The sequence below is a fragment of the Enterococcus sp. DIV1767 genome, assembly GCF_050542585.1.
In the GTDB taxonomy this organism is placed as follows: Bacteria; Bacillota; Bacilli; order Lactobacillales; family Enterococcaceae; genus Enterococcus_D; species Enterococcus_D innesii.
The window spans coordinates 2,245,252-2,360,594 of sequence record NZ_CP172936.1; the positions used below are offsets into that span (position 1 = coordinate 2,245,252).

Annotated in this window: 102 protein-coding genes, 2 pseudogenes, 1 riboswitch and 1 other annotated feature (2 of these 106 only partly in view); of the genes and pseudogenes, 32 read left to right on the forward strand and 72 right to left on the reverse strand. The window is 44.5% G+C overall.

Features of this window, described 5'->3' with window-relative positions; all coding sequences use genetic code 11:
• The 5 genes and pseudogenes from IGI78_RS10680 to IGI78_RS10700 form a co-directional block, all read left to right on the forward strand.
• Positions 1–487, forward strand: the 3' portion of a protein-coding gene (locus IGI78_RS10680; protein ID WP_195264860.1) for a helix-turn-helix transcriptional regulator. The gene continues 446 nt to the left of window position 1, outside the view; 487 of the gene's 933 nt are visible here — the last part of the coding sequence; the start codon falls outside the window, past its left edge; it ends in the stop codon at positions 485–487.
• Positions 488–561: 74 nt separating this feature from the next.
• Positions 562–921: a hypothetical protein gene (locus IGI78_RS10685; RefSeq protein WP_195264858.1), complete on the forward strand. Its 360-nt coding sequence runs from the start codon at positions 562–564 to the stop codon at positions 919–921.
• Between the two features lie 150 nt (positions 922–1,071).
• Positions 1,072–1,611 (forward strand): annotated as a pseudogene (locus tag IGI78_RS10690) (GNAT family N-acetyltransferase).
• Between the two features lie 15 nt (positions 1,612–1,626).
• Positions 1,627–3,357, forward strand: a complete 1,731-nt coding sequence (locus tag IGI78_RS10695) for an ABC transporter ATP-binding protein (RefSeq protein ID WP_077452695.1) — start codon at positions 1,627–1,629, stop codon at positions 3,355–3,357.
• Entirely contained in the window at positions 3,354–5,108 is a 1,755-nt protein-coding gene (locus IGI78_RS10700) for an ABC transporter ATP-binding protein (protein WP_430618001.1), read from the forward strand. The genes IGI78_RS10695 and IGI78_RS10700 overlap by 4 nt, the downstream gene beginning before the upstream one ends.
• Before the next feature lie 69 nt (positions 5,109–5,177).
• Here the strand turns inward: IGI78_RS10700 and IGI78_RS10705 are convergent, their stop codons facing one another.
• From IGI78_RS10705 to IGI78_RS10730, 6 genes and pseudogenes are all read right to left on the reverse strand, one after another.
• Positions 5,178–5,450 (reverse strand): GNAT family N-acetyltransferase, encoded by a 273-nt coding sequence (locus IGI78_RS10705; protein WP_140965038.1) that lies wholly within the window; start codon positions 5,448–5,450, stop codon positions 5,178–5,180.
• Positions 5,438–5,716 (reverse strand): (4Fe-4S)-binding protein, encoded by a 279-nt coding sequence (locus IGI78_RS10710; protein WP_008378829.1) that lies wholly within the window; start codon positions 5,714–5,716, stop codon positions 5,438–5,440. Before IGI78_RS10710 ends, IGI78_RS10705 begins: the two co-directional genes overlap by 13 nt.
• A 190-nt stretch (positions 5,717–5,906) precedes the next feature.
• Entirely contained in the window at positions 5,907–8,099 is a 2,193-nt protein-coding gene (locus tag IGI78_RS10715) for an alpha-galactosidase (RefSeq protein WP_195264854.1), read from the reverse strand.
• A 40-nt stretch (positions 8,100–8,139) separates the two neighbouring features.
• Positions 8,140–8,955: pseudogene (locus IGI78_RS10720) on the reverse strand (carbohydrate ABC transporter permease); the annotation flags it as partial.
• Positions 8,956–8,957: 2 nt separating this feature from the next.
• Complete coding sequence (locus tag IGI78_RS10725; protein ID WP_005225588.1) at positions 8,958–9,833, reverse strand: carbohydrate ABC transporter permease; 876 nt, start codon at positions 9,831–9,833, stop codon at positions 8,958–8,960.
• A gap of 61 nt (positions 9,834–9,894) precedes the next feature.
• Entirely contained in the window at positions 9,895–11,184 is a 1,290-nt protein-coding gene (locus IGI78_RS10730) for an ABC transporter substrate-binding protein (RefSeq protein ID WP_195264852.1), read from the reverse strand.
• A gap of 168 nt (positions 11,185–11,352) precedes the next feature.
• On the opposite strand from IGI78_RS10730, the gene IGI78_RS10735 reads away from it, so the two are divergent.
• Positions 11,353–12,876 (forward strand): response regulator transcription factor, encoded by a 1,524-nt coding sequence (locus IGI78_RS10735; RefSeq protein WP_195264849.1) that lies wholly within the window; start codon positions 11,353–11,355, stop codon positions 12,874–12,876.
• On the forward strand, positions 12,873–14,576 hold the full coding sequence (locus tag IGI78_RS10740; RefSeq protein ID WP_430618581.1) for a sensor histidine kinase: 1,704 nt from the start codon (positions 12,873–12,875) through the stop codon (positions 14,574–14,576). The genes IGI78_RS10735 and IGI78_RS10740 overlap by 4 nt, the downstream gene beginning before the upstream one ends.
• A gap of 106 nt (positions 14,577–14,682) precedes the next feature.
• Here the strand turns inward: IGI78_RS10740 and IGI78_RS10745 are convergent, their stop codons facing one another.
• The 9 genes from IGI78_RS10745 to IGI78_RS10785 form a co-directional block, all read right to left on the reverse strand.
• Positions 14,683–16,110 (reverse strand): 6-phospho-beta-glucosidase, encoded by a 1,428-nt coding sequence (locus IGI78_RS10745; protein ID WP_430618002.1) that lies wholly within the window; start codon positions 16,108–16,110, stop codon positions 14,683–14,685.
• Positions 16,111–16,126: 16 nt separating this feature from the next.
• Positions 16,127–17,998: a beta-glucoside-specific PTS transporter subunit IIABC gene (locus IGI78_RS10750; protein ID WP_325810954.1), complete on the reverse strand. Its 1,872-nt coding sequence runs from the start codon at positions 17,996–17,998 to the stop codon at positions 16,127–16,129.
• A 116-nt stretch (positions 17,999–18,114) separates the two neighbouring features.
• Complete coding sequence (gene licT / locus IGI78_RS10755; protein ID WP_430618003.1) at positions 18,115–18,951, reverse strand: BglG family transcription antiterminator LicT; 837 nt, start codon at positions 18,949–18,951, stop codon at positions 18,115–18,117.
• Positions 18,952–19,179: 228 nt separating this feature from the next.
• The gene (locus IGI78_RS10760) at positions 19,180–20,226 is read right to left on the reverse strand and encodes a hypothetical protein (RefSeq protein ID WP_179190655.1); all 1,047 of its coding nucleotides are present in this window, start codon (positions 20,224–20,226) and stop codon (positions 19,180–19,182) included.
• 241 nt (positions 20,227–20,467) lie between these two features.
• Positions 20,468–21,283: a carbohydrate ABC transporter permease gene (locus IGI78_RS10765; RefSeq protein WP_430618004.1), complete on the reverse strand. Its 816-nt coding sequence runs from the start codon at positions 21,281–21,283 to the stop codon at positions 20,468–20,470.
• A gap of 21 nt (positions 21,284–21,304) precedes the next feature.
• Complete coding sequence (locus IGI78_RS10770) at positions 21,305–22,189, reverse strand: carbohydrate ABC transporter permease (protein WP_156235441.1); 885 nt, start codon at positions 22,187–22,189, stop codon at positions 21,305–21,307.
• Between the two features lie 30 nt (positions 22,190–22,219).
• A complete protein-coding gene (locus tag IGI78_RS10775) occupies positions 22,220–23,530 on the reverse strand; it encodes an ABC transporter substrate-binding protein (RefSeq protein ID WP_430618005.1) in 1,311 nt (436 codons plus the stop codon).
• Between the two features lie 170 nt (positions 23,531–23,700).
• Complete coding sequence (locus IGI78_RS10780; protein WP_086373150.1) at positions 23,701–24,813, reverse strand: NADH-dependent flavin oxidoreductase; 1,113 nt, start codon at positions 24,811–24,813, stop codon at positions 23,701–23,703.
• A gap of 171 nt (positions 24,814–24,984) precedes the next feature.
• On the reverse strand, positions 24,985–25,356 hold the full coding sequence (locus IGI78_RS10785) for a MarR family winged helix-turn-helix transcriptional regulator (protein ID WP_421758418.1): 372 nt from the start codon (positions 25,354–25,356) through the stop codon (positions 24,985–24,987).
• Between the two features lie 308 nt (positions 25,357–25,664).
• On the opposite strand from IGI78_RS10785, the gene IGI78_RS10790 reads away from it, so the two are divergent.
• Positions 25,665–26,324, forward strand: a complete 660-nt coding sequence (locus IGI78_RS10790; protein WP_430618006.1) for a hypothetical protein — start codon at positions 25,665–25,667, stop codon at positions 26,322–26,324.
• A gap of 43 nt (positions 26,325–26,367) precedes the next feature.
• Here the strand turns inward: IGI78_RS10790 and IGI78_RS10795 are convergent, their stop codons facing one another.
• The 10 genes from IGI78_RS10795 to IGI78_RS10840 all read right to left on the reverse strand — a co-directional run bounded on the left by IGI78_RS10795 (position 26,368) and on the right by IGI78_RS10840 (position 36,240).
• On the reverse strand, positions 26,368–27,744 hold the full coding sequence (locus IGI78_RS10795) for a TrkH family potassium uptake protein (protein WP_430618007.1): 1,377 nt from the start codon (positions 27,742–27,744) through the stop codon (positions 26,368–26,370).
• 77 nt (positions 27,745–27,821) lie between these two features.
• Positions 27,822–28,451 carry a V-type ATP synthase subunit D gene (locus IGI78_RS10800; protein ID WP_195264823.1) on the reverse strand — a complete coding sequence of 210 codons (630 nt, stop codon included), beginning with the start codon at positions 28,449–28,451 and terminating at the stop codon, positions 27,822–27,824.
• Positions 28,432–29,829: a V-type ATP synthase subunit B gene (locus IGI78_RS10805; protein WP_010747828.1), complete on the reverse strand. Its 1,398-nt coding sequence runs from the start codon at positions 29,827–29,829 to the stop codon at positions 28,432–28,434. The genes IGI78_RS10800 and IGI78_RS10805 overlap by 20 nt, the downstream gene beginning before the upstream one ends.
• Positions 29,813–31,600 (reverse strand): V-type ATP synthase subunit A, encoded by a 1,788-nt coding sequence (locus IGI78_RS10810; RefSeq protein ID WP_195264822.1) that lies wholly within the window; start codon positions 31,598–31,600, stop codon positions 29,813–29,815. The genes IGI78_RS10805 and IGI78_RS10810 overlap by 17 nt, the downstream gene beginning before the upstream one ends.
• A 15-nt stretch (positions 31,601–31,615) precedes the next feature.
• On the reverse strand, positions 31,616–31,924 hold the full coding sequence (locus IGI78_RS10815) for a V-type ATP synthase subunit F (protein WP_005225570.1): 309 nt from the start codon (positions 31,922–31,924) through the stop codon (positions 31,616–31,618).
• Positions 31,914–32,900, reverse strand: coding sequence for a V-type ATPase subunit (locus IGI78_RS10820; protein ID WP_430618008.1), 987 nt, complete (start codon positions 32,898–32,900; stop codon positions 31,914–31,916). The genes IGI78_RS10815 and IGI78_RS10820 overlap by 11 nt, the downstream gene beginning before the upstream one ends.
• A gap of 3 nt (positions 32,901–32,903) precedes the next feature.
• Positions 32,904–33,488 (reverse strand): hypothetical protein, encoded by a 585-nt coding sequence (locus tag IGI78_RS10825; RefSeq protein ID WP_430618009.1) that lies wholly within the window; start codon positions 33,486–33,488, stop codon positions 32,904–32,906.
• 13 nt (positions 33,489–33,501) lie between these two features.
• Positions 33,502–33,972: a V-type ATP synthase subunit K gene (locus IGI78_RS10830; RefSeq protein ID WP_005225567.1), complete on the reverse strand. Its 471-nt coding sequence runs from the start codon at positions 33,970–33,972 to the stop codon at positions 33,502–33,504.
• Entirely contained in the window at positions 33,969–35,930 is a 1,962-nt protein-coding gene (locus tag IGI78_RS10835; RefSeq protein ID WP_430618010.1) for a V-type ATP synthase subunit I, read from the reverse strand. Before IGI78_RS10835 ends, IGI78_RS10830 begins: the two co-directional genes overlap by 4 nt.
• Complete coding sequence (locus IGI78_RS10840) at positions 35,908–36,240, reverse strand: V-type ATPase, subunit F family protein (RefSeq protein WP_368256790.1); 333 nt, start codon at positions 36,238–36,240, stop codon at positions 35,908–35,910. Before IGI78_RS10840 ends, IGI78_RS10835 begins: the two co-directional genes overlap by 23 nt.
• Positions 36,241–36,349: 109 nt before the next feature.
• Positions 36,350–36,402: a sequence feature (sodium ion sensor (DUF1646 type); this cis-regulatory element may regulate processes involved in with the transportation of sodium ions), on the reverse strand.
• 709 nt (positions 36,403–37,111) lie between these two features.
• Here IGI78_RS10840 and IGI78_RS10845 point away from each other — a divergent pair.
• From IGI78_RS10845 to IGI78_RS10880, 8 genes are all read left to right on the forward strand, one after another.
• A complete protein-coding gene (locus tag IGI78_RS10845) occupies positions 37,112–37,324 on the forward strand; it encodes a hypothetical protein (protein ID WP_195264808.1) in 213 nt (70 codons plus the stop codon).
• 52 nt (positions 37,325–37,376) lie between these two features.
• Positions 37,377–37,877: an N-acetyltransferase family protein gene (locus tag IGI78_RS10850; RefSeq protein ID WP_430618011.1), complete on the forward strand. Its 501-nt coding sequence runs from the start codon at positions 37,377–37,379 to the stop codon at positions 37,875–37,877.
• A 55-nt stretch (positions 37,878–37,932) separates the two neighbouring features.
• Positions 37,933–38,418 (forward strand): tetratricopeptide repeat protein, encoded by a 486-nt coding sequence (locus tag IGI78_RS10855; protein WP_430618582.1) that lies wholly within the window; start codon positions 37,933–37,935, stop codon positions 38,416–38,418.
• A 256-nt stretch (positions 38,419–38,674) separates the two neighbouring features.
• On the forward strand, positions 38,675–39,046 hold the full coding sequence (locus IGI78_RS10860) for a hypothetical protein (RefSeq protein WP_140965058.1): 372 nt from the start codon (positions 38,675–38,677) through the stop codon (positions 39,044–39,046).
• Between the two features lie 114 nt (positions 39,047–39,160).
• Positions 39,161–39,745, forward strand: a complete 585-nt coding sequence (locus tag IGI78_RS10865; RefSeq protein WP_430618012.1) for a hypothetical protein — start codon at positions 39,161–39,163, stop codon at positions 39,743–39,745.
• A gap of 103 nt (positions 39,746–39,848) precedes the next feature.
• Positions 39,849–40,271: a VOC family protein gene (locus IGI78_RS10870; protein ID WP_430618013.1), complete on the forward strand. Its 423-nt coding sequence runs from the start codon at positions 39,849–39,851 to the stop codon at positions 40,269–40,271.
• 222 nt (positions 40,272–40,493) lie between these two features.
• Positions 40,494–40,682: a hypothetical protein gene (locus IGI78_RS10875; protein ID WP_005234854.1), complete on the forward strand. Its 189-nt coding sequence runs from the start codon at positions 40,494–40,496 to the stop codon at positions 40,680–40,682.
• Between the two features lie 405 nt (positions 40,683–41,087).
• The gene (locus IGI78_RS10880) at positions 41,088–41,939 is read left to right on the forward strand and encodes an Rgg/GadR/MutR family transcriptional regulator (protein WP_081118171.1); all 852 of its coding nucleotides are present in this window, start codon (positions 41,088–41,090) and stop codon (positions 41,937–41,939) included.
• 74 nt (positions 41,940–42,013) lie between these two features.
• Here the strand turns inward: IGI78_RS10880 and IGI78_RS10885 are convergent, their stop codons facing one another.
• From IGI78_RS10885 to IGI78_RS10900, 4 genes are all read right to left on the reverse strand, one after another.
• Positions 42,014–43,216: a glycoside hydrolase family 3 protein gene (locus tag IGI78_RS10885; protein ID WP_430618014.1), complete on the reverse strand. Its 1,203-nt coding sequence runs from the start codon at positions 43,214–43,216 to the stop codon at positions 42,014–42,016.
• 130 nt (positions 43,217–43,346) lie between these two features.
• Positions 43,347–43,877: a folate family ECF transporter S component gene (locus IGI78_RS10890; RefSeq protein ID WP_005234846.1), complete on the reverse strand. Its 531-nt coding sequence runs from the start codon at positions 43,875–43,877 to the stop codon at positions 43,347–43,349.
• 26 nt (positions 43,878–43,903) lie between these two features.
• Positions 43,904–44,005, reverse strand: a riboswitch (THF riboswitch).
• Positions 44,006–44,228: 223 nt separating this feature from the next.
• Entirely contained in the window at positions 44,229–44,411 is a 183-nt protein-coding gene (locus IGI78_RS10895; protein WP_077452720.1) for a hypothetical protein, read from the reverse strand.
• Positions 44,412–44,441: 30 nt separating this feature from the next.
• Positions 44,442–45,707, reverse strand: coding sequence for an MFS transporter (locus tag IGI78_RS10900; RefSeq protein ID WP_081118173.1), 1,266 nt, complete (start codon positions 45,705–45,707; stop codon positions 44,442–44,444).
• A 222-nt stretch (positions 45,708–45,929) separates the two neighbouring features.
• Between IGI78_RS10900 and IGI78_RS10905 the strand changes: the two genes are divergently transcribed.
• Complete coding sequence (locus IGI78_RS10905; RefSeq protein WP_077452722.1) at positions 45,930–46,586, forward strand: Crp/Fnr family transcriptional regulator; 657 nt, start codon at positions 45,930–45,932, stop codon at positions 46,584–46,586.
• A 56-nt stretch (positions 46,587–46,642) separates the two neighbouring features.
• Here IGI78_RS10905 and IGI78_RS10910 read toward each other — a convergent pair whose 3' ends face one another.
• The 15 genes from IGI78_RS10910 to IGI78_RS10980 form a co-directional block, all read right to left on the reverse strand.
• Entirely contained in the window at positions 46,643–47,035 is a 393-nt protein-coding gene (locus IGI78_RS10910; protein WP_430618015.1) for an OsmC family protein, read from the reverse strand.
• Positions 47,032–47,922, reverse strand: a complete 891-nt coding sequence (locus IGI78_RS10915) for an ATP-binding cassette domain-containing protein (protein WP_016608213.1) — start codon at positions 47,920–47,922, stop codon at positions 47,032–47,034. The genes IGI78_RS10910 and IGI78_RS10915 overlap by 4 nt, the downstream gene beginning before the upstream one ends.
• Entirely contained in the window at positions 47,922–48,800 is an 879-nt protein-coding gene (locus tag IGI78_RS10920) for an ABC transporter ATP-binding protein (protein WP_430618016.1), read from the reverse strand. The genes IGI78_RS10915 and IGI78_RS10920 overlap by 1 nt, the downstream gene beginning before the upstream one ends.
• A 3-nt stretch (positions 48,801–48,803) precedes the next feature.
• Complete coding sequence (locus IGI78_RS10925; RefSeq protein ID WP_430618017.1) at positions 48,804–49,634, reverse strand: ABC transporter permease; 831 nt, start codon at positions 49,632–49,634, stop codon at positions 48,804–48,806.
• Positions 49,634–50,593: an ABC transporter permease gene (locus tag IGI78_RS10930; protein WP_005234830.1), complete on the reverse strand. Its 960-nt coding sequence runs from the start codon at positions 50,591–50,593 to the stop codon at positions 49,634–49,636. The genes IGI78_RS10925 and IGI78_RS10930 overlap by 1 nt, the downstream gene beginning before the upstream one ends.
• Before the next feature lie 72 nt (positions 50,594–50,665).
• Positions 50,666–52,246 (reverse strand): ABC transporter substrate-binding protein, encoded by a 1,581-nt coding sequence (locus IGI78_RS10935; protein ID WP_077452726.1) that lies wholly within the window; start codon positions 52,244–52,246, stop codon positions 50,666–50,668.
• 50 nt (positions 52,247–52,296) lie between these two features.
• A complete protein-coding gene (locus IGI78_RS10940; RefSeq protein ID WP_430618018.1) occupies positions 52,297–53,127 on the reverse strand; it encodes a MetQ/NlpA family ABC transporter substrate-binding protein in 831 nt (276 codons plus the stop codon).
• Positions 53,128–53,382: 255 nt separating this feature from the next.
• A complete protein-coding gene (locus IGI78_RS10945) occupies positions 53,383–54,477 on the reverse strand; it encodes an aminotransferase class I/II-fold pyridoxal phosphate-dependent enzyme (RefSeq protein WP_086292049.1) in 1,095 nt (364 codons plus the stop codon).
• Positions 54,467–55,666, reverse strand: coding sequence for a MalY/PatB family protein (locus IGI78_RS10950; protein WP_430618019.1), 1,200 nt, complete (start codon positions 55,664–55,666; stop codon positions 54,467–54,469). The genes IGI78_RS10945 and IGI78_RS10950 overlap by 11 nt, the downstream gene beginning before the upstream one ends.
• Positions 55,656–56,624 carry a homoserine O-succinyltransferase gene (locus IGI78_RS10955; protein WP_430618020.1) on the reverse strand — a complete coding sequence of 323 codons (969 nt, stop codon included), beginning with the start codon at positions 56,622–56,624 and terminating at the stop codon, positions 55,656–55,658. The genes IGI78_RS10950 and IGI78_RS10955 overlap by 11 nt, the downstream gene beginning before the upstream one ends.
• A 398-nt stretch (positions 56,625–57,022) precedes the next feature.
• Positions 57,023–57,793, reverse strand: a complete 771-nt coding sequence (locus IGI78_RS10960; RefSeq protein ID WP_140965071.1) for a C39 family peptidase — start codon at positions 57,791–57,793, stop codon at positions 57,023–57,025.
• A gap of 138 nt (positions 57,794–57,931) precedes the next feature.
• Positions 57,932–58,543 carry a hypothetical protein gene (locus tag IGI78_RS10965; RefSeq protein WP_005225537.1) on the reverse strand — a complete coding sequence of 204 codons (612 nt, stop codon included), beginning with the start codon at positions 58,541–58,543 and terminating at the stop codon, positions 57,932–57,934.
• A gap of 118 nt (positions 58,544–58,661) precedes the next feature.
• Positions 58,662–59,549 (reverse strand): 16S rRNA (adenine(1518)-N(6)/adenine(1519)-N(6))-dimethyltransferase RsmA, encoded by an 888-nt coding sequence (gene rsmA / locus IGI78_RS10970; RefSeq protein WP_077452732.1) that lies wholly within the window; start codon positions 59,547–59,549, stop codon positions 58,662–58,664.
• The gene (gene rnmV, locus IGI78_RS10975; RefSeq protein WP_077452733.1) at positions 59,546–60,118 is read right to left on the reverse strand and encodes a ribonuclease M5; all 573 of its coding nucleotides are present in this window, start codon (positions 60,116–60,118) and stop codon (positions 59,546–59,548) included. The genes rsmA and rnmV overlap by 4 nt, the downstream gene beginning before the upstream one ends.
• Entirely contained in the window at positions 60,111–60,881 is a 771-nt protein-coding gene (locus tag IGI78_RS10980) for a TatD family hydrolase (protein ID WP_430618021.1), read from the reverse strand. The genes rnmV and IGI78_RS10980 overlap by 8 nt, the downstream gene beginning before the upstream one ends.
• 184 nt (positions 60,882–61,065) lie before the next feature.
• On the opposite strand from IGI78_RS10980, the gene IGI78_RS10985 reads away from it, so the two are divergent.
• The 3 genes from IGI78_RS10985 to IGI78_RS10995 all read left to right on the forward strand — a co-directional run bounded on the left by IGI78_RS10985 (position 61,066) and on the right by IGI78_RS10995 (position 63,124).
• Positions 61,066–61,782, forward strand: coding sequence for a hypothetical protein (locus IGI78_RS10985; protein ID WP_077452735.1), 717 nt, complete (start codon positions 61,066–61,068; stop codon positions 61,780–61,782).
• 173 nt (positions 61,783–61,955) lie between these two features.
• On the forward strand, positions 61,956–62,816 hold the full coding sequence (locus tag IGI78_RS10990; protein ID WP_195264781.1) for a metallophosphoesterase: 861 nt from the start codon (positions 61,956–61,958) through the stop codon (positions 62,814–62,816).
• A 134-nt stretch (positions 62,817–62,950) separates the two neighbouring features.
• Positions 62,951–63,124 carry a hypothetical protein gene (locus IGI78_RS10995; RefSeq protein ID WP_170924028.1) on the forward strand — a complete coding sequence of 58 codons (174 nt, stop codon included), beginning with the start codon at positions 62,951–62,953 and terminating at the stop codon, positions 63,122–63,124.
• Between the two features lie 28 nt (positions 63,125–63,152).
• Here the strand turns inward: IGI78_RS10995 and IGI78_RS11000 are convergent, their stop codons facing one another.
• Together IGI78_RS11000 and IGI78_RS11005 are read right to left on the reverse strand one after the other, a co-directional pair.
• Positions 63,153–64,910 carry a metal ABC transporter permease subunit gene (locus IGI78_RS11000; protein ID WP_081118193.1) on the reverse strand — a complete coding sequence of 586 codons (1,758 nt, stop codon included), beginning with the start codon at positions 64,908–64,910 and terminating at the stop codon, positions 63,153–63,155.
• A 1-nt stretch (position 64,911) separates the two neighbouring features.
• Positions 64,912–65,634, reverse strand: a complete 723-nt coding sequence (locus IGI78_RS11005; protein ID WP_430618022.1) for a metal ABC transporter ATP-binding protein — start codon at positions 65,632–65,634, stop codon at positions 64,912–64,914.
• 572 nt (positions 65,635–66,206) lie between these two features.
• Between IGI78_RS11005 and IGI78_RS11010 the strand changes: the two genes are divergently transcribed.
• Positions 66,207–67,721: a flavocytochrome c gene (locus IGI78_RS11010; protein WP_061054396.1), complete on the forward strand. Its 1,515-nt coding sequence runs from the start codon at positions 66,207–66,209 to the stop codon at positions 67,719–67,721.
• An 83-nt stretch (positions 67,722–67,804) separates the two neighbouring features.
• On the opposite strand, the gene IGI78_RS11015 is transcribed toward IGI78_RS11010, so the two are convergent.
• The 4 genes from IGI78_RS11015 to IGI78_RS11030 all read right to left on the reverse strand — a co-directional run bounded on the left by IGI78_RS11015 (position 67,805) and on the right by IGI78_RS11030 (position 73,383).
• Positions 67,805–69,871, reverse strand: coding sequence for a beta-galactosidase (locus IGI78_RS11015; protein ID WP_430618023.1), 2,067 nt, complete (start codon positions 69,869–69,871; stop codon positions 67,805–67,807).
• 9 nt (positions 69,872–69,880) lie between these two features.
• Entirely contained in the window at positions 69,881–70,735 is an 855-nt protein-coding gene (locus tag IGI78_RS11020; protein ID WP_081118196.1) for a sugar ABC transporter permease, read from the reverse strand.
• Between the two features lies 1 nt (position 70,736).
• Positions 70,737–71,972, reverse strand: coding sequence for a carbohydrate ABC transporter permease (locus IGI78_RS11025; protein WP_140965089.1), 1,236 nt, complete (start codon positions 71,970–71,972; stop codon positions 70,737–70,739).
• Positions 71,973–72,111: 139 nt separating this feature from the next.
• On the reverse strand, positions 72,112–73,383 hold the full coding sequence (locus IGI78_RS11030; protein ID WP_140965081.1) for an extracellular solute-binding protein: 1,272 nt from the start codon (positions 73,381–73,383) through the stop codon (positions 72,112–72,114).
• 255 nt (positions 73,384–73,638) lie between these two features.
• Between IGI78_RS11030 and IGI78_RS11035 the strand changes: the two genes are divergently transcribed.
• Positions 73,639–74,637, forward strand: coding sequence for a LacI family DNA-binding transcriptional regulator (locus IGI78_RS11035; protein ID WP_140965082.1), 999 nt, complete (start codon positions 73,639–73,641; stop codon positions 74,635–74,637).
• A gap of 82 nt (positions 74,638–74,719) precedes the next feature.
• Here IGI78_RS11035 and IGI78_RS11040 read toward each other — a convergent pair whose 3' ends face one another.
• The 17 genes from IGI78_RS11040 to IGI78_RS11120 form a co-directional block, all read right to left on the reverse strand.
• Entirely contained in the window at positions 74,720–75,241 is a 522-nt protein-coding gene (locus IGI78_RS11040) for a GNAT family N-acetyltransferase (RefSeq protein WP_430618024.1), read from the reverse strand.
• A 17-nt stretch (positions 75,242–75,258) separates the two neighbouring features.
• A complete protein-coding gene (locus tag IGI78_RS11045; RefSeq protein ID WP_430618025.1) occupies positions 75,259–76,020 on the reverse strand; it encodes a YibE/F family protein in 762 nt (253 codons plus the stop codon).
• Positions 76,017–77,048 carry a YibE/F family protein gene (locus IGI78_RS11050; protein ID WP_430618026.1) on the reverse strand — a complete coding sequence of 344 codons (1,032 nt, stop codon included), beginning with the start codon at positions 77,046–77,048 and terminating at the stop codon, positions 76,017–76,019. The genes IGI78_RS11045 and IGI78_RS11050 overlap by 4 nt, the downstream gene beginning before the upstream one ends.
• A gap of 164 nt (positions 77,049–77,212) precedes the next feature.
• Positions 77,213–78,172, reverse strand: coding sequence for a D-2-hydroxyacid dehydrogenase (locus IGI78_RS11055; protein ID WP_430618027.1), 960 nt, complete (start codon positions 78,170–78,172; stop codon positions 77,213–77,215).
• Positions 78,169–79,500 carry an APC family permease gene (locus IGI78_RS11060; protein WP_077452749.1) on the reverse strand — a complete coding sequence of 444 codons (1,332 nt, stop codon included), beginning with the start codon at positions 79,498–79,500 and terminating at the stop codon, positions 78,169–78,171. The genes IGI78_RS11055 and IGI78_RS11060 overlap by 4 nt, the downstream gene beginning before the upstream one ends.
• 122 nt (positions 79,501–79,622) lie before the next feature.
• Complete coding sequence (locus tag IGI78_RS11065) at positions 79,623–80,843, reverse strand: MFS transporter (RefSeq protein ID WP_430618028.1); 1,221 nt, start codon at positions 80,841–80,843, stop codon at positions 79,623–79,625.
• Between the two features lie 188 nt (positions 80,844–81,031).
• Entirely contained in the window at positions 81,032–81,631 is a 600-nt protein-coding gene (locus tag IGI78_RS11070) for a YczE/YyaS/YitT family protein (protein ID WP_430618029.1), read from the reverse strand.
• A gap of 107 nt (positions 81,632–81,738) precedes the next feature.
• Positions 81,739–83,223 (reverse strand): response regulator transcription factor, encoded by a 1,485-nt coding sequence (locus IGI78_RS11075; RefSeq protein WP_430618030.1) that lies wholly within the window; start codon positions 83,221–83,223, stop codon positions 81,739–81,741.
• Positions 83,216–84,964, reverse strand: a complete 1,749-nt coding sequence (locus tag IGI78_RS11080; protein ID WP_430618031.1) for a sensor histidine kinase — start codon at positions 84,962–84,964, stop codon at positions 83,216–83,218. The genes IGI78_RS11075 and IGI78_RS11080 overlap by 8 nt, the downstream gene beginning before the upstream one ends.
• Positions 84,957–85,577, reverse strand: a complete 621-nt coding sequence (locus IGI78_RS11085) for a DUF624 domain-containing protein (protein ID WP_008378954.1) — start codon at positions 85,575–85,577, stop codon at positions 84,957–84,959. Before IGI78_RS11085 ends, IGI78_RS11080 begins: the two co-directional genes overlap by 8 nt.
• A 274-nt stretch (positions 85,578–85,851) precedes the next feature.
• Complete coding sequence (locus IGI78_RS11090; protein ID WP_016613578.1) at positions 85,852–87,321, reverse strand: ABC transporter substrate-binding protein; 1,470 nt, start codon at positions 87,319–87,321, stop codon at positions 85,852–85,854.
• A 27-nt stretch (positions 87,322–87,348) separates the two neighbouring features.
• On the reverse strand, positions 87,349–88,269 hold the full coding sequence (locus tag IGI78_RS11095) for a carbohydrate ABC transporter permease (protein WP_005225516.1): 921 nt from the start codon (positions 88,267–88,269) through the stop codon (positions 87,349–87,351).
• 13 nt (positions 88,270–88,282) lie between these two features.
• Positions 88,283–89,164, reverse strand: coding sequence for an ABC transporter permease (locus IGI78_RS11100; RefSeq protein WP_086294872.1), 882 nt, complete (start codon positions 89,162–89,164; stop codon positions 88,283–88,285).
• Between the two features lie 240 nt (positions 89,165–89,404).
• Positions 89,405–90,796 carry a glycoside hydrolase family 1 protein gene (locus IGI78_RS11105; RefSeq protein ID WP_195264757.1) on the reverse strand — a complete coding sequence of 464 codons (1,392 nt, stop codon included), beginning with the start codon at positions 90,794–90,796 and terminating at the stop codon, positions 89,405–89,407.
• Entirely contained in the window at positions 90,789–91,664 is an 876-nt protein-coding gene (locus tag IGI78_RS11110) for an ROK family protein (protein WP_195264755.1), read from the reverse strand. Before IGI78_RS11110 ends, IGI78_RS11105 begins: the two co-directional genes overlap by 8 nt.
• 3 nt (positions 91,665–91,667) lie before the next feature.
• A complete protein-coding gene (locus IGI78_RS11115; RefSeq protein ID WP_288362925.1) occupies positions 91,668–94,346 on the reverse strand; it encodes an alpha-mannosidase in 2,679 nt (892 codons plus the stop codon).
• Positions 94,347–94,418: 72 nt separating this feature from the next.
• On the reverse strand, positions 94,419–95,708 hold the full coding sequence (locus IGI78_RS11120) for a glycoside hydrolase family 125 protein (RefSeq protein WP_195264751.1): 1,290 nt from the start codon (positions 95,706–95,708) through the stop codon (positions 94,419–94,421).
• Positions 95,709–95,863: 155 nt separating this feature from the next.
• On the opposite strand from IGI78_RS11120, the gene IGI78_RS11125 reads away from it, so the two are divergent.
• Positions 95,864–96,916 carry a GntR family transcriptional regulator gene (locus IGI78_RS11125; protein WP_430618032.1) on the forward strand — a complete coding sequence of 351 codons (1,053 nt, stop codon included), beginning with the start codon at positions 95,864–95,866 and terminating at the stop codon, positions 96,914–96,916.
• A gap of 5 nt (positions 96,917–96,921) precedes the next feature.
• Positions 96,922–99,072: a GH92 family glycosyl hydrolase gene (locus IGI78_RS11130; RefSeq protein ID WP_430618033.1), complete on the forward strand. Its 2,151-nt coding sequence runs from the start codon at positions 96,922–96,924 to the stop codon at positions 99,070–99,072.
• An 85-nt stretch (positions 99,073–99,157) separates the two neighbouring features.
• Here the strand turns inward: IGI78_RS11130 and IGI78_RS11135 are convergent, their stop codons facing one another.
• The gene (locus IGI78_RS11135; protein ID WP_081118209.1) at positions 99,158–99,964 is read right to left on the reverse strand and encodes a Cof-type HAD-IIB family hydrolase; all 807 of its coding nucleotides are present in this window, start codon (positions 99,962–99,964) and stop codon (positions 99,158–99,160) included.
• Positions 99,965–100,136: 172 nt separating this feature from the next.
• On the opposite strand from IGI78_RS11135, the gene IGI78_RS11140 reads away from it, so the two are divergent.
• From IGI78_RS11140 to IGI78_RS11160, 5 genes are all read left to right on the forward strand, one after another.
• A complete protein-coding gene (locus IGI78_RS11140) occupies positions 100,137–101,132 on the forward strand; it encodes an ROK family protein (protein ID WP_081118210.1) in 996 nt (331 codons plus the stop codon).
• A gap of 37 nt (positions 101,133–101,169) precedes the next feature.
• Entirely contained in the window at positions 101,170–103,011 is a 1,842-nt protein-coding gene (locus IGI78_RS11145) for an FAD/NAD(P)-binding protein (RefSeq protein ID WP_081118211.1), read from the forward strand.
• Positions 103,012–103,209: 198 nt separating this feature from the next.
• Positions 103,210–104,148, forward strand: coding sequence for an AAA family ATPase (locus tag IGI78_RS11150; RefSeq protein ID WP_077452765.1), 939 nt, complete (start codon positions 103,210–103,212; stop codon positions 104,146–104,148).
• Between the two features lie 2 nt (positions 104,149–104,150).
• Positions 104,151–105,194: a DUF58 domain-containing protein gene (locus IGI78_RS11155; RefSeq protein WP_081118212.1), complete on the forward strand. Its 1,044-nt coding sequence runs from the start codon at positions 104,151–104,153 to the stop codon at positions 105,192–105,194.
• Entirely contained in the window at positions 105,191–107,329 is a 2,139-nt protein-coding gene (locus IGI78_RS11160; protein WP_430618034.1) for a transglutaminase-like domain-containing protein, read from the forward strand. Before IGI78_RS11155 ends, IGI78_RS11160 begins: the two co-directional genes overlap by 4 nt.
• Positions 107,330–107,387: 58 nt before the next feature.
• On the opposite strand, the gene IGI78_RS11165 is transcribed toward IGI78_RS11160, so the two are convergent.
• On the reverse strand, positions 107,388–110,039 hold the full coding sequence (locus tag IGI78_RS11165) for a cation-translocating P-type ATPase (protein ID WP_081118256.1): 2,652 nt from the start codon (positions 110,037–110,039) through the stop codon (positions 107,388–107,390).
• 350 nt (positions 110,040–110,389) lie between these two features.
• Between IGI78_RS11165 and IGI78_RS11170 the strand changes: the two genes are divergently transcribed.
• Positions 110,390–111,133, forward strand: a complete 744-nt coding sequence (locus IGI78_RS11170; RefSeq protein WP_081118214.1) for an NADPH-dependent oxidoreductase — start codon at positions 110,390–110,392, stop codon at positions 111,131–111,133.
• Positions 111,134–111,252: 119 nt separating this feature from the next.
• On the opposite strand, the gene IGI78_RS11175 is transcribed toward IGI78_RS11170, so the two are convergent.
• Positions 111,253–111,603 carry a hypothetical protein gene (locus IGI78_RS11175; RefSeq protein WP_195264747.1) on the reverse strand — a complete coding sequence of 117 codons (351 nt, stop codon included), beginning with the start codon at positions 111,601–111,603 and terminating at the stop codon, positions 111,253–111,255.
• Between the two features lie 160 nt (positions 111,604–111,763).
• Here IGI78_RS11175 and IGI78_RS11180 point away from each other — a divergent pair, with 160 nt between their 5' ends.
• Positions 111,764–112,072, forward strand: coding sequence for a DUF5960 family protein (locus IGI78_RS11180; RefSeq protein ID WP_008378984.1), 309 nt, complete (start codon positions 111,764–111,766; stop codon positions 112,070–112,072).
• 382 nt (positions 112,073–112,454) lie between these two features.
• Here IGI78_RS11180 and IGI78_RS11185 read toward each other — a convergent pair whose 3' ends face one another.
• Positions 112,455–112,748, reverse strand: coding sequence for a hypothetical protein (locus tag IGI78_RS11185; RefSeq protein ID WP_195264745.1), 294 nt, complete (start codon positions 112,746–112,748; stop codon positions 112,455–112,457).
• A 221-nt stretch (positions 112,749–112,969) separates the two neighbouring features.
• A complete protein-coding gene (gene pepV, locus IGI78_RS11190; RefSeq protein ID WP_195264742.1) occupies positions 112,970–114,394 on the reverse strand; it encodes a dipeptidase PepV in 1,425 nt (474 codons plus the stop codon).
• Positions 114,395–114,553: 159 nt separating this feature from the next.
• Here pepV and IGI78_RS11195 point away from each other — a divergent pair, with 159 nt between their 5' ends.
• Positions 114,554–115,343, forward strand: the 5' portion of a protein-coding gene (locus IGI78_RS11195; RefSeq protein WP_081116578.1) for an NAD(P)H-hydrate dehydratase. The gene runs 47 nt beyond the window's last position; the window shows 790 of its 837 coding nt (coding positions 1–790); the start codon lies at positions 114,554–114,556; its stop codon lies off the right edge, out of view.

The following is a 115,343-nucleotide window of genomic DNA, read 5'->3' on the forward strand; positions in this document are numbered from 1 at the left end:
ACAAGTCATCCACTTTAGCTATCAGCGGTATCAAAAAACGAGCAAGACTGTTCAGCCTTATCAGCTAGATTTTCGTGCTGGTTACTGGTACTGTTTGGCCTACGACTATCAAAAACAGGCCTTTCGTCGCTATCGCTGCGATGCAATGCAAGGACTTGCTCCGGCTGAAAAAACAGGCTATACCTTGCAACAGTTAGCTGAAAAACAGCTGCAGCAACAAGTGTTGACACAAACACTGGGCTATCACATCCGCTTTGATCTATCGGCAAAGGAACGCTTGTGGCAAGAAAAATATCCTGATATGGCAGTGGTGGAACGTCCTAGTGAGCTTTGCTTAGAAGGACACATTGCCGGAAATGAGCTTAGTTTTCTGGCTGATTTTCTCTTGCAATTTGGGCCAACCATCAAAGAAATCGAACCATTAGCCCTCAAACAGGCGTATACTGAAAAAGTTCGGCAGATGCTGCAGCCATTTGCAACTGACTGACCTCTTTCCTAGATTGGTTGCTGAGTGCTTGCCTACACCGAAACTGATTCTAACTAATAAGGAGTTTTCTACCCATGTTTCTTTTAAATAAAAAAACCTTCCAAGCGTTAGCAGCCCCCTATATGACAGAAGGAGCTGTAATCGGCTATGCAAAATGGCAGTCCTTCAATGCCATCACCAGCCGTAGCCTGCTCGTCTTAGATGATCAGCAATTGACGATTTTGGCATTGAATCTTTTCTCGACAAAAGTCCTGCAGCACAAAATCGTGCCGCTTGCTGAGCTAAAAAAACAGCACAAAGATCCTGTTGTAGGGATGCTCGTCCCGATTCGCTTTACTTATAGAGGGGAAACCTACCGTTTTCAAATGCAGCGAGTGATTTTGCCCTTGGGCGATTGGCAAAAAACCTTTCTTGCCCGCTGGCAGGCGTGGTAAATAGGCAGCAACTGGCAAGGTTCGTTTTCCTAGAAAAAGACTTTTCAAGTGATTTACATTTTTTTTGCAAGAAAATGAATAGATTTTTCAGGGGATGTTTTCGGCTATTTCGTTCTATGGTAAGATGTCCCTAAAGAATTGGAGGCTGTTATGGGTTTTATTGCAAGTGAACGTTTACTGCTCCGTCCGTTTCAAGAAAGTGATTTTGCCGATACCTTTGCTATTTATCAGCAAGCGGAAGTCTGCCGTTTCTTACTCCATGAGCCTTGGCAGACAGAAACAGCAGCTGCGGCTTTTGCCAAAAAATGCCAACAGCACGCCTTGACGGACCAAGCAGGTCTTTCTTTGGCAGTACTACACGACCAAACGGTCATCGGCGATTTGTCGGTGTGGTCTACTGGTCAGCCGTCTTCCGTTGAAATTGGCTATGCCTTCCATCCGTCATTTGGCGGACAAGGGTTTGCTCAAGAAGCCTTGAAAAAATTGTTGGACTGGTTGTTCGCCAGTCAGAAGATCCATCGGGTCCAAGCGACGCTAGACGCCCGCAATCAGTCCTCAGCTAAGCTTTGCTAACGCATTGGATTGCGCCAAGAAGCACATTTTATCCAAGACTGGTGGAACAAGGGGGAATGGACCGATAGTTTGGTTTTTGCCTGTTTAGCCAGTGAATATCCTGCTCATCCGAAATAATTTAGGAGGTTTTTTATGATAAGCTTGTTACGCTATGCCAAGGATTATCGCAAACAGATTATTCTTGGTCCGTTTTTCAAATTTTTAGAAGCGGTGTTTGAATTGGTCCTGCCTTTGCAGATGGCCGCTTTAGTCGATGAGGGGCTACGGCAAAACAATTGGTCGAAGGTCGTTGAAATGACGATCTGGATGATCGTGATGTCCGTGGTAGGCATGATCTGTGCCGTCATCTGTCAGTATTATGCTTCCGTCGCTTCTCAAGGATTCGGGACAGAATTACGCAATCGCTTGATGAAAAAAATCAACACCCTTTCCCATAGCGAACTGAACTTATTCGGTACTGATACGTTGATTACTCGAATGACCAACGACATCAATCAGATGCAGATTGCTTTGGCGATGCTGATTCGGCTGGTGGTCCGGGCGCCCTTCTTAAGTATCGGTTCCGTGATTATGGCCTTTGTCATTGATTGGCAAGCTGGCTTGATTTTCCTACTCGTCTTACCGCTCTTTTGTATCGTCTTATTCTGGATCATCGCCAAAACCGTGCCATTATATAAGAAAGTTCAAGTCCATTTAGATGAGTTGAATGAGTTAGTGAGTCAAAATTTAAGCGGGATTCGGGTGATTCGAGCCTTTGCCCGCACAAAAACGGAAACAAAACGCTTTGATAAAGCAACTGATGATTTAAGTGATGTCTATTTACGGGTCACAAATCTGTCCGCTTTATTGACGCCTGCCACCACCTTGATCATGAATGTCGGCATTATCGCGTTGTTTTATATCGGTGGATTCAAAGTCAATATTGGCAATTTGCAGCAAGGACAAGTGCTGGCACTGGTCAATTACATGAATCAAATGCTCTTAGCGTTGATCGTAGTTTCCAACTTAGTGATCATCTTTACCCGTGCAGCAGCATCAGGTTCACGGATCAACGAAGTGTTAGCCACTGAGCCGTCGATCGGCGATGAACTTTCAGAAGTCTTTATGGATCAGCCAAAAAACAACGTCGGAGCGATTCGCTTTGAACATGTGGATTTCCGCTTTTCAAAAGAATACGGGTTAGCTTTGAAAAACATTGATTTCCAAGTCGCACCGGGGTCTATTTTAGGTATCACTGGACCAACCGGTAGTGGGAAATCTGCCTTGACCCAATTGATTCCCCGCTTCTATGATGTAGCAGATGGCAAAGTGATCGTTGACGGGCACGATGTGCGGAAATGGCCTTTACAGCAATTACGCCAAAAAATCGCCATGGTGCCTCAAACCGCCGTGCTGTTTACGGGAACGATTCGAGAAAACTTGCAATGGGGCAAAAAAGATGCCACCGATGAAGAGTGCTGGCGCGCTTTAGAGATCGCTCAAAGCCGTGACTTCGTTGAAGCCTTGCCGCAGCAACTGGATACCCCGATTTTTGAAGGTGGCAAGAACTTTTCTGGGGGACAAAAACAACGGTTAACAATTGCCCGAGCATTGATCGCTAAACCAGATATCTTGATTTTGGATGATTCTCTAAGCGCCCTTGACTATCAAACCGATCTTGATTTGCGGATGGCTTTAAAAGAAAGCATTCGTGGTACGGTCATCATTATCTCTCAACGGGTTCGCTCCATTCAAGATGCGCAGCAGATCTTAGTCTTAGACCAAGGGAATTTGGTAGGCAAAGGTACCCATGAAGAGCTGTTGGCATCTTCAAAAGAATACCAAGAAATCGTGGCATCACAGGCAGAGGAGGAAGAAGCATGAAAAAGAAATCATTCGATTGGTCGGCCTTTCGTCGCTACCTCCCTTATTTGACTGCCTACGCGAAGGAAACTTGGGCAGCAGTTGTCCTCGGGATCGCTGCTGGTGTCTCCTCGGTTTATATGACGTATCAGATCGGTCAAGCCGTCGATCAGCTGATAGGCGCCGATCAAGTGCAATTCAGCTCCCTCTATCGTATTTTGCTTTTGTTTGCCGGAGTGGTTTTAGTGACTGTGGTCAGTCAATGGTTGATCCAGCGACTAGGCAACCGCGTGGCGTATTTATCCGTCGCCGACTTACGAAAGAAAGGTTTTGCCCATCTCAATACATTGCCGTTGCGCTATTATGACCAAAACTCCCACGGCAACATCGTCAGTCGTTTTACCAACGACATGGATAATATTTCCATTGCCGTCGCTGCAGTCTTTAACCAGTTGTTCTCTGGTATTTCGGTCGTCTTGATCGCCTTAGTTGTCATGTTGCAAATGAGTGTGCCCTTAACGTTGGTCGTATTGGTTTCGACCCCGATCATCTTTTTGGTCAACTGGATCGTGGCACGAACGTCTCAATCGCATTTTGCTCGCCAACAAGAAATCGTCGGCGAAATTTCTGGCTTTGTTACGGAAATGATCGGCAATCAAAAAATCGTCAAAGCCTTTGATCGAGAAACCATCAACCAAAATCGCTTTGAAACGATCAACCAAGAATTGAATGTCCGGGGGCAAAAGGCACAGTTTTCTTCTTCTTTGACCAATCCCCTTTCACGATTCGTCGATCACTTGGCGTATCTGTCAGTCGGCTTTGTCGGCGGTCTGCTTTACTTTTCTGGTTCGGGTGCCGTCACGGTTGGGGTGATCTCCAGCTTTACGATCTACTCCAGTCAGTTTTCGAAACCATTCATTGAATTGTCGGGAATTACCACCCAGATCCAAACGGCGTTGGCTGGACTTTCAAGAACCTTTGAGCTGTTGGATCAAGAGCCAGAAACAGCCGATGACCAAGAATCTCAATCACTGGGTGAGATCAAAGGTGAGATTGCCTTTGAGGAGGTGTCTTTTGCTTATGATCCTGGTCAAAAATTGATTGAAGATTTCACTTTTACCGCAAAACCTGGAGAAACCGCCGCAATCGTCGGAAAAACCGGTGCCGGTAAATCGACGTTGGTCAATTTATTGATGCGTTTCTATGATGTCGATAAAGGGGCAATCAAGATCGATGGCACTGATATTCGTCAGTTGAAACGAGAAGAATTACGGCAAAGCTTCGGAATGGTCTTGCAGGATACGTGGCTCTTTGATGCCTCTTTACGAGAAAACCTGCAATACGGCAATGACACTGCCACAGATGAAGAAATCTACGATGCCTTAAAGCATGCCTATATGTATGAGTATGTGATGCGCTTACCAGAAACACTAGATACACCGATCGGTCATCAAGGGATCAAGATCTCTGACGGGCAACGGCAGCTCTTGACGATCGCCCGCACGATGATCAGCAACCCACCCATGCTGATTTTGGATGAAGCAACCAGTTCGGTTGATACTCTGACTGAGAAAAAAATTCAAGATGCTTTCTTGAAAATGATGGAAGGCAAAACCAGCTTTGTGATCGCCCATCGGTTATCAACGATTCGAGCAGCAGACAAGATCCTTGTAATGGATGCCGGTCAAATCGTGGAGCAAGGAACCCATGAAGAATTACTGGCAGAACAAGGCTATTACTATCGCCTGTACCATGCTCAATTCCAACATTGATCATCCATACAACAACCCCCACCAGCTCAAAGAAAGACTCTTGAGTTGGCGGGGGTTGTTTTGGTTGATTTATTGGTTCCAAACATCGGCATATTCTGGTTTGCGTTCAAATTCTTTTTTGGCAAAGGGACACAAAGGAATGATTTTCTTTTGTTCTTTGCGGGCTTTTTCCACCCCTTTTGCCACTAATTTTTCTGCCAATCCTTGCCCCCGATAGGCAGGATCGACAAAGGTATGATCAATGATCATACGCGTTTCGCCCGCTTCCGACCAGGTCATTTCACCGATTTCTTTGTCACCGTCTTTTAACACAAATCGAGCATTTTCTTCTAAGATTTCCATGATTGTTCCTCCTTTAACACATACTTTAATGCACCGCTGGGGCAAGTGTGGATCACTTGTGCCGCTTGGGCTGCTTCCCCATTATCAGGAATCACCCAGGGACGTCGTCCAACTTCAAAAATGGCGGGATTGCCCCGCACACAATTACCGCTGTGGGTGCAGATCTCTTTGTTGTAATAAATATCGATCGCTTCGCCACGATACTTCCGATATCCTGCAGCGATCAACCCTTCTTCTGTTTCATTTGCTAGTGGCTGTTCGTCCATGTTGAACACCCTCCTCTTACTGATTGTCAGAAGCAAACTGCCTGCCTCCTCCTTCATCATACGACTTCTCGAGAAAAAAATAAATCATTTGTTCTAAAATAACCTCTCAGTTGCCGATCATTAATTAAAAGCTTGCGTTAACACAATAAAGCGCCCCGTCAAAACTTGCTACTTTGACAGGACGCTTTTTTTATTCGTGAGGCGCTTTTGCAACAAAATGAAACCGCTGCGTGGCATAATCCCCGGCTAAATGAGGATCGATATACAACCCGAGCTGCATCAATTCATCGCCACCGAAGCTCTCTCCCCCACTTTGATAGATGAGGTCAGGATCAAGACCAGTCAGCTTTAAAGTAACCAGTGGTGCAGAGGCTTCAGCTAAGACTCGGAAGTAAAAGACGATCGCCTCTTTTTTATCTGGAGAAACATACAGCCAGGCGGCGTCATTGCCTTCATAAGGGCTGAGTAGACGAACAAAGCGGCCCAACTGCAGCAGGCGCCGATGTTTTTTATAAAAAGTGATTTGTTCTTTGATCTGCGCTTTTTCTTCTGCTGTCAGCTGTGTCAAATCAAGCTCATAGCCAAGCAAGCCGGACATCGCAGAATTGCCGCGAATCGCTAGATCCGTTGCCCGTTGGGTCTGATGGTTCGGGATCGCCGAGACATGCGCCCCCATGGTGGATGGCGGATAGACCAGACTGGTTCCGTATTGGATCTTCAGGCGGGCGATGGCGTCGGTGTTGTCGCTGGTCCAAATCTGCGGCATATAATACAAAAAGCCAGCATCAAAGCGCCCACCGCCACCAGAACAGCCTTCAAACAGGATCGTTGGATAGGCAGTGGTCAGTTTCTCGAGGAACTCATACAAGCCCAGCAGATAGCGATGCGCGACCTCCCCTTGCTGGGCAGGATCGAGGAGCAAGGAATAGACATCCGACAGACTGCGGTTCATGTCCCATTTGATATAGTCGATGGCGACCGTATCAAACAGTTGGGTTAACTGCTGATAGAGATGGTCTCTGACATCTTGTCGAGAAAAGTCCAACACATACTGACTGCGGCTTAGCGCCGGCTTGCGATTTGGTACTTGTAACAGCCAATCAGGGTGTTGTCGGTTTAGCTCACTGTCACCCGAAACCATTTCTGGTTCCAGCCAAAGCCCGAATTGCAGCCCTTTGTCATGGACTTTTTGGGCAAATCCTGCCAAGCCAGAAGCTAGCTTGCCTTCGTTTTCAAACCAATCGCCTAATGAGGTTTGGTCATCTTCTCGCTGACCAAACCAGCCGTCATCCAAAACAAACAATTCGATTCCCAGCTCCTTGGCTTCATCAACGAGGGCATCTAGCTTTTCTTCATTGAAATCAAAGTACGTTGCTTCCCAGTTATTGATTAGGATCGGCCGTTCTTGCTTTTTGTATTTGCCCCGAATCAAATGCTCGTCATAAAAATCATGATAGGTGGCTGACAGCTGATTCAAGCCAGCCTCACTATAAGCGATCACGGCTTCTGGGGCTTGAAAGCTTTCAGTTGGCGGCAATTGCCAGGCAAATTGATGGCTGTTGATCCCCAGGATTACACGAGTCTGGTGGTAAGGATCTTTTTCGATGATGGTTTCATGGTTGCCACTATACAGCAAGCTAAAACCAAAACACTCCCCAGCAAACTCCGTAGCATTAGGTTCCAGCAAGACGGCAAAAGGATTTTGCTGATGGCTGCTGGACCCCCGCTTGCTGTCCAAACGCTTGATGCCGCGATTGATTGGTTCTCGGGTGACTTGGCGTTCCTTCGCCCACGCCCCCGGCAAGTGGATCAAATCAAAGGGCCGGTTAGGAAAATCCAGCGCTTGACTCGCTAGCTGTTCGATGGTAACAGGCTGGTTTCCGTGGTTGATCACTTTACTAGAGCGGACGATCACTGCCGCATCCTCAAAAATCGTGTAAAACAGCTGCAGTTCGAGTCCCGCCACATCATCTTTTAAGGACAGAATCAGTGTTTCGATCCCGTCGTCGGCACCATGTGTCTGAGGCAATCCTGCTAGGGCGGGTTTGCCTTGTTGAATCTGGTAATCACTAAAGACAAAATGGCTGACTCGGCTACCGTTAGACTGGCGAATCCTATAAGCTGCTTCTCGAAAATCTCCGAAGCCGTTGCCAGGAAATTCCATCATCAAGGTGTCTAATGAGAAAAGCCGGTCGCTGCTGTCTGGGGGATTGGGCGAAAAGGACCGATCAAGACGTGGATAACGATAGCCGCCAGAATAATGAGCGATTTTTTTTCCAAAATAAAGGTGTGCCACATTGCCCCCTTCTTCTATTTGTATGAGATAGCTGATTTGATCGTTGCTTAAATGAAAGACGTTTAATTGTTTGTCAAAAAGAATCATATCGTACCCTCTACTTTATAATTGTTCGCTGATACTCCGTTTATTTCACGGATCCCAGCATACCTTGGACAAATTGTTTTTGTAAAACGAAGAAAATGATGGCCGTTGGCAGTGTGGCGATCACAATGCCGCACATCATCATGCCATAATCAGGTGTATAAGAAGCACCCATAGCCGAAAGAACCAGTGGAACGGTCCGTTTGTCTGGTGATTGCAAGGCAACTAATGGCCACAAATAATTGTTCCAGCTGCCCATAAACGTAATGATCGCGGCAGCTGCATAAGTATTTTTAGCCGTCGGCATGTAGACTCTAAAGAAAATACTCAGTTCATTCAAGCCATCGATCCGAGCAGCTTCGACTAATTCTCTAGGGAATGCCTTGATGTTTTGGCGGAAAAAGAAAATCAAAAAGGCGGTACAGACCGAGGGCAAAATCACGACAGCGAAGGTATTGATCCCGATTGGTGTGCCGCTAAGCTTGCTGAACATCCGATATAACGGGATCATTAGAGCGGCAAAAGGTACCATCATCGACAGCAATAGAATATTAAAGATACGGTCTTTGGTTTTCGTCCGATAGATCTCAAAGCCATACCCTGCCATGGAGGAGAACAACAGTGCAAAGAAGGTCGTAATCACGGCAATCACCGCTGAGTTTCCTAATGCCCGAGTAAAATTCAAATCGGAAGAAAAAAGATTTTGGAAGTTGATGACCAACTGATCCCCAATCATGATTTTCCCGGCAACGATATCAAAGGTTTGATTGGTCATCCCTAGGATCATCCAAACAAATGGAAAAATGGAGATGAAAGCCAAAATCGCAAGAAAGACGTATTTTAAAGTGAGTGAGATTGTTTTCAATTTTCTTTTCCTCCTATTTTCGTTTGGATGATCGATAGGATCACGATCGCGATCACAATGACAAAGGAAACCGCGGCAGCATACCCAAAGTTTGGCGTGAATTTGTAACTTAAATTGTAGATGTATTGTGACAAGGTCGTCGTAGCATTGGCTGGTCCACCGCCAGTGATATTTTGAACTTCATCGAATAATTGCAGCGTACCGATCGTTGAAGTGATCGTGGTAAATAGGATGATTGGACGCAAGTTGGGAATCGTGATTTTGAAGAATTGATCCCATTTTGAAGCGCCATCGATCTCTGCCGCTTCATAAATACTTGGATCGATATTTTGCATGCCTGAGATGAAAAAGATCATATTGTAGCCGGTCCAACGCCAGGTGATGGCAAAAATAATCAGTACTTTTGCCCAAAAAGGATCCGTCAACCACTGGATCGGTGCATCGATCAGGTGTAGCTGCGTCAAAAAGTTATTGACTAACCCGTTTGCCGAAAAGAGACTTTTCATGATCAAGGAATAAGAAACCAAGGATGTGATACATGGTAAGAACAAGGCGGTGCGGAACAGCCCTTTAAACTTCAATTTTTTGTCATTCAATATGTTCGATACGATCAGCGCCAAAAAGAGCATGATCGGAACTTGGACTAATAAGTATAAAAACGTATTGCCAAAGGCTTTTTTAAAGGTTGAGTCGCTCAACATCCGCTGATAGTTGCCAAGACCGTTAAAGGTCATCGCTGTTGGTGGTCCTGATTGGAATGACGTGAACAATGCCGAGACCATCGGGATAAAGACCAGCATCGTGATCAAAATGACGGGTAAGGTAATAAAGGCATTGCCGTTTGCAAACCAATTTTTTGTTTTGTTTTTCATTGTAATTCCCCCTTAACACAGAAACTCGCGATCGCTCACGAGTTTCTGCAAAGTTGTTCGATTAGTTTGCAATTTGTGCTTCCACTTGTGATTGTGCTTCTTCTAATACTTTATCGATGTCTTCGCCGTTGATTACACGTTGCAAGCTTTCAGTCAAGACAGATTCAATGGCATAGGTGTGATTGCCGTAGTTCACGGCTGGAATTTCTTGTGACCATTGAGAGAAATCTTGGAAGACTTTTTGACCGCCATAGAAATCAAGACCCGACGTATATTCTTCCGTTTCTTCTGCAGCATTCATGGTTGAAACCAAACCGATCTCGGTAGCTAATGTACCCATCAATTCTTTGTTCGAAGCAAAGGTATTGGCTAAAAAGTCTTTGGCATTTTCTTCACCGTCAACCCCTTTGATCACGTACCAGCCTGCTCCACCGATGCTGGAGGCATTGACTGAATTGCTGTTGCCAGCGATAGACGGGATTGGAGCGATCGCCCATTTGCCACTTTGATCTTCAGCGCCTTGAATCGTGCTGGAATACCACGCACCGGTTGGGGCAGAGGCGACATTGCCTGATTGAACGGCATTGACCCCGCCATCCCAATCAGAAACTTGTTCAACTAAGCCTTCATTCAACAATGTTGCCAAGACAGTTAGACCGGCTTTGAAGGATTCATTGTCTTTGATGGTCACAGTGGAGCCATCTTCACCGGTATACCATTCGCCTGCCGATTGCATAATGATTCGTGCCAAGCCAAGATCGCTTGGGTCTAACGACATCATAGCGTGACCCGTTTTTTCTTTGACATCTTTGGCAATGCTGATAAAATCATCCCAGGTAATATCTTTGAGATCCGCTTGCTCATAGCCTGCATCGGTCAAATAATCTGTGCGGTAAAATAGTCCTGCGACGCCACTGTCAAATGGCACCCCATAAATGACATCGTCGACTTTATTGACCGCAAATTTATAGCTGGAGAAATCCTCCTCATTCACGATATCCGTTAGATCACTAAACGCATCTGGATAAGAAGAAAGGTATCCTTGAATGCGGTAGTCTTCGATCAAAACGATATTTGGTAGTCCGTCCGTATTTCCAGATGCCAGACTCGTATTTAATTTTTGGACGATATCATCTTGCGACATCGTCACGACTTCCACATCGACATCTTGATTTTCATACACTTTTTTGGCTTCATTGACTGCCTTGATGTTGAAGGTCTCATCCCATGCCCAGACCGTGACTTTGTTTGAGGACTCGCCGGAATCACCAGAGCTTGTGTTGCTGTTTCCGCAAGCCGCCAAAGTCAGCACTGCAGCCGCCGTTACCATCGATGCAAGTAGTTTTTTCATTTTTATCCCTCTTTCCTTTTATTTACATGGCTAACTATACACTGATTTTGTAACCGTATTCAATGAATATGAAAGAGCTTACTAAATTTGTCCAAAAATAGAAAAAAGTTACAATACCTTTCTTTTTTGAAAGCGTTTATAATAAAGAAGAGATATAGGGGGGATACCATGACGATTTTACGCACGGTCTTAGTCGTTGATGATGAGGCAACGATCCGAGATGGATTAAAACATATGATACGTTGGGAGCAAGAAGGGTTCCGTCTCTTAGGCGATGCAGCGAACGGGCAAGAAGCATTGGCGCTGATCCATGAGCTGAATCCCGACATCGTGATCACGGATTTGAAAATGCCACAAATGGACGGCCTTCAACTCACAACGATCATTCAACAACAATATCCAGAAGTCCATTTTTTGGTCTTGAGCAGCTACGATGATTTCCAATACGTCAGTCAGTCTTTTAGAAATGGTGCCGTAGATTATCTTTTAAAACCGACACTGACACCGACACTCTTGTTGAAAACGCTACACAACATCTCACAAAAGCTGTCACATACAAAAGGCTCCGTGACTGAGGAGACGCAACTGCAAGAATCGTTGAATCGCTATTTAGCAGGGTATGAAGAACCGTTGGCTCCTTTGGCGGACTACCTTGCATTGGATCAGCCGCAACAGCAAGCCCAAATTTTGACCACCAATTTTAGCGGCTTTCGTGCCAATGATCAGCTGCTGCATGCGTTGACAGAATTTACTCAATCACAACCGCAGGTAAAGACGCTCTTTTTTCAAACCAGTAACAAAGATGCCGGCTTAGTGATCAGTTATCCAGAAGGAACGGATGTTTATTCCTCCTTGAAAGAAACATTGGAGCAATTGCGTTTTACCGAGCCAGATGCCTTCTTTACTCTCAGTGTGCCCTTTCGAAAGATTGAACAGTTACGGGATCATTTTGTGACCCTTAAAGCCAAAAGCCAAGGCCAATCGTTTTTTTATAAACGACAACGGCTGGTGCTAGAACAAGAACTCTTTTTGTACATTGAAAGTGATCGTTTTGATACCAAGAAGTTCTTACGGGCTTTGTTAGACAACAACTTTTTGCTAGGAATCACCAGAATCGAGGAATATTTCAATGACATGATCTTATCCAATGTCGATCCGACATTCTTAAAACAGCAGGCCAGCAGTATTTTTTACACGTTACTTTCCCGCTTGGAAGAAGAATTCCCCACTGCTCCACGCTTTAGCCGCTTAAAAGCTGAATTTTTGCATGCCATCGGTCACGTGCAGTATTTGGAAGATTTTTCTGATTTGTTGTTGGCGACCATTGATGATATTCGTCAACAGCTGACGACCTTATCACCATTGGATGAAGATGATCTACTCGTTGCGATCCAGCGCTTTATTCAAGACAACTACACCAAAAGCCTGTCTTTGTCTGAACTAGCTGAAACCTTTCACTTTAGTTACACCTATCTTTCGGCTTTTCTTTCTGCGAAACTGAAAATGAGCTTTTCTGAGTACGTAAAGAAAACCCGCTTGGATAAAGCCAAAGAACTACTGACACAATCTGATCTGAACCTATCTGAAATCAGTGAAGCGGTCGGGTATTCAGATATCAGCTATTTTTCTCGCATCTTTAAGAAAGAATGTCAGGTCACCCCATCGAAGTATCGGCGGTTGAATCAATTATGAAAATCAACCAATGGATTCAGAAAAATGAATTATTCAGTCGGATCTTCCTCTTTGTTGTCGTCGGGGTCATCAGTGTTTGTCTGCTAACCGTCATCGTGATCTATGGTCGTTCGAAAGATGCCTATGTTGCCTCGTACCAAAGCTCCAATCAGCTACTGCTGGAAAAAATCCAAGAAGATTATGAGCGTCTGAACGAGAATATCCATCGGATTTTTGATATCGTCGATGAAAGCAAAGCCGTTGAAACTTACTTAGAAGGCGACATGAATCAAGGCCGTACGATTTTAGAATTAAACGAGCAATTAAAAGACACTCGCTCTTTGTTTCAAGACATCCCCTCGAATTTAGTGTTGATTGGGGTCAACGGGGGCACTTTCTTTCAAAACGATGCGGTTCGCAATCAATCGGTGGATGAGTTTCTCGCCAGCGCCTTTGTTCAGCAGATCAATGACAATGACGCCATCAGTCAGTATTATTTCTTGGACCAAGGCTTAAGTACCTCCACCAGCGACTCCCCGGGCTTGATGTACGTGCGCAAATTAATGAAAGAAGAAACGATTTTCGGCTATGCCCTGATTTTCTTAAAGGAATCTGATTTTTCTTCGATCTATCGTCAACTCTTAGATACCAGTCTTCACTCGATCTATATCGTCAATGAGCAAAATCAAATTCTCTCCACTTCTGATCCGAGCCTTTTAGGCAAGCCGTTTGAGGATCGTCTCGTCACGGTCAAAAGAGATACTAGCATCAATCAGCTGCCCCTTTATTCGTATCACTTTACTTTTTATGATGTTTTGGATGAATCGCATCTGGTACGCAATATGAATCTGATCAAGCCAGCTCTGTTGATTTCTGTCGTCAGTATTTTACTCTTTAGTCTGCTGGCATTTTGGATCATCCGCAACATCACCCAACCGATTTACCAGCTGATCGCCAAACTGCCGGCGGTCACTCAAGGCGATTTCAGCGATAAAGTCACCATCAACGGGACGTATGAAACTCGAGAATTGGGGCGTGCCTATAACTTGATGCTGGAGGACTTGGAATCTTATGTCGATCATTTAATGGTCACAGAAGCTGAAAAACGCAAGTTCGAGATTCGTTCACTGCAAATGCAGATCCAACCGCATTTTGTCTATAACACATTGACCGCTATCAAGTTTTTGATCTGGCAAAACGAACAAGAAGCCGCCACCCAAGCGATTGAAAGCTTTGTGCAATTGTTACGGCACACCTTTAACCGCAAAGAGATCGTCCCTTTAAAGGATGAGCTAGCGATCGTGGAAGAATACCTCGTTTTAATGAACGTACGTTATGGCAATCGCATCCAATCGACGATTTTTTCAGAAGATGGCTGTGAAGATGTTTTCGTACCGAAGATGATATTACAACCGATTATCGAAAATGCCTACTTGCATGCCTTTCCCGAAGAGGATTCAGGATTGATCCAGATTTTTTCTCGCGTCAGTAAGGAAGGCCTGAAAATTGAGATCATCGATACGGGCATTGGGTTCAATGAAGAGCACCCAACCAGCACCGCCAACCACTTTGAACACTATTCGGGTATTGGCTTGGACAATATTGATCAGCGTATTAAGCTACTCTATGGGGAAAAATATGGATTGTCTGTAGAATCACGCATCAACGAAGGAACCACCGTTCGCTTGCTGTTGCCGATCCAGCGGGAGGAAGCAGAATAATTTCTTTCGTTAAATAAGAAAAACGCCAACAGAACCAGGCTGCTTCCATGAGCAGTTCTGTTCCGCTGGCGTTTCTTTCCTTAATGATAATCGTTAGTTAACTGGCTTAAGCCAAATCTTCTCCATTTGAGGCAATCACTTTTTTGTACCAATAAAAGGATTGCTTCTTGCTGCGGGCTAATGTGCCATTGCCTTCATTGTCGCGATCGACATAGATATAGCCATAGCGTTTCTTCATTTCTCCGGTTCCTGCTGAAACCAAATCGATACAGCCCCATGAAGTATAGCCCAGCAGTTCCACACCGTCTTGGTCAATCGCTTCTTTCATCGCTGCAATATGCGCACGTAGATAGTCGATGCGATACACATCATTGATTTTTCCATCTTCGTTTGGTGTATCCACCGCTCCTAGACCGTTTTCGACGATGAAAAGTGGTTTTTGGTAACGATCATAAAGATCATTCATCGTGATCCGCAAGCCAAGCGGATCAATCTGCCAGCCCCATTCCGACGCTTCTAAATACGGATTTTTAATGGTCGGGAACAAGTTGCCTTCCGTTTTCTCAACACCGGAATCTTCTGAAGCAGCGACCCGAGAGGCATAGTAAGAAAAGGAGATAAAATCGACGGTATGGGCTTTTAATAAAGCCGTATCTTCGGCGGTTCGTTCCAAAGTGATTCCTTTTTCCGCTAGCATCTTCAAACCATAATTTGGATATTCTCCTCGCGATTGCACATCGATAAAGAAATAGTTGCCGCGATCGCTTTTTTTGCTTTCCCAGACATCTTTCGGATTGCAGCTGTAAGGATAATAACTAGCCGCTGCCAGCATACAGCCTACTTTGTTTTCTGGATCGATCTCGTGGGCGATTTTTGTTGCCAACGCACTAGCGACTAACTCATGATGAGCAGCTTGATATTTGATTTGTTCTTCATTTTCGCCCTCAGCAAAGGTCAGCCCTGCACCGAGAAACGGGGCATGCAAGATCATATTGATTTCGTTAAAGGTCAGCCAGTACTTCACCAATCCTTTGTATCGAGTGAAGATCGCTCGACAAAGGTTTTCATAAAAGCTGATCATCTTACGGTTGCGCCAACCGCCATATTCTTTGATCAAATGGATCGGACAGTCAAAATGCGTGATCGTCACCAAGGGTTCGATTTGGTATTTGCGGCACTCTAAAAATAGTTCTTCATAAAAGCGCAAGCCTTCTTCATTAGGGGTTTCTTCGTCCCCCTTCGGAAAAATTCTTGACCAAGCAATCGATAAACGATAGGTTTTAAAGCCCATCTCCGCAAACAAGGCGATATCTTCTTTGAAATGATGGTACATATCGATCGCTTCTTTTGCCGGATAGAAATACCCTTCTTCAAAGGCAAGCATCTCACGCTTGCCGGTAATGACTGCTCGGCGGTCCTTGCCAGTCGGAATTACATCGACATTGGCAAGCCCACGCCCGTCTTGATCAAACCCGCCTTCACATTGATTAGCGGCTGTTGCGCCGCCCCATAAAAAGTTTTCTGGAAATCCCATGTCATATTCTCCTTTTTTAGCCGATCACTTTGATGATTTGATCGCCAAACGTGATCGGACCACTGTTTGCCGTCAAAATGTCCCCCACTTCTGCACTATTGGTGATAACGATCGGCGTGATCACTGGATAGCCTTTTTCTTTGATAAATTCAATATCAAACGTAATCAATGGATCCCCGACTGTCACTTTTTGCCCTTTTTCTACTTGATAGGCATAGCCTTCACCATTTAATTGCACTGTATCGATCCCCACGTGGATCAATAGTTCAATGCCTTCCTCACTAGTCAAGCCAATGGCATGTTTGGAATCAAAGACTGCAGTGACAGTCCCGTTGACTGGTGCTAGCACTTCCCCGTCGGTTGGCTCGATTGCCACCCCTTGTCCAAGAATTTCTTCTGAAAACATGCCGTCATTGACTGCTTGCAAGCTTTTTAGTTCCCCTTTTAAGGGTGCTTTGATCTCTGCGCCGCTGATTTGATGGGTTGGTTCTTGTTCTTTGTCTGCTGGTGTTGCTTCAGGTGCTTCTTCTGTGACAGGGTCTTTGTATAAGAATAATGTCGCAATAAATGTGACCACGATACTGATTGCGGCACCGATACAAGCATTGGTCAAATGACGTAAGGTGTCATCGCCGATATAGCTTGGCAAAGTCAACAGGCCTGGTGAACCGCCTGAGAAATTGCGGACACGCATGATCCCCATAAATAGACCACCAAATCCGCCACCGATCATTGCTGCATACAAGGGTGTTTTAAACCGCAAATTGACCCCATACAACGCCGGTTCAGTAATACCGAATAGCCCTGTCAGACCAGCAGAAAATGCCAATTGTTTGATCGTAGAATCTTTTGATTTGAAACCAACGCCGATAGCTGCAGCTCCCTGACTGACGTTTGAAGCCAGCATGCCAGGATAGATCACTGTGTCGTAGCCGGCAGTCATTCGATTATTGATTCCGATAGGCACTAACCCATAATGGGTACCAGTTGCCACGAACAATGGCGTGAAGGCACCAATCAGTAATGGAACGATCCATGGGCTGACCGTTTCTAAGGCTTGGATCCCTGCAGAGATCGCTTCACTGATCATGTAGCCTAGAGGGCCTAAAGCAACTAATGCGACTGTTCCTACGACGAAGATCGTTAGCAACGGTTTGCTAAAGAATTTGATTGCCTTTGGTGAGACTTTATCGGCAATCGGTTCAACGTAAGACATAAACCAAACACTCAAGATGATTGGGATAACCGATGATGAATAACTCACTGGTGAAATCGGTAAGCCGAACAAATGGATGCCGCCGCCTGACTCATTGACTGCTGTCACCATTGCGATAAAGTTCGGATGGAGTAAAATCCCCCCCACCATCATAGCTAAATACATATTGGCTTTGAATTTTTGTGCAGAAGAAGCAGCCAGCAAAATAGGCAAGAAGTAGAACGCCGCATCCGCCATAAAGTTTAGGATTTGGTAGCTTTGACTTTCTGCCGTCAAAACATTAAAGACCACCAGCAATGAAAGAACTGCTTTTAGCATCCCAGCTGCTGTGATAGCTGGCAAGATTGGGGTGAAGATCCCGGTGATCGTATCGATGACTTTTGCCACACGTCCGCGATCGTCTTCTGCTGTTTCTTGGTCACTGTTTAAATTGGTTTGGGCAGTGATTTCGTTGTAGACATTGCCAACATCACTGCCGATGATTACTTGGTATTGCCCACCTTTATTGACCACACCCATGATCCCTGGTGTATGTTTTAAAGTACTTTCTTGGGGTTTGCTGTCATCTTTCAAGTTGAAGCGCAAGCGTGTCGCACAATGGGTCAAGCTTTGGATATTTTCTTCCCCACCAACATTGGTGATGATCGTTTTTGCTAACTCTTTGTAATTCATGTCGTTCCTCCTATTTTTGTTTTTCGTCTGCTTTTTGTGTGTCAAACCATAAAAAAATACCTAAACAAACCCCTTGGGAGTTCATTTAGGTATAGCCTGCCAATCCAGTAACAATCCTAAGCACTTGTTATTCGTTTGATGTGTATAGTTAAATAGATCAATTCGTCTTCTTCTAACGGTCTACCGAATTCTTTGTTGATGTAGTCGCTGATTTTCAGTGCACACGCATATTCCTTCATGTAGCGGTCTTTCAACATAAAAATAAAACTGCTGGTTCCTGCATCATCGAGCTTTGTACCACTGAATAAGCGCTGGACAAAAAATTTCAAATGGGTCACAAAGCGTTCGTAGTTCAATGAATACTCATCAAGCTCCATTGAAAAATGATATTTGACGATGTTCAGGATATGCTGAATGATCTTCGCCATTTCCGATACTTGACTGACCTGCGCCATATCCAACTCCGCATTGACGATGTGTAGCGCAATGAAGCCGGCTTCATCTTCCGGCAGCTCGATTGCCAAGCGATTTTTGATGATCGATAACGCTTCTTTGCCAATGAGGTATTCATGGTTATAAAACCGCTTAATTTCCCATAGCAAGGCATTTTTGATTTCCATGCCGTTTTGATAGCGCTCGATAGCATAATTGATATGATCGGTCAGCGTCAGAAACAATTTTTCGCTCAACTTTTTCCCGAGGGAAACTTTTGCAAAACTGATGATCTCATTCGCTGCTTGAATATGTTCGATAGGGATAGAAGAAAGTAATTGGGTTAGTTTTGTGACATTCCACTCTTGCGTACTGAGATAGACTTTTTCAATCTTGGTATCGTCGATCGCATCGCCCGGCTTTTTCTTAAAGCCTAAGCCTTTGCCCATGACGACCAATTCTTGTTTTTCCTCATTCTCAGAAATCACAATGTTGTTATTGATCACTTTTGTTACGTTCATTTTAACGACCCTATTCTTCTTTAGATTTCTTCACACAAAAAAATAGGTATAGCCCGCCTAAAGCGGTAACAATCCTCAGAGCCAGTGTAGCATGAGAAAAATCACTCGTCAATGGGGATTTTTAACCGCTTGTTTTAAAAGCAGAAAACAGCGCTGCTGCCATTTGAGTCTTTGGCAGAACGCTGTTCACTGGTTTATGGATCACTAACTCTCTTTGTGAGAGATGAATTAGATACGATTTTCGTGGTCAGCAGTTTTGACTAAGTTTGCTCCCACCATACCACCGATTGACGTAAGAACGAGTCCTAAGACCATTGCCACAAAGCCCCAAATGGATGCTTTAGCTGTTGCATCACTTGCTTCTTCCGCTTTTTGACGAGCGTCTTCCACTGCTTGGTCAATGTCTTGTTTGGCTTGTTCAAGATTTTGTTGTGCGTTTTCGATTTGTTTTTGTGCTTCATCAGAAGCATCTTGTAAGCCGTTCACGATATTGTTCGTTGCTTCTTCCGCTTCTTGTTGGCTTAGATCTGTGTTTTGAGCCACTGCATTTGAGATTGCTTCTTTATCGACTGAATCACCGATCGTTGTAGCACGATCTTGCAATTTACTTGCTAAATCATCAATGATTTTATCAGCATCATTTGGATTCGTTGCAATGTCTTTGCCGGCATCTTTGATGTCGTTCGTCGCATCAGACAATTGATTTTGCAAGTAGTCAGGTTGCAATTCCGGAACATCGGTATCTTGTAAAACATCATTGACATTCGCTTGTAATTCATCTGTGTTGACGTCTTCCATGTTTCCTGTTATTTCATCGAAGGCTTTTGAAGCGACATCGCCAGCACCTGAGGCAACTGTTTCAACGCCACTGCCAACAGCAGAAGCAACGTTTCCTAAAAGTGAACCGACTACAGAAAATGCACCGATCGTTAAGTAAGAGAGCATAACCATCATCACGATCATACTGGTTGCCCATGTTAAGAAACCATGAACCAATCCAACACGTCGAGCCGCCACACCTGAAACAAAACCTGCACCGAATAATGCCAAGACAAAGGTAATGACTGTCCAAATCAATAATCCTGTACCCACACCATCTAATGGATTATTTGATGTTGGTTCCACCAAACCAAAACCGATTGCTGAGCCAATCATTGACAGTGTCATGAACAATGCGATAAATGTTACAACTCCTGCAAAGATAGACCCCCAAGACAAATTATAGCCTGCCTCCCGCTCATCTGAACCTAAATAATTTCTAAATCCTCTTTTCATCATTACATCCCCTTTTTGTTTTTTTAACCTGAATTAAGTCTAACAACTGATTGTTTTTTTATCAATCAACTCGACTTGCGCTATCTTTTTGTAAGAAAAATGAATGATTCTGAATTGTTTGACTATTTATTAAAATAATGCCTCTCAAGGCAATTGTTTTTTATCTGGGGAAAGCTATTTCATCCCCTACGTCAAGCCTTACCCAACCTTATGGAAAAGTAGCAAAGCTGGTTATTGATACTTATAGTTTCAAAGAACCGGTCATGCCTTTCACAAAACCTTTTTGCATAAACAAAAACAATACCAACGTTGGGATCGTTGCAATCACGATCGCCAGCATTTGAACGCCATAATTTGGTACGTAACTGGCTGACGATAAATTGGAAATCAGCAATGTCATGGTTTGACGACTTTCCGTTTGCAAAAAGACCAAGGGTAGTAAATAACTGTTCCATGCGTTCATAAAGGCGTAGATGGCAGCGGCAGCATAGGTCGAGCGCATCATAGGAAAAACGATCCGGAAAAATATCGTGTACTCTGTTGCCCCCTCGATGCGACTCGCATCTAAAATACCGTCAGGAAAAGACTTGAAGTTCTGGCGAAAAAAGAAAATCAGAAACAGGTTATTGACCAATGGCAAAATGACTGCCACGTGCTGATTGACTAGCTGCATTCCTGCCATCATTTTAAACAACGGGATCACCAAAGTTGCCAGTGGCACCATCATACATAACAGAAAAACCGCATAGATGCCTTCACTCGCCCGCGTTCGAAACTTCTCAAATCCAAAGGCAGCCAAAGAAGTGACCAGTAGACTGACGAGGACGGTGATCAATGAAATCTTGAGGGAATTCCACATGATCAATGGGATGTCGTAATTGCTGAACAGCACCTGAAAATTGCTTGCTAACTGATTCCCAAAAGTCAGCTTCCCTTCGGCAACTTGATTGGCGGTATTGGTAGAGCCCACCATCATCCAGTAAAACGGAAAAATCGAAAAAAATGAGACGATCAGTAAAAATCCATATTTTATGCATCCACCTAAAGTAACTTTCATAGCTGCTCCTTTCTATCGCTTTTATTGATTCGTTTTCGAGAGTTTCAACTGGATCACAGATAAAAGAGCGATGATGATCACTAAGACCCAAGAAAGCGTAGCCGAGTACCCAAAATTTGACGTATAGACAAAGGAGTGATTATAGATCAGTTGGGCGACAGTCAACGTCTCATTGGATGGGCCACCACCTGTTAGATTCACCACTTCATCAAAGAGCTGGATCGTCCCAATGGTGGAGGTGATGGTTGTGAAAACGATCACCGGCTTCAGTTGCGGGATCACTACGAAAAAGAACTTTTGAAACCCATTCGCTCCATCGATCGCAGCAGCTTCTAAGGTGTCATCCGAGATATTTTGCAATCCTGCCAAATAAAAAATCATGTTATAGCCTGTCCAACGCCAGCACAGGGCTATAATAACGGTCAGTTTTGCTAGAAGCGGATTATTTAGCCAATCTAGCGGTTGCGTGATCAAGCCAATGTTCAGCAGCCCTTGATTAACGATCCCGCCAATTTGAAACATCATTTTAAATAAAACTGCATAGGAAACCAGCGAGGTGACACAGGGTAGAAACAACGCTAATTTAAAGAAGGAGCGTCCTACAAGCTTCGGCGTGTTCAAAACAAACGCTAGCAGAAGACCCAACAACACCATGATCGGTACTTGAAAGATCAGAAAGATAAAATTATTGAGTAAAGCTTTTTGAAAAATCGTATCCTGCAGCATGCGTAGGTAATTGCCGAAGCCGACAAAAACCGATTGCAGTCCCTGCATCCGATGCAGGGAAAGGTATAAGGAATAGACGATGGGATACAGCAAAAAGACACTACTGAATACTAAAGAAAGGCCAATAAATCCCCAGACTTGTTGGTTTTTGGGGCGCTTTTTTCTGATCGTATTTTGCATATTCATCACTCCTTAAGTAACACAAGTCGGCTATTCGCCGACTTGCATCTTGTAGGTGTTTTCTGCTTCCGTCAACATGTCATCTAAGGACATGGCACCATCAAAATAGCTTTGCATTCCCCCACGCAAGGCATCCACTGCCGCTTGGGTATTTACCCCGTAATCAACGGCGGGGATGTCCGCCATCCAACTGGAGAAATCTTTATAGATTGGGGCGTCATTAAAGAAAGGATCTTCATATTGATAAGCTTCTCCTTCTTGTGAGGGTAGGTAAGTCCCCACTGCCCCATTTTCTACTAAAATCTCTTGATAGAATTCATCATTTCCAGCAAATTCTTGTTTGAGAAAATCAATGGCCAACGCTTTATTTGGTGAGTCATTGAGCACCAACCAGCTAGAACCACCCAAGTTCGAGTAAGGTGTCGCTCCAGACACTGTCTCTAATTGAGGAAGATTCGTATAGCCCCATTTTCCTTTTTGAACTTCTGCGGAGCGGATCGTCGCTGAAAACCAGATGGCTGAATTGACTGCTGCCACTTCTCCACTCGTCACTGCACCGATCCCTTCTGGCGCAAAATAATCTACTGGTTTTGCCAACTCTTTTTCTTCGATCGTCTTCAGGATCGGCAGCATTTCACGAATAGCAGGATTGTCTTTCAAAAATATGTTTCCGTCTTCATCAAAATACCATAATCCGGCTGACTGCATCGCCATCTGGATATAATGAGTGCCGCGATTTGGAATAAACGCAACGAACCATTTCCCCGTTTTTTCTTTGACTGTCTCACCAATCTCCACAAATTTGGACCAGGTTAGATTGGTGAGTTCACTTTCATCGATCCCCGCTTCACTTAAATAATCTTTGCGGTAGTAGAGTCCAGCAGAACCTGAATCAAAGGGAACCGCATAAATGCCTTCTTGATAGGTCGCATTCGTTACTTTGTAAGGAGCAAATTGGTCAAAGTCGATGTCTTCCGATAATTCTGCAAATTTTCCTTCGTAGTTCAGCAAATAGTTCTGCACATCATAGTCATCCATCAAAACGATGTCTGGCAAACCTTCGGAGACCCCTGAAGTAAAGGATGAAACCATTTTTTGCTTGGTATCCTCGTTGGACATCTCGACGACATTAAGGTCGATTGCATCATTGTCCGCATTGTAATATTCCCCCGCTTTTTCCATAATTGGAATATTAAAATTTGTGTCCCAAGCCCAAACAGTCAGCGTATTCTCATCTGTACTGGCAAAATCTTGTGAATCTGCTGTTTCTTGATTTCCTCCACAACCAGCGAACAACACCCCTGTGACAATTACTAGCAAAAACAAGCCACTTTTTTTCATTTTTCTCCCTCCAATATGATTCTCTCCTCATCCCCATCAGCATAAAAATAAAGCAAACGCTTACCATTACATCAATTATAAAGAATGATGTTCATAATTGAAAATAATCGGATCGTTCCTCTCCTTCTATCACAAAACCACCTTCGCCCAAGGCAAAGGTGGTTGTCTGCTTATTTTTCTTCATTTAGGCGATCTGGCATCATGTTTTCCATAAAACCCCAAACGCCGTTTTGTAATACGAGTTCCTCACGTTCGTATGTAGAAACCGTGGTGCGGATCAACTCATCTTGACCGTCTAAGACTTTTTGTCCCCAATGAGGATCGATCAACAATGCCCGGCCCACTGCAACAAAGTCTGCATGTTCTAGCAAGCCCGCGGCATCTTTCGATGTTCGGACATCCCCTACACCAATCAAAGGAACCCGCTGAGCGATTTTTTCATAGACATACGCCAACATCGATTTTTCTTGGTACGCTTTTGAAATCGATTTGCGGGTATAATCCGCAAGAGAGATGTGCAGATAGTCTAATCCTTTTTCTGCCAGTTGGTCCACTAAGAACAACGTATCTTCAAAGCGAATCCCTGGTTCTTCAAATTCTTCAGGTGAAAACCGATAACCGACGATAAACTCCTTCACACCTGATTGGTCCACTGTTTCCAGTACTTCATCGACGAGCTTCTCAATAAAACGATAACGGTTCTCTAGTGAGCCACCCCACTCATCGGACCGACGATTTGAGTGCGGAGAAAAGAATTGTTGGATCAAATACGTATTGGCTCCGTGGAGTTCAACGCCATCAAACCCCGCCTTGATCGCCCGTTCGGTAGCTTTTTTAAAGTTTTCAATAATCGTTAAAATCTCATCTACTGTGACTTCTCGGGGAACCTGGGCATTTGGTCGTTCGGCAGCAACTGCGCTAGCAGAAATCGGTTGTGTCCCTCGTAGGACCGAGTCATCCGTCATCCGACCGGCATGAAAAATCTGTAAAATGGCTTTGGTCCCATTGGTTTTGATGGTGCTGGCTAATTTACTTAATCCAGGTAAAAAGGCATCGTCGTAAGCGCCTAATTCCCCTTCCCAGCCCTTGCCATCTTCTTGGACATTGGCTGCCGCTGTGATGACTGCTCCGACTTCCCCAGAGCGTAAGCCATAGTAAGCCAACTCATCTTTCGTAATCACCCCATCAAAGAAGGACATCTTGGTCGTCATTGGTGCCATAATGATTCGATTTTTCAACTGCAATCCGCGCTTAAATGTTGCTTTGTCTGTTACATTTCGCATGGGTTTCCCACCTTTTCCATTGGATTCATTTCGCTTTGTAGATCTGACTGGCTTAGTTACCCAAGGAGATCCTTAAAGCAAATCGGTGCATCTTTTTTCCCTTTTTCAAAATATACATGCACATGCATCTATATTACAAAAGAATCAAGGAGAAAACAAGTGAAACCTTCGTTAGTCTAGCATTTCCTCCAAGACTTTTTCAAAAACGACTTTTGAATGCTGCAGTTTCTTTTCCCCTGATTGGGTCAAATCAATATAGATCCCCCGCTTGTCATCTTGACAAGAATGCCGTTCGATCACACCGCACAGCTTGTCTTCCATGCGCATGATCATACGTGACATCGCACTTTGACTCAGATCAAAATGGGCGATCAAATCATTGAGGCGCATGCTATGATTGGGGGTCTTTTCTAAGTAATAAAGCACGTAATACTCATTCAAAGACAGATTGCTTTCTGCTTTGAGGGCTTGCTCCAAACGAGCTTCGATCGCTTGATGCTGATTCGTAAAGGCTAACCATTGCCCCATCCGTTCTTTTTCCATCCTCTTCACCACCCATTCTTCTATACCAAGGTATTTTAATCTAGATCCCTGCGTTACGCAAGCCGCCAGAAATGGCTAACACTTTATTATACAAAACTAGCCAGCTGCTGCGGGCGTTCATGAATGTTTTATGATAGAATTGACGAAAAATTCAGCAAAATCTTCCTATTCTTTTTCAGTGTTCTGGACTACAATATCTTTAACACCAAAGAATATTTAAACACTATATCAACATAATTGTGCATTTTCACACAATAATTTGTTTTTTTTAGATGTTTTAGTATTCGTAGGAAAGGATGAAACAAACGATGAAAAAAACAATTTCTTTGATTGGGACACTGACGCTGGTCAGTTTGGGGCTTTTGACAGGCTGTAACAACGAAAAAGATACCGCGCAATCAACCAGCGAGCTAAGCCAAAGTCATGTGTCTACTGTAAGCAAACAAAGTACGACGATGCAAACGACTGAAAGCAGCTCCTTAGCGTCAACCTCTACTTCAGAAACTTCAACCTCAAGCCAGCAATCGACGGATCACTCTGACGCAACGCAAACAACAGCAAGCTCACCATCCATCAACGAGTTTCCATATGCCGTTGATCTTTCCCAATATGGCCCTTCACTGACTTTTTATTTCCATGGCGTCAATGTACCAGATGCTGTCACGATTCAAAACACGAGTCCTTTGATCATTTCGATCGGCGACAGCACAAGCTATGAAGCACAAGTTGATACGATCGCAACAAAAGAGATTCGCGTATTTTCTGCGAAAAACAATGAGATTCGCACCGTAAAAGTGAACACTCAGTTGACCTTTTCGAAAGGGATCACTTCCAATGGAAATCCTGATTTTAGCCACAACTTGTACCTATTTACAAATAAGGAGGGTGGTCTGTCTTTGATCACGCCGAATTACGCGGGGAATGTCAGCGATGACCAACGCGATGTGATGTTAGAAGTACTTCAATAAACGAAAAACAGGGAAACGAAGCGTGCTTCGTTTCCCTGTTTCGTTACCCAATCATTACAGTTTCATCAGGATATTTGTAGCCAGCTTCTTGTTTGTTGGCTTTTTTCATCAATGAAAAAGCAACGGTCATGATGCCGACTCGACCAATGAACATCAAAAAAATAATCAGTAGTTTGCCAAAAACCGACAAGTAAGGCGTCAACCCCATGGTCAACCCCACGGTTCCAAAAGCGGAAAAAACTTCAAAGGCAATGGTTGGTAATCCAAAGTTTGGGGTTTGCGGCATGCGTTCAGTAATCGACAATAAGAAAATCGCTAAGAAGCATAACGTCAAAGTAAGGAAGAACAACGTAAAGGCACGCGATACGGCAGATTCTTTGATCGTGCGACCGAACACCTCCGCTCGACTGCGTCCTTTCAATAAGCTGCGGATCTTGATGATCAAGACCGCAAACGTCGTTGTCTTCAATCCCCCAGCAGTTGATCCAGAGGTCCCACCGATATACATGAAAATCATCGTCAACATCAAGCCGGCTTGACTCATTTGTCCGTAATCAATACTGAAAAATCCAGCAGTCCTTGGAGTGACCGCTAAGAAGAGGTATTGGAAAAAACGTTCGATGACCGAATCACCCGTGATCAACTGTGAATTGGCTTCGGTCAAAAAGAACCCTGCCGTTCCAAAAACTACCAAAACGATCATAGCGATCCATGCCAAGCGGCTATGCAGGGACCGTTTTTTGGACGCCGTATGCAGGAGATCGAACCAAACGAGAAACCCAAGACCACCGGCAATGATCAAGAAACTGATGACCCCCAATACAAACGGGTCGTTTTGAAACCCTACCATGCTGTTGCCGAACAAATCAAACCCAGCATTACAAAAGGCCGAGATCGCATGAAAAACACTGTACCAAAGGCCTTGCCCCCAACCAAAACGGGGCACGAATGCAAAAGCCAGCAAAATGATCCCGCTGACTTGGATCAAAAAGGCGATCCGAATCAGGTACCATGCTAAATGGATCTCTCCAGACATCCGATCCAGATTCAATGATTCCCGCAAAATCATCCGGGTACTAAGATGGACTCTTTTTCTCGCCAAGATGTAAAAGAAGACGGGAATCGACATGAAGCCGATCCCACCGATCTCAATCAGCATCAGCAAGATCCCTTGGCCCCAGAGGTTGTAATGGTCGGCTACTGTCAAGGTCGAAAGACCCGTCACGCAAACAGCCGATGTGGCAGTAAACAGCGCATCTAAAAAGTTGGTACCTTCACCACTTTGGGTGACAGCCGGCAGCATCAGCAAGCCGGTTCCTGCCAATATCAGCAAAACGAAGACCAGTGTGACGATCTGCGGAATCAAAAAGCGTTGCGATGCCAGCTTTTTTTTCAAACGATTTCTTTTTTTCATTTTCATTTCCTCTGACCTTTTGCAAAAACGAATGGCTTGATAATCCTAGTTTATTGCAGTTGGTTTTCATTTATCATACCATTTTATTTTGATTTATTCTTCACTTTGATCATTCTTGTTACGTTTGCTCGTTCGTTTTCTTCCAGCCGCATTTTGATTCCATAAATGGCTTCTTCCAGCTCGGGAATCGTCAAATATTCTAGGGCATTGACGCGTCGGCGCGTACGTTCGATTTCCCCTGCCATCAGTTGACAGGTCTTTTCGATTTCCGTTAGCTCCAACAGCTTCGGCATGACGTCGGTAAAACGGGCGACCGCATGATCTAACGGAACATTCGAATTCAAAAAGCCATACTCGATCGGCGCTTGCATCACCGTATCGTCATAATCAAAATGCATCACTGGCACTTCCACACTCATGATATTTTTCGTGGATAACTCAAGGGAGACCTCAGTTGCTGGTAAAATAAACATTTCTTCAATGTATTTTTCATTGATCGTGGCATTGGCTAAGCGAAATGCCTTCATGGCACGCTGCAATTGTTCTTCCACTTCTTTACGCAAGTGGTCATTCTTTTTGATCAATTCAATAAATTGACGCATGAGTTCGTCTTGTTTGTCTTTTAATAATTTGTGTCCGCGTTTGGCTGTCGCCAATTGTTTGCTGAGGCGCGACAGCTCCATGCGGGTTGGATTAACGGTTTTTTGCGCCATTGTTCTCCTCTCCCGGTAAGTATTCCGCCAGTAAAGCATCGCTGATCCGCTTCAGCTCGACTTTTGGCAGCATCGCCAACAATTCCCACCCTAATTCCAAGGTTTCGATAATCGAGCGGTTGGTGCGATACCCTTGGTTCAAGTATTCATTTTCGAAGCGTTCCGCAAATTTGGCATAGGTTTTATCTACTTCCGACAATGCCGATTCTCCTAAAACGACTGCCAATTCCTTGGCTTGCTTTCCTTGAGCATAGGCAGAAAACAACTGGTTCATCGTTGCGGCATGGTCTTTACGTGTTTTGCCTTCGCCGGTCCCTTTATCTTTTAACCGTGACAATGACGGCAAGACATCGATGGGCGGCTGAATGCCGTTTTTATACAAATCACGAGACAAGATGATTTGTCCTTCGGTGATATAGCCGGTCAAATCGGGAATCGGATGGGTTTTGTCATCTTCTGGCATGGTCAAAATCGGCAGCTGGGTCACTGATCCTTTCAAGCCGCGAATCCGTCCCGCACGTTCATATAACGTTGATAGATTGGTATAAAGATATCCTGGATAGCCGCGACGTCCTGGCACTTCACGACGAGCAGAGGAGATCTCCCGCAAAGCTTCACAGTAGTTGGTCATATCCGTCATGATCACCAAGACATGCATGCCCTTTTCATAAGCCAAGTATTCGGCTGCCGTCAGGGCCATTCGGGGAGTAGCGATCCGCTCGATCGCTGGGTCATTGGCTAGATTCATAAAGACGACAGAATGGTCGATGGCACCCGTTTGACGAAAATCTTCCATGAAATATTCAGCTTCTTCAAAGGTGATCCCGATGCCAGCAAACACAACAGCGAAATCATCTTCTGAATTCAACACTTGTGCTTGACGCGCAATTTGCGAAGCCAATTCTTTATGAGGCAGACCAGATCCAGAAAAAATCGGTAGCTTTTGTCCCCGAACGAGCGTATTCAAGTGGTCGATCGATGAGATCCCCGTTTGAATAAACTCATCAGGATAATCCCGCGCTGCTGGATTGATCACTTCGCCGTTGATGTCCATAAATTTTTCTGGGACGATCTCTACTCCGCCATCTTTGACCCGACCTAAACCGTCAAAGACTCGCCCGATCATTTGCTCGGAAACGCCTAATTCCAAAGGATGTCCTAAGAAACGCACCGCAGATTCCCGCAAATTGATCCCACCGGTTCCTTCAAAAATTTGGACCAACGCTTTGTCTTCTTGGATCTCTAGTACTTGTCCTTGCCGCGTTTCGCCGTTTTGCATGCGGACTTCGATCAACTCTTCGTATTTGACACCGGAGACGCGATCGACGGCCATCAATGGTCCGACGACTTCTCCAATCGTTTTATATTCCTTGATCATCAGTGCGGTCTCCTTTCTGTAAAATTTCTTTCATCGTTGCTTTGATCTCTTGATGCAAAGCAGGAATTTTTGCTAATTCTGCTTCAGGCAAGTACTTCATGCGTGCCACTTTGTCTCGCAATTCTTCGGTTCCTGCATAGATTTCTGAAAGATACGCACCTAGTGTCAACGCATCTTCCGCTTCTTTGTGGAGCAGCAAGATCGTCTCCAGCATTTTGAACTGCTTTTCACGAGAGGTAAACGTATCGACGTCGTCAAAAGCGTTTTGCTGCAAGAAATCTTCTCGCAAAGACTTGGTGGTTTCCAGCAATAACTGGTCTTTTTCGGATAAAGCGTCGATGCCGACAAGTCGAACGATCTCTGACAACTCAGATTCCTTTTGCAGCATCCGCATGGCTTCTGTTACTTGTTTGGACCAATCTACTTGCATTTGTTGGTCCAAAAAGGCACCCAATTCGTTTTCGTATAATGAATAGCTCCTCAACCAATCGATCGATGGAAAATGACGCTTTTGCGCTAAAGTGGCATCTAAGCCCCAAAAGACTTTTACGACCCGCAACGTATTTTGGGTAACTGGTTCTGAAATATCGCCGCCTGATGGTGAAACGGCGCTGATGGCAGTGATACTTCCTTCTTGATCAGAACCTAAGCAAATCGCTTTTCCAGAACGCTCATAATACTCTGCCAAGCGGCTGCCTAAGTAAGCTGGATACCCTTCATCCCCAGGCATTTCTTCCAGACGACCAGACATTTCTCGCAGTGCTTCTGCCCAACGTGAGGTGGAATCCGCCATGATCGCCACGGAATAGCCCATGTCTCGGAAGTATTCCGCAATCGTGATCCCAGTATAAATCGACGCTTCCCGAGCGGCTACCGGCATATTGGAGGTGTTAGCGATTAACACGGTTCTCGCCATTAAAGATTCACCACTACGAGGGTCGATCAACTCTGGAAACTCGTTCATTACATCGGTCATTTCATTGCCGCGTTCGCCGCAGCCGATATAGACGACCAGGTCGACATCCGCCCATTTGGCGATTTGGTGCTGAACGACAGTCTTCCCTGCACCAAAAGGTCCTGGAACGGCTGACGCCCCGCCTTTAGCGATTGGAAAGAAGGTGTCGATCACTCGCTGGCCAGTGATCATCGGTTCAACTGGATTCAGTTTTTGCTTTACTGGACGGCTATGACGAACGGGCCATTTTTGCAGCATTGTGAAAGACCGTTCTCCTTTGGGTGTATCTAAAACATAAATCGTTTCATCGATCGTAAATTCCCCAGCATAAACAGCCTTGACTGTTCCTGAAACGCCATGAGGAACCATGATCTTGTGATTGATCAACGGTGTTTCTTGCACGGTGCCGATGACCATCCCGGTACTGACTACTGCGCCGACTTCCACGGTCGGTACAAAGGGCCACTTTTTCTCATGATCCAACGCAGGCAATTGCACCCCACGCATCAAGAAGTTGCTTTGGGTGACAGACATGAAGGTTTCTAAGGGACGTTGGATGCCATCAAACATTTGTGACATGATCCCAGGCGCCAATTCGACGGATAGCGGTTCACCGGTGGTTTCGACTGGTTCACCAGGTCCGATCCCAGACGTTTCTTCATAGACTTGGATCGAAGCGACGTCGCCGCGCATTTCGATGATCTCACCGACCACGCCTAAATCTCCTACATAACAGATATCTTCTAAACTTGCATGGCCCATATTTTTGGCTAACACCAATGGACCAGATACTTTAATAATTGTTCCTTTTTCCACAACATCGGCTCCTCTCTATAGTATGTTTTGTCCAACTGCTTTTTCGACATTTTCTTGAATCATTCGTTTGCCGATTCCTCGGGAACCATCGTAATCAGGAATCAAGATGACTGCAGGTGTCATTTTTTGTTGGACTTTTGCTAATTCATCGGGAATCAGCTCGGCACATTTTTCAGTCAGGTAGATGATCGTACTGTTCTTCATTAATTTTGCCAGCGCCTGCTTCACTTCTTTTTCTTCCGAGGCATAACAGACCTGAAAGCCAAATAGTTGAAAAGGAATGACGGATTCTTTCTCGCCGATTACGCCGATTTTATGAGTCATAGTGCCGCATCCTTTCTCTGAGTTGTTCTTCCGTAAAGCCACTGCGTTTGCCTACCAGCAAGATACGCAGATTTTGCAGTTCCAAAACCTTAGCATTCAAAAATGCCAGTAAAGGCAGTGGTCCTAAAGCATCCGTTTGGGCTTGGCCATAGCTTTCTGTGATCAAATTGTCTTGTAAAAGTGCCAAGCCAGAAAAATCGATCACCTGCTCATGAATCAAAGGCCGCAATACTTCCTGATAATCACTTTCTAATAAGAAGGCTAAAAAGTCGCTATAGGACGCATCCGCAAACGCTAAAAATTCTTCTTTCGGGATACTGCCGACACTCACTAAGACTGCCTCCATAAAACTGCGCGATCGTTTTTGAAGTACACAACGAGCGGCGATCGTTATATTGGTCAGATCGATCATTTTGATGACAGCTTCTTGCAGTTCTGGGATCTTGATTTCATCTGCCAGTCGCCGTTGTTCATGTAAATACCGGCGATCGTAAATGATATCGATGCCTTGCAGCACGGCGCCACCTTCTAAGTACTCCCGCACCTCTTGGATCGTAGTCACGATTTTCTCAGGCAATACCTCTGAGGTTCCCGTTTTGATGGCGGTCCGACACTCATCGATCGTGTAAAAACCATCTTCGATCAGTAGATGATCATAATCTTTTCCAGTCACTGACTCTTTGGTCAAGACTTTTAGATTATGGAAAGTAAAAGGCATCATATACAGTCGGAGGATCTCTTGATCAGGAACCAGCTCGGCCAATTCTTTGATCGTCTTTAACAATTCTTCATCGAGATAGGTTTCGAATCGTTCATGAAAATCTGGCTTTAAATAGCGTTGATAATGGGTCTGTTGCAAAACAGCTTCGACTTCAGCAAACCCTTTTGCCGCAATCATTTGTTCCACTTCTTGCGGCTTTAGCAACGTCATCTCTTTCAGCCGAATGATTGGATTCAATTGATGATAGTTCCTCATGGATCAACCTCCTTGTTGTATGATCTGCAACCACCGTTCCCGGGTTTCTTTCTTGTATTCATCAAGCAGTACCTGATAGGTAAAATTGTATTGGATGCCGTTGTCATCCACCAAAAAGCCTGCTTCTGTCAATGGTGCGCCTGCTTTGATTTGATACGGTAGTTTTGATTGACAAGACGTAAGCCAAGCGGCATCTAGATGGGCTGCTTGCTCAGGACCAGCGTGGAAGGTCACCGTCCCGCTGATCGGCAGCTGTTGCAGCACATTTTCAGCAAATGACTGCAGCTCTTCTGGCGTCCAGGCTACCATTTGTTGATACGCTTGCTCAAAAAGTTGTGCCAGGTATTCGTTTTGTTTCACCATTTGCTGCTGCTTAGCGGCACTTGCTTGGCGATTCAGCGCTTGCTGATAATTTTTTTCGGCTTGCTTTTTTGCTTGCTGGGCACGAAGCTGCAAGTCCGACTCTTTTTTCGCCCAGTCACGTGCCATCGTTTCACTGATCCTAGCACGTTCAGCGGCAGCCAAACGTTCCCGTTTTGTCTGCGCTTCTTGGTCTAGTTCAGCAATCATTTTGTCGATTGCATCCATACCTTCGCCCCCTTTAAATCGTTCCTAAAAGTAAGAAAGAAATAACAAAGCCTAAGATGGCATACATCTCAACCATTACTGAGAACATGACCCCTTTAAAGAAATGCTCTGGTTTCTTCGCTAAAATTTGAATCCCAGCTGCAGCGACCTTCCCTTGGGCCATTCCTGAGAATAAGCCAGTAAAGGCAACTGGCAATGAGGCCATCAAGTACGCCATACCAGTCACTGTCGACATTTCACCACTTAAGCTACCATAGATCATAAACGCAATAACGAATCCGTATAGTCCTTGCGTTCCGGGAAGCAATTGTAAAATCAAGGCTTGTCCAAACTTCTCCGGCTGATTCGTCGTTAAGGCTGCCGCTGCTTCACCAGTTTGGCCCACCCCTTTGGCTGAACCGATCCCAGAAAAGATCGTTGCGATCCCCATTCCGATAATTGCAAACACCATACCACCATTATTATTAATTAAGTAATCAATCATTTATTGTCTCCTCCATTTTCTTTATCAAAATCAACGTATTTCTCACTTGGCTTAAAGGTTTCAAATTGGCGCCCCCCACCAGTGAAAAATTTTCCGAAAAACTCTACATATTGTAAACGAGCGGCATGCACATACGCACTCAGTAACGATAAAAAGATGTTTAAAGCTTGTAGGACAACCAATAAGAGAATGCCTACAGAAAAACGAGCGGCTGGCGGCAAATAGCCCACCAATAAATTGAAGGCTGCTGCGATACTCCCACCAGAGATCCCTAATGCCATCAAGCGGCTATAGCTGACAAAGTCGCCGATGTAACTGGTCACACCGTATAAGTCATACAAGCCTAAAAAGAAGCCGCCCACTTTGGTTTTCCCTTTCAGAATCGGTACCACGATGATCAATAAGGCACTAAAGCCTGCTAAAATCAAGCCGACGGTTGTTAGTGCTGGGACATCGATCAAAAGATTGCCTGCGGCTGCCACTAAAAGACCACTTAAAAGTCCTAGCCACGCAAAGCCTTCGTTGACTGCACCTAAAAGATCCTTTTTGCGGATATTTTCTTTGGCTGCTAAATAAAGGCCTGTAAACAGTTGGATGCCACCAAAAATCATGGATAGACCAAAGATCGCCATAAAATCTTCGGAGGGCGATAAAAGTTGGAAGGGCAATGTAGCACCAAAGAAGGAGCCGTAGATTGCGCCCCAAATCATAGTTGGCACAGACAAAATCTGGAACAATTTCAGAAACCGTTTGGTCCCTTTGGGCAAACGCAAGGCGTGTAGCCCAATCGTGGTTGCGACAGCCATTAATGCACCATAACCTAAGTCAGCCACCATCATACCAAAGAAAACATAGTAGAAAGGCGTCATCCATGGGGTTGGATCGATCTCATCGTATTTTGGCAAGCTGTACATTTCCGTCAACATTTCAAAGGGTTGTATAAACGAGGCGTTTTTTAGCTTCGTTGGCACTTGATTGGCAGCGATCTCCTCTGCAGTGGGTTCTTCAAATGAATAGTAAATCTCGTTGGCAAAGGATTCTTGGACCATTTCCGCCACTAACGGTTGATCCTTTTCTTCGATCCAGCCGCGCAAGAGGGCAAAGGTCTGACCAGCTGCTAAGCGCTGTTGCATCATTGCCCGATTCTCACGAGTCAAAAAAAGTTCTTCCGCTTGCTGCAGCAGGATCAGCCGTTGTTTGTGCTGACTGATTTCTGTAATCAGTTCTTTGCGCTGCTGCGTCAAGGAGGTCAAGGCTTGTTTCGCATTTTGCAAAACCACTTTTGGTGATTCGGATGTCAAGCCAGTTTCTTTCTTCACCCCATATCGGTGAAACAATTGGAACACTTGCTCTTCGATCGCTGCTAAAAACAGGCAGCTGAAATTGACTTTTTTGGGTTCAGAATAGATCACTTCGATATGAACCTCTTCCAATTGACGCAAGGCTTCAGCTAGATCTTCCCAGCGTGGGCCTTCGACACTCCCAGCAAAAAAACTTGTATGAGCAGGTGCTTCGATCTCCAGCGGCACGTCAAGATTTTGCCACTGTGTCGCCCATTCTTCCGACTGCGTCGCTGCTTCGATCGCTTCGATCGTCTCTACCCAGCGCTCCTGCAAATTCTCGACTTCAACCAGCTCCGTCAATGCTGCGGCTTCATCGAAGCTTGTTTCAAAGTCCGACAGCCGCAAGGCATCTCGTTGCCATTCTGTCCCTTTTTTCGCATCACCATTTTGGCGAATAAAGCGGATCGCTTCTTGTAGTCGACGAATCATTGGTTGGTGAGAAGCACCTTCTGGGGTGGCTCCTGCAAAAAATTCCCGCAGCCAAGTTTCGTTAGCTTCCTGCTCAAATACGTTCTCGATTTCAACAAACTGCATCGTTTGCAGCTTCGTCAATAACCTTTCTTGGTAGTGCTTCGGGGTGATCAACGTTAGTTTATTTAGTTTGGTTACTGCCATAAGTCCCGATCACTCCTTCAACGATCTGTTGAACCGCTTGCTCTTGGAAGCTTTGCATATTTTTTTGGTAACGATCTAACACTTGCTGGTTCTCTTTTGCCAGCTGCTGCTTTTGTGCTGCTAGTGACTGTTGCATTTGCTCTTGAACTGCTGCTTGTTCTTGTGCAAGGGCTTCTTCCAAAGCGGTAGCCCGTTCTTCTAATACTTGTTGCTGCTGGGCTTCTTCCAACTGTAGCTCTTTTTTTAAAGCGAGCAATTGCTGTTCATTGGCTTCTTCTGCTGTTCGTAAACGAGTCAACGCTTCTCTCATCGATTCCCCTCCTATACTATTTGGATACTTAACTGAAAAATAAACAAAAAAAGCATACCTCACGAAGAAGTATGCTGATAACAAAAAAGGCCAGCATTCCTCCAAGAATGTTTGCCTCACCCCTTGGCAAACCTGATCCTTGAAGCATAAAAATGCTCAACCTTTGGCTATTCTATTTTTCAATTCCTGAACTATTATAGCAAAAAAACGTGTTCTATTCAAGTAGAATCGTCTTTTATGAGAAAAACCCGGTTTCTACTATTGTATGTTCGCTCGAATATCCACTGCTATTGATTATCGGAATGACTATTATTACTCGCTCAGTCTCTTAAAAACTTTTCACCTAACATTTGCCAGGGATCGCGTTGTTCTTACCAAATTGAAATCGGTAAACATCAATAGAAGACTTAGAATGGATTGAATGAAGAACGTTGAGATTTTTTGAAAATGCTAAACATCATTTGATTGGTACCAAAAAGGAGATAACAATTCCTACAACCTATTCGATCCCTGACAAATCTTAAGTGAGAATTTTGCTTACTTCGCTTCTCTTTTTATCGCTGGCAGCGGTTGGCCCTTTTCTTCACAAATGAAATAAGCGCCTCATAAAGGCATGTGTAAATCTTACCGGGTTCCATGGTTAGAGGAAGCCCATTTTTTACATACATCGGTTTTCTTTCCATTGTCAACCCTTGCCTTTCTGGGAAAAATAAGTCAAAATATACAATAACGTCTTTTATATCTTGCTTCCTATCAAATATTAACAAAATATTCAGATAATTTCTAGTAATTTTTTCGCAAAATATCGTAGGATTTCCACTTTTTCTTTTATAAAATGATCGATAAAAACCAAAATAGGAGGAAACTACTGATGTCAGATGAGCGTTGGTTTCAAAGGAGAAGAAAGCGAAACATCGAATTGGGCCTCTGTTTGCTTGTCGTCCTGCCGATGGTCTATGGCTTATGGTTTCAACTGGCTTTTTTGATTCACTACATGTCTTTTTTGTTTGTTGTGGCTGTTCTCACTGCAATTTACGAAGGAATTCGCGTCATTTGGGAAGTTATGAGAAACAAGCAACACTGACAAAGTGACCTTTTGCTAAATTAAGCCAAAACAACGAGAGAGGAGTCCTCTAATGAAACGAATCATTATGTCATGTGACTTACAGCATGCCTCCAGTCGTCAGGCTGAAGCCAGCTTTTCTTTTGACGCCTTTCTCACAGATTCACCAAGAGTTGCAGAACTTTTCTATTCCGCTTACCATGAAACCATCGATGATGAAGGAGAATCGATCGCTGATTGGCAAAAGGAACTTAGAGAAACTGCTGAAGGCAAATACGGTCCCTTGATTCCAGAGCTCTCTTTTCAGTTACAAAAGGATAATCATCCTATCGGTGCCATAGTAACCAGCACGTTTCAAGAGCTTCCCCTGCTATTATTTGTCGTTATGGACGCAGACTTTAAAGGCAAAGGCTTATCCAAACTGCTGATGAATGAAGTGATCCAACGAGCAAAAGCCATGGGACTCACACATCTTTACCTTGTGGTGACCGTTGAAAATCAACCAGCCTTCAAACTATATGAAGCATGCGGCTTTTCTTTTGCGGGTGAAAGCTGGGCAGATCTTTCCTCTTAGCTCTACTTACTATCTAACTGAAAATTTTTACCCATTGAAAGCGAGGGATGAACCAATGAATGAACGACTAGCTACAGCGATTCAACTGCGAGCTGAAAAAAAGCTGCAACAATCAAATGAACAATTGATTCAATTAGCTACCGAAAATCCCCAAGATGCCTTTGTCCAATACCAAACGGCTTGGAGTTATGATCTTTTAGGGAAAGAACAACAGGCAATTCCTTATTATGAACAAGCAATCGCGTTAGGTTTATCAGAAAACGACTTGCCAGATGCCTACCTAGGTCTAGGCAGCACCTATCGTGCCCTCGGCAATTATCAAAAAGCCGAAGAAGTGTTTTTACACGCGATGAAGCAGTTTCCAAAAAATCATGCTTTAGAAACCTTCTATGCCATGACACTGTTTAATCTAGCCGAGTATGAGCAAGCCACTAAACGACTATTGACCCTGCTTGCCGAAACTTCTAGTGATCCAGACATCCAGTCTTACCGACAGGCCCTTTTGTTTTATGCCGATAAGCTCAACGAAACATGGAATTAGAGGTTTCCGTTGGATCAATCCTTCTGCTCCCTTCTTGATTAAAGAAAGGGAGTATTTCTTTTTTCCTGACCCCTAAATATTCCTTCCCTGTCAGCGCTTTGTTGAATCAATGGTCGCCGACTTTTCATGCCCCACTTCCCTTCAATCAATGCCAAACATCCATTATCGAAATATTCGATAATGAAATCAATTGACGTGCACGGTCAAATTTGCTAATTTATCTATGCTTTTTTATCAATATTTTGGAGGAATGACTATGCCCTTTATTGTCTATTTTTTTCTATCCTTATTGATCATTTATATTCCCACGCCAACACTTTTGCTATTTTTTCAAAAACTTGCCTCCCAGCATGACAATCTGACGGCTTTTAGCAAACTTTTTCTATTATTGATGGTCTTGCTGGATTATTACTTAAGCTATTATTGGTTGAAAAACTGCAAAGTAAAAAAAGCTCACTACCTTTATTTAGTCTTTGTCAATGTCTTCGAATGGCTGATCCACTTCTATCTTTATTCACGATTTGAAACGATCAATCTACTAGTCATTTTGTTGTTCCAGACCGTGCTACTATGTTGCATGATCTTTTTCCCTCTATCGGAGAAATTTCGCTCATTCCTTTTTACCTAAAAAAATCATCTCTGGTTTCCACATAAAAAAACCAGCTTCTCAATCGTTTCTTTCTAAGATGCGATTTACACGTTCGCTCTCCTTTGTTACGATTGTTAAAAAGGATGTGTTGTGATGTCATTGATCGTCTTGATTGGCGCGCAAGCAGTAGGGAAAATGACGGTGGGCAAAGAACTGGAAAAACGATTGGATGCAAAGCTTTTATTCAATCACCAGACCATTGATCTTTTTGCGAACTTTCTTGGCTATAGCCCTGCGGCATTCGCTTTGTCTAATCAAACGCGAATCGAACTTTTCAAAGCCTTTGTCCAAAATGAAGCCAACAATACGACAAAATCAATCATCTTTACGGTCTTGATTGATTTCGATCAAGCGGCAGAATTAGCTTTTTTACAAGAGATCGCCCAACTATTTACCGATGCCCAGCAAAAGGTCTATTTTATCGAATTAGTGGCTGATATTGAAGAACGCTTACAACGCAATTGCCATGAGGACCGTTTAGCCGCAAAGCCGTCAAAAAGAGCGCTGGCTTTTTCTAGAAATGAGCTTTTGTCTTCGTTTGAAAACTATCGCTTAGAAAGTCTGCCACAGGAATTAACTACCCTTTTTCCAACGATTCCTTCGCTGAAAATCAACAATACCCACTTATCACCTGATGAAGTCAGTCAAACAATTATTGCCCATTTTTCCTTGACTTAAGTGCCAAATAAACGCCATTCTCAAGCTTTGCTTCAATACGAAAATGTCTATTGACTTTAACGCTGCGTCAAGCGGTATCCTCTAATTAAGAGGAGGTGTCAAAATGAAAGTTTATGGTATGCCAATGTTTTATCAATTGAAGACCAAAGATATTGAACAATCATCAAAATGGTTTGCAGAAATCTTGGGGTTCCAGTCATTGTATCAGTTTCGCAATCAAGAAAATCAAGTGACGATGGACCATCTGCGTCTTGCTGACTACCAAGATTTGATGCTGATTGCCGCAGACTCGTTCACTGTTGGCGATGGGGCAATTTTGAATGTAGCGATGATTGATCTTCAGAATATCGCTCAGAAAATTCCCGAAAAGTGGATCGTGGAACCTTTGATGGAAAAGCCTTGGAATGCCCTTGAAATGACCATCAAAGACCCTAACAGTTATTTGTTTACCCTAACAGAGGCGATAAGAAAAAACGAATCAGACTTTCAAACCTTGATGGACCAAACCAAGGATTATTTTCAATAAAAGGAACCGAGTAAGAAGGATGCTTTCTTACTCGGTTCCTTTTTTATAAAAACTTGATTCTGGCAACAATGACAAAAACGAACGCTCCCTAAATTTTACTAGGAAGCCTTTTCCCCATCAGATATACCAATATACCGTTTTAGTATATTTTTAAATATTTAAGATAATTATTAACACACTCAACTCAGAACATGCTACACTATTTAAAAAGGAGGATTTCCTATGGAAAAGAAATCGCAGCTTCCGTGGTACAAGCGCAAAAAATTCTACCTTCCAGTTGCCGTCGTCCTCGGCGTGATTGGGTTTCTTCCCAGTCTCGTTTCTCTTTTCGGGGTCTCGATCGATGATGAGTTCAATCCTGATTACTATTCTGATCCGAATGAACCAATGTTCAAGAAAAAACAAAACTGACTGTTGCGATGCCGTATGTAGGTTTTTTTGACCAACAAAAAAAGAGCAATCACTCGCTGTTGTGTTTGCTCCTTTTTTAAAAGGGATTCGGCAGACCTACGCACCTTGACAGGGTAAGCTGTTTGGGGAGAGGGCGTTTGAATGCGCGAATGAACAGTAACTTATTACGTGAAACCACTTGTACTTTTTTCCTGTTAAAAAATCAATTGCTAACCAATCACAAAGGATCGATTATTTGAAGAAAGAAAAAACGTTAGCCATTAGTTCTACAACTTCCCAGGGAAAACTAAAAAAATCAAACATCCATTTCTCCTCCTTTAATTGACTTTCTTCAAGTTTACCCGCAAAATAAAGCTGTAACATATTTGGACTATTTTTCCGTCCACTTTTTTTAGGAGGGATTTTTTGAAGGCCAATGACTTGTTAAAAGAGTTACGAACGGAACGAAATATTTCACAGCGAAAATTGGTTGAGAACATTTCAGAACGCAGTACACTGGCAACCTTTGAACAAAAAGGGCACCGCATCGCCTTTGATATTTTGCACCAATATTTGGACCGCTTAAATGTCACTTTGGAGGAATTTGAGTATCGCTTGGATGACAATCAAGTCAGCGAGAAAAAGCAGCTATCCAAACAGTTGACCACCGCTTACTATGAAAGCAAGTATTCTGAAGTCCTCTCTTTGATCAACAAAGCCCAAGCGCTGTATAAAACCACGAAGGATTTCTTCTATTATGTACTGTATAGTCAATTCTTTTTGATTTTAGAGAAAAAAGGCGTGGTTACCGACGAGGAAGAACGGCGCATCATCGAAGCGACCATCAAGAAATACTTGGAACGCATCGACACGTGGGGAAAGTTTGAAATCTCCTTATTTACCAATCTGCTTTTTCTTTTTTCTGACGAATACATCTTGTATCAAATGAAACACCTGAATAAAAAAATTTTTTACAGCAATACGTTAAGTATCAATTATCAAATCTACACAAAATTGCTGACGAATGCGGCTTTCTTGTTTATCGATCGCAAAAAACCTGCCGAGTTGGCGCATGTGCTGACGTATCTAGCCGATCACCTGCCGCCGGACAATGATCGTATTCGCTTGATGATTCGTTATTTCGAAGGCATCTACGCCTTGTTTCAAGGAGATCGTACGCTGGGAATGGCCACGATTGAAAAAGCACTGGATTATCTGCGTTTTATTGGGCAAGAAGCCTTTGCCAAAGAATTAGAGGCACTGGCTCAGAGTATCTAAAAAAAAAACTGCTGCTTCCTCTCAGTAAGAGAACGACTCTCTTACACGGAGGAAACAGCAGGTTTATTTTTTTCTTAAAGTAAATGCAATGCTTCTTTCCAGAGCAAGACCCGTTTGACGGAAGCATTCAAATCAGCTTCCAAATAACGGCCATCTTCAACCGCTTGTACGACAAAAGGGATCTGTTCTTGGTAGGTAGAGGAGATCACTAGATCATTTCCCGCCTGCAACGCCTGTAATGCGGCTTCATTTTGCGGAATGAACTCAGAAAGTCCTGCCATATCCAAGTCATCCGTCATGATGACCCCTCCAAAATGCAATTCATTTCGCAGCAGCTCATGTACGGGTTTTGAAATAGAGGCGGGTACAGTGCTATCGATACTATTGACGATCGTATGGGCCACCAAAATACTATCAGCACCAGCTTTGATCCCTGCGGCAAAAGGCAGAAAATCCGTTTCCCGCAGTGCAGATAGCGGGCGGTCATCGGTGACGATTTCGACATGCGAGTCACGATTGTTGCCATAACCAGGAAAATGCTTCAAGGTAGACCCAACGTGGTGTTTCTGCAAAACATGAACCACACGTTCTACAAACGCACTCGTGCCCTGCGCATCCATGCCAATGGTTCGGTCGTAGATAAAGGACTGCGGATCAGTGGAAACATCGGCCACGGGAAACAGCCCGGCATTGATGCCGTACGCTTTTAAAATTTCCGCTTTCTTTGCTGTATCTTCTTCGATCGCCGACCATCCACCTTGGGCATATAGCTGTTGTGGTGAGAGAAAACGCTGATCCGTAAGGTTCGGATTGCGGCTGATGCGAGTCACTGTGCCCCCTTCTTCATCCATACCGATCAACAGCGGAATGGCGCTGGCTGCTTGGTAATCTGAAATTTTCTGTTTCAAGCTCTCCGCCGTCTCATTTTCGGTATCACGGCCGAATAACAGATAGCCGCCAAAGTGATAGTTTTGAAGTTCTTCGATTTGATTGCTTTCTGGTACACGGACAAAAAACAATTGCCCGACCTTTTCCTCCAAACTCATCGTGGCGATTTTTTCTGCTATTGCCTCTTCTGGCTGTTCTTGCGCAGAAGTTGACGTGGTTATTTGGCCTTCACTGACTTCTTCCTTTGTTTCATCCCTTGAGCTGCTTTGCTGGATCACGGCTGGCTCTTCGGTTTGCTGTTTTTGCTGTTCTATCATCCACTTCATCCCTCCCATTGCTACTACGATCAAGAAAAGAAACAATCCCATAGCGAGTCCTTTTTTATTCATAGGTTCACCTTCCCCTCTAAACAAGTTATTGAGAATGATTAAGCCAATCCTTAGAAAGAAAAAAGTGAACCACTGACGAAATATTCGCAGATGATTCACTTCAATGGATGTTATCGTTCTTTTTTACTCGTTAAACGAACCGTCGGATCAGCCGTTTGTATGGTACCGCACGCCCTACGATGTAAATCAACGCAGTTTGTATCGGGAACATGATGACTGCTTTTAGCAAGCGAACCGACCAGATGGCCCAGCTTGTCAAAGGAATATTCAGCATCATAGCTAACCAGATCGGAGTTAAGATCAAGGTTATCAAAATAGTATTTAACAAGACGACCGTTGCCGCTCGTTTTAGTGTGACTTCTTTCCGATAGAAGAAGTAGCCATAAATCAGTCCACCAACGAAGGCATTGATGGTAAAACCGAAAAAGTAGGCTGATTTTGGAAAAATCACCATTCCTGCGATATCAGCTAATGAGGAGCCAACTGCGGTCCAAAACGGACCAAACAGCATACCCATGATCAGCTGGGGTACAAAAGAAAATGTGATTTTGATATAGGAGGTTTCAAACCCCAAGATTTGCGACAAGACCACCATTAAGGCAATCAAAAGTCCCATGACCGCAATCATGTGTGCATCGACTTTTCTTTTCATAGCGAGCATCTCCTTTTAGAGTTGCTACAAATTCATGCAGCGAATGCGAAAATAAAACCGCGAACGAATGATCGTTCTTCGTCCGAAAGGCAACATCCCATCCTTTCAGCACTTAACGCTTTATTTCCTACTCTGATTTTTATTAGGTATTGCTACCCAGACACACTATAGCATACAAGCGGGGACTGCTACAATTTTTCTTGCTTATTTTTTTGTACAAACTCTGTCAATGTTCGCTTTTCGTTTTTGCATATCAAAAAAACGCTTTTCTCATGTGAATCTTTCTGCCACTAGTAAGTGAGCAGCAAACATTCTCAAAAAAAGCGTTCATTCCTGTTTCTTGTTTCATTTCGTGCCTTACTACCCAATCAGATTGTCATTGATCAATACCGATTTGATGTCGCGTAATTGATGATCGATAGCAAGTTGTTCATGGGTCATCGTTGCGGTGACCTCTTTCATAGCGTGCATTTCTTCATTCAATTCGTTGAGGTTAGTCACTAATTTGTTTAATGCTTCAATAATCAATTGGTTGTTATCCATGGTGAAACACTCCTTTTTGTAATGTTGAGGTTAGTCTTCTTCGTTGATTGGCTGCTTCATCGTACCAACGGCGGCAACTGCGCGTTTCGTTTTATAAAACAATTTGTATAAAACAAGAACGACGACTGGGATCAGTCCGCATAAGATGTAGATCTGCGAATAATCAAACAGACCGTGCAAGCTTCCTAATGCATAGGGACCTACGCCTAAGCCGAGGTCTAGCCCGATGAAATAAGTGGAGAGCGCTACGCCGACACGGTGAGGATCGACCTCTTTCAGACAGACAGCTTGGCCATTTGACATGAAAGTGCCATAGCCCAAGCCGACAAAGCAACCCGCAAGCAACAACATCCAGCTGTTGCCGGTAATACTTAATAAGAAAAGACCAAGGGTCAAGAAAAGAAAGCTAGGATACATGACTGCATCGGCGCCATGACGGTCAAATAGTTTGCCAGTCATTGGTCGAGTGAAGGTCACGGAAAGTGCATAGACGATGAAGAAAAAGGCACCGGCCGTTTCTAAACCAAGGTCACTGGCATAGATCGACAAGAAGCCAAGAACACTGGAATAAGCCAACCCGATCAAAAAGGCAATCCCGGAAATGAAAAACACTTTTGGTTCGACAAAACTTTTGATGGACCATTTTTTTAGTTGTGCTCTGTGTTCTTCTGTTAATGGGATGTTTTTGACTGGGAACCAGAAACAAGCGATGGCTGTTGCGATTGATAAAATAGTTGCTAACCAAATAATGAAATCAAAGCCAACGGTCGGTAGTAAAAGCATGCCAATAAAAGGTCCGACTGCCGCTGCTAAACTGGTACTTAATCCATAGTAATTGATCCCTTCCCCATGTTTGGAAGCTGGGATATATGCGGTGACGATCGCATTAGCCGCAGTTGAGACAGCACCATAAGCAAACCCATTGAAAAAGCGCACGGTATCTAAAATATAAATATTGACTGAGACTAAATAGGCAGCGGTAGTAATGACATAAAACAAAATCCCCCAGCGCAAAACGGCTTTGCGACCGACTAATTCTAAAATTTTTCCGACATACAAGCGAGCGATCAAGGTCCCTATGATGTAGATCCCCGCTGCCAAGCCAGCTTGTGCGGTGGATGCCCCTAACTCCTGAGTAGCAAATTTCGCGGTGATGACGACAAAACAATAATACACGAGAAAGACGATAAAATTGATCAAGGTAATCGTGATAAACCCTTTGTTCCATAGTTTTTCATTTTTGGTTGATGGCAACGAGCTGACGACTCCTTCTTGATTGGTTTCCCTATCTGACATGTTTCTTCCATTCCTCCTGTTTGTGCTGTGATGCGTTCTACTATACCGAAACTTCCTCTGCTTGAAATGCGCTTTTGCTGTTAAAAAAGAGCATTAACAAGAAACATTAACATTTGTTATTGCTTTTTCACCAGAAATGTCTTTTAATGAAGCATGAATAGAGGAAATTTCAGATTTTTTTCAGAAAATGTTGGGTTGGCATCAAGTGAAGGAGTAACGTGGGTGGAGAAACAGATATTACGTGATTATTTAGAAAAACAAGCAATACCGGTCGTTATCCGTAAGAAAAAGAGTTACTTGACGTATGAAGGGATCCCGGATCGGTACGTCTACATTTTAAAAAAAGGCATCATCAAAACTAGCGTAGTGACCCATGAAGGGCGCGAATTCAACTTGCGCTATTTGACGGATTTCGAAATCGTCTCTTTGTTTAAAGACGAATCCTCTCAAGAAGTCGAAGCCCCTTTTAATGTGCGGGTTGAATCAGAAGAAGCCGAATTATACAAAATCGTGCGAGATCAATTTTGGGCAGATGTCAATCGTGACCGTCTGCTGCAGGATTATGTCAAAGAGTATTATCGACGAAATTTGATGGATACGATGAAAAAGATGCAGCAAATGCTGATGAACGGCAAATTCGGTGCTGTCTGTACCCAAATCAATGAGTTGTATGAAACTTTTGGAGTTCAAACAACTGACGGTGTCTTGATCGATTTTGAAGTCACCAATGAAGAGATCGCTCGCTTTTGCGGCATTACCTCTGCCAGCAGTGTCAATCGAATGATGCAAAAATTACGAGAATCTGGCGCCCTAAAGAGTGTCGATCGCAAACTATTAGTGACAGATATCGACTTTATTCGGGAGAATATTATTTATTGATCAAAAAAAAGACTTTGTATGCCTATTGGTTTTAGGCACACAAAGTCTTTTTTCGATTAAATAAACGTCACCGTTTCCGTCACTTCGATCGTTGGATCTAATGATTGGATCACAGGGCAATTTGGTGAAACGAGTTTTAGGCAACGGGTCGCTTTGTCATGATCAGCTTCGGCGATTTTCGCATAAAACTGAATTTGGATAACACTGACTGGTTGGGCTTTTTTGTTGTCGTCTCGGTCATAGCTGACTTCGATCTTTTCGATTTCTGCTGCAACCTTTGAATTTTCTAAGACGGATGCGTATACATAGCCGCCGCAAGCAGCGACCGCACTCACCAGCATTTGGACTGGCGAATAGCCTTTTTCCCGTGCTAACACCCAATTGCCCGTTGGGGTCGTCATTTCAAATTTGTCGCTTCCTTGATGGATCGTCAATGTTTCTACTGTCATCGTTTTTCTCTCCTCACAAAATGATCTGGTTCAACTTCGACCCATTCATACAATGGTGTCAAAGTAATCGTGCTTTGAATTTCCGTTTGTTCCATCGCACCTCTTGCTAACACAGGATCAGCGATCGGCGCTGCTGCTAATAATTTCTTCGTGTAAGGATGCAGCGGATTTTCAAACAAACGGTCGGTAGGTGCCAATTCAACTAATTTCCCTTGATACATGACGGCTGTTCGGTCACTGATATGACGAATCACGGACAAGTCATGGGAAATGAATAAATAAGACAATGAAAACTCTTTTTGTAGACGCAGTAGCAATTGGATGATCTGAGCCTGAATGGAGACATCTAATGCCGAAGTCGGTTCATCACACAAGACGAACGCCGGGCGATTGACCACCGCACGAGCGATGCCGATCCGTTGCCGTTGTCCGCCGCTGAAACTGCGCGGCAATTTATGGACATCATCACCGGTGATCCCGACGATCGCTAAGATTTCTTTGGCTTTCGCTCGAGCAGCATCTTTCGTTTCATGATACAACGGCTCCATCACCAGTTCAAGTGCCGTCATACGGGGATTCAATGAGGAATACGGATCTTGGAAAATGATCTGCATTTGCTGATACGCTGCTTTGCGATCTTCTGCCGTCAATGCTGTTAGCTCTTTGCCTTCAAAGAAAATCTCCCCGCTTGTTAAGGTCTCTAAATTTAAAATACTGCGTCCTAAAGTGGTTTTCCCACTCCCGGATTCCCCCACTAGCCCCAATGTCTCGCCTCGATGGATCGTTAGGCTGACATCTTCGACCGCTCGCACTTCGCTGACAGTGCCCCGCCAGTTTTTACTGCGAAAGGTTTTCGTCGCATGTTCTACGCGAATCAGTTCTTCCATTATTCTGTCACCTCCTGATTACGCCAGACGCGATGGGTCTTAGATAGCTGCGTTTCTTGCAACTCATCTGCCAATGTCTCGTGATAATCAAAGACTTTTAATTCAGCATGCTTGTCGCCTAAATGGGCCGCTTGCAATAACTGTTTCGTATAAGGATGTGACGGTTGATAAAAGATTTCTTCCGTGGTGCCTTCTTCCACGACTTGGCCTTGATACATCACTTTAATAAAGTCGCACATTCCTGCAACGACCCCAAAGTCATGGGTCACAAGGACGACGGAAAGCTGGTTCTCTCTTTGCAGGTTTTTGATCAATGCCAAAATCTGTGCTTGGATCGTCACATCTAAAGCCGTCGTCGGTTCATCGGCGATCAGCAATTTCGGTTGCGCCAACAAAGCCATGGCGATCATCACCCGTTGACGCATCCCCCCAGATAGCTCATGAGGATATTGTTTCATACGTTGTGCTGGAAAAGGTATGCCGACTTTTTCTAACTCTTTGACGGCGATTTCTTGTGCTGCTTTCTTCGATACTTTTTGTGAACGGCGAATCACTTCGATCAAATGATAGCCGATCGTACGCAAAGGATTTAATGAAGTCATCGGGTCTTGAAAAATCATAGCAATTGGTAATGTTCGACGATTGCTAACTGCTGCTCCTTCAAATGTATAACTGGCATAGTGATCGGTCACTTTATCGGGCAAAAGATCCATGACACTTTTCATGGTCATGCTTTTGCCGCTGCCTGATTCGCCCACGATCCCAACCACTTTGCCCCTAGGAATCACCAGATCAAGATTTTTGACTAACGGTTTCGGCCCGGTTTTGCTTTGAAATGTCACATTCAATGCTTCGATCGCTAATAACTCTGTCATCATCGGTCACACCTCTCTTTGCAAGACATGTTTGATCATGTCGCCGATATTGTTAAAGGAATAGATGGTGAAAATAACAAAAAGCCCGGGAAGGATCGCCATGTATGGTGCCCGCTGCAAGCTGTTTTGCGCATTTTGCAACAGACTGCCCCACGAAGCCATCGGTTGCTGAATCCCTAATCCAAGGAAGCTCAATGCTGATTCGGTCATGATCGCCCCAGAAATACTTGCGGATGCCGCAACGATCAAGGTTGGTAGTACTGCGGGGAAAACATGCTTCGCGATAATACTGAATGAAGAACGTCCGATAAATTTCCCGTAAGCGACATATTCCCGTTCTTTCGCCGCTAACGTTTCACCACGAATCAAACGAGCGATGTTCATCCAGGAGAAGCCGCCGATCACAATAATAATCGTGGTTAGTCCGGGACGTAAAAAGACGCTCAAAACGATCACTAACACCAACCAAGGAATCGATGACAATACATCGACGAGCCGCATCAGCACGTTGTCGATCCAACCACCAAAGTAGCCAGAAACAAGACCGACAAGAGTCCCAATAAACGTCGCAGTGATCATTGCCAACACACCTACAAACAAGGACACCCGACCGCCGTAGACGACCCGAATAAAGTAATCCCGCCCCACTTCATCGGTTCCAAATAAATGAGCCCAACTCGGCGGCTGTGACATGTTGCTGACATCCGTTGCATTAGGATCGATGGGGATCAAAGGTGCAACAAGCGACAAAATAATCAATAACGTCAGGAAAACGACAGAAAAGGTATAGATGGGCGAAGCAAGCATGACTTCACTGATTTTTTTGAAAGGTTTCATTACTTGCTCCCTCCTTTACGGATACGTGGATCAACCACGGAGTATAATACATCCGCTAACAAATTCCCTAAGATGACCAGTGTTGCTGACAGCAGCATGATGGCCATGATCACAGGATAATCGAGGCTTTTCGTCGCACTCATCAAGTAAGGTCCGACGCCCGGCCAGCCGTAGATCGTTTCTGTAATGATCGCACCGGTAACTAACATCGGCAACGCCAAGCCGATTTGGGTGACAACGGGAATCAAAATATTGCGACTGATGTGCCGGCTGAAAATCTGCCATTTGCTGGCATGAAATGCCCGTTGCACCATCACGTAGTCTTCTGAAACTTGTTGTGTCGCTGATGCCCGGATATACCGCGTCAAATCTGGAAAGAAGGCGACTGTCAATGTGGTATAAGGCAAAATAAAATGCTGCAGAAAATCGCCAAAATCCCCTTCTTTACCGACCGTATACATGCCAATGATTGGAAACATATTTAATAAGTAACCAAACACATAAATCAAGATCATCGCAAACCAGAAGGTCGGCACAGCGATCCCTAAAGATGCCACAGCGTCAATGATCCGATCCCAAATCTTTCCTTTGTTGGCAGCAGCCAACAGGCCCAAAATGATCGCCAACAACAAGGCAGTCAAATAAGCGGGGATCACTAGGCGCATGGTATTGGGAATCCGAGTCGCAAGTTCTTGTGAAATACTACTTTGAGACACCAAAGAAAAGCCAAGATTACCGGTAAGAATATTTCTGATCCAAAGAAAATATTGAACCAAAAAGGGTTGATCCAAGCCATAGCGCTGCCGCAAAAGATCGATTTGCTCTTGCGACATATTGGGTGTCGTGATGGAGTCGATCACATCATACGGTGCGATATGTATAAGCGAAAAAACGATAAAAGAGATCACAAACAGCAAAGGGATTGCTTGCAATACTCGTTTTGCAATGTATCGAAACATAACTGACCTACTTTCTTTTTCATAGAAAAAAGCTGTGATAAAAAAGATTCCTCTTTATCACAGCCAATGGATTTACTTGATTGTCAATTTTGACATATCTTCGAATGTATAGATTGGGATCAAACCTGCATCTTCTACATTACCAATTCGGTTATTGACCGCTAGGATTTTCTTGTTGTCAACGATTGGGTAAATGATCGCTTCGTCAGCAATGGCTTTTTGCAAATCATCATACAATGCTTCACGTTTGTCCGTGTCTAATTCAACTGCTGCTTGGGCGAACAAATTGTCAATGGTTTCGCTATTGCTTTGGAAGTAGTTGGCACTACCGCCAGTTTCAAATAGACTGCCGTATAAGTCAGGGTCATTTCCCATGATATATCCGCCAAGGAATAAGTTGTACTTCGTTGAATCTGGTTTCTTCAACTCGGTAAAGATCGCTGTACCATCGCCACCTTCAAGGGTAACCGTTATGCCTGCTTGTTGCAATTGTTGTTGGATCAACGTAGCTTGGATCGTTTGGGCTGGATCGGTTGAGTTGAAAGCCAAATTCAATGACAAATCAGTCACACCAGCTTCTTGTAAAAGTTCTTGAGCCTTTTCGACATTTGTCTCGTATTTTTCAACATCATCTGTGACGTATGGGTTGTTCGGTGGCAAGAATGAATATGGTGTTGCATAATACTCTTCATCTAAATATGCTGCTTGATTTAATTCATCTTTGTTCAACGCATAGAGAACTGCTTGTCGAACTTTCACATCTTGCAAAGCATCTGAGTGAGTGTTCAAGCCTAGATAACCAACACGGTTTTCAGTATAAGGATAAACAGAGATCTGCGCATCATCTAAGTCTTCAATATCTGAAGGCAAAACAACGGCTGCATCCACTTCCCCTTTTTGCAAAGCGACTTTCGCCGTATCGGTACTTTCGATGATCCGTAACGTCACATTTTGAATCGAAGGCTTGCCGCCATAATAGTTTTCGTTGGCTTCAAAAGTAAAGTACTCACCACGTTTGTATTCTTTCAGTTGATACGGGCCAGTGCCGACTGGTTTTTCAGGCAGTTCACTGACAGAGAAGTCGGTAACATCTTTAAAGATATGCTCGGGAATGATGTATGTTTCGGTTGCAATATTGCTGATCGCTGCCGCACTCGGTGTCGGCAACACGAATTTGACGGTGTATTCATCCACTTTTTCGATCGCGATTGGTTGGTCGTCGACCCAAAGGGAATCGGCATTGCCATTTTCTTTTTTGACTTTTTGTTCATATGTGAAAACAACGTCATCGGCGGTAAAGTCTTCGCCATCTGACCATTTCACATCTTGTTTCAAATGTACTGTCAAGGAAAGGCCGTCTTCAGCTGGTTCCACTGATTCTGCCAACGCATTTTGTGTCGTTCCATCTGCTTCCACTGTAACTAATGGAGAATAGATCATGTTTGTCACTGTCAATCCCCAACGATCACTGGTGTTAATCGGGTTAGTGGACGATGGGTCCCCGCTGATCGCATAAGTGAATGTTGAATCATCCCCAGCTCCAGCTGCACTACTGGTTGACGTTTCTTCTGTATTTGATCCACCGCAGGCTGCTAGAACAAATCCTAGTCCAACGACGGCAACACTTGCTAAACCTTTTTTCCAATTTATCATTTTTCCATCCTACTTCCTGTCCCTATATAGTAATAGTCGTTTTTACCTTTCTATTCCCATACAGGTATACTAGATTTCTTTGTTACTTCCTCGATGATTGCTTTTACTTCATCGGTCTGATAATATCGAACGACCGTTTGGTAAACGTCATTGTCTGCTTCGTCTGCTCGCGCAGCGATCACATTATAATAAGGCTTGGAGGAATCAGCCACGGGTTCTAAGAAAATCGCATCTTCTGTAGGTACCAAACCAGCATCGACGGCCATGCCATTATTGATCAAAGAAATGTCGACGTCAGTCATAGCTCGAGCAGTTTGATTGGAATCAAGCAGCTCAAATTTCAAAGCTTTGGGATTGTCAGTCACATCACTAGTTGTCGGCAGTAGACCCTTGGATTCATCCAAAGTGATCAAACCAGCCGTTTGTAAAAGTAGCAGTGCGCGACTCTCATTTGAGACATCATTCGGTAAAGCCACTGTAGCTCCATCAGCCAATTCACTGACATCTGTGATTTTATCGGAATAAATACCAAGTGGGTTTAATGTCGTATACGCAATCGTTGTGTTGGAATAGCCACTTTCTTCGTTGACATTGTCCATAAAAATCTCCGTCAATGCTGCGTGTAGATCGATCGACCCATCCTCTAGTGCGACGATTGGCTGACGATAATCGGTAAACTTCACCAATTGCAGGTCGATGTTTTCATTTTCCTTCAATTCTTCCTGCACATGTTCCCAGGCTTCGTTTTGTTCACCAACGACACCCAATTTGATAACGGTGGCTTCCTCATCTGCTTGACTGCTGCCGCAAGCGGCGAAGCTGAACAATGCCAGCAATCCAAGAGCCCCTGTTGCCAATCCCTTTACTACGTTTCTTTTCATCCCTTTTTCCCCTTTTGTTCCCTCCTCAGATCAATCGTCCCGTTTTCTTGTGGCGTTGCTCAACTAGACCAATTTCACCTTTTCTTTTAGAAAGAACTGCTTTCTCGTGAGAAAAAAGGGAGAATGCCTGTTGCCGTCAACCGAAAACATCGGACTCACTATTCATATGTAGTGTAACTTTATCCTATACAACTAAAACTGTCAATAAAATTACTCTACAAAAGTAAGTTTTTAACTAGCTGATCTGCGGTCGGGTTATTTGAATATCTTCAGTGCATTTTCTAAGTCATCGATCAAATCTTTACTACTTTCGATCCCAATGGAGATTCGTAAAAGATCCGGCGTCAATCCATAAGATTCTCGTACCTCTTGAGGAATATCCGCGTGGGTCTGTGTCGTTGGATACGTGATGAGACTTTCCACACCCCCTAGGCTTTCCGCAAAGGTAAAGACCTTTAATGCCGCTAAAAAGCCACTGATTTTGGTTTCATCAAGCACCCGAATGCTGATCATCGCGCCGGCATTCGGATACAGCACCTCTTTAATCGCCGGATGGGCTCGTAAAAAGCGGCCGACTTCCTTGGCGTTGGCTTCTTGCCGTTCAAAGCGCAACGGCAGCGTCTTTAAACTTCGAATAAATAACCACGTATCAAAACTGCTCAAGGTAGGGCCAGAAGTATTGGCTAAATAGTTCAAACGCTCCCCCAGCTGCGCATCTTTGGCGATGACGACGCCTGCCAAAATATCATTGTGGCCAGATAAGAATTTGGTACCTGAGTGGATCACCAGATCCGCACCTTCCTCTAAGGGCAACTGTCGCAAGGGCGTCAAAAAGGTGTTATCTACAATCAATAGCGCCCCCTGTTCGTGAGCAAGCTTGGCGGTTTCAGCAATATCCGTCACGGTCATCAAAGGATTCGTTGGGGTCTCTAAAAAGACAGCCGTTACCTCGTTAGTTAATTTCTCACTTAATTCTGTTACAGTACTGAAGGTATCGAAGAATGCCCGCTGGCTTTTTTCCAATTCCGCAAAATAGCGAAAGCTGCCGCCGTACAAGTCACGAGAAACCAAAAAGCGGCTGCCGCTGGCAAACAAATCAAAAATCAAAGCGATCGCACTCATGCCAGAGCTGGTCACTACTGCCCGAGCCCCTTTTTCTAATTCAGCAAGACCCGCTTCTAAAATATCACGGGTTGGGTTTTTGGTACGGGTATAATCATAGCCGGTACTTTGCCCCAATTCAGGATGCGCAAAGGTCGTGGAAAGATAGATCGGTGGGCTGATCGCCCCAGTTTGCTGATCCGAATGATTGCCTAATTGTGCCAGAAAAGTTGCTGTATCAATCGTCATGTCGTTCCTCCTTTTTGATTGCCTCGATCATGCGATCAAGGGCTTGTTGAATGATAGTCGGTGTTGTCGCAAGATTCAGACGAATCAAGCCTTGACCGTCTTTGGCGAACCATTCCCCATAATCGACTGCCAAACCGGCAGTATCTTGGATCACGTGCTTGGTTCGTTCTTTGGCAATGACTTGCCGCAGATCCACCCAGAGAAGATAGGTTCCTTCTAAGGGCAGGAGCTCAATCTTGGGAAATGCTTCTTGCAGTTGCTGGCGGACCATTTGTTCATTGGTAGCAACCACTGAGAGCAGATCAGCTAGCCATTGATCACCCGATTCATAAGCAGCTTGGGCAGCAGTTAGACCAAAACAATTAACTTCCGTCTGCTTGTATTGCCGACACCACGCGTGATAGGTTGTGCGCATCTCTAAATCTGGAATCCAAACGTGAGACAGCAATAACCCTGCTAAGTTAAAGGTTTTTGAGGGCGAATCCAGGACGATCAGTTTTTCAATGCCTAAACGCTGCGCCACTGTTATTGCCGAAACAAATTGCTGGTCACCGAGTATCAGCTCACGATGGATCTCATCGGCGATCACGACAACCTTATGTTTTTGGCAGATTGCCAATAACTGATGTAGCTCTTCCTCTTGCCAGACCCGCCCTACTGGATTGTGGGGGGAGCAGAGAATAAATAGTTTCACTTTTTCTTCAATGATTTTGGCTTCAAAAGCAGCAAAATCGATTCGATAGGAATTCCCCACTTTTTGTAAAGGTGCTTCTATCAAGCGTCTTTTCGTCTCTTTGATGCTGTCAAAAAAGGGATAGTAGACGGGCGGCTGGATCAAGATGCCATCGTCAGGTTCTGTGAAACAATGAAGCAAATCAACCAAAGATTGGACGACCCCTGTGGAAAACGAGAGCCATTTTTCTTCAAATTTCGTCCCCCAGTGGCGATCTTGCCAGCCCTGATAGGCTGAAAAATAGCCTGAAGGGGGAATGCCATAGCCGAAGGTTCCTTGAGCAACCAGTTGCTGCAAAGCTTTTTCTACTGCTTTTGGCGCCGCAAAATCCATATCGGCTACCCATAAAGGCAAAAGCTTTTCTCCTTGGAACCGTTGATCGACAAGATCCCATTTTAAAGAATCAGTACCTTTTCGCTGTCTGGCATAATGGGAGAGAAAGGACTCAATCGTCATTGATACTCACCCGACCTTCTGGCTCGCTCCCGATCCGATAACCTTCTTTCGTGGGCTTGACGGACAGGTCATACGGCGTTCGCAAATAGGTTTCATTGATCCAATTGCTGAAAAACAAGGAGGCATGTCCCCGCCAACGGTTGGTGATTTTCCCACCTAAACGGTCATAGGCAAAGTAATTTTGCGGCAATGCGGTAGCTAAGCCCCGTTCCATGTCTCGCAAGTACTCTTCATTCAAGGTCGTTGTATGGTATTCAAAATGTCCTAGTAAAAAGACATTTTTATGATCCTCTGATACGAAGATGGAGGGTCCCGTTTCAACACCCGCTGCCAATATTTCTAAGGGGGCTTGGGCGAGCTGGCCTTCATCGATGCCAGTATAGCGTGAATGGGGCGTATAAAAGACGTCGTCAAAACCGCGAACGAGCGGATGAAAATGCGTGACTGCTTGTTCGAAGACGCCGAACAATTTGCTTGGGTACAACACTTTGTCGATACCATAATGGTAATAAAGACCTGCTTGTGCCCCCCAACAAATATGCAGGACTGAAGTACAATTCGTCTGGCTCCAATCCATGATCTCTTGCAGTTCTTGCCAATAATCAATGGCTTCAAAGGCCATTTTTTCAACAGGGGCACCAGTGATGATCAAGCCGTCGAATCGTTGGGACTGGATCACTGAGAATTCTTGATAGAACTTTTCCATGTGATCGACAGACGTGTTTTTACTTTCGTGGTACTTCATTTTCAGTAAAGTCACTTCAATTTGCAGCGGACTTTGGGAAAGCAGGCGCAGCAATTGATTTTCTGTGGCGATCTTTTTCGGCATTAAATTGACAATCGCGATCTTCAAGGGACGAATCTCTTGTTTCGCCGCTTTATGCTGCAGTAAGGCAAAGACATTTTCTTTTTGCAGGACCGCTGCAGCGGGTAATTCTTTGGGAATAATGATTGGCATTGCTTCAACCCCTTACAGATAAATTTCTTGTTGAAGAGAAAGCGAACAGTTTCGGCTGTGAAAAACAAAAAAAGCCGCCCTTTTATCCTTGCGGATAAAAGGGACGACTTGATGCGCGTTACCACCCTAATTCGTGCTATTCTCACAAATAACACCTCAACAGTACACTATGATACTTGGCGCTGTAACGGGCGCATGCCGTTTTGCTGGCGTGAACCAACAAAAAAACTCAGAGCTCATCTTCACTGATCACCGCATGTCTCCTTTTTCACCAACCGGAGTCTCTGTACCTTTGTTGATCTGCTACTCTTCTCTTCAACGTTATCGAAATCTTTGTTTAATTTTAAAAAATTATAATTGTTTTTTCATTTACTGTCAACGTCAAGTTTATTTTTTTCTTATAGTTCTTCTAAATATAAATATTGTTGCCCCATTTTTTCATAAATCGTTGCTAAGTCTTCTTTGCTGACTTCGCGATCTTTATGCCCATAAGGGTCATTGACATACATCGTCTCTCCGTCGATTCCCGTGATCACTACCGAGTGGATCAATGCAGTCACAAGGATTTCGCCATTTTTCGTATTCCATTGAAAGAAGTCAGCATCGGTAGGTACTTGTAATTCTAAGGTCGCGATCATCCAAACGGGTTTTCCAGATTGCAGTACTTTGACGATCTCATCAAAGCTTTTGTCTCGTCCACTAACAACTTCATATTGCTCTTTCACAATCCTTTCGGCAACATCGGTGATCGGCTCAACGTCAACCCCCATTGCGCTGTCGCCGCCATAGATGTTTCCAACAAAGCCTTCTCGTGGGTCTCCATGGTGATCGTAATCCTCATAAAGCGGGACATAGGCTAATTCTTCTGCCAATTGATTTTTATTCGTTTCAAATCCATAAAAATTCAAGAGCATCGATAAAGCTGTTACTTCACAGCCGTTTCCTAAGGCAACTTCATCGAATTGATTTTCTAACGGAACATCTAATTGAATAACCTCACTGTATTCCGGCTCTGGTGTTTGTTCCTCATCCGAAAGTGCTAATGTCAATTCATCCTCTATCACTTCAAAGGGGGATTGCCCGTTCTTACTGTCATAAAAAATCAGCAGAAAGAAGAGCATCAAGACGAACATACTTAAAAGTAACCGTTTTAACTTTATCTTCTTCATCTACTTCCTCCTCTTGTATATTATAACTTATTTCTGTTTATTATTTCACTATAATAAACTTATTAGGAAGGAGTATTTTTTTAATCTAAACACAAAAAAATAGACCCGTTTAGGCAGCGGGTCTATTCAAACTGGCGCTTATGCCGCTTTCTTTTGTTTCTGAATAAAGCGTCCTTTTGCTTTTGAAAATGAACGAATATCGAATTGTTTGCTTAAGGCACCTGCAACAAAATAAGCCAAATTGAAATCGATCAAGCTATGGATCAAGCCACCGATCCCCATCAAAACGAACAAGAAATAGTAGAAATTGCCATCGAATGCGGTTCCCGGGACATTTCCTGTGAAGTAAAAGGCGGCAACGACTGCCATTTCAACGGCAGAATGAATCAGTCCAATAATCAAGTTAAAGCTCTGAAATTTGATATTCAATAAAGAGGGTTTGCCATTTTTCAGTAAAATATCTGGGTGCTTCTGTAAATAAAAGGCTCCGATGACGGCAAAAACAACATGGGACAATGCCCGTAAAGCAATGATTGGTGGTAGTGTTAAGAAAAAGCCAAAGGTTGTTCCTAAAGCTACCGCGATCGCCATCGCTGGTGAAAAGAACATCGCCACAAATACGGGCACGTGGCTAGCTAAAGTAAAGGATGCTGGTCCAATGACGATTTTGGGCATTACCATGGGAATGACGATCCCCATGCCGATCAACAATGCAGCGATCGTTAAGTGGCGGATGGAATGATTTTTCATTTATACTCTCTCCTTCGATGTGTCATGACAGTTCTGTCTTGCTTATTCTACTGGTATTTCCACGAGGTGTCAAGACACAAAAAAACGAATGTTTATTCAACATCCGTTTTTATTGAAGTTATCCTTTACGCGCTTGCATTTCATTGCTTAATTTGGCAAATTCCGCTAACGACAGCGTTTCTCCACGTCGTTTCGGATCGATCCCACTTGCTTCTAAGCTGTCTGCCAACCACTGTTTGGTTGTTTCATCTTTTCCATAGCTATTTTGCAAATTGTTCCAAAGGGTTTTACGACGCAGCTGAAAGGCTGCTTTCGTTAATTTGAAAAACTCTTTTTCATCGGTGACTGCGACTGCTGGTTGTGAACGACGCGTCAATTTCAAAATAGCCGAATCAACATTCGGTTGGGGCACAAAAACGGTTTTCGGGACGATGAATGCCAGTTTTGCTTCCATGTAGTATTGCACAGCGATCGACAACGAGCCATAGGCTTTAGTCCCAGGAACTGCTGAGATTCGATCTGCCACTTCTTTTTGCATCATCACCACCATTTCATCTACTGGTACCTGAGACTCTAAAAAGTGCATCATAATTGGCGTAGTGATGTAATAGGGCAAGTTTGCGACAACTTTTAATGAAGCAGCCGTATCGCTGAATGCTGACTGAATGGTCGTTGCCAGATCTGCTTGCAAGACATCTTGATGAATGATTTGCACATTTTGATATGGCTGCATTGTGTCGGCTAACACTGGAATCAACCGATCATCGATTTCAAACGCCAACACTTGCTTGGCGTGTTTTGCCAACTGTTCGGTCAGCGCACCGATCCCGGGACCAACTTCGATGACGTTTGTCGTCTCGTCGATGCCTGCTGTTTCCACGATTTTCCGTAAAATATTCGGTTCTGTTAAGAAGTTTTGACCTAAACTTTTTTTAAAGGTAAAGCCATGTTTCGCTAAAATCTCTTTGGTTCTTGAGGGGGTTGCTATATCCCGTTCTTCTTTCACAATTCTTCCTCCACTGTTTTCATTGCTTCTGCCAGCTCTGCATCAGTAATACGAAACATTGCCAGCCGCTTCTCTAATTGTTTGCCGTTCGTATAGCCGATGCGTAAAAGATCCCCCAACCGCTCTCGTTTCTCTTTCGCTCCTGCCCCTGCGATCAAGCCATACGCTAACAACTGTTGCCGATCAATGGTCCCTTCGCTAGCTTCATTTGAAGCAATCGGGGTTACGACTTTCCGCAAGGCTTCTTTCAACGCTTCATGGCTGGCGTGTTCCACGCCTAAACTGCCTTTGTTTTTCGGTGCTGCCTGACTGCGTGGTAAAAAGGCATGCTTGGCATCCGGAACGACTTCCATAATGATCTTGCGGATCTTTTCTCCTGAAAAATCGGGATCGGTAAACACGATGACCCCTCGTGTCTCTTGGGCGTGCTCGATTTGATCAAGGATCGTATCATCGATTGCCGAACCGATCGTTTCGATGGTATCTACTTCGAACACTTCTTGCAATCGGCGGGTGTCGTCTTTGCCTTCGACGACAATGATTTCTTCGATTTTCGGTTTATCAGTCATTGATCCTAAACAAGCGGTGGGCATTTTTTGTCGTGTAGGTCGCAACGTCAGCGACCGCTTCTTGCCGCAGCTCCGCGATTTTATCCACTACATAATGAGTATAGCCCGGTTCATTGCGCTTGCCGCGATAAGGAACAGGGGCTAAATACGGTGCGTCAGTCTCAACGAGTAGCCGATCTTGTGGCACGACTTGCGCAGCTTCTTGTACCTGCGTAGCCTTTTTGAAGGTCACGACACCACTAAAGGAAATGTACATTCCTAGATCCAAGAACTTTTTCGCCCATTCGCCATCCCCGCTAAAGCTGTGCATGATGCCGCCGATCGTTTGGACTTTTTCATCCTTCAAGATCGCATAGGTATCTTCTAAGGCTTCACGGGTATGAATACTGATGGGCAGCTGATGTTCACGAGCGATCGCCATTTGCCGACGAAAGACCTTTTCTTGAACTTCTTTCGGATCTTCCATCCAGTGGTAGTCTAAACCGATTTCACCTAGGGCAACGACTTTTGGTCGTTCCAAGCGCTCTTGCAAATAGGTTTCTACATTTGGGGTATAAGAACCAGCTTCGGTGGGATGCCAACCGATAATGCTGTAAATGCCTGGATATTCTTTACTTAATGCTAACGATTTTTCAATCGTTGGCTGATCGAAACCGACGACCGCCATCTCCGTTACTCCTAGTTCTTGCGCACGGGCGACCGTTTCGGGAATGTCTTCGTTAAACTGTTCGGCATTCAAATGTGTATGAGAATCAAAAATCATGAAATCTCCTCCTTAGTCCTTCTATACTCTAGCATATTTTGACGGTTTAAGAAACGAATCCTCTCCGCTTTTTTCAGCAGTTTAAGAAAACTTTCAGCAAGAAAAAAAATCCGCCCAAAGTTGGAGGACGTCGAAGCTGATTTTCTCTATACTGAGTGTAACGAAATCGTATGGAGGTGGAAATATGGAACGATCAAAAATTGATCCCGGCCGCTTTTTTTCTGGCCAAAAAGCAGCAGCTAAAGGCACGTTAAAACATCAATATCATTACTATCGGCAGCAAAATGCCCATCAAGCATTCAACAGCGACTTTCAGCGAAATTTCCAGCAAGATTTCCCGAATTTTGCTACCTGGCTAAAATTGCAGCAGCAGACACCACAAAAGAATCAAACAGCGACTTTTTCTCACTGGTTATTGGTTGGTTTCTTCGGACTTTTGACAGCAGCAAGTTTTTCGCAACAGCTCTTATTCCTACTTTTTGTCTTTGTCTTAGCCGCTCTCGTCAAAGGACCTGGCATGATCATATGGGGCATCGTTTATTCCTTCTTAGTTAGTCTGTTCCCGCCATTGGGTATCGTTCTTTCTGGCTTATTTTTCTTACTGACCCTGCGTCAATTAACCAAAAACGTCACTTTCGTTTTGACTGCATTGTACTTTTACGGCTATCCCTTTGTGATCACAGCCCTCCAGCACTTTACGAATTGGGACCCGCAATGGCTGTGGGTCGGTAGTATCGGTTTTGCCTTGATCAGTGGCCATTTTGTCTTAAAGCAAAACTATCCCTTTGCTTCAAGTAAAAGTCTCGCATGGGCGATCATCTCCGTCCCTTATGATTGTGTCATGGCTTTGATCCCCGTCAAACACAAGGCACGCTTCAAACGATTGGTGAAAATCAAATAATTGCGATCTAGGATACAAAAGATAGGCTATTGTAGCTTCTTTTGTATCTTTTTTAATGGAAAAATCAAGCGAAATACGATGGATATTTTTTGTTATTTTTGCTTTCGTATGATTGCTTTTTTTGTAAGAATCTACTATGCTAGAAACTAGCAAATCAAAAAAGGAGCCACGCCATGTACACCCTCATTCTTATTGCATTCCTCCTTACGGGCTTGCTAGTTTACTCCTTTATTATTGAACCGCATCTTCTCAAACAACGGCATTATCTCATAAAAAAAGACAAGCGCACCGTCTTAGATATTTCAAAAGCTTATGACCTTTACCAAGCAGAGAGCAATATCGTGATCGCCCATATCAGCGACCTTCATTTTTCTCGTTGGTTTAAACCAAGACGAATGAATCGCATCATTCGATCAACGATCCAAAACAAGCCGGATCTGATCATCATCACGGGGGATCTGATCGATAATTATAAAAAATGGCCGCATCGTTCAACCAAGCGACTGATCGAAAAGCTGAAAAAATTGCAAGCGCCTCTGGGTAAGATCGCAGTTATGGGGAACCATGACCATTTGAATGACGGTCATTACTTTGTTAAGGAAATATACCAGCATGCAGGGTTTACCTTACTTGATAATGAGTCGGTTTTTGGTTCTGATGACAAGACGTCGATGAATATTGTCGGTATCGATATAGAAAGTCCGAAAGTCAGTTTTACCTATGAAGCAACCTTAGCAGAATGGCAGCTACTTTTGCTCCATGAACCCGATTATGTTTCTCGGATCACCAATCTGCCAAACTACGACTTGATTCTGTCTGGCCATAGCCATGGCGGGCAGATTCGCTTGCCTTTTTATTATGCGAAAACGAAGGGTGCGTTGAAATATACCGATGGGCTCTACCTTTTAGGCAATGAGACCTTATTGAGTGTTTCCAGTGGGGTCGGTATGACCAAGATTCCCGCCCGACTCGGCGTCCCGCCAGAGATCCTTTATTACCATCTAGAACCGCAACAGCAATCGAACGTTTCTTAACTGTTCAATGGTGTGATTGGGAAAAAATCAGCGAATCGTTTCCGCAAACGTTCGATTCACTGATTTTCTTTTTGTTCCTATCATGTTAAAATATACCAAATTAATACTTTCCAACAATTAGGAGGAACCAAAAAATGCTCATCTCAGGAACGCTCTGGTTTTTGATCGCCTTCTTCGCTTATACAGCCTATGTATACCTTCAGGGGTTGTACTTTCCTGTCATCGCATTTCTTGCTGCCTTGATGGGCTGCGGATTTTATCTCTTTGCTTTTCTCCAGCACAAAAATACGACGAAAAAACATCCTTAGCCAGAACGAGCTAAGGATGTTTTTTGCATTATTGATTCAAGCCTTGATAAATCGTATCGAGATTCCACTTCATCATGTTATAGTAACTGTCGCCTTCTTCTCCCGGCTCTGCAATCGAATCGGTAAAGACGGTTCCGAAAATCGGGATGCCTGCATCACGAGAAACACTTTGCATTGGACGAGTATTGACGCTGCTTTCGACAAACAAGGAAGCGACGGCTGAGTTTTGCAGCTGATCCACTAAGTTTTTGATTTGCGCAGGGGTACCTTCTTCTTCGGTATTGATTTCCCAAATATAGGCAGACGGTACACCGTAGGCTTTGGAGAAGTATTTGAAGGCTCCCTCACTGGTGACGATCAATTTCTTCTCTTCGGGAATCGATTGGAAGTTTTCCTTCGCTTGCTGATCCAGTTCTTCTAATGAAGCCAAGTAGCGTTCAAGGTTTTCTTCATAGAAAGAGCGATTGTCAGGGTCCTTTTCGCTCAGGCGTTGAGCGATGTTGCGGGCATAGATCATGCCGTTTTCTAGATTCAACCAGGCATGAGGATCGGCTTTGCTGTGGTCTTCATCATCAGAAAGATAAAGCACATCCACGCCATCACTGACGGCAAAGTAATCTTCATTTTCTACCTTATTGGCATTGTTCATCAATTTGGTAAACCAGCCATTGCCACCGGTTTCTAGATTCAAGCCGTTGTAAAGGATAAGATCAGCATCGGTCGCTTTTCGAACATCTTCCACTAAAGGTTCATACTCATGAGGATCACGCCCCACCGGTACGATACTGTGAAGATCGATTCGATCACCGGCAATGTTTTCCGTAATATCAGCAATGATCGAATTGGTCGCTACTACTGAAAGCTTCCCTTCTGTTTGGGCCATCTGTCCGTTTTGCTGTGCCAAAAAGAAGCCGCCGGCTACCGCTGCTGTTGCTAAAACCGCTGTCGCTGACCAGCGCTTAACTGGACTGGTCTTTTGTTTTGGTGAGAACAAGAAACCGATCACGAAAAAGGCTCCTGCGGTCAAAACGATACTTGACCCTGCGGCAATATTAAAGCTGTACCCGATAAACAAGCCGATAAATGAGGCGAAACCACCTAAAATCCCTGCGATGACCATCATATGCTTCAATTGTTTTGTATATAAATAAGCCGTTGCTGCTGGAGTGACTAATAAAGCCACAATCAAGATCGTTCCGACGCTTTGCATCGCTGTCACTGAAACCAAAGTTAACAAGAACATCAATAAGTAGTGATAGGCTTGCACTTTCATCCCAAAAGCCTTTGCCATCATCGGATCAAAAGACGTGATCAACAGTGGACGGAAGAAAAGGATGATCACTGCCAGCACAAGGATAGCGATAGCGATCGTCAGCCATTTGTCGCTATCTTGTACCGCTAGCACATTCCCAAACAAAATGTGAAACAAATCAGTCGAACTGTTTGCTACCCCAATCAAGATAACCCCTAAAGCTAGAAACGAACTAAAGGTGATACCGATCGCCGTATCACTTTTGATCAGGCTGTTATTGGCGATATAGGTAATGATCATGGAAGCCAAGATCCCAAAGAAGATCGCCCCGACAAAAAAATGAACACCGAAGATATAAGACAAGGCTACCCCTGGTAAGACCGCATGAGAGATTGCATCCCCCATCAAGGACATCCCTCGTAAGATAATAAAACAACCGATCACCCCTGCGACGATCCCGATCGCGACTGCCGTGATCAAGGCATTTTGCAAGAAATGATAGTTACTTAAACTGGTAAAAAAACTTGTCAACATGTTAAACGCCTCCTTTCACGATGATCGCATCGCCAAATGTTTGCTTCAAATTGCTTTCGGTAAAGACTTCACTGACTGGGCCCGCAGCGATCAGGGTTTGATTGAGCAGAACCAAGTAATCAAAGTATTCGGTGATTTTCCCCAGATCATGGTGAACGATAAAAATCGTCTTGCCAGCATCTCGCAAGTTACGTAACAGCCCGACGATGATCGCTTCACTGGTGGCATCGATCCCTACAAAGGGCTCATCGAGGAAAATATAGTTGGCATCTTGCACCAACGTTCGAGCAATCAAGACCCGCTGAAACTGCCCACCGGACAATTCCCCAATCTGACGTTCCGCAAAGGATTCCATTTCTACCGCTGCCAGAGCAGCTGTCACTTTCTGCCAATCGTTGGTCGACATCCTTTGGAACATGCGCATTTTAGGATACAAGCCTAAAGATACGACTTCTTTGACTGTGATCGGAAACGTGTAATCAACCGCGGTCTTTTGTTCGACATAGGCAATTTCCTTTTGGAAGTCTTTTAACGCTTTTTTGTCGACACTCATGTCCCCGCTGGAAGGGATCAACTTCAACGCCGCTTTGATCAGCGTCGACTTCCCTGCCCCATTTGGACCAATGATCCCTACGATCGACGGTTTTTCTACTTGAAACGACAAATCCGAGATCACTTGATGATCGCCATCATAAGCTGCGGATATCTTTGAAAAAGTAATCATTATTTTCACTCCATTTCCATAGTTAAGGATAGTTTATTTATTTTTTAGGTAGACCTAACTTATTTTTATTATACAAGAAAGGATTGGTTTTGCAAGACAGTTCTCTTGATTTTTTTAAGAAACACCGCAATTTCTTGGCAATGGTTCTTGAAAACCAAGATTCTATCTCTATTTATTGAATAAAAATTGGTGCCCACAAATACTGATTCCACTAATTTTTTTCTATCTTTTGATCGCAAAGCGTTTGATTTATTTTCAATAAAAGAGATCGTTCCTCGGCACCTCAGTGACGTACTTTTTTCAATAACAGAAGAGAGGCAAATCGAATCCTCTTCGTTTTCTCCCTTCATGATTAAAATCAAACAAATCAAAGAATCAATAATTGTTCTTTTTCTATAAATTCACGAATTCACTCTTTTTTATGATGACCAAGAAACCCTTTCATCACGACTAAAACGCTTTATAAATTAAACTTTTCTAATTATTATGTGATTTTTCGAACAAAACCTAAAAATAACATGACAACTATGTTAGTCTTTGATTTGGAAAAAGTTTTAGGAGGAATAAAAACAATGAAGAAAATTTTCCAAACACTATTAGTCCTAACCTCGTTAGCAACTTTGAGTGCTTGTGGCGCTGATTCACAAACAAGCAGTAGCACAAGTACTGGTTCATCTGCTAATGAAGAAACAGATGCAACTTCCGCTGCATCTGGTCAAGAATACACAGACCCTAGCGAACTTGCAGACAGCTACGATGTCGTGATCGTCGGTGCGGGTGGCGCTGGAATGGCCGCTGCGATCCAAGCAAAGGAAGCTGGCGCAAACCCAGTTATTTTAGAAAAAATGCCAATTTCTGGTGGGAATACATTGAAATCTTCTGCAGGAATGAACGCTTCAGAAACCAAATTCCAAGAAGCAGAAGGCATCGAAGATTCAAACGATCTATTTTATGAAGAAACATTAGCTGGCGGTCATAACACCAATGATGAAGAATTGTTGCGCTACTTTGTGGATCATTCAGCAGAAGCAATCGATTGGTTAGATTCCATGGGTATCACTTTAGACAACTTAACTACGACTGGCGGGATGAGTGAAAAAAGAACGCACCGTCCATCTGATGGTTCCGCTGTTGGGGAATACTTAGTTGATGGCTTGATGCGCAACATCCATGAATTGGAAATCCCAATTTTTGTAAATGCCGATGTCAAAGAAATCAATGAAGAAGATGGTCAAGTCAACGGGGTGACCGTTGAAGTGGAAGGAACCGAACAAACCATTGATGCCAAAGCAGTTGTCGTTACAACAGGCGGTTTCGGTGCCAATTTCGACATGATCACCGAATACAAACCAGAATTGGCAGACTACGTGACAACGAACCAAGAGGGTTCGACTGGTGATGGGATCAAAATGATCGAAGCATTAGGTGGACAAACGGTTGATTTAGAGCAAATCCAAATCCACCCAACAGTGGATCAGTCGAAATCACTGTTGATCACGGAAGCTGTCCGTGGAGAAGGCGCGATCTTGGTCAATCAAGAAGGCGAACGGTTCTTCAATGAAATGGAAACACGAGACAAAGTCTCTGAAGCGATCATTGCCCTACCTGAAAAATCAGCAACGTTAGTTTTTGATGCAGGTGTCAAAGAACGCGTGACAGCCATTGATTTTTACGAGCAACAAGGGTTAGTCAAATCCGCTGACACGATCGAAGAATTAGCAAAAGAATTGGACATGCCAGAAGCAGCGCTTGCTGAAACGATCGCTACCTGGAACAGCAGTGTGGCTGCTGGTGAAGACGAAGCCTTTGGACGCAGCACAGCAATGGACAACGATTTGTCAACAGGACCTTACTATGCCATCGCCATCGCTCCTGGTATCCACCACACGATGGGCGGCGTGAAGATCAACACGAACACAGAAGTGATCGCTACGGATAACGAGATCATTCCAGGTCTCTTTGCAGCCGGTGAAGTAACTGGTGGGTTGCATGGTGAAAACCGAATTGGCGGAAATGCCGTTGCCGATATCATCATCTTCGGACGCCAAGCAGGAACAAAAGCTGCCGAATTTGCGCAAGAAAATTAAAACACTCTCTATAAAAAAGAAGTACTCACGTTTTTCATCAACGTAAGTACTTCTTTTTTCTTATCTAATTGACACAATAGTCTTTATTGAACTGGTGCTGTCACTTTGATGATCTGCACCTCATAAGGCGCCAGCTGAAGCATTTGGTTTGTCGTTTTTCCAGTAAGCAAATCGATTCCAGAAGTTGCTACCTCTACTTCTTGATTTTCTTCGGAAAAATTCATCACAAAATAATAGGTAGTTGGAGCGAGCTGCTCTTGCTGACTTTCTCTACTTTGGATCGACACGTTCGTTGAACCTTGACGGACCCACTCATTTTGTAAGCGAAGCTGTTGTGTTACTTCTTGATAGAAGTCTTCCAAAAAGGCTTGATCCGTCCGTCCCCCAAGATAGTAGGCACTCCCTTCACCATAATCATTTACGGTCACTGCAGCTTGACCTTGATAAAAATCAGCACCGTAGACCCCTAACGTTTGGGCAGTGTTTGTTTGGACAACACTACAATAATCATGAATTTGGTACTGCTGCTCCTTCATTAAAAGCAGATTTTTTTGTTTCGGATATAACGTATCGATTTCTTTCACAGATACTCCAAACAGTTCTTGTAACTCTTGGGGCCAGCCCCCTAAATAGGTCAAGTCCGTTTCATTCACGATCCCTGTCAAATAAGTGGAAACCAGTGTCCCGCCATTTTTCGTATACTGTTGAAATTTTTTCATAGTTTCTTTTGGTAAGAGGTAAAGCATCGGAGCGATGATCAATTGGTAAGCATCAAAGTCACGGTCTTTCGTGATGACATCAACCGCGATGTCATGATCCCAAAAATAGCGGTAATGTTCTTGCAACGTTTGTGGGTAGCGTTTGCTCTCTAAACCAAAACCTTGCGCATCATTGAGCGCCCAATTGTTATCCCAATCATAGATGATCGCCACTTTGGCTTTTTTGTGCAATCCCTTGATTTCTTTGATTTCTTCTAAGGCTTTCCCAACTTCTGCTACATCTTGAAAAACACGATTTTGTTCGTCGTTGTCATGGTCCACGACGGCCCCATGGAATTTTTCAGACGAGCCTCTTGATTTTCGCCATTGGAAATAAAGATTACTATCTGAACCGTGAGCAATAAATTGCATAGAAGACAACAGATGCATCCCGGGACGTTTCGTGCGATTGACTGGATGCCAATTCACACCACTAGGGGTTGATTCCATGATCAAAAAGGGTTGCTTTTTCAAGCTACGGTACTGATCATTGATAAACCCAACCTTACTTGCCAAATCAGCGGTCGTTCCCCAATCATTGTGCCAAGCAGGATAACAGTCCCAACTAATGACATCCACATGTTGGGCAAATTTTCCATAGTCAAGGCTATAAAAGGGAATCAAATCACGGGTATCTGCCATAAAATTCGTTGTTATCGGCACATCTGGAGACAAACGGCGAATGTCTTTGATCTCATGTTCGTAGAAATCAATGGTCTGATCGGTGACAAAACGATGCCAGTCTAGATTTAGTCCATGAACTTGCATTTCGCCGATCGGTGAAGGAGATTCGATTTGCGACCAATCGGTAATCGTATGGCTCCAGAAAGGTCCCCACCAGGCCTCATTCAAGGCTGCTAATGTTTGGTACTTCTGCTTGACCCATTGACGAAAGTTTTCTTGGCAAATGGGACAATGACAATCTCCAGAATACTCATTGGATATATGCCACATCAATAGTGCTGGGTGGTCGTGGTAGCGTTCAGCTAATTTCCGATTGATGATCGCCACTTTCTCACGATAGATCGGCGAAGAAAAGCAGTGATTGTGTCGCCCGCCGTGTAACATTTTTTCCCGTTTTTCATTGGTACGGAGAACTTCAGGGTATGCTTTAGACAACCAGGCAGGACGCGCGCCGCTTGGCGTCGCTAAAATGACGTTACTGTTTCGTTCGGCAAGCTCATCCATGATTTTGTCTAACCATTCAAATTGAAACTCCCCTTCTGCTGGCTCTAAGGCACTCCAAGCAAAAATACCAAGGGAAAATGTATTAGCATGAGCTTTTTCCATTAGTTCTAAATCTTTGGCTAAGATCTCGGGATAATTTAGCCACTGGTCAGGATTATAATCCCCACCATGTAAAAAGCGTTCTTCTAAGTTATATCTTGTCATCTTCTCTTCCTATCCTTTTGTGCCACCAGCGGTCAAACCGGAGACAAAATGTTTTTGTAATGCAATAAAGACGAGCGCGATCGGAATACTGATCAAAATAGCCCCTGCCGCAAAAGTCGTATAGCTGGCTCCCATTTTATCCGTGACTAATTTGTATAACCCGATGGGTAATGTATAGTACTCAGGATTACGTAAAATCACAGAAGACAGGGCAAAGTCCCCGAGTGGTCCAGTAAAGCCATTCATGGCAACGACTGCCAGCATTGGTCGTGATAAAGGAATCAAAATTTGCCAGAATATTCGCGTATTGCTTGCGCCATCTATCTTGGCACTCTCGTCTAAATCTAACGGGATCGAGTCAAAATACCCTTTCAATAAGTACGTGTTCATGGGAATCTGACCCCCAACGTAAATCAAGATCAGCAACCAATGGCTATTGATCAAGCCGAGCATTTGCGCCAATACAAAAATTGCGATCAAGGCAGAGAACTGCGGGATCATTTGTAGGAGTAAGAAAAGCATCAATCCATTTTTACGGCCTGTAAAACGAAACCGCGAAAAGGAATAAGCCGTCATGGAGACAAAGATCAGTGACAGAAACATGGTGCATACACTGATTTTCAATGAATTCAGATACCATTGACTATAATAAAGCGAGTTGTCGCCAGCAAACAATTTCGTATAGTGACTTAATGTTGGACTCGTCGGAATCAGACTCGTACTTACTAAACTGTTCCCAGGATTAAAACTAGCACCGATCGTCCATAGTAAAGGGTAGACGATCACCACTACCGTAAAAATCAGTACGAGATACGTCAAGGATAGGCGGAAAAATTTTTGTTTTTTCATACTTGCTGCCTTCATGTTATCCAACCTCCTTGAATGAATTTGTTCGGCGGAATTGCCATAAAGCAATCGCGATCACGACGATCGATAAGAGAATCGTCAATGCTGCTGCTAGTGCATATTGACTATTTTGCATCGTGAGCTTATAGATCCATGAAACCAAAATATCGGTACCACCAGCGGTCGAACCAGGAACTGCCGGTCCACCAGAATTAAACAGATAAATGATATTGAAATTGTTGAAGTTAAACGTATATTGCGTAATCAAAATCGGTGCCATTGCATAAAGCAGTAATGGCAATGTGATTCGTCGGAATTTTTGCATAGCTGAAGCACCATCGATGGTCGCCGCCTCATACAAATCATCCGGAATGGATTGCAGCGTCCCTGTAGTCACGATAAAAATATACGGAAAGCCTAGCCAGCCTTGAATCAGTAGCAAAGCTAAGCGGGTCCAATTCGCACTCGTTAGCCAAGGAATCGGTGAAATCTGGAAGAAATTCAAAATCGTATTATTGATCGCACCAAAGGAATCATTGAACATTCCTGAAAATACCAAGATCGTAACAAATCCTGGAACTGCCCATGGGAGGATCAAAATCGTTCGAAAGAACTTTTTGAATCGTAGTTCTTTTTGATGCACCAGCACCGCTAAAAATATTCCGATAGAAACTTGTAACGTTGAGGCGATCAAGGTCCAGATTACTGTCCAGCCTAGAACATTGAAGAAGGTACTACGCCAAATATCGACAGTAAAAATCTTCTTAAAGGTCGCTAATCCCACCCAATCTGCTAAATTGGCAGGTGCAGAATGATACAGATCATAGTTCGTAAAAGCTAACGCGATACTAAAGAGAATCGGAAAAATAACAGAAAACACGAGTAAGAAAAATGCTGGGCTACTCATTAAATAAGGATAGCCTTCTCTTAATAGTGCCTGGTAGCTTTCACGGATAGAGTTGACTGGTAGCTCATTGTCTCTTAATTCGCCGTTTTTATAGGCATCACGGATGTTTAAATAATAGAACAACAGACCAAAACCAATGACGATCAAGGCAACTAATCCTTCTGCTAATAAAAAGATGGAATTGTCTCTCGGCACTTCCACGCCTAATGTCACGATGCCCCAAAGTCCCATATTAAATAAATCTTTAAAGACGACAAGATACATAGCAAAAAAGAAGAAAAATAAAGCGCCTTTGATTTTTTGCCGATTATAAAATTGACCGAATCCTGGTATTATCGAGAATAGCATTGCTCGTTTTGCATACGACTGCGTGTTTTTCACATTTTCGCCCCCTGTAAGAAAAAGCCGCTGACAAACGTTTCGTTCGGCATTACTTGATTCCTAGTGCTGAATCACCATCCGAAACGTTTGTCCTCGTAACGACTTTTTAGTTTTGAATTGCCGCAATGGCTGATTTGATCTGATCGACTGCTTGTGGTAGAGCTGTTTTCGGTTCAGCCTTTCCAGTAGCAATGGTTTGCAATGCGGCATCCATTGGTTCCCATACGGAATTCATTTCAGTGATCCCTGGCGTTAGTTCTGCGTGTTGGGACTGAGCGGCGATGGCTGCAGCACTTTCACTTTCTTGAACTGCTGGATCATCTGCCAAAGAAGCAACCGCTGGTACTTCCTGTGTTTTTTCATAACGAACTTTTGAGTTTTCTTCATTGCTGATAAATTTGACGAACGCTTCAGCTAATTCAGGGTTTTGGGAATAGCTACTTACGTTGTAGCTTTTGACACCGATAAACGAGCCCATATGTTCACCATTGCCTAATAATGGCAATTCTTTCACACCATAGTCGATGCCCGCTTCTTTATAAGGAGACAAGTTCCATGGTCCCGAGACGACAGCTGCAGCTTTTCCTTCCGTAAATAAAGAGTCCAACACATTGATTCCTTGTTCACCGACCAATCCGGATGGAAAAACACCGGCATCATAAAATTGTTGGATATAGTCTGCTCCTTCGATCGCGCCTTCATTGGCTAATCCAATATCTTCAGGGTCATAGGATCCATCGGCATTCTCGCCAAAAACATACCCGCCATAACCGCTCAATACACCTTGTGCGTAATAAATTTGATCCCATAATGCCAGTAACCCATAACTGTCAGCACCTAAGACAGACTTGGAATACTCCAGCCACTCATCCGTTGTCTGTGGCAAGTCTTCTTCGGAAATTAGTTCTTTGTTATAATACAAAATTTGTGTTTCAACCGCTTTTGGTAAGCCGTAGACTTTGCCGTCAACGATTTGCGATTGCATTGCTGATTCTGTATACAGGTCTTGTAGCGTTTGATCGACTGTTAATTCTTTCAACAAACCTTCGGTAACGGCTGTACCGATTTGATCGCCAGGAATCGTGATGACATCCGCACCTGTACCAGCGGGGCCATCCAATCGTAAATCTTCGATCTGTCCACCATAGGCTTTTTCGACCACTTTGATCGTCACATCGTGTTCTTCTTCAAATTGTTTGACTGCCTCTTCAATCCCAGCTGATTTTGCTTGGTCTTCCCAGACCAATAGATCATAGTCCTTACCGCTGCCACTATTTGCTGCAGTGCTATCTGTCCCTTCACTTTGTGGACCGCAAGCACCTAATCCTAAAGCTGCTACACTTAAAAAAAGAACTCGAGACATTTTTTTCATCATCATTTCTCCACCTTTTCTTTATTTTGCAAACGCTATCTTCTCGTTTATAATAAATTATTTTACTTAATATGTAAATAGTTTTACTAAATTAATTTCTTCAATGGAGTAAATAAACGGATAAAATCAAGGTTTATCACACAAATATTTTTTTCGAAATACCTCTATGTTATTAACTTTCACTATTCAGTAAATATATTTAGTAAATTCATTTACTTGGTAAACTTGTTAGCGTATACTAGAAGAAAGAGGTGAAGAAGATTGGTTACAATAAAAAAAATTGCCGAGCAATCAGGCTTTTCACAAGCGACTGTTTCCCGATTATTGAAAGGCGACGAATCGTTGTCGATCGCAGCCGATACGCGTCAAAAAATTATTCATACCGCTTTATCACTAGGTTATGATCGCTCAAAAATAAAAACAACACTAGAAAAAATCGCCGTCCTTTTCTGGCTGACAGAACAAGAAGAGCTGCAAGATGTCTATTTTCGACAATTGCGAATCTCTTTAGAAAAATATGCGAAAATCAACAATTTGGAAATTCAACTGATCACCCATGAAGATGATGTTTTAGAAACACTGCAAGAAGTCACCGGGTTTATTGGGATTGGCTCTTTCACTGAGAAAGAAACGCAGCAGTTCAAATCCATTTGTCCCTATGGCGTCCTTTTGGAAATCAACCCCTGTCCAGAGCTGTTCGATACGGTCAAACCCGATACTGATCGAATGACGCAACTGGCGATCGATCTATTTTTAACAAAAGGATACCGAAAAATCGGCTTTATTGGTGGTGCTTATCTAAATCCTGATACCCAACGTGCAGAAATGGATAGTCGCGAGGTCATCTTCCGTCAAACGCTGGCTCAGCGAGACGCCCTCGATGAGGCATTCTTGTTTACTGGTGGCAACTTTTCCGTTGAAACCGGCTATCGTTTGGCGAAAAAAATGGTGGAATCCCTTGGTGACGATTTGCCAGAGGCGCTCTTTGTGGCTTCTGACACCATCGCAGTTGGTGTGCTCCAAGCGTTAAATGAACGATCCATCATCATTCCTGATCGTTTGGAACTAATCAGTATCAACGACAATGAGATCGCAAAATTTGTGGCTCCCCCTCTAACAACGTTTAACATCGATGTGGAGGAAATCGCCAAAACCGCGATCGATTTATTGGTGGATCAGATCGTGCATCCTCGAGCGATCACCAAAACAGTCCTTTTAGGGGCTGAACTCATCGAGCGAAAAAGCTTTACGCAAGCATAAAAAACGCCCCAAGAAAGTTAGTAAAAGCTAACTTTCTTGGGGCGTTTCATTGTCTACATCGAAAAAAGCATTCTTTCGTTTTTCACCTCTCTTTCGCCACAGCATACACAAGATGCGGCATGTCCACTTGTCGATAGTGTTTAACAAAGCGATCCACCAGCTTCATTCCATTGCGCAATGCCACATTTATGGAGGCTTGATTGGACTCACGAATGATCGAATAAACAATGTCGGCATTCAGCGTTCCAAACGCATAGTCTTTACAAGCCTGGGCGGCTTCTGTGGCAAACCCATGATGCCAGAAGTTCTTTTGAAACAAGTACCCAATTTCTAAAACAGCTTCTCCCTTGACGTCTTGCCACGTCAAGCCGCATTGACCGATCGCTTGCCCGGATGCTTTCTCAATCACTAGCCACAAGCCAATGTGATCGTTTTGATAGCGTTGCAGCTGTTTGCCGATCCAACCAGTGACTTCTTGCTCACTGAAGGGTCCTTCATAAGCAATCATGACTTCTGGATCTTGCAAAATCTTTTTAATCGCTGGACGATCGTCATGACTCATTTCTCGCAGCAATAATCGCTTGGTTTCAATTAGTGGTTCCATGGTGGTTTAGCTCCCTTCTACTCCATTCGGTTTCTTTTCAAAAAATACCAACTGGCTGCCCATGCGGTGATGGGTAAAATAATCACCGCTGCCAGACCCGTGATCAAACAAACGATCAATTCTGAGACGAACGCCTTCGAATTGATCATTTCACCAAAGGAGATCGACAAATCTTGAAACCACGCAATCAACGCTAGATTACTTCCCATAAAGGCAAACAATAAGGTATTGATCGTCGAAGACAATACGTCTGATACCACAGTCATACTACTTTTACTTAATGCCTTGATTGAGACTTGCGGGTTTGCTTGAAAAAGTTCATAGGTCGCAGTGCTGATCGCCATACTCCCATCTGTCACCGCCCCCGAAAAACTCATCAAAATGATCGCAGTCATCAATGTCTTAAAATCGATGGCTACATCAAAGGAATACATCGCCAACTCATCCAGTTCCTCTGCCGAAAACCCATGAAGATTCATTGCAGAGAGCACAAGCGGAAATAGTAGTAGAAAAAGCCCTAGAAAGACCAACACACAGACAAAGGCAATTTTGGTTTTCTGATTGACGCCGTTCACGAAAAACAAGGTGATCGCCGCCACGGCTAAAAAGGCAATACAAGCCGCTGGTAAAATTGGAGCCCCTCGGTCAATCAGGACCAGTAGCGCTAGAAAGACGGCCACATTCATAAACAGACCTGTGACTTGAAACAGCCCTTCGATCCGAAAAACAGCGAAAGTCAGCAAGAGAAAAAGCAAGATCAACACAAACAAAACAGTCATTTTGCTTTCCTCCTTTGCACTTCAAAACAAAGGAGCGTCAACGGTACTGATAAAACCAACGCAAAGCCGCCGCATACTGTACGCACTATTTCTAAAGAAAGATGCATCGGCAATGCTTGCGAAAGCAGCCAGCCATTGGCTAGGTAAAACAATAGCGCTGGCATACTCCCACTTAAATAGGCAAACAACAAGACATTGATCATCGAAGAAGTCGTATCTTGCGCGATGGACCGACCGATCGCTAATCGTTCCTTGCGGCTCGTCTGGGGATTGATGCGTTGGATCTCATCTAAACTGGCAATCAGCATGACGATATTGTCCATGCTGGCACCGATTGCGCCAATCACCAGACTTCCTAGATAGACACTGCGATACGGACGGGTCAGAAACGACATTTCCTCATAGCGCAACCCATGATCTTGCAAAAGATCCATGGCGAATCGACAGAGAAAAAATGCCAAGAGAACGCTGGCTAAGGAGGCAATGATTTTGCGGCTGTCGATCGTGCGAAAGCCATAAGAAATCCCCATCGTCAAAACCAACGAGACGATCGTAAAAACGATCATCAAAAAGACCAATGAAAAGGAGCTGTTGCCTTTGTGAAACCAAAGAAAAAGGAGCAGTAAGCCAGTATTCACAAAGATACTAAACAAAGCCCGTAAACCCTTTTTGCCACCAATTGCGACTACTACCATCAGGAAGAAGCCAAGGAAGAAAAAGAGATACCCATCCCGTTTTTGTGCTTGTACCTGCCAGCCATCCCCTTCTTTTTGCAAAAGCAGCTGTTGTCCGGTCTGATACAACGGATGAATCGCACCGTTGGGCGTGTATTCTGTAGTGACTGTTCGTAGTATCCCAGCTTCTTCTCCGTTGCGAAGGATCCCTTGGATCTGCTGCTGATCAGCTGTGACTTGAACCGTTTGTACTTCTATGATCGGCTGTGCATAAAAGTGGCTGCTTTGGGTTTGAATCAGCCAGCTCAAGACCAGCAAACTAACAAAGGCCGCTAGATAATAATACTTTTTCAAGACGGTCTCCTTTCTTTTTCAGCAAAAAAAGACTTAGACAAACCACGAGTCCTACGACCAATCACCTTGTGAGGCTGGCTGACTGGTCGAAATGGTTACTGTGTTGGCGAGTCTAACTGCTTTGCTAGTCGCCTGCTTTGTCAAAGTCCTTTTACTCGTTTTGCTTACACGACATTTTGTGGTGTCCCTGCTTTAAAACCGCTTAAGTTCGCCACAGCGATCCCCATCAAACGACGCCGCGTTTCGACGGGTGCCCAAGCGATATGCGGTGTCAAATAGCAATTTGGCGCCTGTAATAAGGGATTGTCAGCTGCGATCGGTTCTTTGGAAACGACATCTGCCGCCAAGGCTGCGATCTGCCCAGTGTGCAGCGCTTCAGCAACTGCCCCTTCATCGATCAAGCCGCCACGGGCGGTATTGATCAGGATCGCAGAAGATTTCATTTGTGCCAATGCTGTGCGATCGATCATTTTTTCTGTCTCAGGAAACTGCGGAACATGAAGGCTGATGATATCTGCTTCTTGATACAATTCCGCCAGCGAAACTTGTTTTGCCCAATCTGCTTGTGCTGGTTTTGGTCGATGATTAAAGTAGATCACCTTCAACTGAAACGCACGAGCGATCGTGGCAACTGCTTGAGCAATCGCACCATATCCAATCAGCCCAATCGTTTTGCCTGCCAATTCCATCAATGGTGTCTGCCAATAAGAAAAATCTTTGCTGGTTTGCCAGTCGCCCTGATGCACGGAACGATTATGGTGTCCCACTTGATTCGTCACTTCCAGCAGCAAAGCAAAGGTCGCTTGTGCCACTGCATTGGTACTGTAGCTAGGAATATTGGTCACGGTGATTCCCTGTTCCTTCGCTGCTGCCAAATCAACGACATTGTATCCAGTTGCCAAGACCCCAATGTAGGTCAATTGCGGACATGCTTTGAGCACATCTGCGGTGATCGGTGTTTTATTTGTCAAAATTGCTTCGGCATCGCCGATTCGCTCAATAATTTCTTGTTTATCTGTATACGAGGTACGATCATACACCGTCACCTCTCCTAATTCTTCAAACCCGTGCCAAGACAAATCTCCTGGATTCAACGCATAGCCATCAAGTACAACGATCTTCATTCTTTCGCTCCTCTCGCTTTTCCTTTTGCTTTTCCATAAAAAACGGGAATTCCTAGTAACGTCACGCCAATTCCCACGACTGCTAACCACGTGTCAGTGATCAAGGTCATGATCAAGATAAAACAGCCACCTAAGATCGCAATCAAGGGAATAATTGGATAGAAGGGAACTTTATACGGACGCTTCATCTGCGGTTCTGTTTTTCGCAAACGAAAAACCCCTACAAACAATAATACACTAAAGAACCACATAACAAAAACCAGCATATCGGTCAAAAGATCAAAGGTGCCTAAAAGCATCATGATACACGCGATCCCCAACTGTAAAAAGGCTGCCGCATAAGGTGCATTGGTGGTTTTACTTAAGGTCGCAAAGGTCTTGCTAAAAGGAATCTCATCTTCTAACGCCATGGCATAAGGAACTCGTAAGCCAGTCATTGTATAGCCGTTCAATGCGCCATAAACAGAGATCAAGATACCGATCGTGACCAGTTTTCCGCCAAAGCTACCAAACAAGGCCATCGCAGTTTCTGAGGCACTGTTCAAATTACCAGCGATTTGATCGATCGGCAATGTTTTTAAAAAGGCAACGTTGATCAACACGTACACCAAGGTGACAAAACTCAACCCAAAGATGATGGCTTTAGGTAGATCTTTTTCCGGTCGCTTCATTTCTCCAGCGACATTGCCGACGCCCATCCAACCATCATAAGCAAAAAGGGTTGCTAAGAGAGCACTACTGATACCAGCCGCAAGCGAACCTTGAGTATTGGAAGAAAAATCCACCAATGAGACCGAGACTTGCCCGGGTGTCAATAGGCCAGCCACGATGATCACCGCAATCGGGATCAGCTTGACTGCTAATGTGACCGACTGGACTTGAGCAGCGGCTTTTGTTCCCAAAAGATTGATCAAAGTCACACTCGTTCCGGTCAAAATCGACAGAGGAATCAAATAATTGCTAGGTAGATGAAATAAGTTCAAGCACTGGGTCGCAAAAATAATACTTAGAGCCGCAACATTCGCTGGAAAGTAAATGATACTTTGTGCCCAGCCTAATAAAAAGGAGGGTAATTTCCCATAAATTCTTTCAATATATCGAATGGGTCCGCCGGTTTCAGGAATCGCCGTCGCTAATTCTGCCACGGTCAAACCGCCGCAAATCGTTAGAAAGCCGGCAAGCAGCCAGACCAACAAGGTCAATCCAGTCGATTGCGTCTGCTGAACCACAGCCGCTGCTTTGAAAAACACGCCGGCGCCGATCACCGTTCCCATTACTGTCGATAATGCCCCAAAAAAACTGATTTCTTTTTTCAATTGACTTTTCACAACATCACTTCCTTTTAAATGAATAAGTCAAAGTATAGCGGATTGAAACTGTCTTGACTAGGGGAATTTCAGAAAACAAAAAGCAAATACCATGAAAAGACGGCATTTGCTCTAAAATTTTTTTATTCTTTTGTGGATTCCTGAAAAACGAACAACGGAAGCTGCCGCTTTTTGTGCATTTGTTGAACTAAAAAAATTCCTACCAGCAAGATGATTGGGAAAACGATCGCCCCTAGAATCCCGACCTGTAGCTGCTGTCCCGTCCATTCAACGATGCTACCAACGACAGCAGGGCCGATTGAACACCCTAGGTCTCCCGCTAATGCCAAATATGCAAATAGCGCCGTCCCGCCGTTGCGAATGTATTGCGCAGAAAGACTAAAGACCCCTGGCCACATGATCCCTACGGCAAAACCGCTTAAGCCGCAGCCGATGAACCCGATCAACGGCAATGAAGCAAAGCCGATCATCATATACGCCAGTAGACAAAGCAAAACACTCAAAAACATAAAGCGTTTCAAATCGATGCGTTCCCCGAACTTGCCGTAAAGCAAGCGCGAGATCCCCATCATCAAGGCAAAAACCATTGGCCCTGCCAAATCGCCTAGCGTTTTACTAACGCCTAAGCCCTGTTCAGCAAACGTCGATGCCCATTGACTGACCGCTTGTTCGCTGGCTCCGGCACAGACCATCATCACCAGAAACAGCCAAAAGCTTTTCAAAGAAAAGAGCTGTCGAGTGGTCAAGCCTCGTTCTCCTTCGGCAACGATTGGCGCCAACGGGACTTTTGTAAAGAAAAACAAATTGACCAACGGGATCAGCGCCCAGATGATCGCCAAAATCGGCCACTGTTTAATACCGAACACCATGAAGAACGCCGTTGAGAACAAAACGACACCCACGTACCCCCAGCAATAAAACGAGTGCAGCATGCTCATCGTTTTTTCCTTATGTTCCGTTGGACAGGCTTCAACGATGGGACTGACTAAGACTTCCAACAAGCCACCGCCAATGGCATACAACAAAACCGCTGCTAACAGCCCGCTAAACGGAGTCGGAAACCATAAGGGAAAAACAGCTAAACCAATCAAGCCGATCGCTGCAAAAAAATGCGCCGCTACGATCGAAATACGATAGCCGATGCGGTCTACAAAAAAGATCGCTGCAAAATCGACGGCTAACTGGGACAAAAAGTTAAAACTGACCAACAAGGTGATCTGACTGATCGGCAGCTGGTATTGGCTTTGAAAGGTCAAAAATAATAAGGGGGCAAAATTATTGATCACGGCTTGAACGATGTACCCTACAAAGCAAGCTGCAATCGTCGAACGATAACTTTTCATTTTCATTTCTCCTTTACTCGTCTTATCAGTATACCAAGTCCACTAAGACAGTAACCATGGAGAAAACACTTTTTTTACCCAGAGAATCTTAAAGAAATCAGGATTCCTCTCCCTTCAGATAATTCCTTTAAATGGAAGCAACAAAAAAGCTGCCCTCACAGACAGCTTTTTCCGACTTATTCTCAAGGCTAGGCGTTTTTCTTCCGAGCAGCGATGGTTTTCATGGTGGCTTCAAAGATTGGGCCAATAAAGACGATACACAAGAGAGTACCTAACCCCACACTGGCGCCTAACGCAAAACCAATCAAGACCATGACTGCATCCAAGCCGATACGGATCGTTTTTTGCGTCAATTTGCTTCGTTTGTAGATCAAGGCCGTCAAGGCTTCAAGTGCGGCTGAACCTTTGTTGGAAGAAACGTAGATACCGGCGCCGATCCCGAATAAGATCGGTGCCGCGAAAATAGCGATCCACGGGTAGAAAGGCAAATGAATCGATACTTTGTCCATCACTGGTTCAAAGATCCCAATCAACAGGCCTAAGCCGATCCCGTTGATAAAACTGCCAATGCCTAATTCGGCACGATCAAAGACTGCAACGATCAACAAAACAACAATATTAAAACACAAACTGGCAATCCAAAAGGGGACATCGACAAAATTCAAAATTCCTAGTAAAAACGTACTGATCGTATCATATCCTTGATGGGCGGTGATCAATAAGGATATGGCTAACGCAATCAGCCCGGTACCTATCAAAACTTGTGCAAATTTTTTGGTTTCTTTCACAACATCACGCTCTCTTCTTTATTTTTCCTCTCTTAGTTTACCGTGAAAGCGTCACAATTACTATCATTTAATCACAAAAACCGGATTTTTTTTGAAGAAATCTAAATTCAATCAAGGGATTCATAATGCTGTTCATAGGTATCGCGAAACTCTTTGGGGGTCAGACCATTCAATTTCTTAAACATTTTGGAAAAATAGTTGGTATTGTTGTAACCAATGCGATCCCCGATCTCACTGATCGTGGCTTTCGAATGAAGCAGCAGCTGCTGGGCTTGCTTGATTCGCACCAGATTGACGTACTGATTAAAACTCATTTCCGTTTCTTTCTTGAAGAGCTGTCCTAAATAAACGACGCTGACGTGCAGTTCTTCTGCCGCTGATTTGACCGTCAAATCATGGGTATAACCTTCTTCGATCAGCTGAATCGTCTTTTGAACGATCTCTGAATAACGTTTTTGCGGCGGCTGTGATTTCGCCAATTCCAGCACATCATCAAAGAGTTGCCGCAAATCTGCCAATGTATTGGACTCGCGGATTCGTGCTAAAATCTGCTCATGGTTTTCTTGGGAAAGCACCGGCAGTTGCCGATAAATATCATTGAACAATAAAAAAGAAACATAACGAACATGCTCAGGGTCTGCTTGGGTTTGTTCCAAAATAGCGAACATTTTATCCAACTCATGTTGGATCGTTTTAACATCCCCGATGGTCAGTGCTTTGTTAAAAGATAGAAACGGGAGTTCTTCGTTTCGCTCTAATATATCCACGTGGATCGTCTGTTCTTGTAAAAACAGATCTGGGTAGAAGGCTTGCAGCGATTGAACCTGTTTGATTTTTTCATAGGCTTTATACAAATTCTCCCACTCGTTGATGGTTTCGCTCATGATCAACTGCCAGTCTTTACTATCAAGCTGCTGGGCCAGTGCTTTTAGGTCAGCGTTGATTTGCTGTCTTGGTCCGGCTGCGGTAATGATCACTTGGTTTTCATCTAATCGCCCTGGTAAGATCAAAGGCTGATCGTGTTGCTGAAAAAACGTCGTGATTTTTTGTAAGATCTCGGCGGTCCCATTGAACTGCAAAACGGTAAAGGGTGCTGCTAGTGGTACCTGCTGTTGCGCCAGCAAATGTAGGTACTCGCTTTCGTTCAATTCATCATTCAACCAAAGTAGGAGGCTTGATTCTTGGTACAGTTCTTTTTCTGCCAACAGTTTTTGCTGCTCCTCTAACTCAGCTGCAATCGCTTGAACACTGCTACGCAGTTCTTCTTTGTTAACAGGTTTGACCAGATAATTACGCACACCTAACGCCATGCCTTGTTTGACAAAGGCAAACTCTTGATACCCTGAGAGAATGATCGAGAAGAATCGATTCCCAAACGCTTGCGCTTGGCGGATCATATCGATGCCGTTCATTTCTGGCATCCGAATATCCGTGATCAGCAAATCAACGGAATGTTCTTGTAGATACTCGAGAGCCTCACTAGCACTTTTCGCTGTATGCACCACCTCAAAGCCCAGCTCTTGCCAAGGCAAGATCATCTGCAGCCCTTGCAAGATCATGTATTCATCGTCAACGAACATTGCTTTATACATCTGCCTCATGCCTCCTTTGCAAACTTTTCTCATCTAAGCGGATCTTGACCGTAAACCCAGCAGCTGCTTGAGACGTAACATCCATTTGGTAGGCGCCGTTGAACATCCCCCGCAACCGTTCGTGAACATTTTTGATCCCGATCGAGGTTTGTGCTCCGATCTCCTGATTTTGCAGTTCTTCATGAATCATCGCTAACTGCTGCGGATCTGCGCCTTTGCCATTGTCTTTGACTTCAATCACGATCTGATCGGCTTCTTTATAAGCTTTGATACTGATGGCGTTATCATTGCGCTGATAATCGATACCGTGAACAAAATAGTTTTCGACAAGCGGCTGCAGCGTGAACTTCGGCAATTCCAACTGTTCGAATGCCGGATCGATAGTTACATGATAGGCGATCTTATCTGGGTAGCGCATCTGAAACAAGTAGACATATTTTTCACAAAAATCGATTTCTTCTTTTAAGGTCTTCGTCTTTTCTTGCGTCGTATTGTTCCGTAGCAGTGCCGAAAAGGCATAGACGACATCCGCCAGCTCTTCTTGGTTGCGGCTCAAGGCATACATTCGAATGTATTCTAAGGTGTTATAGAGAAAATGCGGATTGATCTGGGCTTGCAATGCCCGCATGTCGGCATCCCGTTGTTTGATCTCCAGTGTGTAAATATCTTTGATGTACTCGTTGATACTGTAGGTCATTTGATTGATGGCTTCTGCGATTTCTTTCAGTTCTTGTTGGACATTGGCGGTATCGATCCGTTTGTCAAAATTCCCTTGGCTGACTTCTTTCGTCGCATAGACGATCTGCTCTACTTGCGATGTATAGCGCTTAAAGGTGCGATGAAGCACCCATAGGACTAATAAGAGAATCCCAATCCCAAAACTAAAGAGCCAAATGGCGCTGGAAAAAATATCCCGCCAGATCACACCTTTTGACAACAAGATCAGTGACAACTCTCCGCTGACGGTCGTTTGTTTTTTGATATAAAAGTCTTTCGACAGAGTGTCGTGAATAGTTCCATGAGCCACCGCCTGATCAATTTTCGCTAAGGTCTGCTTGCTAAGGTTCGCGGCATCCTTGTAAAGGCGCTGACCATTGGAGGTATACAAAAAACTGTTGATACCATGCGCTTGGTTGTCTTCTTGTCGATTGGCTAAGACATCGTCTGAGTGAAAAATCACGTAGACTTGCCCTAACGGTTGCGCATAATTACTTGGTTGGGCGATCGAACGAACAAAAAACAGACGATTTTTTAAATCAATCTGTTTGCCGCTGTGTTTTTCTCCGTAAGGTGTATCCGGCGTTGCCACTAGTGTCTCATTGCTTTCATCCAACTGAATGATGATCTCTTCGATACTAGGATGATTACGAATCAAACGATAGAGAATATTTGGTAAGTAAACACTTTGTCCCGTCTGGCGAAAAATATCATTACTATAGGAAAAATAATCTGGCAATGAAAGCTGCAAATAGTTGCGTAAAGATTCAAAGGCGGTATCTGAACTGGTAAATTCGCCAAGTACCGTTGAAACAACGGTATTTTGGTCTTGTACATAAGCATCCAGCTGCATGCTTGTGCTCTCCACTAAACGTTCACTCGTAGTAAAACGATCCGCTCCGGTATAAGCGGTCAGGACCAGCATAATAATGATGGAGATGATCACCAAGAGCACACTGTACAGCTGCATCAACTGATTGATCAAAAAATCATGTTTGAACAAACGAAAACGCCACTTAGTCATGTGCCAAATCCCGATCAATGACGTTTTTTTCCTGACTGATCGCCACATGGCACCATAAAATCAGTAAGCTGAATGTTCCAAAGAGCAAGAGCCCTTTCATCATCCAAGTAAAAACTAGAATACTAGCGATCCCAACCAGTAATTTTAAAAAGGTCGCCATATGAAGAAACAGACACACAAAGGACAATTTCAGGTTATTCCACAAGGAAATCTCATAAGACGTGTCAAAAACCACACTTAACAGATACAGTAAAACACTCAATCCACTGACAACAACTAAAACAAAAGAGATCATCAACCAAATCAAGCCTTGGATCTGGGTAGCTAAATACAAGTTATACACTAAGAACCCTGTCAGTAGGAAAAACAGATAAAACTGCTTGTTGGCCTTGACAAAGACGTTGCGCCAAATGCGCCATGCACTACGAAAGCTTTGATTCTCATAATTCAGTCCATCTTCGTGGATCAAAGCACTGATGGTATGAAATGCTGGACCAATCCCTAAGATTCCACCACCGGCAAGCGTCAATACGACAAAAAACAAATTCAACTTCACGATCGCCCAAATCAAGCGAAAGCCCTTGACCAACCCGCTATTTGCTGTTTCTTCCATTTAAAATTCCTCCCTTATTTGTTCCCTACCGAAAATGTAGCATGATTCCAGCTTCCTACTCAAGCTACCTGAGAATCTTTTAATGCTATGTACGTTTTAGATGCAACATGCTTGAGATTAAAAAGCGAAAAAATAAAAGTTGCGTTTTTTGAACAAAATCCCTCTATTCACTTAAAAGAAAAAGCAGCCAGAAGCTAGACGTGGGAACCATTGGTCCTGATGCGTTTAGCCTCCGGCTTGCTTGATCTATTGATTTGTGAGAACCACCTGTCGCTTATTCTTGGCTTGCACGGTACTCATCAAATTGTTTTTGCATTTCATCGCGGACCTTCTCCCAGCCAGCGGTTTTTAATTCTTCGTTTAGTTTCGGAACATTTTCTTCTGGATCGATCGTTCCGGTTGCTAAACTTGCTTTGTAACGGTTCATGACATTGGCGATATTCGTGATTTCTGTTTTCACATTATCAGTCTTGAAGTTGAACCCTAAGATTGGTGATGCTTCCGCGTTAGCAATGTTTTCATCACGCTCTTTGATCATATCGTCTGTGATGGATTCTTGTGTGTAAAGGATCATGTTGTTCCCAGTGTTCCAAGCAGCCATCCGGGTATTTGGCAAGTAGCCATCAAGGAGACGGATTTTGTTGTCTTGGCCTTCGATTTTTTCCCATGCTTCACCTTCGACACCCCAAACCAATCCATTCAACAATTCAGGATCGCTGTTCAACAAGCCCAACACTTCCACTGCTTTTTCTTTGTTTTTCGAAACATTCGCTACGACAAAGTTTGCCATTTGCGCTTGTCCGGTTGATTTTAATTGTTTCGTGATTGGACGTGAAACCAATTCATGACCTGCGGCATTGCTTAAGATCGTATCGCCATAATCCATTGGTCCTTGAGTTTCTTCACGCATGAACCATGTGTTGCCTTCTAATGGGTAACCAGTTGTATTGGTGGCTGCATCGGTTGGGATCAAGCCTTCGTTGTACCATTTGTGCATCAATTTCAAGTTTTCCATTTGTTCATCATCTTCGTATTGATTGATGATCTTCGTTGTATCGCCATCCAATTTGACAGCAAATGGGTAATCTTTCCCGATCACATAATCATAGTTTCCAGAAACATTAAAGGTTTGTCCGATCGCAAACGGTGCGATGTTTGGTTCTTCTTCTTTAAACTTCTTCAACACGTCTTCGGCATCTGCATAAGATTCGATCCCGCTGATATCCAAATCATATTTGTCTAAATATTGTTTATTGAAGGTCAAGACTTGTTGGGCATAAATATTGCCATTGACTGGAAAGGCATATAATTTTCCGTCGATCGTATTGCCTTTGATATAAGATTCGTCTAATTGATCATACGCTTCTTTGGCATATTTTGGTGCTAACTCCGTCAAATCTGCATACGCGCCTTTTTGCGCATTCGCAACGTAATTTGAGGCAAAGGAAATATCGTAGTTTTCACCCGATGAAATGATGGTGCTCATTTTTTGATCCCAGTCTCCCCAGCCGATGTACTGCAGATCGATGCGAGCGTTGGTTTTTTCTTCAATGCGTTTATTGGCGATCTCCATCAATTGATCAAAGTTTTCTGGCTTGTCCCCGACTTGATACATCAATAAAGTCGTTACGCCGTCTGCATTGTTTTCTGAATCGGATGTTGCGCCGTTCGACCCACAGGCAGCCATTCCCAAAGTTGCCGCTGCGGCCATCCCAGCAAAAGCTGTTTTTTTCCACAAATTCATTTTTGTTTCCTCCCTATACTTATTTGATTATTCTTTGACGCCACCAATTGTCAGACCACCGACAAAATACCGTTGGAAGAATGGATAGGTGATCGCAATCGGTAAGGTTGCAACAACAACGATTGCCATGCGAGCAGTTTCGCTTGGCAAAGCGGCCAAACCGCCTTGGATCTGGGCAGCCATGCCGGAGCTTTTGGCTAGATAGTCCAAGTTGCTTTGAATCCGCATCAAAAGTGCTTGTAACGGCACTAAAGAGTCTTTTTGAATATACAACAATGCATTGAACCAGTCGTTCCAATAGCCAAGAGCGGCAAATAGACTGATCGTCGCGATCCCTGGAACCGCTAAGGGCAACACGATGGATAGAAAAATCTTCATTTCGCTGGCACCGTCGATGCGCGCAGATTCTATAATACTATCTGGTACCGTCTTTTTAAAGAAGGTCCGCATAACAAGGATATTAAAAGGCCCTAAGGCAAGGGGTAAAATCAATGCCCAAATCGTGTCTTTCAATTGGATCAAGTTGACCATCACTAAGTAATTGGCAACCATCCCTGGCGCAAACAACATGGTGATCAAAGCGAAGATCGTAAAGAACCGACGGAATGGAAAATTTGAGCGAGAGATGACATAGGCATAGAGCGAAGTCATCGTTGCATTGACGAAGGTACCAAAAACAGTGATAAAAATAGATACGCCAAATGCTTGGAAAATTTTGCTGCTCATTTGTCCGCTAAACAAATAGGTATACGCTGCGAAGGAAAATTCTTGTGGCCAAAAACGATAGCCGTTTTCTGCCAAAGAGGTTTCACTGGTCAATGAGATCGCAATCACAAAGAGAAACGGCAAGACACAGGAAATCGCGAACAAACCAATCACGATATTAAAAATCAGGTTGACCGTTGGGTTAAAGGAGCGGATCTCGACTTTCGTTACTTTTTTCTTCATTTATCCATCCTCCTTAGAATAATGCTGAATCTGGTTCTAGTTTACGAACAACCAAATTCGCTGTTAGTAATAATAATGCCCCAACCACTGATTGATAAAGGCCGGCAGCTGCGGTCATCCCGAAGTCGCCTGTGGCAGTCAGTCCATTATAAATGTACGTATCTAAAACGGAGGTGACTTGGTACAATGCCCCAGAGTTTCGTGGGACTTGATAGAAAAGTCCGAAGTCGGCACGGAAGATCCCACCGATATTCAAAATCAACAAGACGGAAATCATTGGAATCAGTTGTGGCAGTGTCACATTTTTGATCTGCTGCCATTTGCTGGCGCCATCGACCATCGCGGCTTCGTAATACGTCTGATCGATCCCGACCACTGACGCATAATAGATAATGCTGTTGTAGCCTAAGCTCTTCCAGACATTCATAAAGACGAAAATAAACGGCCACCATTTCGGGTCAGCATACCAGTTGATTCCTTCACCGCCCATACCCGTGATCCATTGGTTGATGATCCCTTTGTCTGGACTCAAAAAGGCATAGACAAAGTACGAAATAACCACCCAAGAAAGGAAGTACGGCAACAGTGACATCGTGTGATAAACTTTTACCAAACGCTTATTGCGTAGCTCACTCATTATAATGGCAAAGGCAATCGCAAAGAATAGGTTGAATGCTAAAAATACGATATTGTAGAGTAGCGTATTTCTAGTGATCAGCCAAGCATCATTGGATGCAAATAAAAATTTAAAGTTATCAAAGCCGACCCATGGGCTTTGTTTCAAACTGGCAAAAAAGCCGTCTGGTGAAATGTGGAAATCTTTGAACGCCACCACATTTGCGAATACAGGTATATAGAAAAAAAAGATAAACCAGACAACACCTGGCAAAGCCATCAATATTAACGCTTTGTATTGCCAGACATTCCTCCAAAACCCCTTTTTCTTCACATCTCATCATCTCCTTCATGCTACTAGAATAACGCTTTCATCCCTAAAAAATAAGGAACAAACTAAAGATAAAATGAAACAAATTAAAGGTCTTTGTTTATATTTTGTTTTTATTCTCTAAAAACCAGAAAAACGTCCTACCTTTTGCAAGATAGGACGCTTCATTGAGTTGTTTTTTATGAATGTTCAGTCGACAAAGCCGTTTTGTAGAATCACTTCGTGGAACCACTCACCGGACTTTTTGATGGTGCGTTTTTGGGTAGCCAAATCGACGGCAATAAATCCGTAACGATTTTTGAATTCATTCAGCCAAGACCAATTGTCCATACAGGTCCACATGTGATACCCGCGGCACTGGCTGCCTTCTTGGATTGCTTGGTGAACATACCGCAAATGATCTTTGATAAAGGTGATGCGGTACTCATCTTGGATCTGACCGCTGGCATCGATAAAGCGTGTTTCATCTTCGACTCCCATGCCGTTTTCTGAAATATAACAAGGGATATTGCCGTAGTTGTCTCGCAGGTTGATCAAGGTATCATAAATACCTCGCTCATAGATCTCCCAGCCTCGATGGGGATTGATTTTCTTTTCTGGCCAATCATAAACATCGAAGTAATCTTCCGGCATTGGAGTGTCCGCTGTTTTGGCAGAATGCTTTTGCTGCACCCGCCGTGGCTGATAATAGTTGACCCCCAAGAGATCGACCGTGTTTTCTTTAATGATCTGCAAATCTTCGGCTCTGGTTTCTGGCATGATCGCCAACTCGTTTAAGACAGCGATCAATTCTTCCGGAAAGGTGCCTTTGACCGCTGGATCTAAGAAGGATCGGTTAAAAAAGGCATCTGCCAGTTGCGCCGCTTGGCCATCTTTTTCATCGTTCGGATCTTTCGGATAAGTCGGTGTCAAATTCAAGATGATGCCGATTTCGCCTGGTTGCTGAGACTGACGGAAGCGTTGGATCGCTAAGGCGCTGGCGAGTGCTTCATGGTAGCCGACTTGCACCGCATGTGCCAAGTTGATTTCTGCTGGGTAATGCTGTTGATACAAATACCCCATCTCCACTGGCACGATCGGTTCATTTTGTGTGAACCAATGACGGACTTGATCACCGAACAACTCAAAACACAAAGCAGCATAATCTGCAAATGCTGTGACAGTCTCGCGATTGAGCCAGCCGCCTTCTTTTTGCAGTGCCATCGGCATATCAAAATGATACAAATTGATGAAAGGCTCGATGCCATTTTCGATCAAAGTGGCGAAGTACTCGCGATAAAACGCCACCGCTTGTTGATTGACCGCTCCTCTTCCTTCTGGCAGCAAGCGACTCCACTGGATCGAGGTTCGAAAAGAATTAAAGCCGATCTCTTTCATCAACGCCACATCTTCTGGGTAACGCTGCAGCAGCTGGACGGTATCTTTTGGTCCCCGTTTTTGATAAAAACGTTCTGGCTCCGTTGCGTACCAATAGTCCCAAATCGAATCGCCTTTGCCATCATCGGCCGTTCGTCCTTCAGTTTGCGGACCGCTGGCGGCGGCTCCCCACCAAAAATCTTTAGGAAAATGCAGGTTAGTCATGGGCAGTCACCTGCTCTTTGCCTAACAAGAGACAGCCGATAATCCCGCTTTTGTTCGGCAAGCCCCAAGTGACGATGTAGTCTTCCACTGGTGGTGTCTCCATATAGCCTGCCATTTGTTTTTGGAAGGATTGTTGGATTTGAGCGAGTAGATGCGGCTGATTCATGACCCCGCCGCCTAAAATGATTTTCTCAGGTGCTAAGGTCAACGTGATATTGACCAGCGCTTGCCCTAGATAAAAGGCTTGCAACCCCCAAATCTCGTGATCTTGCGGCAAGTCTTGTCCTTTGATCCCCGTACGTCCTTCTAAAGAAGGCCCTGCGGCTAATCCTTCCAGACAGTCGCCGTGATAGGGGCAAGTACCCTCATACGTATCTTCACTGTGGCGTTTGACATAGGTATGACCGATTTCTGGATGACCGATCCCTTCGAAAATCTTTCCTTCACGAACGACCCCGGCGCCAATGCCGGTCCCTACCGTCAAATAGACACAGCTGTCTTTGCCTTGCGCCGCTCCTTGGCGTAATTCCCCATAAGCGGCAGCATTGACATCTGTTGTCCAAGCAAATGCTGTCTCTGGGTAGCGCTTCTTCAATGCACCGAGAAAATCGAACTGCTGCCAGCCCTTTTTTGGCGTGGCTAGTATGTGGCCATAGGTCGCTTGGGTTGGATCGATCCCGATCGGACCAAAGGAACCGACCCCTAATGACACGAGATCGTAGGGATCGAAAAAGGCAAAGATCGCCGCTAACGTTTCCTCTGGTGTTGTCGTTGGGATCGACTCTTGGGCGATGATCGTCAGCTGGTCATCGGCAACGGCACAAATCATTTTTGTGCCGCCGGCTTCAATTCCTCCGTAAACCATCATTTCTCACTCCTTTACTCCAATGGTACGAATTTCATATGGGTGTAATTGCTCATTGACGCTCGATGCTTGTTCTTCCTCTAAAAGATTCAACAGACAAAGTGCCGCCTGCTCTTTTTGCACGTGAAAGGCAGTGGCTTGATCCGCCAAATTATAGCCCCGCAAAACGATCTGATGGTCTTGGCGATTGCGTTTTAAGGCGGTGATAGCTACCGTCGATCCATGAGCTTCCATGTATTGGTTGCTGCTGGCTAGCTTGCCTTGATGCTTGTCGGTCTGACTTGCCGTCCAAGGAACTTGGGCAGCTTGTGCTTGGCGATACGTTTCATAACGTTCTTCAGGAGCCCCATGACAGGCTACGCCGTATTCAAAGGTGTGGCTGCCTAAGCATTGCGCTTCTGGTGTTGGGAAGTAGCCCCAATCGCCTAGCTCTCCCGTACAGCGCAACAAGGTCAAGCAGATCTGATCCTTCACGATTTCATATTCGTTCAAACCAAAATTAGAAACCGTCATGCCACCTGTTTCATCATGCAAGTTGACAAAGGCGTGCTGATGCTGCGGATTTGTTGGGTTTTCCCAATGACTGGAAACCTGATTTGGCCGTTTTACGACTTCATAAATGCTGTCAGCTTCATGGAAATCCGTGGTGATCCCTGTTGGGAATAACACCCGCAGTCGGTGATCTTTGCTTTGGTTGTTGACGGTGGTTTTAAATGCCAGGCGGTTGCTGGTTCGTTCTAAGCGAATCTCCGTCTCGATCTTGAAAGCAACCAATTCTTGACTCCGCTGTGCCTTACGGAAACGGAAATCGACGACAGCTTTTTGTTCTTCTAACAAACGGTCATCTGCTGAAACAGGAATCTGTAATTCTTGCGTCAGTCGCACGACTCCCACCAGCGGATCGTTTTGTTCGATCGTCACGTGATGCGGAAATTGCGTCGATAAGATTGCTTGATCTCCTTCTGGTTGTTTGAAAATGTACTCATTGGCGATATCCCCCACATCCTCGAAAACCAGTAAATTGCGATAGGTTTTTTGGGTTGCTTTGTCTGTAATCGTCAAGCTGCCGTTTTCAGTAATGACGGCTTCCAAATGTGCGTTGGCAAGTTTACGCCCTCCTTCTGAAACGATCGGTGCACTCTCTACAGGCGTAGCGGCTTTTTCCACTAGGGCAAAGGTCTGCCATGAAAATTCCGGCAACTGGTTTGCTTCTACTTGGACCGTGACAAAGCGTTTCATGAAAGGAATCCGAAAGGCATCTTTAGGCAATTCATAGTCAAAAAGCACCTCTTCTTCACTGATGATCGCAGCAACAGGGTTCCCCTGTTCATCGATCACCGAATATGAACCTTTTGGCTTCGCCAACAATTCGTGGTAAAGCTTGCTTGGCAATCCTTCACGGAATGTTTTACGCTCAAGTTCGATCACCACTTCCACTAAACCAGAACGCGTGCTGCCAGTGGTGTTGAAGACCACGAAGGGGCGACTCTCCTCAGGAAACTGGCTCGTGTCGATGGCGGCTACTAAATTGCGTAACGCTTCATCTGCCACAAACTTGCCGATTTCATTGGCTTTTTCAAATCGCGGCATCATTTCTCGGTGTACCTCGTCCACTGAGCAGCCGCAGATGCTGTCGTGAGGATGATTTTGCATCAGAGTTTTCCACGCATGATCCAACATATCGTGAGGATAGCTGCCGCTTGCTTCATAAGCCATAGTTGCTAATGGCTCCGCAACATTTTCTAATTGGCGGGAAACCTTTGTATTCCATTGTTTTAAATAGACTCGGGAAGAGGCGGTATTGGCTAAAGTATACCAACCATCGGTTTCTTGACTGGTCAATTCACCTGTAACAGTTCCTAGGTCATCTGGCAGATCTGCTTGCACTGCTTCAAGGTATTCGGTAAAGCTGGCGTGCTTGAATTCATACTCTGGGAAAAGCTCGTTGGCTGTATGAATCGCTGCCGAAATGTCTTTTTGGACGGGTTGATGATCGACCCCATTCATCATTAAATAATGATTGGTGGCACCAAATTTTTCTACATCTTGCAGTTTTTGCGTCCAAAAGGCTTTGGCTTCTGCTTTATCCACTGGAATCTCATTGCCATTGGAGTACCAGTTGGCAAAGAGTAGACCAAAGATTTGACTGCCATCTGGACCTTCCCAATGCATTTCAGAATATTGGGAAGTAAATTGATCATCGGGTAAAACTTCGTTGTCAAAGCCGATCGGTTTGACGCCACGACCAAATGCAGCACTTTCAAGATTGGCTTGCAGCATCATTTGCGGGGTTTGCCCCATATTACCAAAAGTATCTGGGAAATACCCCAACATAACGGGGGTGCCCCACTTTTTGCTTTCTGCCATTCCAATCAGCATGTTACGGGTGTTTGATTCAGCACTGATCAAAAAGTCATCTTGCAAAATATAAAACGGACCGATCTGTAATTTTCCTTGTTGGATGGCCGCTTTGACCGCTTCGCGTTTTTCAGGTCGCACTTCTAAATAGTCATCCAAGATGATCGTCTGTCCATCTAGATGGAAGCTGTGGAACTCAGGGTCATTTTCAATTAATTCTAAAAGATCATCCATCAATTCAACTAGCCGCATGTGATGCTGTTCGTAAGGCATGTACCACTCCCGATCCCAGTGGCTGTGTGAGATGATATAAACTTGTTTCTTCATTGATTTTTACTCCTCGCTGTTTGCGTCGTTGGACTGCTTTTGTGTCACTCGAATGGTGGTGAGTAGTGCTGCTTATTTTTCCACTCGGATATCGAAATAATCCATGACCAATTCACAAAACATCATGTTCGCCCACGAGAACCATTCTCTCGTGTATTGCGAAGGATCATCGACATCGAACCCTTCATGCATCAAATTGGTACCCGCATCTGTCGCCACTAACTGATCCAAAATTCGTTTCTTTTCTTCTTTGTCAGTGGTGGTCATCCCTTCCATTGCCATGGCGATCGGCCACACATAATTTTCTGGCGTATGAGAGCTGCCAATGCCTTTGGCGTATTTGCCTTCATAGAAATACGGATTTTCACTGCTTAACAACGTTTTACGGGTCTGAAGATAAAGGGGATCTTCCATACTGCCATACCCCAAGTAAGGAGCGGCGATCAAATTCGGCACATTGCTGTCATCCATCAGGGTGCTATTGCCGAATCCATCCACTTCATAGGCGTAAACTTCTTCGCCAGCTTGGTTTTTGGTCAACCCATGCTCTTTGATGCCCGCTTCGATGTCTGCTTGTAATTTTTTTGCTTGTGCCACGATCGCTGCATCTTCTAAAACCGTCGTAAAGATTTCTTGGATATAGCCTAAGACCACCACCGCAAACATATTGGAGGGAATCAAATAGCCGTATTTGCAGGCATCATCACTTGGTCGAAAGCCTGACCAAGTCAAGCCAACGGGTTTCACCGGTGCTCCTTTGCCGTCATGAGTCAAGGTATCTTCTTTTCGCCAGGTATCCCGTTCAAAGCGATACGGGGATTCCGCATGGTTTTGTTCTGTCACAAACACCTCCAAGGCTTTTTTGATGCCTGTTACAAAATCATCATTGAACTGATCGGTTCTGCCTGTGTTTTTATATAGCAGATAGGCCAGTTGGATCGGATAACACAAAGAGTCGATCTCATATTTGCGTTCCCAGATCCAATCGTTCATTTCTGTATCGTCTGTTTGGTGGCCAGCACCATTGGCTGATTCGTTAAAGGCATTTGCATAAGGATCGATCGTAATATAGTAGAATTGCTTCTTGACTAACCCGCTGATCATGCTTGCTAAGTCTTCGTCTTCTTTGGCGATCACTAAATAGGGACGAACTTGCGCAGTGGAATCTCGCAGCCACATCGCTGGAATATCCCCCGTCAGTAAAAAGGTCGTGCCATCCTCATGACGCTTGACCGTCGTTAATAGTGTATTGGCAAAAGCTGCGTTAAAATTTTTCGCCCAATCGGCATGCGTTTCTCCGCATAGATCCGTAATCGTTTCCATAAATGTTGCTACTGAAGTTGGTATTTCTTTATAAACCATTCCATCACCTTCCCTGATTTGATATATCAATTTACGAACCTAGTATATCATGAATCATGTGAATGTCTAGCGCTTTTTCAAAATAATTAAAGGGTTTTCATTTTTATTGGTTTATGGTATGCTAACAAATATGATATATCAAAAGGGGTTTTCTTATGAAACAACCATTATATAAAAAAATTTACGCGGAACTTCACGAAGCCATCATTGAAGGCCGTTTGGCTCCGGGCAGTCGTGTTCCTACTGAAAAAGAACTATCTGAACAATACCAAGTCAGTCGGATCACCTCTAAAAGAGCCTTGACGGAACTGGAACAAAATCAGCTGATCTATCGCGTGCAAGGCAGCGGCAGCTTTGTCCGGGAATTGAAGGAAAAAAAAGCGACTGGACGAATTTTGTTTGTCTTGCCCTTTGCCAATGATCTTTCTTTAGGAAACTTTACCGAAGGCATTTACCCAGTGATGCAAGAACACGGCTTTGAACTATTGATGACACCAGTGGATTATTTGAAAAAAACGACGGCAGCTGAGCTGATGCAAGAATTCGACGGCCTGATCTATTACGCTAGCAATACGTTTTCTTACTATGACTTGCTGTTCGAATGTGCTGAAAAGCACTTTCCTATCGTGACCTTAGATAAAAAGTTGCATGAGTTTGAATTTCCAGCGGTCATGCCAGATAACTTTCAAGGTGGACAGCTAGCTACGGAGCATTTACTTGCGTTGGGGCATCAACGGATCGCTTATATTTTTGGTGATACCCATCATCCACAATCCGTCCGTCAGCGTTATCTAGGTTACATCGATGCGCTGAAAAAAGCCCAAAGAACCTTTCGCACCAAGCTAGACGACACGGCTGCCAGCATCGCAAATGCGCTTGACTACCTGGAAGAACATCAGGTCACGGCAGCTGTCTGTGAAAATGACTTGATCGCCATCGAATTGATGCGGGCATTGCGCCAAACAGATCTGCATGTCCCTACCAACATTTCCCTGGTTGGTTTCGATAATATCCAAGCCGCTGCCCTCGTTGATCCAGCCCTAACGACCATCGGGCAGAATTTTGCGGAGATGGGGCGCTTGGCAGGAAAGCAAGTGATTGAGAAAATCAACGCTGCGAAGGCAGCAACCCCAGTACCAACGGAGACGACCACCCATTTAGTGGCGGTTTCTTTGATCAAAAGAGAATCAACCCAATTAAAGGAGTGAACCAAGTGAACGTATCAATGATCGACACACGACACGGAACAGACAACCAATATAGTTTTTCCCATGGCAACTGCCTGCCTTATACAGGGGTTCCTTTTGGCATGAACTACTTTGCCCCGCAAGCCAGTGATCAACGCGGCAGTTGGTGGTTTCATCCAGAAGATCGAACCTTTCAGGGCTTTCGCATCACCCATCAGCCTAGCCCTTGGATGGGGGATTTCAGCCATCTGACGATGCTGCCGATAAACGGCACGCTTTCTGAAAATACCCTTTTCCATGCGCAAAGCTCGTATCGTCCTGAAGAAAGCACCTTTAATCCAGCCTTTCTTAAAATCAAGACACAGCGGTATTTAACAACAACGACTTTGATCCCCAGTATGTATGGCGGTGTGCTGACCATTGAAAACGGCGGGGATCAGCCGGGTCTTGGCTTGTCGCTGCCGGGTGACTATGTCTTAGAACAGTTGGACGAACAGACAGTGGCTGGTCAACTGATCGTATTTTCCGGGTGCGAAGATGAACGCTTCACCTTCCATTTCGTCTACCGTTTCGAAACACCCATCACGGCGATCGATGGTGCCTTGACAGGCAAAGAAGCCTTCGTCGTTCTCCGCTTTGATGATTGCCAAACACAGACGATCCGTTTTGCGACCTCGTTTCTCAGTCGCGAACAAGCTTGCTTAAACTTGCAGCGGGAACAGCAATGGGCTCCTGCCGATTATCTGGCTTCTGTCCAACAGCAATGGAATCATTTTTTGCAAAAAATCGAGATTGAGCATCACGATCAAACACAAGTTTCTACTTTTTATCATAATTTTTATCGCTTATTCTTGTTTCCTCAAACCTTCTTCGAAATCGATCAAGAGGGCCGCAAAATGCATTGGGATACCTTGGCAAAAGCAATCAAACCAGGACCACTGTACACAAACAACGGCTTTTGGGATACGTATAAAACTGTCTACCCGCTCTTTTCACTCTTGGCCGTCGAACAATTGGAAGACATGCTGGAAGGCTTTTTGAACAGTTATCGCGAAAGCGGCTTTTTACCGAAATGGCTATCACCCGATGAGCGTGGATTGATGCCAGGGACGCTGATCGATGCCGTGATCGCTGATGCCGCAGTAAAAGGCATTCGTCCCGATTTGATGCCCGAATTTTTAGCAGCGATGAAAAAAGGCGCCACCGTCCAAAGTGAAAATCCCAATTATGGTCGGCGTGGCACAACGGACTATTTGACTTACGGGTATGTGCCATTGACGCATCATGAATCGGTCAATCACACCCTTGATTATTGTTACAGTGATTTTTGTATTTCACAAGTCGCGCAACAGCTGGGTGACGAGCAAGCAGACTATTATCAGCAGCAATCGCAAAACTACCGCAACATTTTCGATCAGGAAACTGGCTTTATGCGGGCAAAAGATCCCGATGGTGCCTTTCGTCCAGAATTTAGTGACATACGCTGGGGCTTGGATTATGCAGAAGGCAGTGCGTGGCAAAGCAGTTTTGCTGTTTACCATGATTTCGCTGGTTTGATCGCCGAACATGGCGGCAAAGCGGCCTTTGAAGCAAAACTGATCGACTTGTGCAATCAAGAACCTCGCTATACGACAGAAGGCTACGGCTTTGAGATCCATGAAATGAGTGAGATGGCCGCACTCGATTTTGGTCAGCTGGCGATCTCCAATCAGCCAAGCTTCCACTATCCGTATCTATTCAGCTATTTGGGCAAACCAGAAATGGCCCAGCCCTTGATCAAGCAGCTATTGACACAATGCTTCAATGACTCACCAAAAGGCTTTCCTGGCGATGAAGACAACGGCAGCATGGCTGGTTGGTACATCTTCAACTCCTTGGGCTTTTATCCAGTCACACCGGGGACAGGCGAATATGTCATTGGCATGCCATTATTTGATCAAGCAACACTACATCTTGCTTCAGGCAAAGACTTAGTGATCAAGAGCACGCCCAATGCGCCGCAACAGCTCTTCGTGGATAAAATTAAATTGAACGAAGAACCCTTCGAGCGATTGTTTTTCACCCACCAAGAATTGACTGCCGGTGGTACATTGAACTTCCAGCTAGGTATCGTCCCTCGCAGCAAAGAGTGGTCAGCCGATGCTTATCCTTATAGCGTCAGTCAACCACATGCATAACGAAAAAACCGCTCCTTAGCAACAGGCAGCAGTCTACTTTCAGTCAAATGAAAGTGCACGCTGTCCCTGCTATGGAGCGTTTTTTTTATTGGTTCATTTGTAGCGGTAACAGACGTTCGATAGTTTTCAGCACACCATTTTCATCGTTTGATTTGGTCACAAATGCTGCCGCTGCCTTGACTTCCTCAAAGGCATTGCTCATGGCGAAACTAAACGTGCCAGCTGCCATCAACTCCAAATCGTTCAAGCCATCACCGAAAACCATTGTCTCCTCTGGTGTGACGTGCAGCAATTCTTGCAAGTGTGCCACAGTCGTTCCTTTGTGGACGCCTTGATTGGTGATATCGATCCAAGCGGCTTCCGAAGCCACGATGTAGGCGTCGTTTGTAAACTCGCTTAACTGTTGAACATGCTCAAAGCAACGTAGTTTTGGATCAAAAATAGTGAGCTTCACAAAATCTTCTGTGATGGTTTGATAATCCGCCACCGTTTTGACCACCCGGTAAGAGCCACGCACTTTCTGGGCATCTGCTTCATTGGTCGTTTCAGCAATGTACGCCGCAGTCGGTGTACAGGCGATGATCACATGATCTGGCGCAATCGCAGCGAGCTTCGCAATGATCCGCCGCCCTAATTCGTTTGGCAGCAGTGATTCAAAGATGTATTCGCCTTGATGTTTGATGCGGGTCGCGCTATCCCCAAGAATCCAAACATCCGCTGCTGCTTCACCAAACAGTTCTTCCACTCGTTCACACTGTTTGCCGGTACACGCCGCAAAAGCAACCCCCGATTCTTTCATTTGTTGGCTGACTTGTTGATAATAAGGCCGATCAAAACTGCCTTGGCTGTTCAAAAATGTGCCGTCTAAATCTGTGATGACTAATTTGATCATACGTTTCTCTTCCCCTCTACCTCGTGTCCTCTGCATTGCGGATTACTTAATTAATATTATTAATTAAGTATACTTATTTTCAAGTTTTCCGTCAAGTCAGTCTTTTAAAAACTTTACATCGTTTCATCCCGTCGGTATACTTAATTAAATCACTTCATTAAGGAGAACACCTATGGCTTCTACCACCCATTCCATTCGCCAGCAAAACAAACAGCTGGTTTTAAAAACCTTATTTCAAAACGGGGCATTATTCGCCTCCGATTTAGTGAAGAAAACCGGCATCAGCATGGTCACCACTAACTCATTATTAAAAGAATTGTTAACAGAGGGGGAAATCACTAAAGGTCCACTGGAGCAAAAAGAGCTAGGGCGGCCTGCTGTGACCTATCAGCTAAACCAAGACCGAGGCCATTCTCTTTTGCTTAGCTTTATCGATCACGATGGTTCCTTGGCTCTTTGGTCCATGCTGATCGACCGCAAGGGGAAGGTTTTGGCGAAACACGACCAGCCCTTTCCTGATGTCGCCCCTCACCGCTTTCAAGAATGTGTAACGAACGAGCTGGCATTATTTCCCTCTGTAGAACAGATCGCCCTCTTTTTACCAGGAAAAATCAGTGGAGGAACCGTGACTTCCAGCTGGTATGAAAAATTCAATGGCTGGCACCTGGCAGCCCTCGTGGCAGAGGTCACTGCCCTGCCCTTCTACTGTCAAAACGATGCCCATATTTTAACGATCGGCTATTGCATCGCCCAACAGATCTCCTTGCAGCAAACCATCGTCGGCATGTACAATCCCGAAAAAAGCATGCCTGGTATCACGCTCCTGGTCAATGGTGCGCTTTTAGAAGGGAAAGATGCCCTAGCGGGAGAGGCAAAATTTTTGCCCGGCTACTTAGATCAAGGGGTACCGCAAGACCGCAGGGCTTTGGTCCAGCGCCTGGCAAGCTTACTGCCATTTTACAATGCAGCTTTTGCCCCCCACTGTATCATTTTAGCCAGCAGTGATGCGGTAAAAACCGATCTCTTAGACGCGATCCAAAAAAATCCATTGCTGCAGCAACAACCCAATCAGCCCGCTTTCCATTATATCGATGCTATCGAGGAAGCCATGGTGCTAGGCATGCACTGGCTGATTTTCCGCAGGACACCTTTTGACTTAGCTCGTTGACGACACAAAGACCATAGAATAATTGAGGCGGTGTGATATGAAAATAGCGATCATTGGTGCTGGTCCTCGTGGACTTTCACTTTCCGAACGACTGATTGCTCATAGCAAACAAAACAAACAAGCCATCGACTTGCTGCTGTTTGATCCCTTTCTTCCTGGGGCAGTTTGGCGCACGGACCAATCGGCAGATCTGCTATTGAATTCTGTGACCAGTCAAGTCACCCTTTTCACGGATGACACATTAAGCACCGGCGGCCCCGTGGTCAAAGGACCTACCTTATACGAATGGGCAGTGACAGAAGGGAAACATTTCGCAGCCACGCATGCCCCTGAGCTCGTTGCGGAATGCACAGCACTTGATTCACTTGATCCTAACGGGCATTGCTCACGGGCGTTATATGGACTCTATCAGCAGTGGTTTTATCAGCAGTTGTTAATAGCGCTACCTGAATCCATTACCGTCAACCATCTGTCAGATAGGGTCAGCTCCTTGACACCGCTTTCCAACAATCGTTACCAATTGACGACGGCTCACCAAACATTCCTTGTTGATGCCGTCGTCTTAGCTACAGGCCATTCACAAGCCCAACTGTCAGCAGCAGAACAACAATTGGCGAATGCTGCCGAAAAAAATGGCTGGTTTTATGCACCGCCAGCCAATGCGGCAGATACGGATCTAACGGCTGTAAAAGCCGGAGAACCTGTGATTTTACGAGGACTAGGACTTGCCTTTTACGATTACGTCACCCGCTTGACTAGCGGTCGGGGCGGCACCTTCGTCAAAGTCAATGGATCCCTCGTCTATCAACCTTCTGGTGAAGAACCGCAAATCATCGCCGGTTCTCGGCGGGGTGTCCCGTATCATCCTCGCGGCCGCAATCAAAAAACACCGACCCAGCAGCGAAAGCCCGTTTTTTTTACCCCTGAACGCCTCGCTGCTTGGCAAGCAGCCAAAACGGTTGCTGGCAAGACCTTGCTCTTCTATTTAAAAAAAGAGGCAGAACTCGTCTATTATCAGACGCTGCTTTCAGAAAAACAATGGCTTGGCAAAGATCAGCTTGCCGCTTTTACCACCGCCTTTGTTGCCACGGAAGGATCTGAAGACTTGCTAAAAAAATGGCAGCTTCCTACGACGGAGTGGTGGTCATGGCAACAACTAGCCGATCCCTTTGCTCAGAAAAAGCAGCAGTCGTTGCAAGACTTTTTCATTGCGCTATTACGTACCCAAATCCAAGATGCCGAAAAAGGCAATCTAACAGGACCTATCAGCAGTGCCTTGGAAGTCTTCAAAGATCTGCGGGACCCGATCCGGTTTGTTCTCGATCATCAGCTAATGCCAGCACAAGACCTGAAAACACTTTTTTGGCAGTCTTTCGTTCCCTTGAACAGCTTCTTATCGATTGGTCCGCCGGTTCAGCGCCTGCAGGAACTGGTGGCCTTGATGGAAGCGGGAGTGGTGACCTTACTAGGTCCTGACATGACTGTTGAAATCGAGGAGGCTTATTGTACGTATTCAAAGCGATTTCCCGACACACGCTATCACGCGACGCAACTAATTGAGGCCCGCATTCCATCGACAGCGATTCGTCGAACCAACAGTTCCTTGTTGCGGCAACTGCTAAACGATCGGATCATTCACTCGCACCAGTTGCCGATCCCCAATGAGGAGCCTTTTGAGACGGGTGCTATCGCCATCGATCCTGAGACCAATCAGGTCCTTGGACCAGATGAACGCCCCTACACTACCCTCTATTGTTTTGGGATTCCCACAGAAGGCATCCACTGGCTGACGGCTGCCACTGCTCAGCCGGGAACTGATGCTTGGAATTTACGGCAGGCGGATCAGATCGCCGCTGAGCTTTTGCGCGCATCCCTTTAACAAATGGGGCCATCATTTCCATGAAAAGCAGACACCTGATGAACCATTCGGGGGTCTGCTTTTGTTACGTCTTCCGTCACACTGATTTTTCTTCATTATTTAGAATATTCTTGAAATTTTCTTTAATTGTTACACGAAAATTGCGACAGTTCTAGAAAACCGTTACAATAGAAGAAAAGAACGCAAGGAGGTTGTTTCATGACCGCTGAATTACAAAAAATTGATGCCTTGATCGCAGAAGTGGAAAAAGTGATTTTAGGCAAACGAGATGTGATCCAATTTACCGTAGCTGCGCTGCTTGCTGGCGGGCACGTTTTATTCGAAGATATTCCCGGTGTCGGGAAAACAATGTTGGTCAAGTCGTTAGCAAAAGCCATTCAGAGTGACTACAAGCGAGTCCAGTTTACCCCTGACCTTTTGCCTAACGATATATTAGGTGTCTCGATTTTTAATTCCCAAAGTCACCAGTTCGAGTTTCGTCCTGGTCCGATCTTCACCTCCGTCCTCTTGGCAGATGAGATCAACCGCACCACACCAAGGACGCAAGCCTCGCTTTTAGAAGCCATGTCAGAAAATCATGTCACCATCGACAATCAAACGTACCCATTGAGCCCCCACTTTTTTGTGTTAGCTACCCAAAACCCAATCGAATATGAAGGAACGTATCCCTTGCCCGAAGCCCAATTGGATCGTTTTTTGTTCCGCCTGCATATCGGTTACCCAGATTTTCAAGATGAGCTCGCCCTTTTGACTGGAAAACGACAGCAAAGCTTGGATCAGATCCAAACTATTTTACATGCTGATGAAGTGACTGCTTTAAAAGCGATGGTCGATGACGTATATGTCGATGAGCAAGTCGCACGTTATGCATTGCAGCTGGTGCAAGCAAGTCGACAGCACAATGCCATTGACCTTGGTATCAGTCCACGTGGTGGGATCGCCTTCTTAAAAGGCGCTAAAGCTCTAGCGTTGACGGAAGGCCGCACCTTTGTCACGCCGCAAGACTTGCAGCGAATTTTACCAGCAGTCTTCGGTCATCGTTTATTACTGAAAGGCGGCGTTCATGCTAGCACGGAGACCCTTTCAGATTTGATGAAACAGATGATCCAGCGGGTGCCTGTCCCAACGAGGAAATAGCGATGAAAAAAAAGAAAATTGAACGCCTGCTGCGCATCCTGCTGTTTGGTGCTGTTTATTTTTTGCTGCTGGCTTATTGTGTGATCTTCAATAATAATGCTGGCTGGAGCCTTTGGTTTTTACTGACTTTGTTATTGTTGCTTGATGCAGTATTCTTGCTCCCCTCCCTCAAGAAGGTCCAAATCATTTTAGAAGAATCGATCCAAGCTGAAACACACACAGCGATCACCTTACCGCTGCAAGTCTTCAAGTATCGCCCGACGCTGCTGCCGCTGGTCGATTTCACCTTGCAGTTTGACGATCGTTTCAAGGAAAGTCATCACAGCGCCTTTTATCGAGGCAATCTGATCCGGCTCCAGCTGCCTTGGACCCCAAAGGAGCGCGGCAGCTATGAAGAATTGTCCGTTCAACTGTCCAACCATGATCTCTTTGGCTTTTTTGAAAAAAGCTACGCTGCAGTTGCGAACCAAACGATTTTGATCCTGCCTAAATTGACGCCAGAAGCCGTTACCCTACTGCCTTTTATTAAACAGCAAGTCCGCAGCCAAAGCCACGGGGAACCCAATTTTTCTATTCGACAGTTTCGTCAATACCAGTTAGGGGATTCATTAAAAAATATCGATTGGAAATTATCCAGCAAACAACAGGAATTGATCTATCGCGAACGAGAACACGAAGAAGAACAAGACATCTTTCTGCTCTTTTGGGGAGAAGATCAGCCTGCTTTTGAAGAGACTTTGACACTGTTTTATTCGCTCCACCATTTCTCGCAAAATCAACGACTTTTTCAGCCGCTCTTGATTGGTGACGGATTGACTTCTCCTTACCAAACGGATGCCGCTGCCTATGCCCAGATCCTTCCCTTCGAGAAAGTTCCTGAAGGGGTACCGCTTTTGACTGGCAGCCATCTTATCTTCATTACCCCGGTTTTCACCCCACAACTGGAAAACTACCTCAGTCAGTTGGAAGCAAAAAACAGCTGCCAAGTGTTTACCTACGCTGATTTAATGAGGCAGTTGAATGATCTTGAGGAGGTGGTAGGATGAGATTTATTAAGAAAGCGCTGATTGGTCTTCTGACCTTTTTCAGTCTATCACTGGTGATCTTGCCGTTTATCGCAGTTTATGACCTTGGCAATCAGTTCACCCTTTTAACTTATGCCTTTAGTGTATGTTTGATTTTGACCGTCGTGCCGAAAGTCCGTTACAGTTTGCCTTTGCTGGCAGCCGCTTGGCTGATGGTCTTGTATTGGATCTTTCCTTATGGGACTGCCTTTTCTTTTGATTGGCTGCTGCGTTTTTGGCTGGACCTGCACCGTGCCTTTCAAGAAATTCTCAGCGGTGAAGTCGGCTATATCACCGAACTGGCGGCGGTGACATTGATCGTTAGTTGGGTCTTCTTTTTAGCGATCTTACCGATCACTTATCAACGCTTTTTCTTGATTTACGCTACCATGATCGGCTACTTGCTAACAGTCGTGATTTTTAACCAATTTGATCTGACGTGGCATTTGATCGGTATTTTTCTTTGTGCCTTGGCTTCTTCAATGATCCAGCGCAGCGCCTTTCAATCCAGTCAAATGATCGCCCCCTGGTTCGCCGTGATGCTATTGATTGGTGGATTAGCCGTCACTGCTGTCTACTTGCCGCAAACGAGCCTGCGGGATCAGTTGGCAGCCCGTTCCACGCCTATACGGACAAATCTGAATCAGCTGGGTTTTTATCAATTTATTGAAGAACATGGCACCCCCACTGGTTCTCGCACGGGATTCAGTGAAAACGATCGTCAGTTAGGCGGACCACTACTGGATGATGCGACGATTTTATTTGAAGCGCAACAAGAAACCCCGCATTACTGGCGGGTGGAAAGCAAAGACTTTTATTCTGGTAAGGGCTGGATCAGTACGAGCCGCGAAGAGGCTCGCTTAGAAGCAGAGGCCGTCACGATCGCGGATCAAAGCTATCAGCAAGCCTATCTTGAGAACGAATCCGTTCGGGTCCAATTTCAAAACCATGGAGACTATGTCCCATTGCCCTATGGGCGCAGCACGTTGTCCCTTGAAAACGGTGCTCGCGGTTTTCAAATCAGCGATGCCATCCAGCGGGTCGATCTCATTGATCCACTCCCCGACACCACCTTGACCTTCGATTGGGACCATCCAGATTTTGCCGCAGAAAATCTCCAAAATCTGCCTTTGATCTATCCGGATTCTCCGATCGATTATATCCAGTTACCCGATTCTTTGCCGCAGCGGGTACGAGATCTCGCCGCTGAGATCACCACTGACAGCAACAGTCTGTTTGATCAAGTCACGGCGGTTGAAAGCTATTTGAAAGATCCACTCGTATTCCGCTATTCCAAGACCGATGCCGTCGTGCCTGCAGAAGAGCAAGATTACGTTGATCAATTTTTATTTGAATCACAAGTCGGCTACTGCGACAATTTTTCCACGGCAATGGTCGTGCTACTAAGGAGTTTAGAGATCCCTGCTCGCTGGGCTAAAGGCTTTTCTCCTGGATCCCCCGTGACAGAAAACGGCATCACTACTTATACTGTCCGTAACTTGAATGCCCACTCATGGGTGGAAGTCTACTTTGACGGATACGGCTGGGTTCCTTTTGAACCGACACCTAGTTTCCAAAATCCAGATCGTCCCGTGTTGACGCAAGAATCTACTAGCTCCGAAGAAACACCGACCGCTAGCAGCGAGACAACACCAACGAGCAATACGGAAACAGAAAGTAATGAAACCACGACCAGCAGTTCTGCAACAGCCGCGGTTACCGATGATGTTTGGTTGACTGAGGAGCTGAAACAAACGCTGCGCAATGGCTTCTTTGGAGGCTTAGCTATCTTAGGACTTGGCCTGCTTTTCTATTTCCGCCATTCGTTTTTCCGTATTCATTTATGGTTGATCTGCCGCTTTAACAAACAGCCGCTAGTTGCTGCCTATCCTTTGTTTTTACGGCAAACGACGAAAGTTCTGTACCGTAACGAGGCGGAGCCGCTGATCGATTATGCCCAACGACTCGAAGCATTCTACCCACTGTTCCATGGTGATTTTATCCGCTTGACGCAGCAATACGAAGCCTACCTTTACAGCCAAGAACAGCCGGCTGGTCAAGAAGCCTTCTTGAAGCAAGTCGCTGCCCAAATCAGTCAGCTGAAAAAACTCAACTAAGCAATGAGGAGAAACGACAAAAAAACGTATCGATCAAAGGATCGATACGTTTTTTGCTTTAGGCGTTTCCTTGACGTTTTTGAACGGCAATAATAATCAGTTTCGTGATTTCCATCAAAACAACTGCCACAGCAGCCATTGCGATACATAGACCGACATGTCCCAAAGTGAAGGTTGCTGGAATCGCAAAGACTTCACGGATGCCAGGAATCAAGGTAATGCTGTATAGTCCACCACAAACGACGATCGCCAACCATACCATTTTATTGGCAAAAAGGCCAGCTTGCCAAGCAGTCTCAGTGTTTGAGCGTGCTGGCAATGTTTGCAATGTTCGGCTCCAGATAAGTGTTGAGAAGGCCATCGCTACACCTAATTCAGGTGATTGGCTCATCCCTAACCATTGTGCCAAAATCACGACAGCGGCAATCAAAATACCGCGATACGTTACTGAGATCAATGTTTTTCCAGTGAAGATACCAGCATTTGGATCTCTTGGCTGGCGCTGCATGATGGTTGGTTCGGCTTTTTCCATTCCTAGAGCAATCGCTGGTAATGAGTCGTTGACTAGGTTGATAAAGAGCAGCTGCAAGGCAGTAAATGGATTGTCCCAACCCATCACTAAGGCAAAGACGATCGCAATGATCGCACCTAAATTTCCAGCAAACAAATACGAAATAGCTTTTTTGATGTTGTCAAAGACGTTTCGGCCAACTTCTACTGCACGAATGATCGAAGCAAAGTTGTCATCCGTCAAGACCATCGCCGCTGCATCTTTGGCAACGTCCGTTCCAGTTCCCATTGCGATCCCGATATCCGCTTGTTTCAAGGCGGGTGCATCATTGACCCCATCTCCGGTCATGGCAGAGATCTTGCCTTTCTCTTGCCAAGCCCGCACGATACGGATTTTGTTTTCCGGCGAAACACGAGCATAGACTGTGATTTTGTCTAATTGATCCGCTAGTTCGGTTTCAGAAAGAGCATCCAATTCCGTACCAGTCAAGGCTAAATCGCCCTCGGCTGAAATACCGATCTCTTGTGCGATCGCCACGGCTGTCGTTTTGTGGTCCCCTGTGATCATCACTGTTTTGATACCAGCAGATTTAGCATCCGCTACGGCTTGTTTGACTTCTTTACGAGGAGGATCGATCATTGCCATCAAACCAACTAAAATCAGCTCGTTTTCATCCTCTAGTGTCAATTCTCGTGATTGGGCATCGGTCAATGGACGGTAAGCAAACGCCAAGACTCGTAATGCCCGTTTTGAGAATTCTTCGTTTTGATGCTGCAACTTATTTCTGATTTCATCTGTTAAAGGCACGACTTGATCATCGATCAAGACTTTAGTACTGCGGCCAAAGACGATGTCTGGACCACCTTTGGTCAACAATAAATGTTCGCCATCGATCTCATGTAAGGTGGACATCAATTTACGATCAGAATCGAAAGGCAATTCTTGCAAACGAGGAAACTGTTGACGAATCGACCGATATGGCTGATTTAGTTTCTCACTGTAATCCAGAAAAGCAATTTCAGTAGGGTCTCCTAGCTTCGCCCCATCTTCACTGATGGCAGCATCATTGGCCAAGACACTGATTTCTACCAAGCGTTTTTCAGGCAATGTCCAGGTAGTTGGCTCATCGGGGAACGTGCCCGTTTGCCCATTTGGTAAATAGTAGTCAACAACGGTCATTTTGTTTTGGGTCAAGGTCCCTGTCTTATCTGTACAAACGATACTCGTTGAACCCAATGTTTCAACCGCTGGTAGTTTTCGAATGATGGCATGACGCTTCGCCATTTGTTTTGTTCCGATGGAAAGGACGATCGTCACGATCGATTGCAAGGCTTCTGGGATCGCTGCAACGGCTACGGCTACCGCAAACATAAAGGCGTTGACTAAATCTTCCGTCATATCACCTGTACCGTCACCTAAGAACAGCCGTGCGACTTGAACCCCTAAAATAATCAATGAAAGGACCAAGATCGCCAAGCTCAGTTTCTTACTGAAGCTGTCCAGTCCTCTTTGCAATGGCGTTTTGTGTTCAACCGTACTTTCCAATAAGCCCGCCACTTGACCGATTTCCGTCACATTACCAGTTGCGGTTACGATAAACCGACCACGCCCATAAGTGACGATCGTTCCACTGAAGACCATGTTGTCACGGTCGCCGATCGGTGCGGTACGATCGATCACACCTAATTCTTTTTCCGCTGGCGTTGATTCCCCAGTCAGCATTCCTTCATCGACCTTCAAAGAACCCTCTTCGATCAATCGACCATCTGCTGGTACATAGTCCCCAGCTTCTAAAATAACGATGTCGCCGACAACCAATTCTTTCGCTAGCACACTTTGTTCTTTGCCATCCCGAATGACGTTAGCATCTGGTGCCGACAGGCTTTTCAAAGCGTCTAACGACCCTTCGGCTTTTTTCGTTTGAATCACACTGACGACGGAATTCAACAAGAGTACTGCGAAGATAACGATCGACTCAACGTGGGCACCCATAACCATTTGGATGATTGCCACGATCAGCAAGACGATCACCATCGCATCTTTGAAGGTATCTAAGAATAAGGCAAAGCTAGATTTCTTAGGTGCTTCCTTCAGCTGGTTCAGGCCATTTTCTAAGCGCTTGGCTGCCTCTTGCTGCGTCAACCCCTCTGGACTGCTCTGGACCTCTGCCATAATTTCCGAGATTTCTTTTTGATACATTTCTTTCGCCAATTTTTTTGCCCCTTTTAATTTTATTTTCCTTAGGCACTCTGCTAGAAAAAAAGAGACCTAAGACAAGTATACGCTTGTCTTAGGTCTCACCATTTCAAATAATACCAGAAAGCTGTCACCAGCTTACTTACTGTTGATATTATCGCAGCTTGCGCCACCGGTTACTCCCCTAAGGAATAATAATAAGAATGTATCATTATCATAACGGAAACTGTTGTGCTTGGCAACTATAAAACATCAATTTGAAAATTTTTTGAAAACATTCTTTTTGTTCCCATTCCTTTTTTTTCTGTTACACTAAGGAAGAAAGAAATTTGTATGTTACAGGAGGAAAAACGATGGATCTTTTTGATACTTTTACCCACCACAGCTCTGTCAGAGATTTTCAACCCCGGCCACTATCAAAGGAGCTCAAGCAAAAACTAGTAACGGTTGCCCAGAGCGGTTCCAGCTCGAATTTTGTTCAAGCCTATTCGATCATTGAGGTCAGTGATCCCCAAAAGCTGGCTGAGATTGAAAAGCTCGCGGGTGCCCCAAACTATATCACTCGAACCGGAGTCTTCTACCTTTTTATCGCCGACTTACATAAGCATCAGCAGCTGCTGACCCAAGCAGGATTGCCGGATACCCACTTAACCACGATGGAACCATTTATTGTGTCAGTCGTTGATACGACCATCGCTGCCCAAAATATGGTAGCTTACGCTGAAGCGCAAGACTTAGGAATTTGCTACATCGGCGGCATCCGCAATGATTTGCCTCGTATCGCAGAACTTGTCGGCTTACCAAAATTGACGTTTCCTTTATTCGGTTTAACGATCGGCTATCCGCAACACAGAAATGAGCCGAAAGTCCGCTTGCCCCAAGAAGCGATCGTAAGTGTCGATCAGTATCAACCGCTGACGCAGGAGCAAACAGCCCAGTACAACCAAACGACAGAAGCCTATTATGCACAGCGCAGCCGCAATCAACAGCAAACCAATTGGCAAACGAAAATGACGGAATTTTTCCGTGAACCGCGACGTCCAGATGTCGCTGCCTTTATGAAGCAACAAGGCTTCTCAGACCACTTCGGCGAATGAGGACACTAATCACCACGGGAAAATAAAAAGCGATCACTGGCAAGAAATCTTGTCAGGATCGTTTTTTTTCTTAGTGTAAAAATCAGGTTCAGGCGGCTCTTGTATCTTTGTCATGGTAATTAACGTGTGGCTTCTTGTGCGGCTTCGTTGACGGCAACTGCCTGCTCACATGTTTCCATTAATGCTGCTAACGCTTTATCTAACACTGCTTCATTTTCGGAGGTTCGCTGACTGATTTGCATCATAGGCTGAGCCGCAAGATCCAGCAAATAGGTAGGGATTGCTTCTTTTTCAGCAAAAGTGCCCTTGATCAGCGGCTGGTAGACAGACTCGCCACAGGGGCCGGTTTTGATAAAGGCTAGTTCGAACTGCGCCTTCCCTGACAAACGCAACCGATAGACCCCTTCTTTGGTCAGCAGTTTTTCATCGGCAAAGCGCGCCTGTAATCGTGCGAAACGTTCGTAATCCATAGTATCTGCTCCTTTTTGATTTCTTCTTTTCTCTAGTGTAGCAAATTTCTTGTTAGCAAAACATCTCTTTCATAGAGAACGCCCCCTTTTTCCTCGTTTGGTGATTTTCCACTTTACAAACAGAACGAACGTTCGTATAATTCAAGTGAGGTGAATGCGTATGCCCGCTGCAAAAATCGCTTATGCAAAACAAGAAACCTATGCATTTGAAAAACACTATTATGAATTGGTAAACTTTCCCACACCAGTGGCGCTTTTGTTTGATGAATTCGCACTGACGATGGAGCGCAACCAAAAATCGTATATTGCGATCCCCGCGCGCTATTCCGTCTTAAAGGTTCCGCTCGTCTTTGTTTTTCGACTAGAGACTAAGGATGCGCCTGTTTATTATTATGAGCACGTACTTGCTGAAAATAAGATCATTCGCCGCTACAACCCCGAGCGTAATTATTTGCCCGGCGGAAGATAGACCAATGGTTCACCCCGTTTACTGTACTAAGCAACTGCACCCTCCTGTTAAATATCACTGATCAGCAGTTCGAATGTTTGTCAACAAAACAAAACCCTTCTATACTAAAAAGAAAGGGGTTTTTCACAATGACGAAAAAACCGCCGCAAACGTCTGAAGAAAAAGAAGCCGCTTCTAACAATATGGGACTGGGGATCGGTGCCGGTATGGATCAAAAAAGCAACAAAGACCAGAAATAGTCGTAGCAAAGAGCTGTGCTTATCTGTCACAGCTTGCTGCCAAGTAAATAACAAAAAAGCCTAGGTTCTGCACTTGTTGTGCAGGACCTAGGCTTTTTTGCTACTTCGAGCAATATTCTCGAAAGCAGCTGCTTCACAGTTGGTTACAACAGATTTCTTTTCGCCATTTCTGCGCGATACAGTTCATAGACCGCATCACTTTGCTTTGCATGGCTGCGGTAAAAGAGCCCATAAGAGAAAATCGCTTGGAAATTGCTTCCTTGATTTGCTCGTGCTACAGCGTGGTACAAATTCCCCAACTGCTGATCAGACATCTTCCCGCTTTTGATTCGTTTGGCAACTGCTTTTTGGGAAAGGGTAAATAAAATCGTCGTAAATACTTGATAAACCACCCAAATCGCCAGAATAACCAAAATAAATTTCACTAAATCAGGCATCACTTTTCAACTCCTTACAAAAAGTAAATCATTCGGATGATTTGATGTCAATAATAAAATAACCCAACGAAAATAAAATATTTATTTCCCAAAGTAATAAAATAGCAGTACGACAATGATTGAAACAATCAGTCGTACTGCTATTCCTTTATTACCTCTATTCATCTAAGTATTACTAAATCGACTCAGCTAAAAAAAGAATAGACGGTATCAATGTCTCTTTATTTCGCCAAACGGTAGATAGCATCTGCATAGATCACCGCTGCGTTGAATAGGTCATCCAAGCTCATGAATTCATTGGCTTGGTGCATGGTGTCGACATAGTCTGGGAACATTGCGCCATAGGCAACGCCGCGTTTCAATAGACGGCCGTATGTGCCGCCGCCGATGATTTGTTCAAAGCCTTTTTCGCCAGTATGTTCTTCATAAACCGCCAATAAAGTTTCTACCAATGGATCATCTGCTGGCACGTAGTGAGGTTCCATGTTGCGGTCATTGCGAGTAACGGTTGCCCCTTCCATACCGACGGTGCGTTCCACACCGATTTCAAGACCTTCCGCAGTTACCCCTTTAGGATAACGGAAATTCAATGCGATAAAGTTGTCTGCTTGCGTTCCTGCTTGGTTCGCTTTAAAAGCAAACAAGCCAGCATTCATAGTCAATTTACCCATTTTTTCATCTTCGTACGCCACACCTAATTTTTCACCGTAGAAATCTTCATGGACATAGGCTGCTGCTGCATGGATGAATTGTTTTGCGCCGCCGCCAAAGGCATAGTTATCTAAGAAGACAGCTAAGAAGGTCCCTGCATTGATTCCTGATTGTGGGCTGGCACCATGGGCACCTTTACCGACTAATTCAATCGTCACTTGTTCATTTTCTGTTTCAATCGTCCCCGTCACTGGATTGGCTTCAACGTAATCGAAAAAGGCTTTTTCGATCGCTAATGCTTCTTCTGTTGATGGAGCAATGAAGCTTGCTGTTGCCGTTCCTGGTACCATATTTTCTCGCAAGCCAGCAGTAAAGCTTTGTAGCGTGAAGTCTCCTTCATTGTTGCCTTGGAAATGGATCCCTAATGTCACATTTCCTTTTTCTCCATTGATAATTGGGAAATTGGCATCTGGTGAGAAGCCAAAATCAGGCTTTTCTTCATGCTCAAAGTAGTAATCCATATCTGCCCAGCCGCTTTCTTCATCAGAACCAACGACAAAACGGATTTTTTTCGATAATGGCAAGCCCAATTCTTTGATGATCTTCATCCCATAATAGGCAGCCATTGAAGGACCTTTATCATCAGAAGAACCACGAGCATAGATTTTGTTGTCATTGATGACTGGATCGTAAGGATCGGTTGACCAGCCGTCACCTGCAGGAACAACATCCATGTGGCCGAAGATCCCTAATGTTTCGTCTCCTTCACCAAATTCGATGTGACCAGCGTAGTTATCGACGTTTTTGACTGTGAAGCCATCACGTTCGCCATAAGCTAGCATGTGTAGCAACGCATCACGAGGTCCAGGACCAAATGGTGCATCCGCAGTCGCTTTATCATCTTCTCTTTCACTTTTCACTTTCAATAGATCAATCAAGTCGTTCAGCAAATCGTCTTTGCGGGCTTCGACCTCTTTTTTCCAATCGATTGTCATAGTGTTCCCTCCATTTCTGTTCTCGCTATTTATGATAACACTCTTAAACCAAAAAAGGAAAAAAAATTGCGCCTTTTTCCATGGGTCTTTTCTATGAAATTTCTAGGAAACAGGTATAATAAATATAACTCGATTTTGATTAACGAAAGGAGTCATTGCATGGAGCAACTTGATTCTGCGATTTTATCCAAAGTGATCCAACAGCGCCCGACAAAAAGCCACAAAGGTACCTTTGGCCGAGCCGTTTTAGTAGGGGGCAACCGCCAATTCGGTGGGGCGATCTTAATGGCTGCGCAAGCCTGTGTGTATGGGGGAACTGGTTTGACTACCGTGATCTCCGATGGTGTCAACCGAACCGCCCTGCACGCTCGCTTGCCTGAAGCGATGTTTGTCGATTGGCAGCAAACAGAACTGATCGATACGGTCACCGAATCGGCGGACGTCCTACTGATTGGTCCTGGATTAGGCGAAGGAAAAAGCAATTTTGATCTGCTGCAGCGGATCGTTTCTGCCCAAAAAGAACACCAATGGTTGGTGATCGATGGTTCGGCGATCAATTTGGCTGCCAAATATCCGCTGATCATCCCCTTTCCTGAACAAGTCGTCTTCACGCCGCATCAAATGGAATGGCAACGGCTCAGCGGACTGGCAATTGCCGATCAGACAGAAGAAAACAACCAACAAGCCCAACAAAAACTCGGAAGTCTGGTGGTCTTAAAAAGCCATCGCACGCAAATTTACGGCAGCAGCATCGCCCAAAATCCCCTCGGAACACCCGCAATGGCGACTGGCGGCATGGGGGATACGCTGGCAGGCATGATCACCAGCTTTTTGGCACAGTTTGAAAAAACAGAGGAAACGATCCAAGCGGCTGTCTATCTCCATAGCCTAATTGGCGAAGCATTGGCAAAAGAGCACTATGTCGTGTTGCCGACACAAATCAGTGCCG

Coding starts and splice junctions, on each gene's coding strand:
- IGI78_RS10780 (WP_086373150.1), bottom strand. CDS start 24,813: ATGCGAAATGTAACAGACAAAGCAACATTTAAGCGCGGATTGCAGTTG.
- IGI78_RS10890 (WP_005234846.1), bottom strand. CDS start 43,877: ATGCTCGCTATGAAAAGAAAAGTCGATGCACACATGATTGCGGTCATG.
- pepV (WP_195264742.1), bottom strand. CDS start 114,394: ATGACAATCGATTGGAAAAAAGAGGTCGAAGCCCGCAAAGACGATTTG.
- IGI78_RS11165 (WP_081118256.1), bottom strand. CDS start 110,039: ATGTATCAAAAAGAAATCTCGGAAATTATGGCAGAGGTCCAGAGCAGT.
- IGI78_RS10960 (WP_140965071.1), bottom strand. CDS start 57,793: ATGAAGAAGATAAAGTTAAAACGGTTACTTTTAAGTATGTTCGTCTTG.
- IGI78_RS10725 (WP_005225588.1), bottom strand. CDS start 9,833: ATGAAAAACAAAACAAAAAATTGGTTTGCAAACGGCAATGCCTTTATT.
- IGI78_RS10840 (WP_368256790.1), bottom strand. CDS start 36,240: ATGAGAGAAGCGTTGACTCGTTTACGAACAGCAGAAGAAGCCAATGAA.
- IGI78_RS11055 (WP_430618027.1), bottom strand. CDS start 78,172: ATGAAGATCGTTGTACTTGATGGCTATGCGTTGAATCCAGGAGATTTG.
- IGI78_RS11090 (WP_016613578.1), bottom strand. CDS start 87,321: ATGAATTTGTGGAAAAAAACAGCTTTTGCTGGGATGGCCGCAGCGGCA.
- IGI78_RS10805 (WP_010747828.1), bottom strand. CDS start 29,829: ATGATCAAGGAATATAAAACGATTGGAGAAGTCGTCGGACCATTGATG.
- IGI78_RS10830 (WP_005225567.1), bottom strand. CDS start 33,972: ATGATTGATTACTTAATTAATAATAATGGTGGTATGGTGTTTGCAATT.
- IGI78_RS11065 (WP_430618028.1), bottom strand. CDS start 80,843: ATGAAAAGTTATCGTTCGACGATTGCAGCTTGCTTTGTAGGGTACATC.
- IGI78_RS11175 (WP_195264747.1), bottom strand. CDS start 111,603: ATGGATTACGAACGTTTCGCACGATTACAGGCGCGCTTTGCCGATGAA.
- IGI78_RS11115 (WP_288362925.1), bottom strand. CDS start 94,346: ATGAAGAAACAAGTTTATATCATCTCACACAGCCACTGGGATCGGGAG.
- IGI78_RS10950 (WP_430618019.1), bottom strand. CDS start 55,666: ATGACGATTGAGTCCTTTCTCTCCCATTATGCCAGACAGCGAAAAGGT.
- IGI78_RS11145 (WP_081118211.1), top strand. CDS start 101,170: ATGAAAATAGCGATCATTGGTGCTGGTCCTCGTGGACTTTCACTTTCC.
- IGI78_RS10900 (WP_081118173.1), bottom strand. CDS start 45,707: ATGTCAGATAGGGAAACCAATCAAGAAGGAGTCGTCAGCTCGTTGCCA.
- IGI78_RS10800 (WP_195264823.1), bottom strand. CDS start 28,451: ATGGCGCAAAAAACCGTTAATCCAACCCGCATGGAGCTGTCGCGCCTC.
- IGI78_RS10895 (WP_077452720.1), bottom strand. CDS start 44,411: ATGGATAACAACCAATTGATTATTGAAGCATTAAACAAATTAGTGACT.
- IGI78_RS10985 (WP_077452735.1), top strand. CDS start 61,066: ATGGAACGATCAAAAATTGATCCCGGCCGCTTTTTTTCTGGCCAAAAA.
- IGI78_RS10940 (WP_430618018.1), bottom strand. CDS start 53,127: ATGAAAAGAAACGTAGTAAAGGGATTGGCAACAGGGGCTCTTGGATTG.
- rnmV (WP_077452733.1), bottom strand. CDS start 60,118: ATGACTGATAAACCGAAAATCGAAGAAATCATTGTCGTCGAAGGCAAA.
- IGI78_RS10770 (WP_156235441.1), bottom strand. CDS start 22,189: ATGCAAAATACGATCAGAAAAAAGCGCCCCAAAAACCAACAAGTCTGG.
- IGI78_RS10795 (WP_430618007.1), bottom strand. CDS start 27,744: ATGAAAATGAAAAAAAGAAATCGTTTGAAAAAAAAGCTGGCATCGCAA.
- IGI78_RS11155 (WP_081118212.1), top strand. CDS start 104,151: ATGAAAAAAAAGAAAATTGAACGCCTGCTGCGCATCCTGCTGTTTGGT.
- IGI78_RS10760 (WP_179190655.1), bottom strand. CDS start 20,226: ATGAAAAGAGGATTTAGAAATTATTTAGGTTCAGATGAGCGGGAGGCA.
- IGI78_RS11040 (WP_430618024.1), bottom strand. CDS start 75,241: ATGGAACCACTAATTGAAACCAAGCGATTATTGCTGCGAGAAATGAGT.
- IGI78_RS11020 (WP_081118196.1), bottom strand. CDS start 70,735: ATGAAGGCAGCAAGTATGAAAAAACAAAAATTTTTCCGCCTATCCTTG.
- IGI78_RS11015 (WP_430618023.1), bottom strand. CDS start 69,871: ATGACAAGATATAACTTAGAAGAACGCTTTTTACATGGTGGGGATTAT.
- IGI78_RS10885 (WP_430618014.1), bottom strand. CDS start 43,216: ATGAATAAAAAAGGACTCGCTATGGGATTGTTTCTTTTCTTGATCGTA.
- IGI78_RS11135 (WP_081118209.1), bottom strand. CDS start 99,964: ATGATCAAATTAGTCATCACAGATTTAGACGGCACATTTTTGAACAGC.
- IGI78_RS11180 (WP_008378984.1), top strand. CDS start 111,764: ATGCCCGCTGCAAAAATCGCTTATGCAAAACAAGAAACCTATGCATTT.
- IGI78_RS10785 (WP_421758418.1), bottom strand. CDS start 25,356: ATGGAAAAAGAACGGATGGGGCAATGGTTAGCCTTTACGAATCAGCAT.
- IGI78_RS11100 (WP_086294872.1), bottom strand. CDS start 89,164: ATGGCTTTGCCAGGTGTTGTCTGGTTTATCTTTTTTTTCTATATACCT.
- IGI78_RS10750 (WP_325810954.1), bottom strand. CDS start 17,998: ATGAATTACAAAGAGTTAGCAAAAACGATCATCACCAATGTTGGTGGG.
- licT (WP_430618003.1), bottom strand. CDS start 18,951: ATGAACGTAACAAAAGTGATCAATAACAACATTGTGATTTCTGAGAAT.
- IGI78_RS10915 (WP_016608213.1), bottom strand. CDS start 47,922: ATGGAAGAACTGATTCGCGTAGAACATGCGACGAAAACCTTTCGCAGT.
- IGI78_RS11140 (WP_081118210.1), top strand. CDS start 100,137: ATGGCTTCTACCACCCATTCCATTCGCCAGCAAAACAAACAGCTGGTT.
- IGI78_RS10870 (WP_430618013.1), top strand. CDS start 39,849: ATGAAAGTTTATGGTATGCCAATGTTTTATCAATTGAAGACCAAAGAT.
- IGI78_RS11075 (WP_430618030.1), bottom strand. CDS start 83,223: ATGTATAAAGCAATGTTCGTTGACGATGAATACATGATCTTGCAAGGG.
- IGI78_RS10875 (WP_005234854.1), top strand. CDS start 40,494: ATGGAAAAGAAATCGCAGCTTCCGTGGTACAAGCGCAAAAAATTCTAC.
- IGI78_RS10815 (WP_005225570.1), bottom strand. CDS start 31,924: ATGACTCATAAAATCGGCGTAATCGGCGAGAAAGAATCCGTCATTCCT.
- IGI78_RS10790 (WP_430618006.1), top strand. CDS start 25,665: ATGAAAAAAACAATTTCTTTGATTGGGACACTGACGCTGGTCAGTTTG.
- IGI78_RS10700 (WP_430618001.1), top strand. CDS start 3,354: ATGAAAAAGAAATCATTCGATTGGTCGGCCTTTCGTCGCTACCTCCCT.
- IGI78_RS10850 (WP_430618011.1), top strand. CDS start 37,377: ATGAAACGAATCATTATGTCATGTGACTTACAGCATGCCTCCAGTCGT.
- IGI78_RS11125 (WP_430618032.1), top strand. CDS start 95,864: ATGAAACAACCATTATATAAAAAAATTTACGCGGAACTTCACGAAGCC.
- IGI78_RS10910 (WP_430618015.1), bottom strand. CDS start 47,035: ATGACAGTAGAAACATTGACGATCCATCAAGGAAGCGACAAATTTGAA.
- IGI78_RS11095 (WP_005225516.1), bottom strand. CDS start 88,269: ATGAAGAAAAAAGTAACGAAAGTCGAGATCCGCTCCTTTAACCCAACG.
- IGI78_RS11000 (WP_081118193.1), bottom strand. CDS start 64,910: ATGTTGACAAGTTTTTTTACCAGTTTAAGTAACTATCATTTCTTGCAA.
- IGI78_RS11170 (WP_081118214.1), top strand. CDS start 110,390: ATGGATCTTTTTGATACTTTTACCCACCACAGCTCTGTCAGAGATTTT.
- IGI78_RS10925 (WP_430618017.1), bottom strand. CDS start 49,634: ATGAAACCTTTCAAAAAAATCAGTGAAGTCATGCTTGCTTCGCCCATC.
- IGI78_RS11080 (WP_430618031.1), bottom strand. CDS start 84,964: ATGACTAAGTGGCGTTTTCGTTTGTTCAAACATGATTTTTTGATCAAT.
- IGI78_RS10865 (WP_430618012.1), top strand. CDS start 39,161: ATGTCATTGATCGTCTTGATTGGCGCGCAAGCAGTAGGGAAAATGACG.
- IGI78_RS11005 (WP_430618022.1), bottom strand. CDS start 65,634: ATGATTACTTTTTCAAAGATATCCGCAGCTTATGATGGCGATCATCAA.
- IGI78_RS10825 (WP_430618009.1), bottom strand. CDS start 33,488: ATGGATGCAATCGACAAAATGATTGCTGAACTAGACCAAGAAGCGCAG.
- IGI78_RS10965 (WP_005225537.1), bottom strand. CDS start 58,543: ATGAAAAATCATTCCATCCGCCACTTAACGATCGCTGCATTGTTGATC.
- IGI78_RS10860 (WP_140965058.1), top strand. CDS start 38,675: ATGCCCTTTATTGTCTATTTTTTTCTATCCTTATTGATCATTTATATT.
- IGI78_RS10955 (WP_430618020.1), bottom strand. CDS start 56,624: ATGCCAATCATTATTCCCAAAGAATTACCCGCTGCAGCGGTCCTGCAA.
- IGI78_RS11160 (WP_430618034.1), top strand. CDS start 105,191: ATGAGATTTATTAAGAAAGCGCTGATTGGTCTTCTGACCTTTTTCAGT.
- IGI78_RS10920 (WP_430618016.1), bottom strand. CDS start 48,800: ATGATGACAGAGTTATTAGCGATCGAAGCATTGAATGTGACATTTCAA.
- IGI78_RS10745 (WP_430618002.1), bottom strand. CDS start 16,110: ATGGGATTTCCAGAAAACTTTTTATGGGGCGGCGCAACAGCCGCTAAT.
- IGI78_RS10835 (WP_430618010.1), bottom strand. CDS start 35,930: ATGGCAGTAACCAAACTAAATAAACTAACGTTGATCACCCCGAAGCAC.
- IGI78_RS11110 (WP_195264755.1), bottom strand. CDS start 91,664: ATGATGGTTTACGGAGGAATTGAAGCCGGCGGCACAAAAATGATTTGT.
- IGI78_RS10980 (WP_430618021.1), bottom strand. CDS start 60,881: ATGATTTTTGATTCTCATACACATTTGAATGCCGAACAGTTTAACGAA.
- IGI78_RS11185 (WP_195264745.1), bottom strand. CDS start 112,748: ATGCCTGATTTAGTGAAATTTATTTTGGTTATTCTGGCGATTTGGGTG.
- IGI78_RS11010 (WP_061054396.1), top strand. CDS start 66,207: ATGAAGAAAATTTTCCAAACACTATTAGTCCTAACCTCGTTAGCAACT.
- IGI78_RS10930 (WP_005234830.1), bottom strand. CDS start 50,593: ATGTTTCGATACATTGCAAAACGAGTATTGCAAGCAATCCCTTTGCTG.
- IGI78_RS11085 (WP_008378954.1), bottom strand. CDS start 85,577: ATGGAAGAAACAGCAAATAGCGGGTTGGTCAAGGGCTTTCGCTTGATT.
- IGI78_RS10845 (WP_195264808.1), top strand. CDS start 37,112: ATGTCAGATGAGCGTTGGTTTCAAAGGAGAAGAAAGCGAAACATCGAA.
- IGI78_RS11025 (WP_140965089.1), bottom strand. CDS start 71,972: ATGCTATTCTCGATAATACCAGGATTCGGTCAATTTTATAATCGGCAA.
- IGI78_RS10820 (WP_430618008.1), bottom strand. CDS start 32,900: ATGAGGAACTATCATCAATTGAATCCAATCATTCGGCTGAAAGAGATG.
- IGI78_RS10740 (WP_430618581.1), top strand. CDS start 12,873: ATGAAAATCAACCAATGGATTCAGAAAAATGAATTATTCAGTCGGATC.
- IGI78_RS10685 (WP_195264858.1), top strand. CDS start 562: ATGTTTCTTTTAAATAAAAAAACCTTCCAAGCGTTAGCAGCCCCCTAT.
- IGI78_RS10775 (WP_430618005.1), bottom strand. CDS start 23,530: ATGAAAAAAAGTGGCTTGTTTTTGCTAGTAATTGTCACAGGGGTGTTG.
- IGI78_RS10995 (WP_170924028.1), top strand. CDS start 62,951: ATGCTCATCTCAGGAACGCTCTGGTTTTTGATCGCCTTCTTCGCTTAT.
- IGI78_RS10705 (WP_140965038.1), bottom strand. CDS start 5,450: ATGGAAATCTTAGAAGAAAATGCTCGATTTGTGTTAAAAGACGGTGAC.
- IGI78_RS11120 (WP_195264751.1), bottom strand. CDS start 95,708: ATGGTTTATAAAGAAATACCAACTTCAGTAGCAACATTTATGGAAACG.
- IGI78_RS10945 (WP_086292049.1), bottom strand. CDS start 54,477: ATGACGATTGATACAGCAACTTTTCTGGCACAATTAGGCAATCATTCG.
- IGI78_RS11150 (WP_077452765.1), top strand. CDS start 103,210: ATGACCGCTGAATTACAAAAAATTGATGCCTTGATCGCAGAAGTGGAA.
- IGI78_RS10990 (WP_195264781.1), top strand. CDS start 61,956: ATGTACACCCTCATTCTTATTGCATTCCTCCTTACGGGCTTGCTAGTT.
- IGI78_RS10710 (WP_008378829.1), bottom strand. CDS start 5,716: ATGGACGAACAGCCACTAGCAAATGAAACAGAAGAAGGGTTGATCGCT.
- IGI78_RS10695 (WP_077452695.1), top strand. CDS start 1,627: ATGATAAGCTTGTTACGCTATGCCAAGGATTATCGCAAACAGATTATT.
- IGI78_RS10765 (WP_430618004.1), bottom strand. CDS start 21,283: ATGAAAGTTACTTTAGGTGGATGCATAAAATATGGATTTTTACTGATC.
- IGI78_RS10715 (WP_195264854.1), bottom strand. CDS start 8,099: ATGATTCTTTTTGACAAACAATTAAACGTCTTTCATTTAAGCAACGAT.
- IGI78_RS10935 (WP_077452726.1), bottom strand. CDS start 52,246: ATGATAAATTGGAAAAAAGGTTTAGCAAGTGTTGCCGTCGTTGGACTA.
- IGI78_RS11045 (WP_430618025.1), bottom strand. CDS start 76,020: ATGACTGTTTTGTTTGTGTTGATCTTGCTTTTTCTCTTGCTGACTTTC.
- IGI78_RS11105 (WP_195264757.1), bottom strand. CDS start 90,796: ATGACTAACCTGCATTTTCCTAAAGATTTTTGGTGGGGAGCCGCCGCC.
- IGI78_RS10735 (WP_195264849.1), top strand. CDS start 11,353: ATGACGATTTTACGCACGGTCTTAGTCGTTGATGATGAGGCAACGATC.
- IGI78_RS11030 (WP_140965081.1), bottom strand. CDS start 73,383: ATGATGATGAAAAAAATGTCTCGAGTTCTTTTTTTAAGTGTAGCAGCT.
- IGI78_RS10855 (WP_430618582.1), top strand. CDS start 37,933: ATGAATGAACGACTAGCTACAGCGATTCAACTGCGAGCTGAAAAAAAG.
- IGI78_RS10730 (WP_195264852.1), bottom strand. CDS start 11,184: ATGAAAAAACTACTTGCATCGATGGTAACGGCGGCTGCAGTGCTGACT.